The organism is Shewanella sp. Arc9-LZ, assembly GCF_010092445.1.
Lineage (GTDB): Bacteria > Pseudomonadota > Gammaproteobacteria > Enterobacterales > Shewanellaceae > Shewanella.
The window spans coordinates 461,370-576,712 of sequence record NZ_CP048031.1 but is presented as its reverse complement, the minus strand read 5'-3'; the positions used below and the strand labels follow the sequence as shown (position 1 = coordinate 576,712).

Sequence of the window (115,343 nt, the reverse complement as noted above, 5' to 3'; positions counted from 1 at the left end):
GGCGTATCAGTTGGCCATGTTGCAAGACAGAGTGCCACCGTTTGATTCTGCTTTAGCACGAGAAGCCATTGAAGCTGAGCTTGGTGCTCCTATCGCAACCTATTTTGATGACTTTAATGACACGCCATTAGCCTCCGCCTCAATATCGCAAGTACACACCGCTACCTTAAAATCTAACGGTAAAGCCGTGGTGCTTAAAGTGCTGCGACCTAATGTTGAGCAGCAGATATTAGCTGACTTACAGTTAATGACTCAAACGGCTAACTTACTCGAAACCTTATTAGGTGACGGTAATCGTTTACGCCCAGCAGAAGTGATTGAAGATTACCGCACCACCATTTTAGGCGAGCTAAACTTAAAGCTAGAAGCGCTTAACGCCATCAAGCTGCGCAATAATTTTCTGGATTCTAATTCGCTGTATGTGCCTTTTGTTTACGAAGAACACAGTTATCAACGCCTTATGGTCATGGAACGCATTTACGGTATTCCAGTCTCTGACACCGAAGCGTTACGAGCTCAAGGTACCAACTTTAAACTGCTTGCTGAACGCGGTGTGGAATTGTTTTTCACCCAAGTGTTTCGCGACAATTTTTTCCACGCAGATATGCATCCAGGCAATATTTTTATCAGTCGTGAACATCCAGACGACCCATTTTATATCGGCCTAGACTGCGGCATTATGGGCACATTAACCGAAGTGGATAAACGTTACCTAGCAGAAAACTTTTTAGCCTTTTTTAATCGCGATTATCACCGTATTGCCCAGCTGTATATTGAGTCAGGTTGGGTATCTGAACACACAGATATTATTGCGTTTGAACAAGCTGTAAAAGTAGTTTGCGAACCCATGTTTAATAAACCATTGGATGAAATTTCATTCGGTCATGTTCTGTTAGAGCTGTTTAGAACTGCGCGTCATTTTGATATTGTGGTGCAGCCACAATTGGTGTTACTCGAAAAAACCTTACTGTATATTGAAGGTTTAGGCCGTCAGTTATATCCACAATTAGATTTATGGCAAACCGCCAAACCCTTCCTAGAAAATTGGATGTCAGAACAAGTTGGCCCTAAAGCCATGTTCAATAAAGTAAAATCAAATGCGCCATTTTGGGCCGATAAACTCCCTGAGTTTCCTGAATTGATTTACGACAATTTAAAACTAGGCCGTAAATTACTCGGCACTCAACAGCAAATGTTAGATAAGTACTTGCGCTACCAACAGAAATCGCACAAGAGTAATTATCTACTTATCACTTCGGCTGTATTATTGATCTGTGGCACAATTTTATTTACTCAAATAGCTACACTATGGCCTGCATATACCTGTATAGGTGCAGGTATATTGATTTGGGCAATAGGATGGCGATCTAGGCCAAAGAATCGTAAGTTTTAGCTAGCACTAATTTATTAGAGGTTCATAATACTTAAAGAATTGGGTGTTATTATGGATTTTGAAATAACTTTTTTACAAAAACCATTTTTACTTTAAAGAGGAAAATCTTCATGGGCGGCATCAGTATTTGGCAGCTTCTAATCGTAGCGTTAATTGTCATTCTATTATTTGGGACTAAAAAATTGCGTTCTTTGGGCGGTGATTTAGGTGGAGCAGTAAAAGGCTTTAAAAACGCCATGACTCCAGAAGATGAAAGTAAATCACTAGAAGACAAAGACCAAACGGCAGCGACTTCGCAACAGGCTGCAGAAAAGCAACCTGAAACAGAATCTAAAGATAAACAGGCGTAATTTATTATGTTTGACGGTATCGGCTTTATGGAGCTGCTGCTGATCGGTATTTTGGGGCTAGTAGTACTAGGCCCCGAAAGACTACCGGTTGCAGTACGTTCGTTAACAGGTTGGATCCGTGCGCTTAAGCGCATGGCTAACTCTGTCAAAGATGAACTTGAGCAAGAGCTTAAAATTGATCAGTTACATGCTGATTTAAAAAAAGCTGAAAGCAAAGGTTTAGCCAATTTGTCGCCAGAGTTACAAGAGTCGATTGATCAGCTGAAAAAAGCCGCTGAATCAGTGAATCGTCCTTATAAGGTTGAAGACACATCACCTGTCGAGCCAAAAAAATCAGCTGACGAGTCTCCTTCAGTCAAAGAAGCTAAGTCATCTGAAGTGACTAGCGAAAACAGTTCAAACCCTAAATCAAACGGATAATCCATGTCGCAACAGCAACCGCTTATTAGCCATTTGCTTGAATTACGTAACAAATTGCTTAAAGCCATTGGCAGCGTGTTATTGGTATTCATTACTATTGTGTATTGGGCTAACGATATTTATCACTACATAGCTCTGCCTTTAATGCGCTCGCTTCCAGAAACGGGCAGTATGATTGCAACCGACGTAGCCGCGCCTTTTTTTGCACCCTTTAAATTAACACTAGTATTAGCATTCTTCATCGCCATTCCCTATGTGCTTTATCAAGTATGGTCTTTTGTAGCGCCTGGGTTATATAAACATGAAAAACGCTTAGTTGTTCCCTTGTTAGCCAGCAGCACTCTGTTGTTTTATCTTGGAATAGCCTTTGCCTACTATATTGTTTTCCCAGTTGTATTTGGGTTTTTCACCAGTGTCGTTCCAGAAGGCGTGCAAGTTGCTACTGATATCAGCAGTTATTTGAGTTTTATTCTAAAATTATTTTTTGCCTTTGGTTTAGCTTTTGAAATACCTGTAGCAGTCGTTTTGCTTTGCTGGGCTGGTGTTACAACACCCGATGAGTTACGCCAAAAACGCCCTTATATTGTAGTAGGAGCTTTTGTTGTTGGCATGGTACTCACACCGCCCGATATTATCTCGCAGACTATGCTAGCCGTACCAATGCTGTTATTGTTTGAAGGTGGACTAATCGCCGCACGTTTCTACAGCAAAAAAGTAGATGAGCCAGAGAACGAAGAAGCTGAAAATTAAGCGATAAAGAAAGGCTCTACAGACTAAAATAATAAGGAAGAATCAATGCGTTTAAGTTTAATTGCCGTCGGGATCGTATTGATCTCGGCTAATGCATATGCCAATACCAATCTTGGCCAGCAACTGTCTATATGTGCCGCTAAAACGGACAAAACTGTGCGATTAACTTGTTATGACGAATTAGCGGCTAATGCTAAACCCAGTGCTCACATAATGACGACGGCAAATACAACTAAGATTGCCCCATCTGAGGCTCCAAGGCCACCCGCTACACCAAACGTTGTGTTACCTTTGGTTGCAACAAGTCCTCAAGTACTCAGCGTTGATGATTTTGGTTTACAAAAGAAAGTCATAGAAGATGAAGTCGATAAGATTTACTCTGAAGTCATTAGTGTTAAGAAAGATGCGTTAGGCGCATTTGTGATAACACTCAGCAATGGTCAAGTCTGGAAGCAAAGTAGCTCAAAGTATTATAAAATCAAAAAAGGTCAACGCATCTTTATTGAAACAGGTGCATTGAATTCATTTTTATTGGGTAGCGATGATCGCAATGCTACTACCCGAGTTAGACGATTAAAGTAACTACAGTACTTTTATTACATGACTCAATACATCGACATTGCTGTTAATCTGCTTAGCGACAGGCTGAAGCACGATATTGACACTATTATCAATGACGCGGCGAAACATCATGTTTCGCCGTTAATTGTTATTGGCAGCGATCTCGATGAAAGCTCCGACTCAATATCTCTCTGCCAACAATACCCGCAACAACTATACTGCACGACAGGTGTACATCCGCATCATGCATCATCTTGGGATCAACATAGCAAAGCACGTTTAACTCAGCTGGCCAAACAAGACACCGTGGTAGCTATTGGTGAATGTGGGCTTGACTACAATCGTGACTTTTCACCACGCCCGGTACAAAGAAAGGCATTTGCAGCGCAATTAGAGCTAGCTTGCGAACTCAATATGCCAGTGCTGATGCATTGTCGTGAAGCTCATAGCGATTTTATCGCCATTGTAAATGAGTATCGAGCTCATCTCCCTAATGCCTTACTACACTGCTTTACTGGTAGTAAAGATGAGTTAATTGAATGCTTAGCCGCTGATTTATACATTGGCATTACTGGGTGGATTTGCGATGAACGTCGAGGGCAAGACCTTGCTCAATTAGTACCATTAATTCCTAATCATCGCATTATGGCAGAAACCGATAGTCCTTACTTATTACCTCGCAGTATGCGACCTAAACCTAAATCGAGTAAAAACTTACCCCAATACTTACCTTATATTGTCGAATACATGGCCAATTTACGCCAACAATCAGTACAATCATTAGCGCAAGAATGTTATAAAAACAGTTGTGACTTTTTCCAACTGCCAGTTCATCTAAACGTGAATAATAACTCATGATGCCCCTCATAACTCATCAGTTACAACAGCAATGTAAATATCACTTTAGGGTGTTAATTGGATTGTTTTTGCTGTTGATTAGCCAAAACTGTTGGGCTAATACACTCTCTGGAGTACCGCTTAGACTGACATCAGACTCCATAACAAAAATTGAATTACACGACTGGGTTTATGCCAATCAAAGTAATGATATTGAAACTCTAAGCACATTATTACAACGGCCAGAAAACAGCTGGAAAAAACTTGATACCAATCAACCATATCAAATAGGCATTAAAAACTATTGGGTGAGTTTTAGTATATTTAATCCCAACGACCATCTATCACGCATTATTGCCTTAGATAACCCATTACTCGACAGTGTTAAAATATACCACCTGATCAATGGGGAACTGGTCAGTACTGAAATAATGGGCGACTCCTTACCGTTTAAGCAACGACCATTACAAAGCAATATCTTTTTATACCCAGTTAATTTTGAACCTGGTGATACACATACTTTTTATTTAAAAATAGACAGCAAAGGTAGCATCAGTTTGCCATTAGTGTTGTGGTCATCAAACGACCTAACACGGCTAACCGAAACTAAGAATTTGTTTAATGGCATGCAAATAGGATTATTACTCGCTATTTGCTTGTTCAGTTTATTTATTGCCCTTGCGTCAGCATCTTATAGTTACAGTTATTACAGCGGCTATGTATTAGGGCTTACGTTACTCACGGCGACAATTCATGGCGTATCATTTCGCTATTTGTGGCCTCAATGGCCCATTATACAACAGTATATTTTCATTATTATTATCCCATTAACATTGGGTTTTTCATTGATGTTTACTGAAAAAGTATTGCAACTAAAATATCATAATCTAAAAATGCTGCGTATTTGTCGCATCATGGCAGTGCTCTGTTTTGGCTTAACGATCATCATGCCATTTATTAACTACAGTTTTGCGCTGTATGTTTTAGCATTTGTGGTGTTAACTATCAGCACAATCCTAATGGCTTTCTCATTAATCCAAGCTTTTAGCGGCCAACGCAATGCCCCTTTATATGCCATTGGCCGTATGGGCTTAATGATTGGGTGCATCATTACAGGGCTAATTTATCTCGGTCTAATCACCCTAAGCATATCGCCACAGATCCCCGTAATGATAGGACTCACTTTTGAAGTCATCACCATGGCGGCAGTGCTCGCCTTACGTTATAACGATGAACGAAAGGCTAAATTTGAGATCCAGCAACAGACATTAGAGCAAGAACAACGGCTGCGAGAAATCCGTGAAGAAGCACTGCGTAGTGAGGCTGGAAATAGTGAAAAACTTGAGCAAATGGTTCAAGAACGGACACTTGAATTAGAAATGGCCTTACGTGAACTCAATGAGGTGAATCAAAAGCTGACAGAACAAAACACCATAGACAGCCTTACTGGGGTGAAGAATCGTAGTGCTTTTGATCGTCGCCTCATTGCAGAAGGCCGTATTAGCCGACGCCAACAGACACCGATGTCTTTGTTAATGATTGATATCGATAAATTTAAAAATATCAATGACCAATATGGTCACCTTAGTGGCGACTACACCATAAAGATGATTGCAAATACATTATGTGAATACATTAAACGTCCAACGGATCTCGTATCACGTTTTGGTGGTGAAGAATTTGCTATTATATTACCGAGTACAGATATAGAAGGTGCTCTGCTAGTTGCGGAGCAAATTCGCCAAGCAATCAGCGAGCTTACCATTGCCCATAATGGTTACACGATACCCTTAACGGTCAGTATCGGTGTGAGTGAGACAATTATCGACAGTGATGAGCATCCAATGCTATTACTAGAACAAGCAGATAAAGCCCTGTATAATGCCAAACGCAGTGGCCGTAACAAAGTCTGCTATTACCCGCTCGAAACAGACGAGATCTAAACCAGGAGTCGAAATTGAATATTATTACTAGTGCCTTTCCACTGCGCAGAATGCGCCGCATGCGTAAACATGAATTTAGCCGTCGTTTAATGTCTGAAAATACCTTAACAGTTAACGATCTCATTTATCCAATGTTTGTGTTAGAAGGTTTTCAACGCTCAGAAAAAATTGCTTCAATGCCAGGAATTGAACGATTTTCAGTTGATCTATTGTTAAAAGAAGCCGCTGAGCTGGTTGAGCTTGGCATTCCGCTTATTGCATTATTCCCCGTGACGCCAGCGGATAAAAAGAGTTTACTGGCAGAGGAATCTTACAATCCTGATGGATTAGTGCAGCGTGCCGTGCGTGAATTAAAGCAAGCATTCCCACAGCTTGGTATCATGACTGATGTAGCTTTAGATCCCTACACGACTCATGGTCAAGACGGTATTATCGATGACACTGGTTATATCATGAATGACATCACCACCGAGATCCTAGTCAAGCAGGCTTTATCTCATGCCGCTGCGGGGGCAGATATTGTCGCGCCATCAGACATGATGGACGGTCGTATAGGTGCAATTCGCCAAGCCCTTGAAGAAAATGGCTTTGTGAATACTCAGATCATGGCTTATTCCGCTAAGTATTCCTCAAGTTATTATGGTCCTTTTCGTGATGCTGTCGGATCGGCTAGTAATTTAAAAGGTGGCAATAAACACAGCTACCAAATGGATCCGGCCAATAGCGACGAAGCATTACACGAAGTGGCATTAGATATCCAAGAAGGTGCTGACATGGTCATGGTTAAACCAGGGATGCCTTATTTAGACATAGTACGCCGTGTCAAAACTGAATTAGCAGTGCCAACATTTGCTTACCAAGTCAGTGGTGAGTACGCCATGCACATGGCTGCTATTCAAAACGGTTGGTTAGCAGAAAAAGCCATTGTGATGGAATCATTACTTTGCTTTAAGCGCGCTGGCGCTGATGGTATTTTAACCTACTTTGCTAAACGTGCTGCTCAGTGGCTTAAAGAACAAAACTCATAAACCTCCGATATTAAGTGGTTATAAAGCCAATCCATCTCGGGTTGGCTTTGTTAATTTAACACTGCCTACTTTGCATCGGTTTTAATTCGATTACCTCGTGGGACAAGTCACATACACCTCATTATCGTGATCAGCTCTACATCATAGCTCATAGTCTCTTAACAGCCCTGTTTAAGCATGCTTGAATACACTCAAGAACAGTATTTTCTTCTTAAGCGAGACATTATCATGCACAATAACGTTAGAACATTATTGGCCACCACGGCACTCTTTTTCAGTGCCCAAATGCTGCCTATGGCCGCATCTGCGAATTCAGGTTGCGCATTTGAAAAAGATCAACAAGGCTTTATGGCAACATGCAGCGAGGAGAAACAAGAAGTGATTTTAACTGGCGTAATCCAACCACAAACTCTAACGACTGAATTACCAGGCTATACAGAAGGGTTTACCAATTACCAAGTTGATGCGCAAGCAATCGATGTACTCAAAGCCATTAAAGAACCGACGCAAATAGTCGTGATTATTGGCACTTGGTGCCCTGACTGCCATCGCGAAACACCGCACTTTATGCGAATTATTGAAGCGGCAGCCAATCCCAACATTGAAGTTGAATACATTGGTGTCGACCGAAGCAAGCAGGACCCTGAAGGTTTAGCGGCAAAATATGCGTTCAGCCGCATTCCAACGTTTATCGTTAAACAGCAAGGCAATGAGCTAGGTCGTATCGTTGAACGCCCTCAAGCCACACTGGAAGCCGATTTAGTTGAGATTTTAAAATAGTTATGTAAGAAGTTATTGAAAATGTTTGTTTAAACAACTAAAAGTAATAACTTAATAATCAAAAAAATAGGTCGCCAATGGCGACCTATTTTTTATTACGCTTATGTCAGTAACTACAACGAGACTTTAGCGGCTATGCGATCGGCTAACAGTTGTAATACGCCTTCGCGAAGTGCGCCACCAGCAAGATGTAAACGACTCATTGATAGACTTTCAAACAACGCGATTAAAATCGCAACTCCCGCAGCAAATGTGGGAGCTTGTTCGGCATTTAAGCCGTTAATACCACTAAGCCTGGCATCTGCTTGCGATAATATTTCATCACGAAAAGCATACAAAATCTTAAGGGTAATCACTTCCGAGCGTTGTCGATGCTGTAACACCGATACCACTGATTGAACCGCACCAGAAGCCCCTACAACACTTTGCCACCCTAAATTGAGTAAGTGAGGACGATGTTCTGCCAAAATCATATTAACGTAATCTACGGCCTGTTCAAAATCGATGCTTTGAAGCGGCGCATGACTAAAAAATCGTTGATTAAATAGCACGCACCCCATTGGCAAACTGGTTTTAAACAACACCTGACTGCCGTCACCAATAATAAACTCGGTACTAGCGCCGCCAATATCAATCACTAACCGGCGTCCCTCACCTTTAGTGGTGGCCACCATACCTTGATAAATCAGTTCAGCTTCGCGCAATCCCGAAATGACCTCGATTGGATGCAACAATATTGGCATCGCTCGCTGGTGAAATTCATCGGCATTACGGATAACACGCAAAGTAGCGGTAGCAAATACAGCCACATTAGCGCTATCGATATGGTGCTGCGCTAACATGTCGGCAAACATGGCTAAGCATTCTAAACCACGCAGCATAACAGGTTCAGACAACATACCGTCATCACCTATACCTTCGGCAAGGCGTACTTTGCGTTTATATTTAGCGATAACAATCGGCTTATTACCCACCGAATTAGCCACTAACATATTGAAACTGTTAGAACCTAATGTTATCGCCGCATACGGCTGAGATACAGTTAACAATGGCATTGACTATGGTCTACGAGTCCTATGGCGTGGCGGACGCGAAGTATTTCCACCACTACGATGCGCACCTTTACTTCCACCATCACGAGTCCGAGATGTAGGAGGCTTACGATGAATACGCGCCGGAGGCGGAATATCATCTAGTAACGCATCTTTATCGTAATTAGATACTGGAATTGAATGATTAATATAAGTTTCAATTTCAGGTAAATTCAGTGCATATTCTTCACAAGCAAAACTGACTGAAATACCTTTCTGTCCCGCACGACCTGTTCGGCCAATACGATGCACATAATCTTCACAATCATCAGGTAAATCATAGTTATATACATGTGACACATCAGAAATATGTAACCCACGAGCGGCCACATCTGTTGCCACTAAAACATCGATATCACCTGAGGTAAATTGCTCAAGAATGCGAATACGCTTCTTTTGCGGAACATCGCCGGTTAACAAACCCACACGATGACCATCACCTTCTAAATAAGACCACAACTTTTCACAGCTGTGTTTTGTGTTCGAAAACACAATCGCTTTATCTGGCCAATCTTCTTCGATTAGACTCAGTAATAAACGCATCTTGTCTTCCATCGACGGATAGAAAATTTCTTCTTTGATATTTTTAGAAGTTTTTTCTAATGGTTCGATTTCAACTTTTTCAGGATCATTCATATGATCGTATGCTAATTCCTGCACTTTCATTGAAAGCGTGGCAGAAAACAACATATTCAAACGTGACTTAGCATCAGGCATTCTGCGGAACAAAAAGCGAATGTCTTTAATAAAACCAAGATCAAACATACGGTCGGCTTCATCAAGCACAACGGCTTGAATGTGGCTTAGACTAATGACACCCTGACGTACATAATCAATAATACGTCCGGTGGTACCAATCAGAATATCAACGCCTTTGTCTAATACAGCGCGTTGGGTTTCATAGCTTTCGCCACCGTAAACAATACCAACTTTCAAGCCTGTATGTGCCGCTAATAACTTGGCATCTTTAGCAATCTGAATTGCTAATTCTCGCGTTGGCGCCATAATAATAGCGCGGGGTTCGGTTGCTTTGCGACTCTCAGGTGCAGCAACATTGAGTAAGTGGTTAAATGTGGCCACTAAAAATGCCATAGTTTTACCGGTGCCGGTTTGGGCTTGTCCGGCAATATCTTTTGCATTAAGTAAAATAGGTAAAGATAACGCCTGTATTGGCGTGCAAAACTCAAAGCCGTTCTCGTTCAATGCCGCGAGTATTTCGGGCTTTAAAGGGAAGTCGGCGAATTTCTGGGTCGATAAATGTGTTTGGCTCATAGCACAAGCATACCTGTAGGGGTTGCAAAAAAAGATTCGATCGTTTGAAATAGCTACATTACTAAAACGGTCTCTTGAAAAGCTATTTAACTGACCCAATATACATGGTAAGCCATTAATAAACTAGCAATGGAACCAAATCTGGAGAACTACATGAGCGATAAAATTGTATACCTAAGCGATGACAGCTTTGAAAACGACGTATTAAAGTCTGAAACACCAGTATTAGTCGACTTCTGGGCTGAGTGGTGTGGTCCTTGTAAAATGATTGCCCCAATCCTAAACGATGTTGCCGAAGAGTACGCAGGCAAACTAACCGTCGCAAAACTAAACGTTGACCAAAACAACGTTTCACCTGCGAAATACGGCGTACGCGGTATTCCAACATTGTTAATGTTCAAAGGTGGCGAGCTAGTGGCAACTAAAGTTGGTGCACTATCAAAGACGCAACTAAAAGAATTCATTGACGCTAAAATCTAACTAGAAATAGCCTAGAAATGTTAAACGGCACAAGTTTTGAACAATTTGTGCCGTTTTTAGATTTTATTTACGCTAAATTTCTGGACGGCCAACATATAAAGTGCTAATTTATTCATCAGATTTTTTCAATTAACCTCTTCTCGTTTATCAATCATAAAATATCTTTTCAAACTTGCTGATTGATTGCGGTAAGCTTCGTCGCGCAAAACAAGACTCCCATACATGAATTTAACAGAATTAAAAGACACGCCAATTTCAGATCTAGTTTCGCTTGCTGAAAGCATGAATCTGGAAAATATGGCTCGTACCCGTAAACAAGATATCATCTTCTCAATTTTGAAAGCTCACGCTAAAAGCGGAGAAGACATCTTCGGTGGCGGTGTATTAGAAATCCTCCAAGACGGATTTGGATTTTTAAGAAGTTCAGATGGCTCATACCTTGCGGGTCCTGACGATATTTATGTTTCTCCAAGTCAAATTCGTCGATTTAACATGCGTACTGGTGACAGTATTTTTGGTAAAATTCGACCGCCGAAAGAAGGCGAAAGATATTTTGCACTGTTGAAAGTCAGTGAAGTCAACTTTGATAAACCAGAAAGCTCTCGCAACAAAATCCTGTTTGAAAACTTAACCCCATTACATGCAGAAGAACGCCTTCGCATGGAGCGCGGTAATGGTTCAACAGAAGACATCACCTCGCGTATTCTTGATCTTTGTTCTCCAATCGGTAAAGGCCAACGTGGTTTGATTGTTGCGCCGCCAAAAGCCGGTAAAACATTATTACTGCAAAACATTGCTCAAAGTATTACTTACAACAACCCAGATGTGGTGTTAATGGTATTACTTATCGATGAACGTCCTGAAGAAGTGACCGAAATGCAGCGCATGGTAAAAGGCGAAGTGATTGCTTCTACCTTTGATGAACCAGCCAGCCGTCACGTTCAAGTAGCCGAAATGGTTATCGAGAAAGCAAAACGTTTAGTTGAACACAAAAAAGACGTCGTCATTTTGTTAGATTCGATTACCCGTTTAGCCCGTGCTTATAACACCGTCATCCCTTCATCGGGTAAAGTGTTAACCGGTGGTGTTGATGCTAACGCACTGCATCGTCCAAAGCGTTTCTTTGGTGCTGCACGTAACATTGAACACGGTGGCAGCTTAACCATTATCGCCACAGCCTTGGTTGATACAGGCTCGAAAATGGACGAAGTAATCTACGAAGAATTTAAAGGTACTGGTAACCAAGAGTTACACCTTTCTCGTAAAGCTGCTGAAAAACGCGTATTCCCTGCGATTGATTTCAATCGCTCTGGTACTCGTCGTGAAGAAAAGCTAACGACAACTGAAGAACTTCAAAAAATGTGGATTTTACGTAAAATCTTACATCCAATGGATGAAGTTTCTGCAATGGAATTCTTAATCGATAAATTGGCCATGACCAAAACTAACGAAGAATTCTTCACAGCAATGAAACGCGCTAAGTAATTAATTACCTAAACGCAAAATAATCGCAAAAATGCCGCTAATTTAGCGGCATTTTTTATGTCTCAATATCGATAATCTATGATTAAAATCTAGAGCGGACTAGGTTCTGCTAGTTCGCTTCACGGCGATAAATGCAGTAGCATCTAGTCTTTGTGCTTGCTATCGCTTTACCGCCTGTCACCGCTCTTCCGCCTTTCAGCATTAGCTCGTATAGTTTCTAGCAGCGAAGCGTCTAGCATCTAGTATTTGTACATCTCCCGCTTACCATCGCTTGTCACCGCTCTTCCGCCTTTGCAGCATTAGCTCGTATAGTTTCTAGCAGCGCAGCGCTCTAGCATCTAGTCTTTCCACTTGCCATCGCCTGTTATCGTTTTACCGTTCGTTATCGATCCCCCCGCTTTTAAAGCTTTAGCTTGTATAGCATCTAGCAGCGAAGCGCTCTAGCATCTAGTCTTTGTACTTCTATCGCTTGCTATCGCCTGTTATCGTTTTACCGTTCGCTACCGCTCTTTCCACCTAAACAGATGCCATTTTCCGACGTAAATACGCAATTTGCTGCATATGCGGTAAATCTTTCGGGCAAGTATCTTGGCAGCCGAGTAACGTCATGCAACCAAACACGCCATCTTGATTACCTATGACATGGTAAAAATCATCAGCGGTTCGAGTATCACGGCTGTCTAATTCAAAACGGGCAATTTTCATCATACCGACTGCGCCAACAAAAGTGTCACGCATTTGTTTAGTCGCACAAGCAGAAACACATACACCACATTCTACGCATCGCTCTAACTCATAAAGCTTGGTTGCTTCTTCCGGTGACATCGGCGTTTCGATACGATGAATATCATTATCTGCACTATTTGGATGCAACCACAACGATAAACGCTCAGATAATTCGCGCATAAATTTACCGGTATTCACAGACAGATCGCCAATTAAATCAAAGCCAGGTAATGGCATCAATTTAATATGTCCATCTGGATAATTAGCGGTTAAGGTTCGACAAGCTAACGTCGGAAAACCATTGATCACCATGGCACAACTGCCGCAAATCCCCGCACGACAAACAAAATCAAATTGTAGTGATGGGTCTTGTGTTTCACGTAGCTGATTCAACGCAATAAACACCGTCATTCCGGGTGCCTCTGTTAAGCTGTAACTCACCATTTTAGGTTTGTCGCCAGGCTCTTGCGGGTCATATCGAAAAATTGAAAAAGTTAACGTGCGTGCTTGGCTCATATTACTTTTCTCCAGACTCAGCATTGGTTTTGGCTACAGTATCAGTGAAGCGCTGATTACGTGGTTGATATTCTTCAGGTAACTCATAAGGCATTAATGCCGCTTGCTTGGCATACCTATCTGCATCGTCACCGAGTTCAGCTAAAATAGCTTCAACCTGTTGCTGACGTTTTTGGGTATCAGGATGAGCAATCGCATTATCAACACCATAACCTCGATAACCAGGCGGTAATTCCATTCGCATCACATCAAGGGCTTCATAACTCATTTCTGGTCGTAAACTATTAGCATCTGGCCAACGGGTTAATGTACGATTCAACCAGTCTTGGTCATTACGCTGTGGAAAATCTTCACGAGAATGCGCGCCCCGACTTTCGGTACGAGCAAGCGCCCCGCATGCAACGGTCACAGCCACTTTCAACATCCGTTTGACGCGTAACGCTTCAACAAGCTCAGGGTTAGCGTGACGTTTTTTGCACTTTAACCCGAGGTTTTTTGAACGTTCAAGTAATTCGGTTAATTGGTTAACAGCCAGTTCAAGTTCAGGCCCATTGCGGAAAATACCGACGTAATCCATCATAATTTTTTGCATTGCAGCTTTAAGTTTAAATGGATCTTCTGTTCCTTCGCCCTCAATAAGCTGATCAACTTCTGTTTGTAACTGCTTACCAAACTGGGCGATTAAATCGGTATCAACGACCAAACTATTTTGCTCACCAAAGTCAGCAACATACTTACCGATAATCATTCCGCCAACCACAGTTTCTGCTAGGGAGTTGCCACCGAGTCGATTAAAGCCATGCATATCCCAACAAGCAGCTTCTCCAACACTAAACAACCCTGATAATTGTGGACTTTCGCCATTGGCTTTAGTACGAATACCGCCCATAGAATAATGTTGTGTAGGCCGAACAGGGATCCAATCTTTAACCGGATCAATACCTAAAAAGTTCTCACAAATCTCTTTAACTTCACGCAAATTGGTATCAATGTGCTTTTGACCTAATAAGGTAATATCCAGCCATAAATGCGGCCCATAAGGGCTATTTACGCCTTTTCCTTTGCGCATATGCTCAGTCATTCTACGAGACACAACATCTCGCGAAGCCAGTTCTTTTTTCTCTGGTTCATAGTCGGGCATAAAGCGGTAACCGTCTTTATCACGCAGCACACCACCATCACCACGGCAACCTTCCGTCGTTAAAATACCCACTGGAACAATAGCCGTAGGATGAAACTGTACCGCTTCCATATTGCCCAGCGTCGCGACGCCAGTGTCTAGCGCCAATGCTTGACCAATCCCCTCACAAATAATGGCATTGGTCGACACCGCATAAATCCGCCCATAGCCACCTGTGGCAATAGTGGTAGATTTAGCGATGTAAGCGCGTAACTCACCCGTAATTAAACAGCGAGCGATGACACCGTGGCAACGTTCACCATCATGAATAAGCGATAATGCTTCCATCCGTTCATGCACTGGAATGCCTAACGAAATAGCCTTATTATCGACGGCATACAATAAAGAATGACCTGCACCGTCTGCGGTATAGCAAGTACGCCACTTTTTGGTACCACCAAAATCACGCGCGTTAATGAGTCCATGAGCAGCTTCTGCTTCAGTGATAGTCACTTTTTCCGCATTAACAATAACTTGTCTATCGCCTTTAGTTACTCGAGTCCAAGGAACGCCCCACTGAGCTAACTCTCTTACCGCTTTGGGTGCACAGTGAGCAAACATTCGAGCAACATCTTGATCGCAGCCCCAATCGGAACCTTTTACCGTATCTTGAAAATGGATGTCTTCATCATCACCTTCACCTTTTATGGTATTGGCTAAACTGGCTTGCATGCCACCTTGGGCAGCGACAGAGTGCGATCTTTTAGCGGGAACAAGCGATAACACCAAGGTATCGAGGCCACGTTCTTTTGAGGCTATCGCGACTCTTAACCCTGCCAGTCCAGCGCCTACTACCAAGGTGTCGGTATAAATAATTTTCATTTTAATTCCTTATAACATCGACACATATGGCACCACAGGTAACGCCAAAGAACGGCCAATAAAAATATACGTCAGCAAACTCGCTACTCCTAGCACCATTAAATACGCTAACAGCACCTTAGCAAATTTGAGCATGGCAAAGCGTTGCTCAACCAAGCCCCATTTCACCACTACTCGATATAAACCAAATACGGCATGCACTGCTACAACAGGTAATAGCAGGATATATAAAACCCAAGCATTGAGGTGGTACACACGCTCGGCCGAAAGATGTGGGCCTATTTCAGGATTGGTTATCATGGTGAATAAGTGCGTTGGCACGAGGAAGAACAATAAAAAACCAGTGATCATTTGCCAAAACCAGATTTTGGTATCTTCATGAGGTAAAAAACGCATTTGATTTCGTAAGGCGCGCCATTGGCCTAATTGAGTCGGAAAACGCCGTAATGCAAATACCGCATGGATCAGCACAATCAATAACATAAAGCAGGAAAAAATTTTTGTTACCAGAGGATAGCCATGGCCAGTTTCACTGAATATGCCGCCTTCTAGAAACTGCGCTACTTGGTAGAAGGCTTCTTTGCCAAACAAAATACTCGACTCAAAATGCAAATGCATCACTAGAAAAAGTCCCAGTATTACACCGGACAAACTTTGTAGTTTATCCGCTCGAGCAGCCCAAAGAGGGTGAGCAAAACCTTTGTCGGTATTTACCGCACTGTCGACTTTCGTTTGCAAAGAATTCGCAGCCATAAAGCATCATATCCTGTTAAGCACAATAACAAGTATTGACCATATCAAGAGTTTTTGAATAGCGGCAATGAACAATGATCAAACCGTGATAGTGTTCACCTATTATTAAGCGGGAGTTAGAAGCATGTCACACAAACTAGCAAATAAAAACTTAAACAATACTGATAGTTAACTAAATATCGAAACGAGTATTCGGTAGATAAAACAATCTAACGTGTATCTAAAAAGGTGTCGTTACGCTAATAATTACGGGCAATATTGACGTAACTTATCGCGTAATAGCAACATGACCTGAGTGATATTTTCGCGACCAGGACAGATCAAATTTAACGCAACTGACTCACCAACACATTCAGTAAGTTTCGGGACTAACTTACCTGTTTTCTTATCATCAGCAATATCCTGGGCGATTTTTAATATAAACGTGACCGAAAATGGTCCATCTTCATCTAGTAAACAACCAATAAACTCTCACCTAAACGAGCATCTTAAAATAACTTGGGTATAATAAGCGCCAATTTGATATTACTTTTACCACAGTTAGGAAAATCCCATGGCTTGGATCCAATTACGCATTCACACTCATCGCGATAACGCCGACTTGCTTGGCGACTTATTAATGGATCACGGTTCACTTTCCATCACCTACGAAGATGGCCAAGACGAGCCTATTTTCGAACCTAAGTTAGGTGAAACACCGCTGTGGCAAGATACCGTAATGATTGCATTGTTTGATGCAGGTACTAACTTAGCACCCACAATCGAATTTTTAGAATCGATGCCATTTTTAGGCAAAGGCTTTAATCATAAAATTGAACAAGTCGAAGATAAAGACTGGATCCGCGAATGGATGGACAGCTTTCACCCAATCCAATTTGGTACACGTTTATGGATTTGCCCTAGCTGGCGTGAAATTCCTGATCCGACTGCGGTTAACGTCATTCTCGATCCAGGTTTAGCCTTTGGTACAGGTACTCACCCTACCACCGCCTTATGTTTAGAATGGTTAGACAGCCTAGATTTATCAAACCAAGAAGTCATCGATTTTGGTTGTGGATCGGGTATTTTGGCTATTGCCGCAATCAAACTCGGCGCCAAGAAAGTAACAGGTGTTGATATTGACTATCAGGCTATTGACGCTTCAAAAGCCAATGCTGAACGTAACGACGTAGTGGATAAATTGGCCTTATATTTACCAGAAGATCAACCAGCCAACTTACAAGCAGACGTATTAGTCGCCAATATTCTTGCCGGTCCGTTAAAAGAGCTAGCGCCGCTGATAGCTGAAAAAGTCAAAATTGGTGGCAAACTGGCGCTATCGGGTTTATTGCAAGAACAAGCACAAGAAGTATCCGACTTCTACAGCCAATGGTTCATCATGGATCCAGTATGTAACAAAGAAGACTGGAGTCGCTTAACAGGAATACGTAAGTAGCCTGCCCACAAGCCTAAAACGCACTCAATTATGGGCTATATTATGAACGAATTGCGTGCGTAAATTCTCGTTTACAGGTTGTTAACATCAATAATTGACACTGGTATATATGAAAACGTCTCTCTGCAACACGCACCAGTGCTCAAAAATGGCCGAAAAACGCCAATTATTAGTCAAAGATGTGACGGCTAATAAAAGTCAAGCAAAAAAGTTGCATTTAGGTCATTTATTGACCTTTTCACGGCCGTAAAAAAGGGCTACTATAGCGCCCCTTTGGAGAGCAAGGTGAAGTCCGAAATGCAAATTGGCCCGTATCAACTGTCTAATCAGCTGATTGTGGCACCAATGGCAGGTGTCACCGATCAGGCCTTCCGAAATCTCTGTTTACGCTATGGCGCAGCTTTAGCCGTATCAGAAATGCTTTCATCGAATCCCGACGTTTGGGACAGCGACAAAAGCCGCCAGCGCATGATGCATTCTGGTGAAGAAGGAATACGCTCCGTACAAATAGCAGGTGCAGATCCTGATTTAATGGCCAATGCCGCTAAGTTCAACGTTGAACAAGGTGCACACATCATTGATATCAATATGGGCTGTCCAGCAAAGAAAGTGAATAAAAAATTTGCTGGTTCTGCGTTAATGCAAAGCCCCAGCTTAGTAAAAGAGATTTTACAAGCCGTGGTTGCTGCAGTAGACGTGCCAGTAACGTTAAAGATACGCACGGGTTGGGAGCCTGAACATCGTAATGGTGTTGAAATAGCCCAAATTGCTGAAGATTGTGGCATTGTCTCGCTCGCCGTTCACGGCCGAACCAGACAATGCATGTACAAAGGCTTTGCCGAGTACGACACCATAAAAGCAATTAAACAGAATGTCTCAATTCCTGTTGTCGCTAACGGGGACATCGACACACCAGAAAAAGCCAAGTTTGTACTTGACTACACTGGCGCCGATGCCCTGATGATTGGAAGAGGTGCACAAGGACGGCCTTGGATTTTTAAAGAAATCCTACATTATCTGGAAACAGGTAAAAAGTTAGCGCCAATTAAGGCAGAAGAGCAACGCAGTGTGATGCTTGAACACCTTAAGAAACTTTATGACTTATATGGCGAATACAAAGGTGTCCGATTTGCTAGAAAGCATGTCGGGTGGTACCTAAACCATGAGGAACAGCGCCAATTTCGTGCTGACTTCAATCGGCTTGAAACCGCTGCCCAGCAACATTCCCTCGTAGAATGTTATTTTGATGAATTAGTTTAGAATTTAATAAAGAGCAGAATAGAATGTTTGATCAGACAACTAACACAGAAGTTCACCAGCTTACCGTAGGCAAAATCGAAACAGCAAACGGCACTATCAAGCCGCAGTTATTACGTGACGCAGTAAAACGTGCCGTGACTAACTTCTTCTCTCAGTTAGACGGTCAGGAAGCTTCTGAAGTATATGAAATGGTATTGTGCGAAGTTGAAGCACCTTTACTAGACATCATCATGCAACACACTCGTGGCAACCAAACGCGCGCTGCTAATATGTTAGGTATCAACCGTGGTACTTTACGTAAAAAATTAAAGAAATACGGCATGAACTAAGACCTAGCGTCTAAGTGATTGCAATGAAACGGGCTTATCAGCAATGATAAGCCCGTTTTGTTTTATCAGTTACACTCGTAGTAACACATCACTTATCAGCAAGTGTTATATACGAGTAGAAACAGTCATCCATTTCTAATAACTACTGCACCTGTTGCGGAGAGATTTTGGCTTTATCAATGGTATTGCTACAACTAGGCACGCGGTTACCTCGATAATTTTTACAGCCCCAAAAAGCACCTCTAGCACTTTCTCTTAAGTTCATATCACCGCCACAGACGTTACATATCGGCGCCATATGGCCACAACTGTCATTGAGGCATACCTTGAAACCGATAAAACGTTTGCGTGTCATCGGACTGCCGCATTCGTCACAGCCTGCTTCTTTGTGATCGCATAATGGAAAGTGTGAGCAAGAAAAGAATGATGTGAACTTGCCCACTCGTGGTTTCAATATCCCAGTGGTACATCGGACACAATTAATTTGTTCGAACAAGGATTGCACTAAAGACGTACTAAATTCTTGTTGTTCAACGGCATAATCTTGTTGGATCAGTTCCACAATAAATGGGCTCACATTGGTCATATCGGCGATAACGTAAACTCGGTGCTTTGCACGAGTTAGCGCGACATAAAATAAACGCCGTTCTTCTGCAAACTCAAAATTTTCAGCTTTAGGTAAAAATGCATCAAGTAAAGGTGGCGTTATTTTTTTCGACGGAAATCCATGTATGTCTTGGGTCATTCCCATAATCACCACATAGTCGGCCTCTTTACCTTTGGAAGCATGAAACGATAAACACTCAATCACGAACATCGGGTATTTAGCCGTTAACTGACGCAACATGTCTTTATCTGGCAACTGAAACCAGAAACGGGCCAGCAAATATACTGTCGGTTTAGCTTTAAGCTTATCACCAGCTTGAGTAACGCGGACGGCCAGAGCATTTAAGGCTTGCTCTAATGCGTTGTTACTCAGCTCATCTTTAGTTGCGCCCTCATTGGTACCACGACGAAGTATTGATACTGCAGGCTTGGCAACTTGTACTAATGAATGGATATCTTTGTTGAGTTGATGCGGGTTTTTACTCACAAAAGCGCTAGCCACTTCACCGATACGGTTATTAAATCTAAAAGTAAGATCCAAATGCGTTTCGCTGGCATGGCCAAAATAACGTTTAAATTGAGTCGTTAAACGGACATCTGCACCACTAAAGCGATAAATAGCCTGCCAATCGTCGCCAACACAAAATAATGAAGTATCGCTGTTACCTTTTTTCGTGCGCGAATCTCGCAAGGCTCGCACTAAACGCGCTCTGGGTTCTGAAATATCTTGAAACTCATCGACCATGATATATCGCCATGGGCTGACATATTGACCACTTTGCAGGTATGCGAGCGCTTTGGCTATCATGTCCTCAAAGTCGATATCACCGTGAGCTGATAAGTACTGTTGGTACTGCTGTAAAATGGGTTCGAGTAATTCAAATGCTTTACGCGTTTGGGCCGCATCAGCAGCATTGGCAAATACCTTTTCCAGCCCAGCCTCGTCAATACAAGCTGCTTTGTATAAGCCAATGAGCTGACTAAACAATTTTGCCAGCTCAGTCACTCGCCCAAGCTCATAAAGAGTTGCCAATATCGCGTCATCGGGTAAAGGTGAGTAGTTAACTTTAAATACCGTTAAAGCTTGCTCAAGCTTGTTGATTAACTGACTTTTCTTGTGCTGATAATAAAACAATTCGATGCAGTTGGTTTGGCGCTGATGATGTAACTGCCGTTTCCATTCCATTGATGCTAAATAGGCAGTTTGATCGATATAAGGAGCCGTATTATTGGCTTCATCAATGCCATAATATTCAATATAAACCTCATATTCAGGTAGATAAAAATCAGCTTGATACTGGCGAAAATCAACCGTGCTGACATCAAATTCATACTTAGCTTCATATTGATACTCTATGCCATTGGTAAACAGCCAATTGGCGATATACAACTCACCAAAACTTTTGACCCTCTCACCTTTCAATGAGCGAATGTCGTTATCATTTAAATATTCAAAATACTCACCTTGTGTTGAAAATTCGAATGGGCTTTTCTCAACGTAATAATAACGGCTAAAATAGTCGAAAAGTTGTTTACGATAAGCCTCATTGTCAATCAAAGCTTCTAATCTATCGTGCACCCATTTGTCTTTGGCGGGTTCATCATTTACCCACGCTGATAAGCTTGGTTTTACACCTTCAACATCGGCAATAATTTTCAGGCCTAAACTGTGAAAAGTACTGGCCTTAATATCATCACTGCCCAGTTTGTGTTTAATTCGCAGATCCATTTCTTTAGCGGCTTTTTTGCCATAAGCCAGTAATAGAATGTCATTAGCTTGAGCTTGACCACTATTTAGTAAATAGCCTGCACGGCCTACCATTACACTGGTTTTCCCCGTGCCAGCGCCCGCGAGCAGTAGATTATTATCATCATCGATAATACATGCTCGGCGCTGCTTATCGGTTAATGGCTGTGACTCCACATGATCAAAAAAGTCTGCAAATGCGAGTAACTGCGATTGAATATAGCCTTCACGTAGGCGATCTATATCCGCTTTATTCCAGTGGTAAAAACCGTGTAGTTGAATTAATGCGGTACGTATATTGGCGGGTAACTCGACCCCTTCACTCCAGGGAAACCAGCGAAAATACTCACGCTCGATTCTAGCGCGCATTTTTTCTAGTAATGACTGGCGTAAATACCGGCTTGATATGGCTTTTTCAACTCGTAATATCAAATCGCACAGCGATTTTTGATGAGATAAAGCCCAGAGTATTTCGACCTGTTGCTTAAAATGAGATTTAGCCAAATAACTTAAAAATGGAATTTGATAATGAGCACCAGCTGCCTTAAAACTCAGTAAGTTACCGAGTAAACTGGCACTAAATAGTGGCGGATGATCTAATTGCTGCCATGATAATTGCCCCATAATAAGCGGTTTATTGGTATGCCGAAATCTTGCTAAAAATCGGCCTTGGCTAGGCATAAAAGTCATACCCTCTTGCGTCAATTTGATCGCATTTACGTCACGCTGATACAAATGCCCAAACCAACTATGAGGGATAAAGTTAACTGAATTTTCTAATGACAAAGTAAAACCTACGACTCAATGGTTTCAGGGGTAACCGGCTTATATTTAAGATAACTATATCGTAATTAAGCATTCATTACGGACAATACTGGGTGTGCGAATGACTCAATGGGCTTTCGCGCTGATACCAATGATAATTGATTTACATTAACCATAAAAGTAAACATATACACAGCATTTAACATACTGAGCATGACATTTGTCCGCGGCTCAATCGCTAGTTCTGCCGACGAATCCCAGCGGGCGACAAAACCACTATTTATTTTCAAGCAACAACGCTAAACGATGGTTATATTTCAGTAGAGATGTCTATCTAAGCATCATTTAGTCTTTTTACATCAATAAAGATAAAAATAAAATAACAATATTAAACAATTACTTATTGATTTCATATTCACCTCGCAAGACAATAATGCCAATTAAGAAAAAATAAATGGAATAGAATCGACGACCGCCTCGTTATCACAGTGTCAATCACGACATTACGAGGGAATTAAAAATGAAAACATTACTTAAACCAACGATTATTGCTCTTGCTTGTTTCTCAACCATGGCAATAAGTGCCGAAATGTCAGCATCGACAACCGTATCAGCCCAAGCTGATGTTCAATTAAGCCAAAACCAACAGAATAGCCCAAATGCTAACGCTGAAACACAAAGCAATAATGAGCCAACAATGGCCTCACGCGAGCCGACCAACAGCGCCTCAGATCAAACGGCTTCAAATGAAGCAGAGTCAGGCGGCTCGAGTGACTCCACGCAAACTTCATCAACTGAAATGGCAGCCACAACTGACAACCAAGTTGCGATAACCATACCCACAACAGAAATGCTCACTACGGTAACGTCAGCACTTGATACATCAATCACCAACGCTGACTCAGCAACAACACTTGCTAATAACCAATTAGCCAACACCACAACTGTTGGTGCTGGCATAGCTAATAGCCTGATTAATAACGCCTCGACGGCTGCGCAATTGGTGTCAACTCAAGTAATAGCATCTGGTTCTGCCGGATTATCTGCAGCAACAGAGTTATCGGTTAATCAAGCAGAGACATCACTCAACACCGTAGCAGCGACAGTAAACGCAGCACAACTTGGTGCGAACACCGCCGCAGAAGAGATTCAATCACGTATGAGTGCCGATACACTGTTTGCCACTAGCACAGCAGTATCTGATTCAGTAAGCGCGGCAGTTTCTGGGACAACATCATCGGCCATCAATGCCGCAGCAACCAGCGCAGTGCAACAACAGTTACAGGCAAGTGCAAGTGAACTCATGCAGCAGAACACTCGCGAACAAGTGACGCAAGCGGTGAGCCAAACAGTGAATGCAGAAGTCACTAACACCATTCAAAATACCATTCGCTTATCAAGCGGTCTTTAAGTCGAATACTCCATATGCCGGCAATACTGCCGGCCTATCTTTATTGTTAGGAGTCCTTATGATGACTTTACACTCTCGCGTTACCTGTACATTATTTCTGCTGGCTTGCGCTCATATGGGAGTAGCGGCAGAAACCCTATCCGTTAACGGTAAGCTAAAAGCAGGTATGGAATACCAGTCTAACGTCAACATCAGTGAACTTGAACAAGCCAGTGGTGAGTCGGATACGGCGACGGTTTTAGAGGGAGAAATCAATGCAGCTTGGCAAGTTAGCGACAATTTCCGCCTAGACAGTGGCTATAGTATTAATGACAAACGCTATCGAAATGCCAGTGCTTATGACAGTCGCTTACAGCTGGCTTTTATCGATGTGAGCTATGCCTTTGATAATCTAAAACTGGGCAGCAGTGTCTATCTGGCTCAAGCTGATTTAGATGGCAGCGATTTTTTAGCGCTCAACCAATTTAGCGTGTATGCCATGCATAATCTTAGCGACAGCTGGTTCATTCGTCCCAGCGTAGTGTATGCCGACAAAGATTTTGCTCAGTTTGAATCGCGTGATGCTAGCAATAAAAGTGCTAATATCGATTCATTTTGGTTTTTTCAACAGGGCCAACGCTTTATCTCATTAGGCGCAACTTATGAGGATGAAGATACACTTGATAAAGCCTTTAGCTATCGCGCTAAAAGTATGAATATCCGCTTGTCTAATCAATTTGATTTATGGCACGTTGTACAAAAAATTCAACTAGGAATGAAATTAACTCAAAGAGATTATGCTTTGGCCATTGACGATAATAAACGTAACGATATACATCAACACATTGATGCTAAGTGGGAGTTAAATATTAATTCCACTTTTGCGCTGCTGACATCCGTTGAATATGGTGACTATCAGTCAATCTTGACCAGTGCGGATTATGATGAAACACGAGCAGGACTGATGTTACAAGCCAGTTTTTAAGGGCGTGTTACTACCCCATAACCAAATTGTGGATCTTTACCTGGTGCGCCTAAATCAATCACCTGCTGCTGTAATTGCAGCAACACCTGCTCCAATAGCAGCTCTGGTGTTGCAGTCAGCATACAGGCCACTTTGGCCGATACAACGGGCGTGGCCATTGAAGTGCCACTTTCAATACCCACGCTTCCATCTGCTCGGGTAGTCAACACCTTTACTCCTTGCGCCGCAAAATCAATGTAATCCCCCTGATTAGCCCAACGATATAATCCCAGCTGTTTATCTACCGCAGTGACGGCAATAACGTCTGAATATGCAGCTGGATATAATGGCTTAGCGGCTGGCCCACCGTTACCTGCTGCAGCCACTAAAATGGTCTTTGTTTCAGCTAAACGAGATACAACTTCATGTAATATTGGATTATCTGGTCCAGTCAAACTCATATTGATCACCCGCACCTGTTGACCTACTAACCAATTTAACGCCTGCAAGATACTGTCGAGTGTAGCCCCTTGTTGATACGCATTTTGGGCATAAAAGGCTCCTGCGCTGTATAAGGTTAATGACGGTAACAACGGCTTAAGTTGATCATTGTTACCCGCTAATACGCCTGCCACTGCGGTTCCGTGACTATATGAAGATGGGATGTCATCAGTAAGAAAATTTTGTTGGATCAATACTAAGCGATCTTCGGCTATATGCAGCGCTTTATGCCGGGGCACAATCGCGGTATCTATCATGCCTAATCTTATCGGTCTATCACACATCGCTGTCGTTTCACTTGAAACCACTTGCTGCACTGCCGTTATCTGATCCGTTGTCGCTCTGTCTGCTTGGATAGCAGTTTCAGTACTCGCCTGCGCATCCGTAACTGTGCTTGCTTGATTAGCCGCTTGCGACTGGTATATATAATTTCGGCTTAAATAAGGTGCCAGTAGTGTAGGTAAGGTATTGCGTAATGCATCTACGCTATCAAGCTCGATCGGTACTTGTATTTTAACCAACTGTAAGCCTAACATTGCCAGTTCAGTGCGGCTTTGCACATACATTTCCAGCTCAGGAATCGTCGTTAACAGCTGTTGCCATTGTGCTATGGATATTAACAATAGCCATTCACGCTCAACGGCGCGTAAACCATGTTCAACTTCAATATCGTTCCATACAGGCTGACCTGCGCTATTTAGCACAGGCACTACAGCAGGCAACTGTAATAAGGGGTCTAACAATGTCGCCTTTAGCGCTAATGTTTGCTGTAATTGCTGCTCCAGCAAACGTTGTTGCTTCAGTGCTTGTAAGCGCTCGGCGCTTCGGCTTACGCTTTGATCGAGTTTATCTATCACTGCAGCAGGAAGTGCTGGCACAGACAATAATTGCCCGTAAGACACTAAAGGTATGAGGGTTAAACTCAGTAATGCGAGTGAATATGCTGTCATTGTTCTCATTGATTTATCTACCTGCGCTAATAGTGTGTAAGATAAAAACGTCTGACAACAAAAAAAATTCCCTCCATGTTGGAATAACTTTGCCCATTGAACCGTTATCAGGGTAAAGAGGAGTATACCCTAAATATGAAACCCGAATTAATCCTACTACTACCAGCATTAAGACGCTTTGCCTACTCATTAACGGGCTCAATGCATGATGCCGATGACTTGGTGCAAAATACCTTATTACGGATACTTAAATCGCCGCCACCGGAAGATGTTCTGTTAGCTAAATGGGCCTTTAAGATATGTCGAAATCAATGGATTGATGATTATCGCTCACAAAAAGTACGCACCTTAGCCACCAGTAAACCAGAACTGCAGGCAGAAAATTACACCGACGGTGAAGCGGACATCATTAACGATATCACCTTAGGTGAGGTGAATAGCGCGATGAACAATTTGTCTGATGATCAGCGTGAAGTATTATCGTTAATTGCTGTACAAGGCATGAGCTACAGCGAAGCGGCTGAGATACTCGCCATTCCAACAGGAACAATCATGAGCCGCCTAGCAAGAGCTCGATCCAACATGGTCAGCTTTTTTAAACAACCTAACGGGAGCATGGCATGAACCTCAGCGATGAAACCTTATCAGCCTTTTTAGATGCAGAACTACCAGAGCAAGACATGGAGCAAGTCAGGCAAGCGATTGCCGATAATGAAGCGGTTGCCGAACGTTTAGCAGAACTGGCAATGGTTGATCCTATGGTACAAACATTCTATCAAGCCATTGACCAACAGCCCGTTCCAAAAGCCATTAGCACACTACTTGAAACGCCTAGTGCACCGTTTGAAGAGCCTAGCGCTACAGAGAGTAACATTGTAGCCTTTCCTTGGTGGCGCCAAGCACAGCAACAGGTGCAACAATATGCTGCAGCAGTTGCGGTTATCGCGCTAATAGCGGGTTATGGCGTGTATCAACTAGACACGCCACTACAGACCAATACCACAACGGCAGGCATAGACCCAACCATAACAGAACAACTAACGCATTTGCCAAGCGGTGTTATTGCATTGTTAGATGATGACAGCATCATGTCTATTCAACTCAGTTTTTATAATCAACAGGGAGATTTTTGTCGCCAGTATGGTTTGCAAGACCTAAGCCTGCGTAGCGAAAATATTGCCTGTCAGCAGCAGGGGCAATGGCAACAAGTCGCTAATATTGAATATACTATTAGCCAAGATCAGCAAGCTGAATACCAAACGGCTAGCGGCGGTTCTGCACTTGATAGCTTACTCGACAATATTATGGTTGGCGCGCCATTAACAACAGCACAAGAACAGCAAATACTTAGCAAGTTAACAGACTAATTCGCTATGAATTTTTACCTAAAAGGTTATGGACATGTATAAACTTGGCGCCATTGTCGCGGTATTACTCGTTACGCTAGTGGGCGGTTGTGTAAATACAACACCTAGAGTCAAATATACTCAAGCAGATGGCTATCGCTATATTGAGCATAAAATAACTGACAATTATTTTATGCTCAATATTATCAGTAAAAATAAAACCAATATCGATGCTTACGCATTAACACAAGCATCAATGTTAACTGAGCAACAAGGTTACGATTGGTTTATTATTGTCGAACAAAGCGGGCTAATAACCACGCCATCGCGCGTTGAAAAGGTCATCGAAATACGCATGGGCACAGGAGTAAAACCATAAATTGGTTTACACTCTATTGCTATCCATAAAGCACATAAAGGATTTCACACACAATGTCTCGCCTAATCGAGCAACTCTCTTTGCGCATTCGTATCTCCGTTAAACGACCAAAATCGACTAACCACAATATCGCTATGATTAACTCAACATTGGGTAGGTTAGCAGGATCATTAATAGGATTAATAGTTGTTGCTACACCAGCTTATGCAGCAGCAACCGATATAACACCATTGCCACAAGCGGTAACCAACAACGCAATAGCGTTGGTGCAAAGCGATAAACACACTTACTTGTTGAGCTTTATGGGGCTAGGTAAAGCTAAAGATTATCAAGCTGTACATAACAAGGCATGGGCACTAAATTTAAACACCCCTAATGCCCAATGGCAAACTATTAAGCCGGTACCTCATATTGCGCCTTTAGCGGGCAGGCTGGCATCGATTGCGATTGGCATTAACGATAAGGCGTATGTGTTTGGCGGTTATACCGTGGCCGACAATCATGACGAAATTAGCACAATTGATAATTACCAATACTCGATTAAGACCAATCAATATACTCGTATTGCCGACATGCCAGTGGCTGTTGATGACACCACTGCAGTAGCATATCAACAGCGTTACATCTATTTATTTGGCGGCTGGCACAACGACGGCAACGTCAATTTAGTCCAAGTGTATGACACCCAGACCAACACTTGGGCTCAAGCGAGCCCAATACCAGCACCGGCTGTATTTGGTCAAGCAGTAGGAATGGTAGGCCATCAGCTGGTGTTATGCGACGGCGTAAAAGTACAAGCTAATATCAACGCGCGCCGCAGTTACCAAGCATCACCCGTGTGTTTGTATGGTGAGGTCAATCCAGATAATCATTTGCGAATTGATTGGCAATTACTGCCGCATTACTCTGTCGCGGCTAATATCAACGTAAGTAAATCTACAATAACTGAATCAAACGTCAGCCCATCAATAGCAAACACAGCTGAATCAAACACAGCCAAACCAAACGCAGCTGCTACTGCACATTACCGCATGGCAGCTACCGGGATTAAAACAACAACTGGTGGCCAAATTGTATTTTTAGGCGGAAGTGATAATCCGTACAACTATTCAGGTATTGGTTATAACGGTGAACCTAGCGAACCAAACGCCTATGGTTATCGATTCGACCTAGCTACTAAGCAATGGCTCACACTGCAGACACTATCGCAGCCAAGCATGGATCACCGAGGGTTAGTGTGTTGGCAAGGTAGCTTATTAAGAGTCGGCGGTATGCTACAGCAACAAAAAGTCAGTTCAAAAGTACTGCTAAGCACTTTGGCGCAAGGCGAGTCTTGTACTCAATAACGTATCAATTTTCAATTAATGTGTGAGTTAGCTAACAGATTAGTGGTGAATAAATTGAGCATTGTTAAAGATGCACATAAAATACATGTAAATTGTGTGCACCTTTGGAATTGCCATGTTAACCGAACAAGCAGCACCCGCATTACAGCACTTATCATTAATTGATTTGATAGATCATATTGAAGCGACGCATCATCAATACATTCGTGAAACCGCCCCATTATTAGTGGAATACACAGATAAAATGGTTCGCGCACATGGTGATGATCACAGCGAAATAAAGCCTCTGGCACATGCGGTTAATGAGTTAATTGCCGAATTAATGCCGCATTTAATGAAAGAAGAACGCATTTTATTTCCGGCGATTAAATCGATCAGCTTAGGCAAAACTGTTGATGGATGCTTTGGTCATATTAGTAATCCTATCAACATGATGTTGCATGAACACGATAACGCAGACCACATGTTGCAAACCATTCGAAACTTAACCAATAACTACACGCCACCTGCAGGTGTTTGCCATACGTGGCAAGCGTGTTATCGCACCTTGGCTGAATTTGATGCCGATTTGCAAATCCATATAGAGATTGAAAACACTTTATTATTCCCAAAAGCTTTAGCACTATAATCCTCCTAGGTTCCCCATTTTGAAGCAACTTCGAGATCATCCTTACGGATTTGCTTCCTTTTTTTTGCGAAACTTCATACAGTACATAATGAGTTTACCGTACTTCAATATGGAGCCTAAATGTCACCTCATCATTACCCAACCTTTGCCCTAGACGACATAGCAAACTTACATGAATCTGCCCAAGTTGAATTTAAGTTAGCAGGTGGAAGAGATGGTAATGGAATGTTGCCCGAAGGCATGTGGGAAAGCTATAGTGCTTTTGCCAACACCTTAGGCGGGGAAATTATTTTAGGGGTAAAAGAACAGCAAGGTGAGTTTACGATTGAGGGCATTATTAATCCGATGCCAATGCTCAGTGAAGTTTGGGCCATTTTACATGACCCGAAAAAAATCAGTCACAATATTTTAGCGCCTACCGACGTACAAATAATCGAAATTATGGCTAAAAAGCTGATCAGAATTCATGTGCCCTGCGTGGATGTAAAACTCCGACCTATTTATGTTGGCACCGATCCTTACAGTGGTACCTATTTTCGAGTTGGCGATGCCGATATGCATGCTAGCCGTGAGCAAGTTGAACAAATGAGCCTAAAAGCCGGAATCGATCTCAAGCTAAAGCAACTGAAGCAGTAAATCCAATTGGTTAATCTCGATATGCGGTAATACCGGTTGCGCCTTTTTATGCCGTTGCTGCATACAGGGGTTTAGCCACACACTTTGACACCCCGCCATTTTCGCTCCAGCGATATCAGACAACGGATGATCGCCCACATGCAATAACGCCGACGGCTTAATATCTAATTGACGACAAGCAAGGCTAAACATGTCGGCGGCAGGTTTCATTTTAACCCCATGGCCAGGATGTAGCACAAACTGCATCACCTTACCTAACCCAATGCGCTGGGTGTCGACATTACCATTAGTGATGCCGATTAGTCGGTACCGTTGGCTTAGGCGTTCTAGTAATCCCAGCACGTTATCATCAATAGTAAAATCACTGCGATGATGATGAAAACATGTCATGCCATCTTGTGCACCTTGGCTGGCTTCAGTCTCACTATAACCAAAGTGCAAAAGACCTTGATGCAACATGGCATAGCGTGCTGCACTGGTATCATGAGCTAACTCTGGGTGTAGTTTGAACAGTTCATGTTTGAGTTGCTGCCATTGAGCGGTATCCCATGCAGTGGTGGCAGGATAGGCTTGATTAATTAACGAGAACAGCTGCTCACTGGCATGTATTACATAAGGAAGATTATTGTAAAGTGTATCGTCTAAATCAAAACTAATCGCGCTAAAAGGTTGTAGGCGCTGATATTGAATCATCGAAGCTTTAGGCAATTGCAAAGTCATTATTTCCCCCTGTCTTTTTTCGCTCTTGGATGCGCGTTATCGTACACTTTAGCAAGGTGTTGAAAATCTAAACTGGTGTAAATTTGTGTAGTCGATAAGTTCGCATGACCAAGTAATTCTTGTACTGCACGTAAATCTTGGCTTGATTCAAGCATATGGGTTGCAAACGAATGACGCAACTTATGTGGGTGAACTTTTACCGCCATGGCCTGTTCTTGGCCCCACTTAGCCATGCGCGCTTGAATACTGCGATGTGACAATCGTTTACCTTGGCTGCTAACAAATAACGCATCACCAGCTTCTGCACAAGGTAACTGGTTACGGCAATCCAACCACGTTTTGATCGCGGTTAATGCCACTTGGCCAATGGGCACAACACGCTGTTTACTGCCCTTACCCATCACTTTAACTTCGCTTTGATCAAACTTAATGTCAACGCAATCTAAGCTGGCTAACTCCGCTAAACGTAAGCCACTTGAATAAAATAATTCCATAATGGCTTTATCACGCAAGCTCAAAGGATCATCACCTTCTATGGACAATAAATGGCTGACAGCATCCACATCCATATTTTTCGGTAAGGGTTTATTTTGTTTAGGTGCGCTTAACGTCTGTGCCGGGTTTACGGTGACAGCATCTTCGCGCAGCAAAAAATCAAAAAATTGTTTTAAGGCAGATAAACACAAAGATAATGAACGGGGACTCAGCCCTTTACGGTGTAATGTAGCCAGTACTGCTTGCAGCTGATCACGGCTAACGTCAATCAGCTGAGTTGATTCAGCTAACATGTCTTCGACACGACGTAATTCAAACAGGTAGTTGCGTACGGTATAAGCAGAGAGCTGTCTTTCTGAAGACAAATGTTGGCTAAATATCGCTTGCCAGTCAGTTGGCTTCATCAAGATACTCCCAGATTGTAACGACTAAGACCGTCGTCATTTGAGCCTATTTCATCGCTCAAGAATACTCGTTTAAAACAGCTACAAACGATTGACGTAATCCGTGTATTCTCAACAATACTCTTAGCTTAACGATTACATTTTCGGCAACATATGATCTAATAAACGACGCAACTGACTGAATAACAATGAGTCCATATCAGGATGGAAATGCGTTGGGTCTTTACTGGCTATAGCAAATATCACTTGGCCATTTTCATCAGATAATTTAGTTAATGCCACAGAACCAACTTCACTACCAAACAAACGTTTAGATTCTGATTGAGTTAACCGGCCAAAATAATAACCGCTTTGAACCCGATGACGCCAAATTTTAGCTAATTCGCTGTCGATATCGTGCACAGTAATTAATCTGACATGACTAAAGCCAAACTCGTTTTTTAATCCTTCTGACAACACTAAACGCAGCTCACCCAAATCTTGGCTCGCAAGCATTTTAAACGACAACTCAGTATTATATTTGAATATTCTCTCATTATGAGTGGCGATATTCATTAACGAGGTAATTTCTTCTTCTAGCTGGCTAACACGTTGACGCAACAATTCTTGTCGACGTTCAACTAATGATACCGCGCCACGTTCCGCATGCGGTACACGCATGGCCACTAATAACTCAGGATAACGATTAAAAAAGTCAGGATTATCCAATAAGTATTCGCGGATCAACATTTCATCAAACGGAGCTTGTTGTAGGCTAGCCATCATGTCGATGCCAAGATCTTGTCCAATTGAATTAATATCTTTTGCTTGTTCGCTGCTAACCGTATTGTCAGAGGCCACATTAGTCACACTGGCTTTTGAGGTAATGTCACTCATAGTTGTATTTGTCCATCATATACATGTTCTGCCGGTCCGGTCATCCATAACGGCTTACCCTCGCCTTCCCAATTTATGATTAAGCTGCCACCTGGTAAATCGACTCTCACCTGTTTATCGAGCTTATCTTGCAATTGCCCAACCGCTGCCGCGGCACATGCACCTGTACCGCATGCTAAGGTTTCTGCGGCGCCGCGCTCATACACACGTAACTTAATGTGCCCAGGATTAATCACTTGCATAAAGCCAACATTCACGCCTTTAGGAAAGCGCTCATGACGAGTCAAGCTACTGCCAATTTCATCTACGTTAACGGCTTGTACGTCTTCCACTTCAATCACACAATGTGGATTACCCATTGAAATTGCACCGCATAAATAAGTTTGCATCGGCGTTTGCAATAAATAGGTTTTTTCGCTTTTTTTAGCTTTAAATGGAATTTGGCTTGGCTCGATAACGGGAACGCCCATATTAACGGTCACGTTACCATCGCGCTCAATGCGTAAAGTTATTTTACCCGAATTAGTGCTCACGCGAATTTTATTCTTTTGCGTTAAACCTTTATTTCGAACAAAACGAGCAAAACAGCGAGCACCATTGCCACACTGTTCAACTTCACTGCCATCGGCATTAAAAATACGATAATGGAAATCTAAATCTGGATCATAAGGCGGCTCAACCAACAAAAGTTGATCAAAACCAATCCCAAAATTCCGATCGGCAAGACGGCGAATTTGTTCAGGCGAAAAAAACACATTTTGTGTTACGCCATCAACGACCATAAAGTCATTACCCAGTCCGTGCATCTTAGTGAAATGGATCACAAAAGTTTCCTTATAAAACGTTATGCCGCTAGCTTACTGCCTATGGCAATAAATGTTCGCCTTGCCAAAGTTGCTCTAGCGTTTCACGCTGACGAACAACAAAATCATTACCACCATCAACCATAATTTCAGCCACTCTTGGGCGAGAATTATAATTTGAGGCCATCGCAAAACCGTAAGCGCCACTTGAGCGTATCGCTAATAAGTCGCCTGATTTAACCGCTAACTGTCTGTCTTTACCCAGAAAGTCACCCGTTTCGCATACTGGACCTACAATATCATAAGCAAAGGTTGGCGCATCATTTTGTTGTACCGGAATAATATTTTGCCATGCGCTATACAGCGATGGGCGAATAAGATCATTCATTGCACCATCAACAATGGCAAAACGCTTATCACTATTTTCTTTCAGATAAAGCACTTGAGTGACGAAAATCCCTGCATTGGCAGCAATGGCACGACCTGGTTCAAAAATTAACTTCAATTTACGGCCATTTAAGCGATCAAGTAATGCTGCAGCATATACGTCTGGATGTGGCGGAGTTTCATTGTTATATGTTACCCCTAAGCCGCCACCCACATCAAAATGTTCAATTTGAATGCCTAACTCGCCTAAGCGATCGATCAATGCAAGCATGCGGTCCATAGCATCTAAAAATGGCTTTATTTCGGTGAGCTGTGAACCAATATGGCAATCCACACCTTTAACATGTAAATGGACTAATTCTGCTGCACGGGCAAACACCACTTCGGCTTCTTCCATGGCAATGCCAAATTTATTTTCTTTAAGACCTGTTGAAATATATGGATGCGTACCGGCATCAACATCTGGATTAATGCGCAATGAAACTGGTGCCACTTTACCCAAGCGCCTCGCGACGTCATTAAGTTGTTCAAGTTCGGCACTCGACTCGACATTAAAACAGTAAATGCCAATATTCAGAGCTTGCTCCATTTCGGCAACGGTTTTACCCACACCAGAGAAAACCACTTTTTTAGGATCGCCGCCAGCTTGCAGCACACGCGAGAGTTCACCGCCAGAGACAATATCAAAACCACTGCCTAAGCGAGCCAATACATTTAATACCGCAAGGTTTGAATTCGCCTTCACTGCATAACAAATAAGATGCGGATGGTCAGCAACGGCATTATTAAAAGCATGCCAATGGCGCTCTAATGTGGCACGAGAATAAATGTACAACGGCGTACCGTGAGTGTTGGCCAGTTTTGCTACATCGCAGTCTTCTGCGAATAGTGAATTATTTTGATATGAAAAGTAATCCAAAATGCGGTCCCTTATAAATGCTATTCTTGTTGTGAAGTTGAAGGTTGAGAGTCGAGTTCCTCAGTTTGCTTTAGCACATCAGTGCTAGCAGGTTTTGGGGCGACTTTATTGGCCACCGGCTCGGGAGTTTTGTATAAAACGCCTTTTTGACCACATGCGGTTACGAATAGGCTAGCAAGCATAATAAATAAAAGCAGTCTCATTTTTTTCAACATCTGTGCATCTAGTGAATAATGGTCTTATAATCGCATTCATAACGCAGAAAGCAAAGGATAGAAATACATGGCTATTACAGATACTGAGTTTCATCGATTAGCCGATGAAATGTTTGGCGAAATAGAGAACGCGGTAGAAAAAGCGATTGACGAGCAAGATGCCGATGTTGATATCAACGCCAGTGGCAATGTTTTACAGCTGGCTTTTGAAGACAGTTCGCAAATCGTCATCAATAAACAAGAGCCTCTTCATGAAATTTGGCTGGCGACAAAATCAGGTGGTTATCACTTTAATTACAAAGATGGTAAATGGTTAGATACCCGTAATGGCTTGGAATTTATGTCTTTTGTGATTGATGCCATCAATAAACAAAGTGGCATTTTGCTCGAGATAAACGCATAAACCTCGTAAGAACTTAGTGTGTGATAGCACTAAGTGAGTCATTTAATTGTCATTGAGATTGGGCTTTTGCTTAAAATGCTGAGCCCATCTCATCTACTGACAAACCAAAAGGTATTACCGTTAACTTGCCTTCAATATCCACAAGCTGAAAAAACTGCGGCATATTAAACACAGGGGATCGTTGCTTTTGCTCGTCGAATACATACAAATGACTTTCTTTGGCAACAAAATCATTAATACTAGTGTGTTGGTATTGTAAATGCTCAAGCTGATTATGCTCGTCTGCAATGAACACATCGAGCGTTTGAAGACGTTCGCGTAAAAAATACTGCTTCGCCCCCATGGCGATGAACTTTTGGATCACCGATGGCGCATTCAAATGGGAATGGTCAGCTAAATCAGCATACGGCAACACAGACGAATTAAGATTTTCTGTACCTGTTGTGGAATCAATTTTACGATACATCATACCTAATGAATTGAAATGCATACTATAATGTTGATCGCCTATCGTTATCGGATGCATCAATGTATTTGTCTGATTGACCTTTTTCATTAAACCATAACAACGTAACAGTAAGGTTTTCAGTTGATTAAAAATCGGTTGTTTTAATTTTGCCGAGCAGCTAATAATTGATAAATCAACTTGCTCATTTGAACGTTTTAGTCCCAAAATAATAAATGAAATCGCTTCAAGCAATGCGGTTTTCCCATTAAAACGATGACTCTGCCACTCACCCCAACTGTTTAAACAAACAACCGCCACCGATGACAACATACTGATTTTTGTCTGGCCGAAGGATAGAATATTGGCATTAACATGTTCCAACATCAGTTCTTGTTCATTCAATTGAGTGGTCGGATCTTTATCCATATTGGTAATCAACACAATTTTTTTATAGCACCATGGTTCGCATAAATCACGTTTATAAACCGTTGGTACATTGTGCATAACAGGGATAAGTTTACGCGTTAGGTAACTTAATTTATCTGTCCGCCTTTTACCTCGTCCAACTTGAAACCATTTAGTCTCTACCGTTGCGAGTCCATTCAACACTGACCAGGCAACTAAACTGCATATATTATCCGCATCGTGAATAGGATGATTATCGAACTCATTTCCTTGATTGTGCACAACAGCTTGAGACGGATCCTGTTCAATATAAGCTTGACGATATAGATAAAAACGTGATGCTTGCTTGCAATGAAAGATAGTCAACGATTTTTCAGCAGTCGATAAACTCCACAAGCGGTTCAGAGGCTGTAATAAATGTTCATCCTCACTAAAATAAGTGTGTAATTTACGCGCCAACAAGCCTAATTCTTCAACCCGCATACGTTCGCTTAGCGTTTGTTTTGAAGCAAATTTTAATAGATTCTTATAACTGACTAATAACAGTTCACTAAGTTGCTGATTGAACCATTTTAACTGACCTGCATGCCAATGAGGGCTATTATCCAATGTGGCCACCAACTCATGACTCCATGTCCACTGCTTAACCAGAGAGCTAATTTTTTCTACCCGCCAGTCCGCTGCACTATGAGGTGATAAACACGATAACGTGACACCAGATTTTAAGTAAAAACAACGCCTGACAATTTCTAAACGATTGTCATCACCTTGAGCAATCAAGTAGGCTTCAATACGCTGATAAAGCAGTAAGTAAGCATCGTTAACAACACTAAAATCTTGTTGTTCACAATATTGCCAAAGTTGTTGGGTAATCAGTGTTGTATGGGGGTATTCCGAGGCATAAGTTTCCAGCAACAACACTTTTAATAATGCTTTATGAGGCTTATTAAGCCCCTTATACAGTTGCCATAATGAGGCGCCAAAATATTCTGCCGCTGGCAAAGAATTGATATCGCCAAGATAAAGTAAATTGGCATCAGACTCTGTATTTTGACTGTCGGCATCGGGCCACCAAGCAACAACTTTACCTGTGAGCCGAATGTGAGAACGGTAAAACTCTTCTAATAATAGCCAGTGCTGACTACTGCCACTATGCTCTAATCCTACTGGCTGACAATTATCAAATGCGCTGCATTCTCTAAATTGCATCGGATGCACCAGATAAAAGTTCACTTCAAACTCAAAACCTGCAAACCAGTCACTGATGAGTTTATTCTTATATTCAATTAATTTAAGCTGCTCTTGAGTCAATTGACTATTGTAAACCAACCATATATCGACATCACTTTGGGGGTTCTGCCCAAAACTAGCGGTGCTTCCCATGGCATATACGCCTTCAAAAACACAATCACTTGTCTGGTTCGTCTCAGGAATAGATAAAGATAAGAAATCACATGCTGAAATTATCGCATCTGATAAAATAAAACCGTGGACACCACACGGTGTGTCAGGATCAATAATACCGGGAACATCAATTTGATTATGGTGTATTAGGAAGGGAATAAGATGAAATAAATGTTGCTGCAAATTAGTAAGTACATTAAGTGCTCGAGCTAATCTGGTGCAATTTAGTTTTTCAGCTAAATCCTTTTGATAATGTGCCGTTTTATCGGTCAAGGCTGACTTCCTTTTTCTTTCTCTAATGCAACTATCTGGTAACTACTCATTATAAAAGACTAACCGTTAATGGCCATTATTGCCAATCAAGATCACACTTTTGCTTAAATAGTGATCGTCGCAACATTTGTTTTTGTTTAACTCGTCACTAACAAACAATAGTAATCAAAAATAAGCCCTACACACTTCAAACAATTACCATCGATTTGTTACATCAAAGCTTGAGCGATGATAGCATTACCTTAATGAGGCTATCTGATGGATCTACTACCATGTCTGAAAATATAATTCGTATCGCAACACGTAAAAGTCCACTTGCAATGTGGCAAGCTGAATTTGTTAAAGCTGAGCTTGAGCGTATTCACCCTGGACTAACCGTTGAGTTATTACCAATGAGTACTAAAGGTGATGTCATTTTAGATACTCCTTTAGCTAAAATCGGTGGCAAAGGCCTGTTTGTTAAAGAGCTGGAAGTTGCCATGCTTGAAAATCGTGCCGATATTGCAGTGCACTCCATGAAAGACTTACCGGTAGAGTTTCCAGAAGGTTTAGGTTTACAAGTTATATGTGAACGTGAAGACCCGCGTGATGCATTTGTGTCTAACAGTTATAAATCTATCAGCGAATTGCCACAAGGCGCGGTGGTAGGTACATCCAGTTTACGCCGTCAGTGCCAAATTAGAGCTGCTCGTCCTGATTTAGTTATCAAAGATTTACGCGGAAATGTCGGCACCCGTTTAGCCAAGCTAGACAGCGGTGATTATGATGCAATTATTCTAGCAGCCGCCGGATTAATTCGTTTAAAGCTAAAGGAACGTATCGCTAACTTTATTTCTGCCGAAGAATCACTGCCTGCTAATGGCCAAGGTGCCGTAGGAATTGAGTGCCGTACTGATGATGTGCGCGTTAAAACGTTATTAGCACCACTTGAACATTTAGAAACCCGTTATAGAGTACTTGCTGAGCGAGCAATGAATACTCGTTTAGAAGGCGGATGCCAAGTCCCTATCGGTGCTTTTGCTGAAATAAACGGTGATAACTTAACTCTACGAGGTTTAGTTGGTAATCCTGATGGCAGCCAAATAATTGTAGGTACTGTCTCCGGCTCTAAAACCGATGCGGTTGCACTTGGGGAGTCACTTGCAGAGGATTTACTGAGTCGCGGTGCTAAAACTATTTTAGATGCCGTGTATGCCAGTTAATCTTGTGTCATCAAGATAACAGACCATGAAAGTCTTGTTAACGCGCCCACAAGGGCGCAATCAAGCAATGGAAGAGCAACTCTCGCTGCGAGACGTTGCTTATCTTGTTACTCCGCTATTATCGGTTGTAGAAACCACAGAACAACTCGATCCTATCCACTTAAATAACACTGACAACTTACTATTTATTAGCACTAATTCAGTGGACTTTGCTGCGCAAAAATTACAACAACAATTTCCGACTCATTGTCGTTATTTTGCAGTAGGTCAAGCTACGGCAGATAGCCTAGCTCAATACAATATCAATGCTTTTACCTCACCTGAAGACAATCAAGATAGTGAAGGTTTATTATCGCTAGCTCAATTACAGAATGTCGATAAACAGTCATTTATCATTGTTCGGGGTTTAGGCGGACGAGAAACACTTGCGGAGCAGTTACGACTGCGAGGCGCCAATGTTAACTATTGGCAAGTCTATCAACGAGCCATACCAAAACTTGACGCTAAAGCGATAACTCAGCAGTGGGAATCGTTTGGAATTGACACCATCGTTGTCACCAGCGGTGAAATATTATCCAACTTAGTTGAGCTTGTACCAAAAGAATTATTTGCATGGCTACGTGCATGTCATATTATAGTCCCCAGTAATCGCGTCGAATTACAAGCAAAAGCAATGGGCTTAAGCCACATTACCAATGCAAATGGAGCAAATACTCAAGCTATACTAGCGAGTCTTGCGTTATAATTTGTTATTGTATTGTTATCTTGCATCGACACGCATTTATTAATATTGCTTTTATTGGTTGTATTTTTGCTTTCAAGGACTGTTCATGGAAAACAATAAAAAAGATCCAAACTCGCCAGCTCACAAGGATGAGAAAGTTATTTCTCCAGCACCAACTCCTGTAGAAAAGCCGACACAGACCAAAAAAGGCAATGCAACCAGCCAAAAATCTGCTGACAGCAAAACCAATAATAACCAGGCAAACTCCTCTGCTAATTCACCTGTAAATAATAGTCGACGCAAAGCGAAACCTAGTTCTTGGTGGATCCGTCTTGGAGTACTGTTCAGTTTACTCGTAGCAATAGTGGCTATTGCAGCTTGTTATTGGCTGTATTTGCAACTGGATCAACAAAGTAATGGCCAAACTCAGTTAGGGCAAAATATCTCTGAGCAAGTAACCCAAAATAAATCGTTAAAATATGAATTACAGCAAACGGCAATGGCAACAAATAAACGCATTGGCACGTTAGAGCAACAACAACTGAATGATACCAAAGCTTATGCGAAATTAGCCCAACTGCAGCAGTCGAATAAACAATTGCAAGAGCGTGTTGCGGTGATTGCACAGCGCAGCCCTAACCATTGGATGGCATCAGAAGCTGAATACCTTGTACGCATGGCGGGTAGAAAACTGTGGTTAGAAAACGATCCACAAACCGCTATTGGTTTATTACAATCGGCAGATGAACGCATTAGTGCGATGAAAGATCCTGCATTAACAGTATTACGCAAAGCGTTAGCAGCTGACATCACCAAAGTTAAAGCATTAAAAACGACTGACATCACCAATACTATCTTTGACTTAGATACCCTTATTGATGGCTTAACACAATTACCATTAAATCGTGTTGATGAAAATTTTGCTGACAATAAAAGCACTCAACAAGTAACTGATTCAATTGATGACTGGCAACAGAATTTGGCCCGAACTTGGCACGATTTAACTGATGGATTCATCACTATCCGTAAACGGACTACTGATCTAGAACCACTATTATCACCTGAGCAGCAATGGTATTTAGTCGAAAATATTCGCAACAAATTATTGCAAGCACAATTAGCATTGTACCGATTTGATCAACTGAATTATCAACAATCTATTTTATTAGCAGACAAGTGGTTACAACAGTATTTTGACTTAAGTGATCCAAAGACCAAAACAATGATTGCGTCTTTAGATAAGCTTGCCAAAGTTAGCATTGAGAAGATTACCCTCAATAAATTTCAAGCATCGCCACTACTGCAGCAACTGGTTATCTATGGTGAAATTATGCCTACTGGGGAGCCTACGCAATGATTAAGACGCTAGTTTATGTTGTTCTCATTTTAATTGGACTGTGTCTTAGTCCACTCATTATTGGGCAAAGCGGTTACATTTACATCGCGATGGGTGACTATCAGATAGAAACCAGCTTAGTGACAGGTGTTGTTGGCTTAATTGTGTTTTATTTTGCGCTGCAATTACTCGAATGGTTAATCATCTTGTTATTAAATATCGTATTAAGTAGCCGATATCTTCCTGAGCAATGGCGAAGAAAAGCCGCTAAAAAACATACGTTAATCGGCGCTTTAGCGTTGGCAAAAGAAGATTGGTCAGCGGCAGAAAAAGCCATGGCAAAAGGGGCTGAAAAAGGTGAAATTCCGGTATTAAATCTATTTGCAGCAGCTAGAGCGGCACACTATCAAGGTGATATTACAGCTCGCGATCATTATTTAACTCAAGCTGAGAAAAACCCAATTGCAAAAACAGCGGTTTATACTTCGCGTACCCGTTATTTAATGAAACAAGGTGAACTGATTAAGGCCCGTGCAATATTAGATAAGCTGAACCCTACAAGCAAAAGTAGCTCCCCAGTGCTTAAATTGGCACAAGAATTATATCAACAACAACACGATTGGCAGGCATTGAAGTTGTTGTTACCAATTCTTAAAAAGCGTCAATTATTAGCTGAAACAGAGTTCAACCAATTAAATACTAAGACCAACAGTATTTTAATGATCAATGCAGCAAAAGTATCTGAAGCTGAGTTAACTAAATGTTGGCATTGGTTAAATAAGTCAGAACGTAAAGAGGATGAACTTATATTAGCTTATGCTCATGGACTTATTCAGTATGGTCATAAAGATCAAGCGCTAAAGTTAATTAATAAACAACTCAATGCTTCGCCATCAGCAGCGTTATTTACAGCAATACCTGATTTAATTACCGCTCAAGATCAAGATATACGTAAATTACTCAGTAAATTAGAAACCACTCATGAAAATGATGCTGACTATCAAATGTGCCTTGCAAGACTAGCGATTCAGAGTCGGGATACTAAACAAGCCAAAATTCATTGGCAAAATGTATGTCGCATAGCACCAACCCATCAATCATGGCTGGCTTTAGCCCAAGCACAAGAACAGTTAGGCGAAAATTCGACAGCGGCTCATAGCTATCGCAATGCAGCTAATATTCTGTAAACAATAAGTATTATTTTTGTACACATCCAAAGCCTGCAATCTTGCAGGCTTTTTTGTCATCAATTTGTTCATTTTATGTTATATCTGCCGATATAATGGTGGTAGAGCTAATCCGTAATTGTGAACTTTTTATGACGGAGAAACGTGTGGTATCAGTTTATGCTCTATGGTATTTATCTATTTTATAACTCTATTTTCAATAATATATTTAACGTTGGTACAACGTCAAAAAATTGACTACTTTAGCAGCGGATGATATTATTAACATATTGTGTCTAAATTAATTTTAATGTTAATACTAGTATTTAATTAAGCATATATTATGCATATTAATGTATTGGTATTATAAGTGTATTAAAGCTGTTGGGAGCTTCAAATGGGATCAATGACTACGTCAAAAAATGGAATACTTTCTGCTTCGGAAGGTTCAGTAACAATAACGATTAACAATGAAACTAAGGAACTACAACTCGGTCAAGTTGTGCCGACTGGTGCAATAGTTGCCAGCAGTAATAACCTTGGTTTCGTGATTACGTTTGATGACGGCACTATTTTTAATAGTGCTAACATTCCTAATGACGAATCGATTAATACATTAGCCGATAACATCGATGATACCATTGTTGAACAAGTAGCAGATCAACAAGCTTTAGATGAAATCGAAGCTTTACAGGCATTGATTGCGTCTGGAGAAGACCCAACTGCAGATTTACCAGAAACCGCGGCTGGCACCCCAACGGCCAACCAAGGTGATTTTGGTTATGTTGCTGTAACAAGAGATGGTGACGAAACACTTGCGGATTCTGGCTACGACACAACCGGACAAGCTGCTGCCCCAACAGCAGTCATTCAAGAAGAAGCTCTTACTGAAAATGATTCCCCATCAGTATTATTCAATGACACTATTACAGTCGGCGAAGATCAAGTTGCTTCTGGCAATGTGTTAGCTAATGACACCGATGCCGACACAGATTTAAGCGTCGTGACATTTGAAGTTGACGGCCAGACCTATCCTGCAGGCACTGAAGTCACGCTTGAGGGTGGTGTGCTAATCATCAATGAAGATGGCTCTTATACCTTCACTCCGAATGAAAACTGGAACGGTACAGTTCCTGTTATTACTTACACCACCAATACTGGTGTTACCGCTACATTAACTATTGAAATCACGCCTGTTGATGATGCGTCCGTTTTGGTCAACGACACCAATACTGTTGCTGAAGACAGTGTAGCAACGGGTAACGTATTAGATAACGACGGTGATGTTGATTCAGATTTAAGCGTGGTGACATTTGAAGTTGACGGCCAAACCTATCCTGCCGGCACTGAAGTCACACTAGATGGCGGTGTGCTGATCATCAATGAAGATGGCTCTTATACCTTCACTCCAAATGAAAACTGGAACGGTACAGTTCCTGTTATTACTTACACTACTAACACTGGTGAAACAGCAACATTAACCATTGAAATCACCCCTGTTGAAGACCCTACGGTAACAGTTAATGATGTTGTCACTGTATCAGAGGACACACCCGCATCAGGCAATGTATTAGATAATGATAGCGATCCAGATTCAGATTTAAGCGTGGTGACATTTGAAGTTGACGGCCAAACCTATCCTGCCGGCACTGAAGTCACGCTTGAGGGCGGTGTGCTGATCATCAATGAAGATGGCTCTTATACCTTCACCCCAAATGAAAACTGGAACGGTACCGTTCCTGTTATTACTTACACTACTAACACTGGTGAAACAGCGACATTAACTATTAATGTAACTCCAGTCGCTGATGGCGCACCTACCGTTGTAATTAATACAGATCTTAATGATGACGGTTTTATTAGTAATGAAGAGCTGAATGGCGCTACAGAAATAAACGTTACTATCGGCCTGGACAACACTGGTGCTCAAGCCGGTGACACACTTATTGTTAATGGCATTGAAATAGTATTAACACAAGAAGATATTGATACTGGTAGCGTAAATCTCAATTTACCAGCTCCTGGTGAAGGTGAAGAAATTGAAGTTGTTGCTGTAGTCGTTGATTCTAATGGTAATACAACGCCTGAAGGAAGTGACTCTGCAATTTTAGATACCACACCACCGGTTATTACAGTCGATGCACCAGCTCTTACAAACGACACTACACCAACTATCACGGGTACGACTGACGCACCTGTAGGCAGTACTGTTACGTTAATTATTACTGATAGTGAAGGTAACGAACAGACCATTACAACGATAGTGAATCCTGATGGAACATATGAAGTCGATGTAGTTGACCCATTGTCAGAAGGAGACTATACCGTTGTCGCTGAAGTTACAGATCCTGCCGGTAATACAGCCACAGATAATGATAATGGGATTGTCGATATAACGTCAACTGCACCAACCGTTGAGTTCAGCGGCATGGGCACTGACGGCGTGTTCAACAGCGATGAGATCGGTACTGACGGCACTGTGACCGCGACCGTGACGCTCGCGACTGGCACCCAAGTTGGCGACACCTTGATTGTCACTGATGGCAATGGCAACACCCTATTTAACGGCCCTGTCACTCAGGACATGCTCGACAACGGCTTTGACGTTGAAGTCCCTGTGACTGCAGGCGCGACCGATGTTGATGTCACCGCGCAAGTGATTGATATCGCCGGTAACCCCTCTGCAACCGCAACAGATACACAACCTGTTGATGCCACCATGGCACCTGCACCCACCGTTGAATTCAGCGGCATGGGCAGCGATGGCGTGTTCAACAGCGATGAGATCGGTACTGACGGCACTGTGACCGCCACCGTGACGCTCGCGACTGGCACCCAAGTCGGCGACACCTTGATTGTCACTGACGGCAATGGCAACACCCTATTTAACGGCCCTGTCACTCAGGACATGCTCGACAACGGCTTTGACGTTGAAGTGCCTGTGACTGCTGGCGCGACCGATGTTGATGTCACCGCGCAAGTAATTGATATCGCCGGTAACCCCTCTGCAACAGCAACAGATACACAACCTGTTGATGCCACCATGGCTCCTGCACCGACCGTTGAGTTCAGCGGCATGGGCAGCGATGGTATCTTCAACAGCGATGAGATCGGCAGCGACGGCACTGTGACCGCGACCGTGACGCTAGCGACTGGCACCCAAGTCGGCGACACCTTGATTGTCACTGATGGCAATGGCAACACCCTATTTAACGGCCCTGTCACTCAAGACATGCTCGACAACGGCTTTGACGTTGAAGTGCCTGTCACTGCAGGCGCGACCGATGTTGATGTCACCGCGCAAGTGATTGATATCGCCGGTAACCCCTCTGCGACTGCTACCGACAACCAGCCTGTGGACAATGTTGCCGCACCTGCACCAATCGTTGAGTTCAGCGGCATGGGCAGCGATGGCGTGTTCAACAGCGATGAGATCGGCAGCGACGGCACTGTGACCGCGACCGTGACGCTAGCGACTGGCACCCAAGTCGGCGACACCTTGATTGTCACTGATGGCAACGGCAACACCCTATTTAACGGCCCTGTCACTCAGGACATGCTCGACAACGGCTTTGACGTTGAAGTGCCTGTGACTGCAGGCGCGACCGATGTTGATGTCACCGCGCAAGTAATTGATATCGCCGGTAACCCCTCTGCGACTGCTACCGACAACCAGCCTGTGGACAATGTTGCCGCACCTGCACCAATCGTTGAATTCAGCGGCATGGGCACTGACGGCGTGTTCAACAGCGATGAGATCGGCAGCGACGGCACTGTGACCGCGACCGTGACGCTAGCGACTGGCACCCAAGTCGGCGACACCTTGATTGTCACTGACGGCAACGGCAACACCCTATTTAATGGCCCTGTCACTCAAGACATGCTCGACAACGGCTTTGATGTTGAAGTCCCTGTCACTGCTGGCGCGACCGATGTTGATGTCACCGCGCAAGTGATTGATATCGCCGGTAACCCATCAGCAACCGCCACCGACAACCAGCCTGTGGACAATGTTGCCGCACCTGCACCCACCGTTGAGTTCAGCGGCATGGGCAGCGATGGCGTGTTCAACAGCGATGAGATCGGTACTGACGGCACTGTGACCGCCACCGTGACGCTAGCGACTGGCACTGAAGTTGGCGACACCTTGATTGTCACTGATGGCAATGGCAACACCCTATTTAACGGCCCTGTCACTCAGGACATGCTCGACAACGGCTTTGACGTTGAAGTCCCTGTGACTGCAGGCGCAACTGATGTTGATGTCACCGCGCAAGTAATTGATATCGCCGGTAACCCCTCTGCAACCGCCACTGATACACAACCTGTTGATGCCACCATGGCTCCTGCACCCACCGTTGAGTTCAGCGGCATGGGCAGCGATGGCGTGTTCAACAGCGATGAGATCGGCAGCGACGGCACTGTGACCGCGACCGTGACGCTAGCGACTGGCACCCAAGTCGGCGACACCTTGATTGTCACTGATGGCAATGGCAACACCCTATTTAACGGCCCTGTCACTCAGGACATGCTCGACAACGGCTTTGACGTTGAAGTGCCTGTGACTGCAGGCGCGACCGATGTTGATGTCACCGCGCAAGTAATTGATATCGCCGGTAACCCCTCTGCGACTGCTACCGACAACCAGCCTGTGGACAATGTTGCCGCACCTGCACCGACCGTTGAGTTCAGCGGCATGGGCAGCGATGGTATCTTCAACAGCGATGAGATCGGCAGCGACGGCACTGTGACCGCGACCGTGACGCTAGCGACTGGCACCCAAGTCGGCGACACCTTGATTGTCACTGATGGCAATGGCAACACCCTATTTAACGGCCCTGTCACTCAGGACATGCTCGACAACGGCTTTGACGTTGAAGTGCCTGTCACTGCTGGCGCGACCGATGTTGATGTCACCGCGCAAGTGATTGATATCGCCGGTAACCCCTCTGCGACTGCTACCGACAACCAGCCTGTGGACAATGTTGCCGCACCTGCACCCACCGTTGAGTTCAGCGGCATGGGCAGCGATGGTATCTTCAACAGCGATGAGATCGGTACTGACGGCACTGTGACCGCCACCGTGACGCTAGCGACTGGCACTGAAGTTGGCGACACCTTGATTGTCACTGATGGCAATGGCAACACCCTATTTAACGGCCCTGTCACTCAGGACATGCTCGACAACGGCTTTGACGTTGAAGTGCCTGTGACTGCAGGCGCGACCGATGTTGATGTCACCGCGCAAGTAATTGATATCGCCGGTAACCCCTCTGCGACTGCTACCGACAACCAGCCTGTGGACAATGTTGCCGCACCTGCACCCACCGTTGAGTTCAGCGGCATGGGCAGCGATGGCGTGTTCAACAGCGATGAGATCGGTACTGACGGCACTGTGACCGCCACCGTGACGCTAGCGACTGGCACTGAAGTTGGCGACACCTTGATTGTCACTGATGGCAATGGCAACACCCTATTTAACGGCCCTGTCACTCAGGACATGCTCGACAACGGCTTTGACGTTGAAGTGCCTGTGACTGCAGGCGCGACCGATGTTGATGTCACCGCGCAAGTGATTGATATCGCCGGTAACCCCTCTGCGACTGCTACCGACAACCAGCCTGTGGACAATGTTGCCGCACCTGCACCGACCGTTGAGTTCAGCGGCATGGGCAGCGATGGTATCTTCAACAGCGATGAGATCGGCAGCGACGGCACTGTGACCGCGACCGTGACGCTAGCGACTGGCACCCAAGTCGGCGACACCTTGATTGTCACTGATGGCAATGGCAACACCCTATTTAACGGCCCTGTCACTCAGGACATGCTCGACAACGGCTTTGACGTTGAAGTGCCTGTCACTGCTGGCGCGACCGATGTTGATGTCACCGCGCAAGTGATTGATATCGCCGGTAACCCCTCTGCGACTGCTACCGACAACCAGCCTGTGGACAATGTTGCCGCACCTGCACCCACCGTTGAGTTCAGCGGCATGGGCACTGACGGCGTGTTCAACAGCGATGAGATCGGTACTGACGGCACTGTGACCGCCACCGTGACGCTAGCGACTGGCACTGAAGTTGGCGACACCTTGATTGTCACTGATGGCAACGGCAACACCCTATTTAATGGCCCTGTCACTCAAGACATGCTCGACAACGGCTTTGACGTTGAAGTCCCTGTCACTGCTGGCGCGACCGATGTTGATGTCACCGCGCAAGTGATTGATATCGCCGGTAACCCCTCTGCGACTGCTACCGACAACCAGCCTGTGGACAATGTTGCCGCACCTGCACCCACCGTTGAGTTCAGCGGCATGGGCACTGACGGCGTGTTCAACAGCGATGAGATCGGTACTGACGGCACTGTGACCGCCACCGTGACGCTAGCGACTGGCACTGAAGTTGGCGACACCTTGATTGTCACTGATGGCAACGGCAACACCCTATTTAATGGCCCTGTCACTCAAGACATGCTCGACAACGGCTTTGACGTTGAAGTCCCTGTCACTGCTGGCGCAACCGATGTTGATGTCACCGCGCAAGTGATTGATATCGCCGGTAACCCCTCTGCGACTGCTACCGACAACCAGCCTGTGGACAATGTTGCCGCACCTGCACCAATCGTTGAATTCAGCGGCATGGGCACTGACGGCGTGTTCAACAGCGATGAGATCGGTACTGATGGCACTGTGACCGCGACCGTGACGCTAGCGACTGGCACCCAAGTTGGCGACACCTTGATTGTCACTGACGGCAACGGCAACACCCTATTTAACGGCCCTGTCACTCAAGACATGCTCGACAACGGCTTTGACGTTGAAGTCCCTGTCACTGCAGGCGCAACCGATGTTGATGTCACCGCGCAAGTGATTGATATCGCCGGTAACCCATCAGCAACCGCCACTGATACACAACCTGTTGATGCCACCATGGCACCTGCACCCACCGTTGAGTTCAGCGGCATGGGCACTGACGGCGTGTTCAACAGCGATGAGATCGGCAGCGACGGCACTGTGACCGCGACCGTGACGCTAGCGACTGGCACCCAAGTTGGCGACACCTTGATTGTCACTGACGGCAACGGCAACACCCTATTTAACGGCCCTGTCACTCAAGACATGCTCGACAACGGCTTTGACGTTGAAGTCCCTGTCACTGCAGGCGCAACCGATGTTGATGTCACCGCGCAAGTGATTGATATCGCCGGTAACCCATCAGCAACCGCCACTGATACACAACCTGTTGATGCCACCATGGCACCTGCACCCACCGTTGAGTTCAGCGGCATGGGCACTGACGGCGTGTTCAACAGCGATGAGATCGGCAGCGACGGCACTGTGACCGCGACCGTGACGCTAGCGACTGGCACCCAAGTTGGCGACACCTTGATTGTCACTGATGGCAACGGCAACACCCTATTTAATGGCCCTGTCACTCAAGACATGCTCGACAACGGCTTTGACGTTGAAGTCCCTGTCACTGCTGGCGCAACCGATGTTGATGTCACCGCGCAAGTGATTGATATCGCCGGTAACCCCTCTGCGACTGCTACCGACAACCAGCCTGTGGACAATGTTGCCGCACCTGCACCAATCGTTGAATTCAGCGGCATGGGCACTGACGGCGTGTTCAACAGCGATGAGATCGGTACTGATGGCACTGTGACCGCGACCGTGACGCTAGCGACTGGCACCCAAGTTGGCGACACCTTGATTGTCACTGACGGCAACGGCAACACCCTATTTAACGGCCCTGTCACTCAGGACATGCTCGACAACGGCTTTGACGTTGAAGTCCCTGTCACTGCTGGCGCGACCGATGTTGATGTCACCGCGCAAGTGATTGATATCGCCGGTAACCCCTCTGCGACTGCTACCGACAACCAGCCTGTGGACAATGTTGCCGCACCTGCACCAATCGTTGAATTCAGCGGCATGGGCAGCGATGGTATCTTCAACAGCGATGAGATCGGTACTGACGGCACTGTGACCGCCACCGTGACGCTAGCGACTGGCACTGAAGTTGGCGACACCTTGATTGTCACTGACGGCAACGGCAACACCCTATTTAACGGCCCTGTCACTCAGGACATGCTCGACAACGGCTTTGACGTTGAAGTGCCTGTCACTGCTGGCGCGACCGATGTTGATGTCACCGCGCAAGTGATTGATATCGCCGGTAACCCCTCTGCAACCGCCACCGACAACCAGCCTGTGGACAATGTTGCCGCACCTGCACCCACCGTTGAGTTCAGCGGCATGGGCAGCGATGGTATCTTCAACAGCGATGAGATCGGTACTGATGGCACTGTGACCGCGACCGTGACGCTAGCGACTGGCACCCAAGTTGGCGACACCTTGATTGTCACTGACGGCAACGGCAACACCCTATTTAACGGCCCTGTCACTCAAGACATGCTCGACAACGGCTTTGACGTTGAAGTCCCTGTCACTGCAGGCGCAACCGATGTTGATGTCACCGCGCAAGTAATTGATATCGCCGGTAACCCATCAGCAACCGCCACCGACAACCAGCCTGTGGACAATGTTGCCGCACCTGCACCCACCGTTGAGTTCAGCGGCATGGGCACTGACGGCGTGTTCAACAGCGATGAGATCGGTACTGATGGCACTGTGACCGCGACCGTGACGCTAGCGACTGGCACCCAAGTTGGCGACACCTTGATTGTCACTGATGGCAACGGCAACACCCTATTTAATGGCCCTGTCACTCAAGACATGCTCGACAACGGCTTTGACGTTGAAGTCCCTGTCACTGCAGGCGCAACCGATGTTGATGTCACCGCGCAAGTAATTGATATCGCCGGTAACCCCTCTGCGACTGCTACCGACAACCAGCCTGTGGACAATGTTGCCGCACCTGCACCAATCGTTGAATTCAGCGGCATGGGCACTGACGGCGTGTTCAACAGCGATGAGATCGGTACTGATGGCACTGTGACCGCGACCGTGACGCTAGCGACTGGCACCCAAGTTGGCGACACCTTGATTGTCACTGACGGCAACGGCAACACCCTATTTAACGGCCCTGTCACTCAGGACATGCTCGACAACGGCTTTGACGTTGAAGTCCCTGTCACTGCTGGCGCGACCGATGTTGATGTCACCGCGCAAGTGATTGATATCGCCGGTAACCCCTCTGCGACTGCTACCGACAACCAGCCTGTGGACAATGTTGCCGCACCTGCACCAATCGTTGAATTCAGCGGCATGGGCAGCGATGGTATCTTCAACAGCGATGAGATCGGTACTGACGGCACTGTGACCGCGACCGTGACGCTAGCGACTGGCACTGAAGTTGGCGACACCTTGATTGTCACTGACGGCAACGGCAACACCCTATTTAACGGCCCTGTCACTCAGGACATGCTCGACAACGGCTTTGACGTTGAAGTGCCTGTCACTGCTGGCGCGACCGATGTTGATGTCACCGCGCAAGTGATTGATATCGCCGGTAACCCCTCTGCAACCGCCACCGACAACCAGCCTGTGGACAATGTTGCCGCACCTGCACCCACCGTTGAGTTCAGCGGCATGGGCAGCGATGGTATCTTCAACAGCGATGAGATCGGTACTGATGGCACTGTGACCGCGACCGTGACGCTAGCGACTGGCACCCAAGTTGGCGACACCTTGATTGTCACTGACGGCAACGGCAACACCCTATTTAACGGCCCTGTCACTCAGGACATGCTCGACAACGGCTTTGACGTTGAAGTCCCTGTCACTGCTGGCGCGACCGATGTTGATGTCACCGCGCAAGTGATTGATATCGCCGGTAACCCCTCTGCAACCGCCACCGACAACCAGCCTGTGGACAATGTTGCCGCACCTGCACCCACCGTTGAGTTCAGCGGCATGGGCACTGACGGCGTGTTCAACAGCGATGAGATCGGTACTGATGGCACTGTGACCGCGACCGTGACGCTAGCGACTGGCACCCAAGTTGGCGACACCTTGATTGTCACTGATGGCAACGGCAACACCCTATTTAATGGCCCTGTCACTCAAGACATGCTCGACAACGGCTTTGACGTTGAAGTCCCTGTCACTGCTGGCGCAACCGATGTTGATGTCACCGCGCAAGTGATTGATATCGCCGGTAACCCCTCTGCAACCGCCACCGACAACCAGCCTGTGGACAATGTTGCCGCACCTGCACCAATCGTTGAATTCAGCGGCATGGGCAGCGATGGTATCTTCAACAGCGATGAGATCGGTACTGACGGCACTGTGACCGCGACCGTGACGCTAGCGACTGGCACTGAAGTTGGCGACACCTTGATTGTCACTGACGGCAACGGCAACACCCTATTTAACGGCCCTGTCACTCAAGACATGCTCGACAACGGCTTTGACGTTGAAGTCCCTGTCACTGCTGGCGCAACCGATGTTGATGTCACCGCGCAAGTGATTGATATCGCCGGTAACCCATCAGCAACCGCCACTGATACACAACCTGTTGATGCCACCATGGCACCTGCACCCACCGTTGAGTTCAGCGGCATGGGCAGCGATGGCGTGTTCAACAGCGATGAGATCGGTACTGATGGCACTGTGACCGCGACCGTGACGCTAGCGACTGGCACCCAAGTCGGCGACACCTTGATTGTCACTGATGGCAATGGCAACACCCTATTTAACGGCCCTGTCACTCAGGACATGCTCGACAACGGCTTTGACGTTGAAGTGCCTGTGACTGCTGGCGCGACCGATGTTGATGTCACCGCGCAAGTAATTGATATCGCCGGTAACCCCTCTGCAACCGCAACAGATACACAACCTGTTGATGCCACCATGGCACCTGCTCCCACCGTTGAGTTCAGCGGCATGGGCACTGACGGCGTGTTCAACAGCGATGAGATCGGCAGCGACGGCACTGTGACCGCGACCGTGACGCTAGCGACTGGCACCCAAGTTGGCGACACCTTGATTGTCACTGATGGCAATGGCAACACCCTATTTAACGGCCCTGTCACTCAGGACATGCTCGACAACGGCTTTGACGTTGAAGTGCCTGTCACTGCTGGCGCGACCGATGTTGATGTCACCGCGCAAGTGATTGATATCGCCGGTAACCCATCAGCAACCGCCACCGACAACCAGCCTGTGGACAATGTTGCCGCACCTGCACCCACCGTTGAGTTCAGCGGCATGGGCACTGACGGCGTGTTCAACAGCGATGAGATCGGCAGCGACGGCACTGTGACCGCGACCGTGACGCTAGCGACTGGCACCCAAGTCGGCGACACCTTGATTGTCACTGATGGCAATGGCAACACCCTATTTAACGGCCCTGTCACTCAGGACATGCTCGACAACGGCTTTGACGTTGAAGTGCCTGTGACTGCAGGCGCGACCGATGTTGATGTCACCGCGCAAGTAATTGATATCGCCGGTAACCCCTCTGCGACTGCTACCGACAACCAGCCTGTGGACAATGTTGCCGCACCTGCACCGACCGTTGAGTTCAGCGGCATGGGCAGCGATGGCGTGTTCAACAGCGATGAGATCGGTACTGATGGCACTGTGACCGCGACCGTGACGCTAGCGACTGGCACCCAAGTCGGCGACACCTTGATTGTCACTGATGGCAATGGCAACACCCTATTTAACGGCCCTGTCACTCAGGACATGCTCGACAACGGCTTTGACGTTGAAGTGCCTGTGACTGCAGGCGCGACCGATGTTGATGTCACCGCGCAAGTGATTGATATCGCCGGTAACCCATCAGCAACCGCCACTGATACACAACCTGTTGATGCCACCATGGCACCTGCACCAATCGTTGAATTCAGCGGCATGGGCAGCGACGGCGTGTTCAACAGCGATGAGATCGGTACTGATGGCACTGTGACCGCCACCGTGACGCTAGCGACTGGCACCCAAGTTGGCGACACCTTGATTGTCACTGACGGCAACGGCAACACCCTATTTAACGGCCCTGTCACTCAAGACATGCTCGACAACGGCTTTGACGTTGAAGTCCCTGTCACTGCAGGCGCAACCGATGTTGATGTCACCGCGCAAGTAATTGATATCGCCGGTAACCCATCAGCAACCGCCACCGACAACCAGCCTGTGGACAATGTTGCCGCACCTGCACCCACCGTTGAGTTCAGCGGCATGGGCACTGACGGCGTGTTCAACAGCGATGAGATCGGTACTGATGGCACTGTGACCGCGACCGTGACGCTAGCGACTGGCACCCAAGTTGGCGACACCTTGATTGTCACTGATGGCAACGGCAACACCCTATTTAATGGCCCTGTCACTCAAGACATGCTCGACAACGGCTTTGACGTTGAAGTCCCTGTCACTGCTGGCGCAACCGATGTTGATGTCACCGCGCAAGTGATTGATATCGCCGGTAACCCCTCTGCGACTGCTACCGACAACCAGCCTGTGGACAATGTTGCCGCACCTGCACCCACCGTTGAGTTCAGCGGCATGGGCACTGACGGCGTGTTCAACAGCGATGAGATCGGTACTGATGGCACTGTGACCGCGACCGTGACGCTAGCGACTGGCACCCAAGTTGGCGACACCTTGATTGTCACTGATGGCAACGGCAACACCCTATTTAACGGCCCTGTCACTCAGGACATGCTCGACAACGGCTTTGACGTTGAAGTGCCTGTGACTGCAGGCGCGACCGATGTTGATGTCACCGCGCAAGTAATTGATATCGCCGGTAACCCCTCTGCGACTGCTACCGACAACCAGCCTGTGGACAATGTTGCCGCACCTGCACCGACCGTTGAGTTCAGCGGCATGGGCAGCGATGGCGTGTTCAACAGCGATGAGATCGGTACTGATGACACTGTGACCGCGACCGTGACGCTAGCGACTGGCACCCAAGTCGGCGACACCTTGATTGTCACTGATGGCAATGGCAACACCCTATTTAACGGCCCTGTCACTCAGGACATGCTCGACAACGGCTTTGACGTTGAAGTGCCTGTGACTGCAGGCGCGACCGATGTTGATGTCACCGCGCAAGTGATTGATATCGCCGGTAACCCCTCTGCGACTGCTACCGACAACCAGCCTGTGGACAATGTTGCCGCACCTGCACCAATCGTTGAATTCAGCGGCATGGGCACTGACGGCGTGTTCAACAGCGATGAGATCGGCAGCGACGGCACTGTGACCGCGACCGTGACGCTAGCGACTGGCACCCAAGTCGGCGACACCTTGATTGTCACTGATGGCAATGGCAACACCCTATTTAACGGCCCTGTCACTCAGGACATGCTCGACAACGGCTTTGACGTTGAAGTGCCTGTGACTGCAGGCGCGACCGATGTTGATGTCACCGCGCAAGTAATTGATATCGCCGGTAACCCCTCTGCGACTGCTACCGACAACCAGCCTGTGGACAATGTTGCCGCACCTGCACCGACCGTTGAGTTCAGCGGCATGGGCAGCGATGGCGTGTTCAACAGCGATGAGATCGGTACTGATGGCACTGTGACCGCGACCGTGACGCTAGCGACTGGCACCCAAGTCGGCGACACCTTGATTGTCACTGATGGCAATGGCAACACCCTATTTAACGGCCCTGTCACTCAGGACATGCTCGACAACGGCTTTGACGTTGAAGTGCCTGTGACTGCAGGCGCGACCGATGTTGATGTCACCGCGCAAGTGATTGATATCGCCGGTAACCCCTCTGCGACTGCTACCGACAACCAGCCTGTGGACAATGTTGCCGCACCTGCACCAATCGTTGAATTCAGCGGCATGGGCACTGACGGCGTGTTCAACAGCGATGAGATCGGCAGCGACGGCACTGTGACCGCGACCGTGACGCTAGCGACTGGCACCCAAGTCGGCGACACCTTGATTGTCACTGATGGCAATGGCAACACCCTATTTAATGGCCCTGTCACTCAAGACATGCTCGACAACGGCTTTGACGTTGAAGTCCCTGTGACTGCAGGCGCAACTGATGTTGATGTCACCGCGCAAGTAATTGATATCGCCGGTAACCCCTCTGCAACCGCCACTGATACACAACCTGTTGATGCCACCATGGCTCCTGCACCCACCGTTGAGTTCAGCGGCATGGGCAGCGATGGCGTGTTCAACAGCGATGAGATCGGTACTGACGGCACTGTGACCGCGACCGTGACGCTAGCGACTGGCACCCAAGTCGGCGACACCTTGATTGTCACTGATGGCAATGGCAACACCCTATTTAACGGCCCTGTCACTCAGGACATGCTCGACAACGGCTTTGACGTTGAAGTGCCTGTGACTGCTGGCGCGACCGATGTTGATGTCACCGCGCAAGTGATTGATATCGCCGGTAACCCCTCTGCAACCGCAACAGATACACAACCTGTTGATGCCACCATGGCACCTGCTCCCACCGTTGAGTTCAGCGGCATGGGCACTGACGGCGTGTTCAACAGCGATGAGATCGGCAGCGACGGCACTGTGACCGCGACCGTGACGCTAGCGACTGGCACCCAAGTTGGCGACACCTTGATTGTCACTGATGGCAATGGCAACACCCTATTTAACGGCCCTGTCACTCAGGACATGCTCGACAACGGCTTTGACGTTGAAGTGCCTGTCACTGCTGGCGCGACCGATGTTGATGTCACCGCGCAAGTGATTGATATCGCCGGTAACCCATCAGCAACCGCCACCGACAACCAGCCTGTGGACAATGTTGCCGCACCTGCACCCACCGTTGAGTTCAGCGGCATGGGCACTGACGGCGTGTTCAACAGCGATGAGATCGGCAGCGACGGCACTGTGACCGCGACCGTGACGCTAGCGACTGGCACCCAAGTCGGCGACACCTTGATTGTCACTGATGGCAATGGCAACACCCTATTTAACGGCCCTGTCACTCAGGACATGCTCGACAACGGCTTTGACGTTGAAGTGCCTGTGACTGCAGGCGCGACCGATGTTGATGTCACCGCGCAAGTAATTGATATCGCCGGTAACCCCTCTGCGACTGCTACCGACAACCAGCCTGTGGACAATGTTGCCGCACCTGCACCGACCGTTGAGTTCAGCGGCATGGGCAGCGATGGCGTGTTCAACAGCGATGAGATCGGTACTGATGGCACTGTGACCGCGACCGTGACGCTAGCGACTGGCACCCAAGTCGGCGACACCTTGATTGTCACTGATGGCAATGGCAACACCCTATTTAACGGCCCTGTCACTCAGGACATGCTCGACAACGGCTTTGACGTTGAAGTGCCTGTGACTGCAGGCGCGACCGATGTTGATGTCACCGCGCAAGTGATTGATATCGCCGGTAACCCCTCTGCGACTGCTACCGACAACCAGCCTGTGGACAATGTTGCCGCACCTGCACCAATCGTTGAATTCAGCGGCATGGGCACTGACGGCGTGTTCAACAGCGATGAGATCGGCAGCGACGGCACTGTGACCGCGACCGTGACGCTAGCGACTGGCACCCAAGTCGGCGACACCTTGATTGTCACTGACGGCAACGGCAACACCCTATTTAATGGCCCTGTCACTCAAGACATGCTCGACAACGGCTTTGATGTTGAAGTCCCTGTGACTGCAGGCGCGACCGATGTTGATGTCACCGCGCAAGTGATTGATATCGCCGGTAACCCCTCTGCTGTGGCAACCGATGTGCAAGGCGTCGATAGAACGGCACCCTCTGCACTGTCAATTATTATTGTAGACGATGGAGTCCCTGGAGACGGTTGGTTAAATTATAATGAAATAGCTGCCAATGGTAATGGGATACAAATTAAAGCTGAAGTAGATAATGCAGACCTTGTTGCAGGTGGTTTTGTTTCAATATCCATAACAGTCAATGGTTATGATGTTTCATTTGATCTGAAACTCGAAAATGGTCAATTAGTTAATTTAGATGGTTCAACAACTGGTATAGCTTTCAATTACGACAATGGTGAGATCACATGGACAGCAGATGTTCCAAGTCCAGGTGAACAAATTACCGTTGAAATAACTCAAACTGATGCCGCAGGTAACGAATCAACAGCTGTTAATGATACTGCATCGATAAACAATGTTGATGCTAATGATGACCTTCCTGGTACATCATTTAGTGTGACTTCAGGTGCAACTAACGCTTGGACAATTCCTCAATCAAACGGCCAGAGCTTAATGAAAATATCAGCTCGTACAGCTGATGGCTCAATGGGTGTAGTTAACATAGAATCTGGTACTAACAAACTCGGTGTCGCAGGCTCACCACGAACTTCAGACCAAATTGCCGGACAAATCGAATATGATTCAGCTACCGCGACATCTGAATCAATTGTGATTGACTTTAATGGATTAGTTAATAAGGCGACATTCAGTGTTTCAAACATGTTCTCTAATGAAAATAATGGTGAACAAGGTGTTTGGAAGGCTTATTACAATGGTCAATTAGTTGCAAGTGAAACGTTTAAGACGACTTCAGGTGACGCAGGTACTTTCAGTATTGATACCGGTAATATTGTCTTCGACCAACTGGTATTTGAAGCAACTAAAACCATTAGTGAAGCAAATGGTGGCGCAGCATTAACTGACTCATCTGATTATTTCCTGACAAATGTTGCCGCATCTGGTCCTGCTATTATGGGAACCTACTTAGTGTCAGAAGATGGCGTATTAACCATTTCGAACACGAGTCAAGGTCTACTTAATAATGACTCTGATGCCCAGGGAAACACATTTGCTCTAACTGGAGTAAATGGTTCAATAGTTACAGATGGTCAGGTAGTTATATTACCAAGCGGCGCACTGCTAACTATTCACAGTGATGGTACTTATTCTTATGACACAAACGATTCATTTGAAGCACTGACTGCTGGGCAACTTGCAACGGATACCTTTACTTATACAGTAACAGATCAATATGGTGCTACCGACACAGCGACAGTGACGATTAACATTGTTGGAGAAGCTGACGCTAGCTCCACTTATGTCAGTTATAACGGCAATCCGGGTAATGACGTGATTAAAGGAACGCCAAATAACGATATTATTGTCAGTGATCAACAAGGTTTACAGATTGTTGCTGGAGAAAATTACAATATAGCCTTTATTTTTGATACTTCAGGCAGTATGTCCGGTGTTATTGCTGAAGCTAAAACGCAATTGGAAGCGGTATTTGAGTCTCTAGCAAATAGCGCAACAAGCTCTCATAGCGGTATTGTAAATGTGTTACTGACTAACTTTGCATCAGGCTCAAATTACTCTGTTTCAGTAAATATGGACGACTCAAATGCGGTCCAAACACTGCTTACTGAATTAGCAAAAATGAGCGCGAGTGGTTCTACTAACTATGAAGCTGGTTTTGAGTCTGCAATAAATTGGTTTACTAGCAGCACAGTGTTAAATAATGTTGGAAATAATATTTCTTACTTCATTACTGATGGCTCACCAAATGCGCAAACAATTGATACTAATACTTCAACAGTATTAATGAGTTATGATGTTACGACCAGTAGCTATCAAACCTTAAGTAGTTTGTTGACCTCTAATAACTATTCTAAAGGCCAAGTCATCAGCATAGATGGTCAAGTCGTTGTCAATGCTAGCGGTGCAGTGTATTCACCATACACAGGCGCTAAAATTGGCCAATTAAGCTTTAACACTGATAATAGTGTTAAAAGCTTTACAGACAATGGAACAAATACAACCGCACAGGCGCTACATGCATTTAACTTACTCGCTGCAGTTTCGGAAGTTGAAGCAATCAGCTTAGCCAGTGCAAACGGTGGCACCACTGTTAATGAAGCTAACTTGAAGCTATACGATACAGACGGCAATGTTCGTGCGTCGATTGATGTATCTGATTTATCAAGCATCATCACAGGTTCTGAGACATTACAATCACAAGGTGACGACAATACTGTCGGGAACCAAGGTGATGACATTATCTTTGGTGACTTAGTTCGATTTAGCGGTTCATCAGAGCAAGGGTATGTCGCTTTACAAACCTATGTTGCAGATAAAACGGGCCAAAATGTTGGTGATGTTGATGTAAGAGCAGTGCATGATTACATTCGTGACCATGTAAATGAGTTTAATATCAACAACCAAAATGATGGTAACGACATTCTTGATGGCGGTATTGGTGACGATATTCTGTTTGGCCAAGGTGGCAACGATGTTATCTATGGTGGTGAAGGTAATGACGTTCTTATTGGCGGCCTAGGTAATGACACTCTGATTGGTGGCTTGGGTAACGATACCTTTGTATGGTCTAAGGGCGATACTGGTACCGATACGATTAAAGACTTCGAAGTCAATAATGACTCCCTTCATATCAGTGATTTATTGCAGAATGAACAGAACGGCGATTTAGATAACTACTTAGATTTCTCGTTCAGTAATGGCAGCACGACAATTTCTATCGATGCCGACCATAATGGTAGTATTGACCAAGTTATTGTTCTGGATGGTGTAGATCTGTCGCAAGAATACGGTAGCACCACAGACGGAGTGATCATTAATGGTTTACTTAATGATGGTGCACTCATTGTAGATACTGCAACCGTCAACCCTGCTCCATCGCCAGGAACCAGTCATGCTGATCTATTTGATCAACATAATGGAAATATTATTCCTTAATAACAACACATTGACTGCGTCGCATAGTATTATGTGGCGCATATTTGATTATTCTAACAATACACATTAAGGACAATGATTAGGTGCCTATAACTGCGTCTAACAAAAGTGAGCAGTGGACGATCTCTGCTTCCCAGCGGGTAACGGTCGATCCGTTACTCGATTGTTTGGTTTTATTAACTGAACATTTTGGAAGCCCTTGCTCAATAGATTCCCTTGCGGCAGGTCTTCCTTTGTCTGGTGCAGTCATTACGCCCGATTTAATTCCTCAAGCCGCGGCAAGGGCTGGGCTATCAGCTAAATTATCACGTAAAGATTTGAATCAAATCTCTGAAATATTATTACCTTGTATCTTATTATTGAAAGATAAAAAGGCCTGTATTCTAAGAGAGATCGATCTAGAGCAAGACAAAGCCGTTATACAATTACCTGAAACGGGCGGCGAAGATACTCTGACGATTGAAGGTTTAGAAACCTTATATGTAGGTTACTTATTTTTAGTTAAACAAGATTACCGTGGTGACAAAAGTTTTGATGTTCATCTGCATGACAGCAAAACACATTGGCTACTGCAAAGTATTAAAGACTCTGCTCCTATTTACCGAGATGCTCTAATAGCCTCAGTATTGGTCAACCTTTTTGCCTTGGTTTCACCACTATTTATTATGAATGTCTATGACAAAGTGGTACCCAATCTCGCATTTGAATCACTATGGGTTTTAGCCATTGGGGCAAGTATTGCTTATATATTCGACTTTATAATGCGCCAATTACGCAGCTATTTAATTGATATAGCGGGTAAAAAAGTCGACATTATTGTTTCTTCAAAACTATTTGCAAAAGCCATTGGTATTCCACTATCTAAGCGTTCACCAAGCGTAGGAGGAATGGCAAGACAATTAGGTGAGTTTGACAGTATTCGGGAGTTTTTGACCTCTGCAACGATTACTGCGTTGGTTGATCTACCGTTTGCATTACTGTTCGTGATCATCATTTATATTGTTGCTGGCGATTTAGCTATTATTCCGGTTATTGGCAGCTTGATCATTATCGCAGTCACCTTTTATCTACAACCTAAACTGAAGCAAGCAATTGAAGAAAGTAACCGCTTTGCCAGTTTAAAGCATGGCCATTTAATTGAAAGTTTAACCGCGTTAGAGTCAATTAAAGCCAATGGTGCCGAAGGGTTAGTACAAAAAAGCTGGCAACAAATGATTGGCCATACAGCCAATTGGCAGCTCAAAACCAAAAAACTGTCTAATTATGTCAGCCATATAGCTAATTTTATGGTGCAATTAACCGTGGTATTAGTGGTGATATTAGGTGTGTATCGACTAGCAGAAAACGAAATTTCCATGGGTGGGATCATTGCCGCGGTCATGCTATCTAGCCGAGCTATATCTCCGATGGCTCAATTAGCAGGGTTAATTACCCGAGGTAATCATACCATCAGTTCACTGCGCCAATTAGACGCAATAATGGAACAAGAAGATGAATTTGAAGACAAAGGAAACCTAGCCAGCAAAGAACGATTTATGGGAAAAATTGAAGCGGATAATATCAGTTTTAGCTTCCCTGGCTCCGAAAAACCAAGCCTACACCCTTTATCAATACACATTAATCCTGGTGAGCGCATCGCCATTATCGGTCGTAACGGCTCAGGTAAAAGCACCCTAGCCAAATTACTACTCGGATTGTACAAACCAACTCAAGGCAGCCTGCGCTATGATGGATTAGATGCAGGACAGATTCACCCTAGCGACCTAAGACGTAACTTTGGCTATTTACCTCAAGACGTCACCTTGTTTCATGGGACTATTCGCGACAATATTTTATTCGGTTCTAGGCAAGTGACTGAACATCAATTAATAAGAGCTATCCAGCTTTCTGGTGTAAGTATGTTTACTAACTTAGAGTCTGAAGGATTAGATCAACAAGTTGGTGAAGGAGGCTTGTCACTCAGTCGTGGCCAACGACAAACCGTCGCTTTAGCCAGAGCAACATTGAATGATCCCTCGATATTATTAATGGATGAACCAACAGCAAGCCTGGATGCTAGAGCAGAAAAACAGTTTATTCGCTCAATGCAATTGGTTAGTCGCGACAGAACATTATTACTCATTACCCATAAAATGCATTTATTAAATCTAGTCGATCGCATTATTGTGTTAGAACGTGGACATGTAGTGGCTGATGGTCCTAAAGATGAAGTCCTTGCGAAACTTAATGCAGGGACAATTGCTGGAGCCCAAAACTCATGAGTAAGCATCTTACCGTAGCCGACTTAGAAATGGTTGATGACGTTTATGGTGCCATGATGACTGACGCCCCGTCAGGACATCGTCTTATCATATGGTCACTGTCCGCAATGATGGTGTGTTTTTTTATTTGGGCTTACTTCTCAGAATTAGATCAGGTGACATCAGGAACGGGTAAAGTTATTCCGTCGTCACAGATTCAAATTATCCAAAGTCTAGATGGCGGAATTTTGCAGGAAATCTATGTCCAAGAAGGGAGTATGGTCACTAAAGGACAACCTTTAGCCCGGATTGATGACACCCGATTCCGCTCCGATTTTGACCAACAAGAACAAGAAGTGTTCGGATTACAAACTAATATTATTCGCATGCGCACCGAATTAGACAGTATTATTATTTCAGATATGTCTTCAGACTGGCGCCAACAGGTCAAAATAACCAAGCAAAATTTGGTATTTCCGCAGACCATTATTGACGAAGAGCCAGAACTGGTTAGGCGTCAACAAGAAGAATATTCAATTCGGTTGGATAATTTAAGCAACCAATTAGAAATTCTTGTACGTCAGATCCAACAACGTCAGCAAGAAATAGAAGAGTTGGCCTCTAGAATTAGTACCCTTACGACGAGTTATCAATTAGTATCTCGCGAGCTTGAATTGACTCGACCACTTGCTCGAAAAGGCATTGTTCCGGAAGTTGAACTGCTCAAACTTGAGCGCACAGTGAATGATATTCAAGGTGAATTACAATCGGTTAGGCTTTTACGTCCAAAAGTGAAAGCGTCTATGGATGAAGCCATTTTAAAGCGCCGAGAAGCTGTATTTGTTTATGCCACTGATTTACGTGCACAGCTCAATGAAATGCAAACCAAATTATCACGTATGAATCAGGCACAAAAAGGCGCATTTGATAAGGTCAGTAAAGCCGTCATTGCCTCGCCTGTTATAGGCACCATTAAAAAAATTAACTTTAATACCTTAGGTGGCGTTGTACAGCCAGGTGAAGAGATTATGGAAATTGTTCCATCAGAAGATAAACTGCTGATAGAAACCAAAATCACTCCTAAAGATATTGCTTTTTTACATCCGGGATTACCCGCTATCGTAAAAGTCACCGCATATGACTTTACCCGTTATGGCGGGCTAAAAGGAACCGTTGAACACATTAGCGCCGATACGTCACAGGATGAAGAAGGCAATAGTTTCTATATTGTAAAAGTGCGAACACAAGAGTCCAGTTTAATGAAAGACGATGGCACAGAGATGCCAATAATTCCAGGGATGCTCACTTCAGTAGATGTCATCACGGGAAAAAAATCCATACTTGAGTACATTTTAAATCCAATTTTAAGAGCGAAAGATACCGCCCTTAGAGAGCGCTAAGAAGAACCGGGAGGGTTTTTTATGACAACTATTATAAATCAACAAATAAAGCTAAGTGCTGTTGCTCTTGCTTTATCAATGTTGATAGCGCCAACAGCCTCAAGCCAGACTCTTGAGCAAGCTGTTGCACATACGCTAGACACAAACCCAGATTTACGCATTGCTTTTAATCGCTTTAAAGCGCGTGAAGAGCAAGTTAATCAAGCCGTAGCAGGCTATATGCCAACCGTAGATCTTTCTGCGGGCTATGGCTGGGAGCAAACCGATAGCCCTTCAACTCGTCGTAAAGTAGGCCAAGGTGATGTTGATAATGACGGTATGATTGATTTAGAACGTGGCGAAGCCGGTTTTAGTATCAAACAAATGCTGTTTGATGGTTTCTATACCAGTAGCGAAGTCGATCGTTATTCGTATGAAGCTAGCGCGGATCAGTGGGCATTATTTGCTGCTGCTGAAGATATGGCATTGGATGTTGCAAAGGTCTATTTGGACTACATCCGTAGCGAGCAAGTATTATTACTCTCCGAGAAAAATCTCGCGAGTCATAAAGACATTTACGATCAAATAAAACAACGCACAGATTCAGGTTTAGGATCGATAGCAGATTTATCGCAAATCACCGGTCGTCTTGCCCGTGCAAACGCCAATGTAATTTCGGCTAAAAACAATTTAGAAGATGCTCGTGCAGCCTATATCAGAATTGTTGAAGCGAAACCCGATGACCTAATTCTGCCAGTGCCTGATGCCGATATGCTACCAAAAAGCTTAGATAAAGGGCTCATGGCAGCAAAATCAAAACACCCAGTATTAAAATCAGCCGAAAGCGATATTAACGCCGCTAAAAAAGAACGTAGCTCAGCCAAAGCCAGCTATTTCCCACAATTAAGCCTAGAACTTAATGGTAACTGGAATAATGATACTGATGGCGAAGATGGCTACAGCGCAATTAGCAGCCAAAATGTTAACGGCTATAACAATGATTTAGTTGCTATGGTTCGGGTTAAATATAACCTTTTCTCCGGTGGTAAAGACGTCTCAAAAGACAGAGAAACAGCCTATAAAGTCAACGAAGCAAAAGAAATCCAACAACGCGCTTATCGCCAAGTTGTTGAGGGTGTTTCGTTAGCTTGGAATGCTTATGAAATGTTAGCCCCACAAAAACAGTTCATCCGTGAACATGTTGTGGCGTCAAAACAGACTCAAGTGGCTTATGTGCAACAATTTAACTTGGGCCAACGAACTCTGCTCGATTTACTCGATACCGAAAATGAACTATTTGAAGCTCGTAAGGATTACTTGCAAACCGAGTATGACGAAATTGCTGCTCGTTACCGAGTATTGAATGCGACAGGCGATCTACTTGACTCACTTCGAGTAACACGCCCGGGAGAATGGCGTGGTGAGCGTGAATATGAGGGAGGTGTTAAATAATGAAATATTTGATGATTTTACTCGCATTGATTACAACAACAGGTTGTTCGATCAACGATATTGTCGAGTCTAATGCTTCTACACCACAAAATTTTGATCTTGCCGACAGTGATCGTGATGGTGTGATAATGGCCCGAGAACGTTGTGCTGGCACCATCATTGGTGCTGCTGTCGACAACTATGGTTGTGGTAGCATCAAAGATATCAATGAACGCCAAGACTTAAAAATACTATTTAGTAATAATTCAGTGGTTATCGAACAGCAGTATTATAACCAAATTGAACGCGTCGCTAATATCATGAAAACCTACCCTACCACTAAGGTAAAAATAGAAGGCCATACCAGTAAACGTGGAAGCTATGAACTTAATTTAGCGTTATCTCAAAAACGTGCAAAAGCGGTTATCGAAGTGTTAGAAAACACCTTTGGTATCGATCCAAGCCGTCTTAACGCTACAGGGTATAGTTTTGATAACCCAATTGATAACAGTGGCACGCCAGAAGCAGAAGAGCGTAATCGTCGTGTGATAGCTGAAGTCACAGCCGATGACACCATTCCAGAAATGAGATGGAATATTTACACTGTCGATGAGCAAAATGACTAACGGACATACAAGGCATTGATTCTTTGAGTCGTGAAGACAGCAAAGTAACTACAGCGTTGCATAAAAGGGTCTGTCATTTTTTTATTATGGCATCGGCCCTTTTAGTTTCATGTTTATATGCTGCACCAACTCAAGAATTGAATCAGCAGCAAACCGTTTCAGCATTGTCGAAACGTTATGGCGATCGCGCAGGATTACGAGCAAATGCTTGGTTCAAAATCGTCAGTGATTCACAACAACTTGCTGATATTGATAAATTAGAAAAAGTGAATCAATTTTTTAATTTATTTCGATTCATTGATGATCAAACTCTATGGGGTGAATCCAATTATTGGGCATCGCCAATGGAGTTTATCGGGGCTAACGGAGGGGATTGCGAAGACTTCTCAATCGCAAAGTATTTCACGCTTCTTCAACTGGGTATTCCTGAAGATAAACTCCGAATCACCATGGTAAAAGCAACATCGCTGAATCAATATCATATGGTGTTAGCATACTATGAAAAGCCTAGTTCGATTCCGTTAGTGCTCGACAATTTGGATAAAACCATAAAATTGGCAACGAAACGAAAAGATCTCCTGCCTGTTTACAGTTTTAACGGTAAACAATTATGGCTAAACAAAGAAAAAGGTCGAGGTGTGTTAGCTGGCTCATCATCACGCCTTGAAAAATGGACTGACCTTAAACTTAGATTAGGTGTAGACCGCTTACGCCAACCCAAACTCAACATGGAGTAGTGACAACATGACCCTGTTCAGGCAGATCTATGCGTTACTTTTCGGGCTTTTCTTGTTAACAATTGCAAGCGTAGCCTATGTACAATTTTCAGAAACCCAAGGATTCTTATCCAAACAAATGGAATCTGATCTCAACAATGCCAGTAATTCATTAGGATTAATGCTGACCCCTGTTTTAGAAGCCGGTGATGATGCCGGAGCTGAAACATTAGTCAATGTCATTTTTGAGGGCGGCTATTATCAACAAATCAAACTAACGTGGTTGGTTGATGGTAAGCAACAAGTGTGGAACAACTCTGTTAAAGTCGATAATATCCCTCAATGGTTTATCGATCTTAACCTGTTTAAAACCATTAAAAAACAAACCACGATTACCTCTGGTTGGTTACAACTTGCCACACTAGAAATTACAGCTCACCCAGGATTTGGCTATCAGGAGTTATGGCGGATTATTTCCGACATTATTATTCTATTTTCAATCTTATTTCTCATCGCCATTATATTTGCGCGAGTGGGATTAAGCTGGATTTTAAAACCCTTAAACACCCTTTCTTTACACGCTAAACAAATAGCAGCACAGCAATTTGGCCCAGATATGCCAACGCCAAAAACAAGGGAGTTAAAAGAGCTCGTCAATGCATTTAACAGTATGTCAGCCCAATTAAAGCAAGTATTTAATTCTCTTGACGAAGAAGTCTCAGCATTAAGAAAGAAAAATCTTATCGATCAAGTCTCAGGGCTGCCAAATAGACAATATATGGTCAGTAGAGTTAATGGTTGGTTAAGCGAACCCAGTACCGGAGCACTTTACTTAGTCAAAATGGATTGGCTAGAAGAAGTACATAGCAAATACGGTTTCCAAGTTCGCGATGAGACCATCCGCATTCTGGCTGAGAAACTACAACACCACCAAGATCAAATTTCTTCTTCTGTTATAGCCCGCATTGCAGCATATGAATTTGCCTTCCTTGTTGAGGACTGTGAACATGACCAGCTGGCTAAGTATTTGCAAAGCCTAATACGTACTGTTAATAAAGAAATATCTAAAGCTGGCTGTAAACCAAATGAACAGTTTTATATTGGTGTTGCTGAACGTCTAGGACAAATGACAGTATCAGACATGTTGGCTCAAGCAGATAACGCACTCCAACAGTCCATTAAAGACGACAAAGTGTTCCATTGGTTTGAGAACACTCAAAAGCAGCTGTTTACCCGTGAAGAGTGGCGCAATAATTTAAGTCATGCCATAAAGAACAAAAAATTCCAATTCCGTTGGCAGTCGATTCAGCTATGTGCCAAAGATGAAATTTGTCAGCGCGAACTATATTGCCAACTGCAAATAGGCGACACCATCCTCCATGCTGGTCAGTTTGTTCCCTATATAGAATTACTCTCATTAGGCACAATGTTCGATCGTTGTTTAATAGAAACAGTCAATGAACATCGTTTACTCGAACGCAATTATGAACGCGTCGCCATCAATCTTACTTATCAAAGTATAAGCGATGCTGATTTTCATCTTTGGCTAAAACAATTCCTACGATCCAATAAATACACCGAACGGATTTGCTTTGAAATCCCAGAGGCAAGTGTATATAGCGATTTAGAATCTTGTGAAAATCTCTGTAAAGTCATTCGAGATTCAGGAGCTCAGTTTGGTATCGATCATTTTGGTCGCCAATTCGGTTCAATGGCTTACTTACAAAGTCTACGTCCAAATTATGTCAAACTAGACCAATCATTTGCCTATATTGAAGAGAATCAACACAACAGCGAATTATGTCGTGCTTTAGTGAATGTCGCTAAAGGGTTAGATATTCAAGTGATTGTCACAGGCATCCAAGAAGCAAACCAATTAACACGATTTACTGAACTCAGAGTCGATGCTTATCAAGGCTTTATTGTACCGCCGGTCAATGTGAAGCTCTAAGTGATATCAAAGAGTTGATCTACTAATACTAACCACTCCTCTGAGTGGTTTTTTTATCCCTGTAGAGCTACTTACAGACGATAAACTCACTAGGGTATTAGTGGGTTAACCCAACAGCTATAACACATTGCTAGCGCTATACAGCTGTTCTGGTGAACTCGTTCATATTTAAGAACGATACCAGTCAACTGCAATTAATTTACGACCAAGCTTGCTCGATAAGATTTAGCCATACCATGGCACGACTCTGACAACCTGAATATCAGCGTAAAGCCTATTTAACCGGATGTGATGGTCTCCTCCCACTTCAAACATGGCACATCGATGCCGTACACATCAGGTTATTTATACCTATAGTCGCAGCATTAATAAACGGTATCAATCCTCCTGCTATAACAGAAAGGCTATAACGTATGGTTAGCAAAAAACATACAAACGTCATTAAACATAGCATGTAGATCCTATTAACGCCGTTAATGCAAATAGATAGTGTGAATCAATAATGTGGATAGAGGATGCAGATAGATAATGCGATTGGCATTGTTCACTTAATAAGGCAATAGTACGAATGTAATGACCAATCAAGAAAAACAAAAAGGCCACTCATTTGAGTCAATGCCGATCGTTTAAGGGCACTTGACCGATCTTGCAGATGAAAGATAATCCCTACCAGTATTCTGGTGGGGATTTTTTATGTTTGAGCAAGAGCTTGAATTAGTTCATGAGTCTGTTGAAGAAAGTGGGTCTTATGATTCTGTAATGGAGGCTATTGATTCTGAGTGGATCGAACAATCACTCCTTTCAGCTAACAAGGCGAGTATCCGTAATCGCCGTCTGCCTGCGCAGCAGGCAGTCTGGCTAGTGCTTTGGATGGGATTAATACGTAACCAGTCCATCAAAGAAGTCTGTAGCTCGATGGATATAGCACTTCAATCTGGAGACTCCACCTGGTCTCGTGTAGCACCGAGTGTATTGACGGATTGCCGACGACGCTTAGGTGAAGCCCCAATGTCTTACTTATTTAAATCCACTATATCAGCCTGGCTTGAGCAAGCGTTAGGGGACCAAAATACACTAGGGCTTACCACTCTTGCCGTTGATGGAACGGTGTTTCGTTGCCAAGACTCTGAAGAAAATGCCAATGAGTTTGGTTTTATTTCAAAAACACACAAACCCTATCCTCAACTTCGATTAGTCAGCCTTATATCTACTGAAACCAGAATGGTATTAGGTGCTGCCTTTGATGGTTGTCACGTAGGAGAGATCACACTCGCACAGCGTTTAGTTCAAGATACACCTGATAACTCCTTAACCCTATTTGACCGTTGTTATTTCTCTGCTGACTTATTAGTCAATTGGCAAAGCTCTGGAGTACAGCGACATTGGCTGACACCCGTAAAGTCAAAAATGCGTTACGAGGTGGTCGAAGAGTTTGCGAATAATGATTTGCTCATTGATATGCCAGTCTCTCCCCAAGCGAGAAAGAAAAACCCCGAGCTTCCCGAAACATGGCGTGCCCGTTTTATTGCTTATCAAGAGCCAAAAGGTGAAATAAAAGGCTTCGTCACCTCATTGGTTGATCCCGTTAAGTATCCGCTGGACAAGCTACTTAATATCTACTGGCAACGCTGGGAAATAGAAGAAGGATACGGTGAACTTAAGCAAACCCAGCTACAAAGCAAGGTGACGTTACGAAGCAAATTTGTTGAAGGTGTTAAGCAAGAGTTGTGGGGAGTGCTTATCGCTTATAATCTGGTTCGTTTAGAAATGACAGCGATAGCAAAGGAAGCTAAAGTTGCGCCAACCCGTATCAGTTTTACCGCGGCAATAAGCTTGATAGATACACAATTAAGGTGGCTTGCTTTATCACCAGATGGAAAGCTGCCAGCGAAACTTAAGCAAATGCGAGCCGATATAAAACACTTTATCCTTCCAGATAAAAGAAAGCACCGAACGTATCCACGCTCAGTGCTCTATATACCTAGCCGTTATCCACTTAAATATAAACAGTAATGCTTATCCGAATAGCATTACACTCATTTGAGTAGCCTTTTAGTTAAATTGGTCGGTGATAGAGGATTCGAACCTCTGACCCTCTCGTCCCAAACGAGATGCGCTACCGGGCTGCGCTAATCACCGAAATTTTTACTTGAAAACAAGTCTGATATTTATTTAACTTTGAGGCTAAATTCGCTATGAGAAAGCGGCAATGTGGTCGGTGATAGAGGATTCGAACCTCTGACCCTCTCGTCCCAAACGAGATGCGCTACCGGGCTGCGCTAATCACCGATATTTTTACTTGAAAACAAGTCTGATATTTATTTAACTTTGAGGCTAAATTCGCTATAAGAAAGCGGGAATGTGGTCGGTGATAGAGGATTCGAACCTCTGACCCTCTCGTCCCAAACGAGATGCGCTACCGGGCTGCGCTAATCACCGAAATATACATAAAACAACAAATTGAATGGGGTGACTGATGGGGCTCGAACCCACGACAACCGGAATCACAATCCGAGGGTTACTATAGACAGGGCTTTACTGGACTGAGACTGGCATTATTATGATGTTACTTGGCTTAACTCCGCTTGATTACAGTTAGATATATTTTTGCAACTAATCTGCAACTGGCTCTAATCAACACTATAAATACGATGTTTCCGCTCCCACCAAACCATATAGAAATGAGCGTTTAGCACAACACCCCATGCTCGCTTGGTGTTACCCAAACGGAAACGAAATATTTCATCAAACTCTTCAAATCCCAAATTAATCCAACGCTCTACAGCTTCATCGGCTATATCAACGACATCATGCGAGTGGTGCATTAAATGACCCGAATCAGAACTTTGTTGTTGTATCTCTTTCCAATCTAATCCTTCAATATTATTTAAACCATTTAATATCGTACCAGTCCATTCAACGTCATCCCATGCCCTTGGCTCGCCCCATGACCAATCGCCCTCAGAATCAGCTTTTCGAGCACACCATGTCATTGTGAGGCCAAAGCGAGAGCCATTTGCGTTAACTCTAACTTGTTTGGGGGTATCTAAAGTGCTAATGCTTGCTTCAAATTTAGGGAGTTTTTCTATATCAGGTAAAACCTGAACTTTAGGCTCTTTTAGCGGGTTGTTTTCGATGAAATTTGTTTGAAGTTTAATGGATTTTTTATTTCTCTTTGCAGCTTTTTCTGCTTTTCTAGCAGCCCTATCGATAGCAACCATTATAGAGCTGAATAATATTCGTCCATTGAACCTTTGGTTATTATATTACTAGATGTCTGCATTGGTTCTAAGCCTTCTCGGGCGATAATCCAAGGCTGCTCTTTGTGTGTTAAGTCGCTTAACCACTGTGCAGTTTTCGATCCAAAGAAATCTAGAACTTTATCAATGCTATCAACTTGTTCTTGGCTAAGTTTGTCGGTGTTACCACCACTTACAATCTCACTACTAACCTTGAATTGTCCGCGATGTAAATTGTATAAGGGCTTTAAAACCGGGCCATTAGCCCACGCTTCGAAATCATCATCGAAAAGACACGCTTCATCCCAAACTAGTGACCATGCTTGAGAGTAATACATTAGCTTTTGCAGCTTCATCGCTGACATATCACCTTTTTTCTCTAGGATGTATTTAGCTACATCTTGAAATGTAATATCGCTCATATATCTCTCCAAAAATCACTAATTTAACGTAAATCAATCGGCGGCAAATTATACAGCCTTTGTTTTATACTGTCATTAAAATCAGTATTTATCAAACAATCCAAAAGGTAAATAGAATTCATTAGTTATTGTGTGCTAATACATTTCCCTATTAAAAACTGAATCAATCTCACCCAATAGTCGCAGAGATCGCTTGGTCTTGCAAAATTGGTTGCTATGACGTTGGGTCGACGTTGAAAAATTTATCTATTGTATAATGATAGTTTCCCCTACGAGCAAATCCTACTTTTATTTAATGCTCTACTTATCAGCAGGTTGCACAAAAAGTAACTCACTAACAGTTACTAAATATTTTTAGTGCTCTCTTCATCTAAAATTCAATAAATATTTCCTTACTCACTTTGACAATCGGTTGTTTATTGTAGGGGCATAGTTAATTTGGCCACCTAGTTACAGGCTCTAGCTAATTTCTGGACAAATATTAGTTAGAGTTAAAATTCAACTGTAATTGGCATATCGATTTTATCCGAATACTTATTCAAAAAACATAAAAAGTACGAGATAGCCAGTTCCGGAGCTATCTCGTTAGAGGAGAAGTGTTATTCTTCTAGGTATGTAGCAAAAGTATTAAAATTATCAGCCTTAACAAACTTAGCAGGGTTCTCTATGGCTCTACCGTTTTTGTCTTGTGATAACGCTTTAAAGTGCTCAATACCACAATCAATTTTTGCTTGTTCTGAGGAGCGTAACTCATCAGAAAAAATACTTGATTTGGTTTCAACGACAAAATAGAGCTGTTCACCCATACCATCATCTTTGTCTATTAAAACCGCCCAATCAGGATTGTAACTTCCCAATGGCGTATCTATTTTAAACCAAGCAGGTAATTTTGCGTAAAGCTTAACATCCGTCGATTCTTCGAGTTTCTCAGCAAATTCAAACTCAGTCCCCGAATCACAAACGATGTAATCATAAACAGACTTTTTCGCTTCAACCATATCCTTGAGGTATCCGGTTAATTCCTCCTCTTGGAATAGCTCTTGAGCATAAAAATCATCATCTCCAATTCGATGATATGAAATGCCATCAACAATAGCTAAACGCATCTGTTTACGAATGACTTCACTAGCTAACTCAATGAATTTTTGAGGGTTATTTTTAAACGCCTCTAATTTATCACCAATGCCAAGCAGTATGTCTACAACGGTTTTACGGGTAAGGTTAGTGTATGATTCAAGATAGGTGACAATATCAGGAAGTTTAAAGTTACGATTACGGTAATATTGAATTTTTGATTGTTCATCAAATGTTTCCAATTCAGCCTCTGTTATTGCGACTTTCACCTTTTTATATTCAAACTTGGCACTACCTACTGCGACAGACGATCTAATCTCTTTGATGCATTTTTGTACAAGATCACCAACGCTGAAATTAACTCGATAAGCAGTTTTGTACTTGATACGATCCCAAAGTGCTTTAAAATCATCGCCAAGCACGATTTGCTTACCATTATCTTCACGAAGTTTAGCGGTTTTCTTTTCTTCGTGTTTTTTGATACTCAACCCTTTAGCAACTTTACTGAGAGTCGCAAGAATTGCTTCAGAATGTTCTATAAGGCTTTCAGGTAAACTCACAGTATTATCAGCTAAATCAGCTTTTAGGGAATCTTGAATTTTTCCTTTTTTATCAATATAACCTTTAGCTGCTAAGTGTTGATAAATCTCTTCAGATTTTTTTGCTCCAAGAAACTGTTTAGTACCATGTTCACCATAGATCACAATATTAGCAAATTGATGCTTTTCTACTGCACCAAACTTAATACCCTCTTCTTCTTCAATTTCTTTTTGAAGTGCAGCTACAAATTCCTCATAAGATTCATTCGCCATAACCGTTAGCGTATTCACTTCAAATCCATAAGGTACACGCTCACCAGACTGATCGACAGCTAAACGCAAACCTCGGCCAATCTCCTGACGTTTTTTCATCACTGAATTAGTTTCGTTAAGGGTACATATCTGAAATACGTTAGGATTATCCCATCCCTCTTTAAGGGCAGAGTGACTAAAAATGAAACGTAACTTCTCTTCCATTGAAAGTAACTTTTCTTTATCTTTCATAATCAAGTTATAAGCAGATTCATCAGCAGCAGTTTTGCCACCTTCTCCCTTTGCTGAAAGCTTAGACTCTGCAAACAAAGGATTACCAGATGAATCTTTTTTCTTATCTTGTGCAAAGTAGCCATTATGAACAGAACTGGCTAATTCTTTGAGAGATTGCTCATTAATAGTGAACTTGCCTTCGTTTTTATCCCATACACTAGGATATAGGATCCTATACTTTGGCTTTTTAAGCTGTTGAGTAAACTCTTCTTCAAACCACTGTGCAAATTTACCTTGTACAGGCACACCGTCTACAGAGTAGCCTCGATAGTTGGCGACTTTGTCAATAAAGAACAAGCTCAGTACCTTGATCCCTTTTTGGCTAATAACCTTGGAGTGATCCATCACATCAACACCTTGAGTTATTTTTTTATAAAATCTCAACTCTTTTTCAAGATGCTCCTCAACCGTTTTGGATACTTGAAGTCGTTTGTAAGTATCTTGGTCAACTTCACCAATGGCTTGACCAAGTTCAATGATGTTGTCTCGACTGGTAAAGTCGATGTACTCAGTACCTTCTTCGCAATAAATGTCATTGATTACATATCCTTCATAAACAGTTCGGCCACCAGATGCTTCAAAAAGGTCTGTACTACTTTTAACTGTTATTGTTTTGCGAGCTTGTAATTTACCAGTCTTGGTTTGAGCATCAATTTCAATTTTTGCTGTAATTGGTGATTTCTTGTTATCGACACTAATCAGCTTAATATACGCTTGGTTATGGTTGTCTTGGACTTCCAATGAAGCAACTTCAATCTGTTTAACCAGCTTACGCTCATAAGCGTCTATTGAATCAAGCTTGTAGAGCATGTTGAAGCTTTCAGTCAACGTTGCTGAATATCGGAATGTGCAAAGCGGTTTTAGGCTAGCAATCGCTTTTTTACGGTTAGCAGTAGAAGCAACTGATTGAGGTTCATCAATCAACACTACAGGGTGTGTCGCTTGAATAAACTCAATTGGCTTCATCCCGTTTAAGCGATCATCAGTACGGTGGATCAGGTTGGCAGTTGATTCTTTTGCAGGATCAACAAATGATTTACTGAAAGCATCAATGTTGATAACCATAATCTGAATATAATCATTGGTAGCAAAGTTTCTGACTTGCTCACGTTTTGAAGAGTCATAGACAAAGTAATCGTACTGAACGTTTTTATACTCCTTTCTGAAATGCTCTTCGGTCATTTGCAGAGATTTATAAACACCTTCTTTGATCGCTACAGACGGAACAACGATGATGAATTTAGTCAACCCATAACGTTGGTTCAGCTCAAATGCGCTACGCAGGTAAACGTAGGTTTTACCCGTACCTGTTTCCATCTCAATAGTAAAATCAAGGCTTGGAAGTGCTTGTTTCGTTGTTTCAGTTTGCGGTAGACCATTAACTAACTGAACATTACGAGTATTTTCATACAACTCTTCAGGTAACAAACTCAATGCATTAGCAACACCGATGCCATCATTTTTAGTAAACATATCTGCTTGAACAGCATTAGATACTGAGAAGTTAGATTGAAAGGTTTCTTGTCCTTCAAACACACCTACAACTGCGCTAATCGCATCTTTTTGGTGAGTAAGGTCAGGGTTAAACTTTATCTTCATTTCAGACATAATTTACCCCTTAAATGCTTTTAACATCGTTAATACCTGCTTGCTTCAAAATTTGAATAGCATTGGTTTTTACGTTGCTATCAGCAAATCCAGCATCTTTGAATACAACTTGAGTCGTTTCAGGGTCTAGTTCTTCTTTGAGCTTGGCGATACCTTCGACTACTTCTGCGGTAATGTCATCATCTAGACAAACGATCAAAGCACCAGCACCAACAACAAAGACCTGACGCTCCTTGCCAAAAGAGTCGTTGACTGTTTCAGTCTCTACAGGTGTGGTTAAGTCATAACCATACTTTAAGAAGATTTCATACAAAACATCTTCACTTGAACGACCGTCTTTGATTGATTCTGTAGCTTGCTGAAGAACCAGTTCAAGGTTGTCAAAATCAGCGTCCCAAGGGCGGATATTTGTTTCTTGTAGAAGGTAATTTTTAAATCCTACGTCAATCTCTGTTGGGTATAGCTTTCCTGCTCTTCTAATTCTTTCTTTACTAATTTCACAAATATTTATGGGCTTATCCATTTCAACTAATAGGGCAATTGCATTTTTTGTTATTTTCTTAGAAACACCTACCGCTGTCTTTGCCATCTCGTGGAGATCTTCAGGGAACTGTATTAATATTGTTCTACATTCACTTTTTTGGTCATTATTTAATTCAAATACCGCTTGTGCTGTAGTAGCAGAACCAGCAAAAATATCTAGAATGATATCGTCACTTGTAACACCAATAGCTTTAAATATATCTTTTAATAGAATCTCATCTTTAGGGTTAGAAAACACTTTTTCATCAAACAATGATTGTAATCTTTTAGATGCAGCTCTTCCGTCAAGAATCCTTAAACTGGTAAGGCTTTGATATTCAGTGTTTTTTAAGTACGTCTTTAGGCAGGGGACTGTAGTATGGTCATCTCCAAAGTGAACTCCATTTTCAGCAATTCTTTCTAGTATTTTAGTTTCAGGACAAAACCAGCCTCTCGATGGTGCTTTAACTACCTGACCTGTAACAGGATGATAAACATCATAAACATACTGCCCATCATTAGGCCCTGATATGTTATCAGGAAAGTAAACACCTATTTCATCAGACCAAGAGTAATGCTTATTTTTTAACGCACTACTGGATTTATCCAAAGAGTTATACCATGTTAGGATCTCTTTATGAACTTGCTTTGAGTCATTTGGATATTTTTTCTTGATTTTATCAAAAGCACTATATATCTCATCTAAGCCTTGCTTTTTTTCAACCCACTCACCTAAATTACACTGTTTGTTTCTTGCATAAAAGACAATGTATTCATGCTGCATTGATATGTATTTTTGATCATTTTTGCTGCTATTTTTCCAAATGATTTCACCACAAAAATTTTCTTCACCAAAAATTTCATTACATATATTGCGTAGATTTGTTACTTCATTTTCATCAATTGAAATAGCAACAACACCATCATCTTTTAATAGGTTTTTAGCTAATTTCAATCGTGGATATATCATGTTCAACCAATTTGAATGATATCGACCAGAAGCTTCAGAATTTGTGCTTAATCTTTTTCCTGTACTATCTAATTGGCCTGTAGACTCAAGGTAATTTTTAATATTATCATTGAAGTTATCTTTATAAACAAAATCTTTACCTGTGTTATAAGGTGGGTCGATATAAATCATTTTCACTTTTTTATGGTATGACTTTTGAAGTAGCTTAAGCACTTCAAGGTTATCACCCTCGATGAACAAGTTTTCTGTAGTATCCCAATTAACACTTTCCTCGATGCAAGGGCGAAGTGTACCTGTAGATGGAGTTTGAGCGATTTGACGAGCTTTATTTTTACCATTCCACGTAAAGTTGTAACGTTCTTCTGAATCATCTACTGCTTCACCAAGCACTGTTTTAAGTGCTTCAAAGTCAATTTTATTTTCCGAGAAAACGTCAGGAAAAAGCTGCTTTAGCTGCTCTATATTTTGCTGTGTGATATCTAAGCTTTTTGCTTCGGGACTACTACCCGTGATTTTTTCCATTGTTTGTTTCTCGGTATGGCTCATTATCGTTATCACCTTCTAAGCTAAATTCATCTGTGCGCGGTTGCATTGCTTCTTTTTGATATACAACTGCAATAATTTATTGGGTTCACTCGAACTACTTCAGTTCACTTTATGATAATTGAGAAGTGACCACTGAAATGGCTTGTTTTATCTTTCTAGCTTCTACGTTGAGTCGCAGTTTAGTATTCATTTGCGTCTCTTTTTTAATCTTGTTCCTGATGCTGCTTAACTCAGCTTCTAATCCAGCTAATTCACGGAGCAAAGCTGTTTTAGCCTCATTGCTCTTTTCACTAAACGTTAAACATAAAGTTGATTCCAATAATGAATTATGTCGCAGCTCATCGTCTTGTGATTCAGATTGTAGATTACCCTGTTCAATTGAAAGGTTCTTAAATGAGCCATCTTTAATCAGATAGCGACCTGAAATCTTACTTGTTTCAAGCCCTATGAGCATTGCTATGAAGTCTTGATAAAGCTCAAAGTAATTAAGGTTTGACGCGTTTTTTAAAGAGAAATCATTAAGAAAGTCATTGTGAGCTTTGGTTAGGCTCGATGAGTTTAACCAATCACTATTATAAATATGCTCTATAACCAATTTTGTTTTATCTGCTTGATTAATACGTTTATCTGCTAGGCTGATTGATAATTCATCAGCTAGCTCTAGCAGCAGAATCACTGGGTATGGAATTAAAGTATGTAGAAGTTTAGTAACTTTCTTTGAGGCATTAGATTTAAGTTTGCCTTTGTCCTTATTGTCTAGTTCTTGAGGCGACTTTAACGTAACTCGTATCACCGCTACCTCTATGTATTCAACTGTATCAGTGACATAAACAGGGATATTAAGCGTTTCTGGCTTAAGTGTGTTTAGCCACTCGATAGATTGAATAACATCCGTCACTAATTTTTTATCATTAGGGCTTAACTCGTTCCCATTGTGACTAGATGAATCTAAGAGCATTTTCTTGGTGATTCGTGTGCCTAGAAACGTAGAATCAGGTAGTCCTAAGTGCTGATATACCTTGTCTGCTAATCTGTTTTGTTTGGCGTCATCGACTAGACGAAAATCAATATGCTCTATCATTTTTTCCATTACACAATGACTATATAGCTAACGACTTCAAAATCATTCACGTTTTGAGTGCTTGATGCTGATAAGACAGTACCACCTCGACTAAACAAGCTTGTAGCACCAATCTCTTCACTTTTACCAGCAATGTTCTCTACCGCTTTTGCTAAAAGATTTTGATAATGATTCATTTTTTTACCATTTTGAGTGCGGTTAGCAAACTGGTGATAAGCATCAGCTGATTGTTCCATGTCGGTTAGCTCTGAACCCAACTTTTTACATAAATCGAGTATTTGTTTTGACTGGGTGAACGAAAGCAAAACTTCTCCGTCGTCAGCGATATAAGCAAGGTAGTAAGGAGCAAGAGAGTAGCTTTCCTCAACCTGGACTTTGCCTTTAATATCTTTTAGGCAGAAAATTACCCCTGATTGAATTTCATCACGGACTTGTGAGAATTTGCTCGTAAATTGACTTGAATTAGAAATAAGGACAGGAGCAAACAACCCCACCGGAGATTGCTCTAATAATGCTGAATTATCTTGCTCTTTGTTACTGAGAAAGCTTGAAAGATCCATTCTAAAATCATTCAGCGTCAAATCGGTTATAGAGACACCGCCTGCAATTTCCTCAAGGTCTACCACAGCATTTTGAAGCTGTTCAAGTTGCTTCCTGCGATACTCTAAATCATTCATCCCTTTGTTTTTCTTCGAATCTTGTTCACTGTCAGTTTCAATCAGGTTCTCTTCACCAGTTGCTGAAATATCAAGTAGTACCATTCTTCCGCTCACCCTAGCTTCCAGGTTGATATACTCGTCCAATTCCATATTGGGCCAAAAGTTAACCAGCTGAATGACATCATTTACTGAACCTAAACGGTCTATACGCCCAAAGCGTTGAATAATACGAACAGGATTCCAGTGAATGTCATAGTTTATGAGATAGTCACAGTCTTGCAGGTTCTGACCTTCTGAAATACAGTCTGTTGCGATTAAAATATCAACTTCTTCTTTGTATTCAGGGTAAACCTTCTCTCGTTCTTTGGATTTGGGTGAGAAGTGGGTAAGCAGACTATTTAAGTCTGATGTAAACCTTTTACCTACTTTTCCATTTTGGCTAGGAGTACGCAACGTTGTCTCTGTTCGTTGCCCTGTTATAACAGCTGAATGAAGACCAAGTTCTTTTTCAGCCCATGGTGCAATGTTTTTGTATAAATATTCAGCGGTATCGGCAAAAGCCGTAAAAATGATAACTTTTTTGTTATTGCCATTAATCGGTTTTCTGCATTTTTCACTATAAGCTTGCTTTAACATTGATAATTTTGCATCACGTTCAGCATCAATGCTTTTTGATTCTTTAACAATTTCTTGAAGAAATACTCTGTCAGCTTCTAGATCCTGTGAAAATCTGATTAAGTCCATATCTTGAATACGAACTTTGGTTTTATTCCCTATAAGATATGGAGCAAGTTCAGGTGAGTTAAACTCAAGATCATCTATCTCTTCTATTGGTGGGGCCACAAATTCATAAGTAAGGTCGTCTGTTAAGCTGGGTTTTATGTTTGCATTGAAATTATGGATCTTTGTTAGTAATGCATCGACCTGAGTTAATATTTTTTCTGAGGTTAGAGTAAAAGAATGGATTGAACTTTCCATGCGCTTAAGCATGTTAATACGGATCAAATGAATCAAGCTTTCTTCACGGTCAACCTGTTTAAATACGCTCTTACCCCCCTTTACTTCTTGGTCATATCGTCTTGCATATTCGGCTTTTTTATCCATTCTCACGTATTTCATCGGTGAGTAGAACGCAAGTGACAGTCTACGGATAGTCTTATTTACTTCTTCCAAAGGGGGAAATTGATCTTTAAGGTCAATAGATGCCTTCAAGTTTACAGGTAGGAGGCGTGTAGGAAACTTACCTATATCGGCAGTGCCGTAATATTTTTCGATATGCTTCCGTGATCGTGCAATAGTATAAATATCGAGCAGCTTGAAATAATCAAAGTTCATCGAATCAAGCAATTCTTTGGATGTTCTCACATAAGGATCTTGTTCAGCCCATTTAGTAAAGCGAGCTTGGGCTTGTTTTAATGTACTTTCAATACTGTTAATACCATGTTCCGCCAACGCTTGGTCATTCGCTTCCGTAATAAACGCTACTTGATTTTTCATATCATTTAAGCGGTTATTTACAGGCGTAGCAGAAAGCATCAGGACTTTGGTTTTTACACCGGCTTGAATGATGTCTTCCAGAAGTCGTTGGTAGCGATTTCGCCCATCTTTCTTGGGGTTATTATTGCGGAAATTATGTGATTCATCGATTACAACGAGATCGTAGTTACCCCAATTAATTGTTTCAAGGTTAATATCGCCTGAATAACCAGCTGTACGGCTCATATCGGTATGGTTAAGTACATCATAATTAAAGCGATCACTCGCGAGTAAATTACGTTTGTCGTTTTGCGTATAAATAAGCCAGTTATCACGCAGCTTTTTAGGACAAAGAACAAGCACCTTATCATTGCGAAGCTCGTAGTATTTTATTACTGCAAGAGCTTCAAATGTCTTACCTAAACCAACGCTATCAGCAATGATACAACCATTAAAGTGTTCTAGTTTATTAATTGCCCCTAACACACCATCCTTCTGAAATTTATACAATTTATTCCAAACTAATGTATCTTTAAATCCTGTTTTTACTTTTAAAATTTTGTCTTCTTGAAGATCACCGACAAAATCTTTAAAAATATTATATAAGGTAATGAAATAGATAAATTGTGGTGTTTGATCACAGGTAAACTTTGCTAGTTCAGCTTGAAAAAGTTCGGTGGCATCTTTGACTTGTGCTTTACTCCCCCAAACTCGGTTAAAGAAGCCTAAAAGTTCTTGTGCTTGATCTGCTTTTGCAAGGCTTATCATATCAAAGCCTGAAGATACCGTTAGCCCCAGACCTTGCCCATTAAATTGAGCACCATTAATTGCAATTGAGTTTGATTGAGAATTGACATGGGTGATATGTTGCTGAACAGCGCCTGCTTGTTGAACCAAGCGAACCGATGCTTTCTCTTTCAACCAATCAGCAAACTCTTGCGCTATCGCTTTTTGGTTCAATTGATTACGAAACTTGTTTTCTAGAGTCGTACCATTAAGAGCACCAAAAGGCGATTCACGATCAAAGGAATCAAATGAGTCGAAACCTTTTGCTTGAGAAAATAGTAGTCTAATTGATTCTAATTTGTTCAACGACTCTTTCAAGTGATCGAAAGCGTAGATAGAAAAAAGCCCCGTCATAACGGAAAGCTTATCGTTGGTTTTAATCGTTTTTGAAAGTGTATCAGCTACTTTATTAGTAACGTTGTCAATTAACATACTGTTTAAACCTTCCTTGTATCTAAACCAGCAGCTTTGAGCCTTGCTGTAAGATTTCTCATCTTACTAAACTCAGTGGCGTAACTAGGCCTCAATCCGACTTCCTCACAAAATTCTCTAGCCGTAATATTTCCTAATTCATCAGCATATTTGATGGACTGAAGATGTAATTCGGCCATGTACTTATTGCGAGGGGCGGAGGCAAGTGCTTGCTTAATTTCTTCTATAATTTCTTTGTTCACAACGTATCCACACTAGGCAAAACAGCTTCTAGCTACTTTAGCTATTTTTGCAAAAATAGCTAATCGTAGTGATTAGGTTCTTAAACCAACAATGGGGCAGAAGTAAGTTAGAACTCAAGACCTGAAAGCAACGACAGACGTTGGGTCGACGTTGCAAAATTCATCTATTGTATAATGATAGTTTCCCCTACGAGTAAATCCTACTATTATTTAATACCTTATTTATCAGTATTTTGCACAAAAAGTAACTCACTAACAATTACTAAAAATTTTTAGTGCTCTCTTCATCTAAAATTCAATAAATATTTCCTTACTCACCTTGACAATCGGTTATTATCATTGCTCTATTACAGCAAGGAAAAGCAGATGAAAGATGATTTCGAGGAAAGCTATCTGGATGCTCCTGAGAAGCCAGAAAATAACAGTACTGCAGAGGCTGATGATTTAGAATCAAGTTACGGCATTGATGATAAGTCCAGCTCTAGTAGAAATCGCGATAATATTAAAAATAATAATATGCGAGAAGTAAAATCAAAAAAACAAATAAGCAAAGAACGCCAAATAGAGATCAGGAAACACCTTAAACAAAAGCGAATCCCAACGGCATTAAAGCCAATTATATCTATCGATACAGAGTATGAACAAGATGGCGAGCAAAATAATGTTTTATCGTATCAATATGTTGTGAGTTTTGAGGGTAGACGTTGCCAAGGTATATTTTTCACAGACTCAGGACATAAGAAGCATAGACTATCGTTTGAAACCTTCCTAGCTAAAGTTATTCAAGCTGCCATTCAAGAAAAAGTTATCAGTAAATGGCCCGAACACATATTGTTGGTGGCACATTATCTAAAAGCAGATTTATTCACCTTCAGTAATGCGTTTAAAGATATCAAAACACTCGTCAGCTCGGTGCGAAAAACCGTAGCAAGTTTGCGAGATGGTTACGCTGTAGATCTAGGTAAAGAGTTTAAAAAACGTATAGATGACAACCCCTTTAAGCTCAATGATGGCAGTAATAATACATACCCAATATTAGTGACATTCTACGATTCCATGCTCTTCGCGCCAGCAGGTTTCCAATCATTAAAGAAAATTGGAGAGCTTGTCGGCTGTCCTAAAAAAGAGATACCACCACCATATGATATTTCACGAATGGGTGAATACTTAAACAAAGATAGAGATGGTTTTACAGAGTATGCAATAAACGATGCCATGATTGCGTGTTTGCACATTGAGCAAGTCATCCAGTATGAATGCATTGAAGGTGGGAACCCCCACTTATCGTTTACGATAGGAAGTTTAGCTGTAAAAGCATTCAAAGAAACACTGCTTGTACGGTATAAAGAAATATTTAATATCGAAGAAGATGTGACGCTTAAAGATGAATCATTCAAAGAATACTTTAATAGCATTTTCGGTAAAGAAAAAGTTGTCACTGAAAGATGGATTAAAAAGTCAGGCTCAACAGAGTTTCAACCCATAACGGATAAACATTATGCACTAAAAAGTGTCCCTCACCTTTTCGAGACGATGGCAATAGAATGCTACCACGGTGGCCGCAATGAGTGCTATATCACGGGGCCTACAGGCATTGACACATGGTATGATTTCGATGCCCCAAGTTGCTATACGGTGATTTTGAATGGGTTGAGAAGTCTGGATTTCGATCGCATTAAAATATCGGATAACATTGAAGACTTTCTTGGTGATGTTTACGGTCTTTTGAGGGTAAAGTTTAAATTCAAAGACGACACTATGTACCCTTCCTTACCTGTAAGAGCAGACCCTTTTGGGCTCGTTTATCCATTAGAAGGTATTTGTTATTGTACTGCTGCTGAAATAGAAGTAGCGCACTACCAAGGAGCCCAAATAGAAATACTACAGGGGTTTCTGATCCCGTGGCTTGATGATGAGCGAATTTTCACCCCATTCATGAAACTGGTTAGAGCTAAAAGACAACACTACAAAACTAAGCAGTATGCCAATGATTTTCTGGAAAAATTCTGGAAAGAAAAAGGAAATAGTTGTTACGGCCGTCTAGCAATGAGTTTAAGACCTAAACGCGTTTTCGATATTAAATCGGGCAATATGAAATATCTAGAACAGGGCGAATTAACAAACGCTTTTTTCGCTGCATATGTATCAGGCACCGCTCGCGCTCTTCTCTCATCGCTTTTATTAGGCGTTCCGAAGGATAAACAAGTAATAGCGTTAACTACAGATGGTTTTACATGTAATTCAAGCCTTGAAGATATCGATAAAAACAGTCCTGTTTGCAATCGCTTTAGGTCGTTGTTCCATATGATAGATCCTAACGGTGGCGACATATTAGAAGAAAAACATAGAATGCAGCAAGTCATCGCTATGAAAACAAGAGGTTATACAACTGCAATTCGTGATGATGATCCTGAATGGAATTCAAAATTTATTAACGCCCGTGCGGGTGTCCAACTACCTGAAGAAGCCGATGAAGAAAATCCTGAAGTGTGGGTGCTCAATAAATTTTTAGACCGTACCCCAGATAGCACCTATATAAATAAAAGTTTAACGCCATCACAAGCCATGTTTTTATTTGATCGCGATATGATCTCAATTGAAAAGAAACAGCTACTTAACTACGAGCCCGACTTTAAAAGAGATCTTATACCAAATGGTATGGTTAACGTTCATGGCAAAAGTCATCTTCAATGCCTCAGTAAACCCCACAGAACCGTTGAAGATATGAAGCTCAAACGATCTCGTTTTGACGCATGGCGCATCAACAATTGCCTTAAAACGGAAGAAGACTGGGATAACTGGGAGGAGTATTTTAAATTATCTACGAGCTTACAACGCATAGGAAAAGGTAATTTTATGAATATTAAAAAAGGGGAAAATATTACCAATGTGTTTAAACGTCTATTTTTGCGGGTATGGGTTCAAGAACTATGTGGCGTAACTATTGATGGAATGAAGCAAAATGCCTTTGCTAAATGGATGAGTGAGCTCGATGAGGGTATCTATCCTGTTAATGCAGCTGCAATAAGTTCAGCAAAAAAGTCAGAGGTTTTTTATGGCAGGTTCCCCGTTACGCATCGCGTCATCAAGTTACTCAAACATTTAGTCAAAAAATTCCCAACGTTTGATTATGAAAAATTATTTTTGCCTGATGATATAGAGGAGTTAAGGCGGTTGATGCAACAGTAGTGTTGTGTAAATTAATTAATAAGCCCAGTAATGATTGTGGGCTTATTAATAATTGTAAGACTTACGCCAGGTATTCATCCCATTTAAAATCGGATTTTCTGCCATTTGATATATCAACAAGAGCTTCTGATAAGGCCTTTAGCATCTCATCAAAGTCACTAAACCAATCGTGACCTGCAACATATATGAGTGTTCTCGGCGCTATTGACGAAATAATCAAACAATCCGTTTTGGTACTCATGTAGATTTCATCGATAATATCCACGCTTATCTTGCCTCCATCAGGTAAAGGAAGGCAACGACGTGTACCTATGTTGTCTGCTATTTTTTCAAGCATTGCATCTTTCTTCTCAGGAGACACATCACCACCAAGAAAATATGCTCTATGGCCATCAGAACCAAACCCAATCAACCAATCGCCTGCGGCTTGTGTATCTGTAGGATCTATCCCATCGCGATTTACAGTAGTAATACCTTGTAAACGCGTTACATTTACGGCTTTACCATTCGAATCTATATCAAATATTGCTTTAGTCATTTTAATACTCACTTGTTTTTAAAAGTTATGTAGCTAGTCACTACGATTATCATTAAGGTTTACCAATTAAATCGGCGTATAAATTGTGTTGCTGTAACTATTTATCCTGCATTTTCAACTCCCAATCTCTTATTGCTTGAGCGGAAAATAAGACCTTCCTACCAACCCTAAATACTGTGGGTAGTTGCTCAGGATGACGGGATACATTAGCTCGCACCGTTTTCTCATTCAGACTAAACATCTCAGTGAACTCTGCGATGTTAAAAGCACGTTTTTGCATAAATTAACCCTCCTCAGGTTGTTTCATAAAAGAAGTTAAAGCGCGGCCACCAAGCATGGCTTCGCCCGTTTTAGTGTTGGCATCAAGTAACTTGTCGTTTTGATTAAAGGCGTAAATCAAGGTCGTTTTCATATCCGCGTGCCCTAAACTCTCACGGACTAGGTTTAAATCACCTGTAACGAGCAGCTGATTAGTCGCAAAGGTTTTTCTTAAAATATGTGCATGAAAATGCGCAGTAACGCCTGTTTTTTCTTGAACGTAACAACGAATTCGTGCAATACATTTGCTAGGCTTACTCATGAAATTTCTAGGAATTCGACTAGGGAAAAGGAAGACGCCATCGCTATAAGCGAGAGCCAATTTGACTACATCAATAGCAACAGGACTCAATGGATGAGAAATAGGACGACCAGATTTAGAGTCGGGAATATGGAGAACAGCAAATTCGGCACTAAACCAACTTAATTCAATTGAACGTACATTCCCTTGACGCAAACCAGTCATTAGAGAAAGCAGCAAACATAAGGCGTGAATTGGATTTGAATCTCGAAAAACGGCTTCAATAAATGCCGGAATCTCAGCCTTTGATAAGAACCGTTTAATACGAGGGCTCTCTTTAGGTTTTTTAATTCCTAAACATGGATTTTTCTCAATTATTTCGTGCTCAATCGCCAGAGACATAAATTTGGAACAAGCAGCTAAGTACCGAGCAAGCGTTGCAGATGCTCGACCGTCAGATAATCCATTTAGCAGTGTAACAATGTGGAGCTTAGTGATATTGCTTACATAGTCATCACCGTGAGCTGCAACAAACGGGTTAAGACGTTGCTCAAAACCCTTACTATCCTTATGGTGTTTTGTTGAGTATGGCAGCACAACATCATTAAGAAATTCGTTAACCGTAATGGTAGATCGCGTTTCAAATTTTTCATTAACGATCTTTCCAATAAAATCGTAAGAGCGTTTCTCTAGCTCTTTCCAAGTGTTGTCACGTAAGTTTCCAACCGTTTTATAGTACCGCTCACCGCTATAATTCATCGCAACAACAATAGGCGTTCTTTTTAAATTTGGCACTGCTAGAATCCGCTCATCCCCTCCCAAATAAGCAACTTTATCCTCACCGGGTTTGAGTAAAGGCAAGTTTTCTAATTTCTTCTGGGTAAATTTCCCAATCGATACTTTCTTCATGATTTTGTCTCAAAGTTAAATAGTGTTAGCCCGTGTAATCTGAGAACAAAGATAAACGATAACCACTTTAAAACCAGTTGCTTAGAGTCAAACCAAAATAAGCTTTTATTGGACAAAATACCCGAACGTACCTTTATGAAAAGTCGCCATACCACGTATTACAAGGCTTAGATGTAAATCACACTTTTTATGTTGCTTTTTAGTGGGCCGAGGAAGATAGCTTGAGACAAACGAACGCCGTTAACCATTGATTTTTATATCAATAAACAAATTACTCACTATAAAAAAAAGATTTTTTATAGTGAGTTAAATATTACTGGAATTAATAGTGAAGTGGTTTTGAAGTGTTTTTGCTAATATGTATCGCTATCATATTGGTAATATTGACGAGTGAGTGGATTATGGCGAGGGCAAAAGAAGCATATTTATTCATTGATAAAAAAATGTATGAGAAATGGCTGCAAACAAGTAAATCGACTATCGAGCCGACGTTAACCCTTACCCTAATATTTTTGATGAAACGTTTTAAACTATCCCACCGTTCAGTAATCAGTCTATTTAATCAAACGTTCGATCAAAGCATTAAATTGCCAAGTGAATCAAAGGTGTTTAAAGAAATTGCACACTTAAATAAAACGCACAACTATATGAATTCTTTTTCTTATACATATTTAACAATAGACGGTGTTGAAGATGTGCCGAATATCAAAGCAAAACGAACAAATAACGAGGGCATTAACGCAGATAACGAGGTGTTTTCACTTTCGGGTAGAATACGCAATAATCACATATTCTTCGATCATCTAGCCCCTCCAAATAACAGCTTCCCACTCTTAAGTCATGCAACCCAAAAGAATGTGATTAAAAAAGAAGTAAACCAATTAGATCAAAGCCTAACGTGTTGGTTTGAAGATAACCATTCATTAATTAAAACATTCAAATCTGTCTTAAATATCACCAATAATGAAGACCTATTTGACGCGTTAATCCCGTTCTTGATAAAGAAAAAATGGAAGTCACATGGCTCGATAAATAATAGCTGGATAATTAATAGGTTAAATACAATAAAAAGCAGTCATCTACAGTCAATACCAGATAAATCAGCATACATATCTCTGGCACTCAATAAACGCAACACCATACCCACTCAGCCAACCTTCCAAATAGGCTCATTAACGATTTCATTAATTGCCCTCGCATACAAAGAAAATAAGCCTACTTACGCAGGAGATCCCTTCGCTAAAAGGTTATTGCTATGGTGTCGATGTAATAATAGCGGTATGAATTTCACCAAATTACTGGATAAATGGTTGAAGACAGACGAACAATTGACTTACTCAATAGAGGTCGTTAAAAAGAGTAATCGTGTAACTATAAGCGCCATCGACAACAAAATTGATATTCCATATGTAAAACAAGGCATTAAAAGAGACCAAATAAAAACAAAAAATAATAACTTTGGCTATGCAAGCAGTACGACGCTGAACAATTTCGGTCACGATATACCGGACGATTTCCAAACAAACCCTGCGAAAACAGCACTAAAAGCAACACCTCTCGAAATAGCTAGCTATGAAAAACTTGATGAAGATAAGCTTAAAGAGCACTTAACCCTATGGGTATATTACCTAAACTCATTATCTGACCTAAGTGCCGATGATAAAATCCACTTTGATAAATCCGAATACATAATTAACATTCAGAACTAACAAATACAGATGAATTAGTGTTATCCCCTACGAGTAAATCATACTTCCTAGTAACCAATTGTTTTTAACTACTTTACTCAAAATAAAGCGAACTAAACAACTATTCTATATCCAACAAAATCACCCCAATTTCAATTAGAAATTAGGGTGGCTATCAAATAGGTTAGTAATATTCCTTTATGTACCCGTAAGCTCTATCAAACAGCACTTGATCGGTATGCAGCTTGTACTTAAGCAAAGCTTTTCGAAGAGACTTTTGAACTTCTCGCTCGCCACCTGTGGTGGTTTGCCAACCAGGACTGCTCAAGCTGGGAGAGTGTTATTTTTTCAATTGCCGTTTATCACTTCTTCGAATGTAATTATTCTCTATCCCCCAATAGAGAAATTACATACTGTATTAACTTCATGATTAAATTAACTAATCATAGAATTCCCACTTCGCACTATCCTCTATTTGCGTACAAGAGGTAAAAAAATATGGGATAGCCAGCACAGTCCAAGCTATTAAAATTCTATTTTTTAGCGCACTGAAAAAAAAATGAGCTCGCCCTACCTGCCCATTTTTTAAATTAATGATTAATCATCCATAACAAACCCAACAACACCACCAATAATAGCCCCAACAGCCATACCCTGTGGGCCAAATCTTGCGCCAATTAAAATACCTGTGGTTGCACCTTTTACAGCGCCATTTGAAAGCACACCATTGTCTGAATTTGTGTTGCTCATTGTCCATTTCTCCGCTGTTATACTGCTCGCCGAATGATTAATCCGGCTTTCAGTTAGATTGACTTGAGGTAAGCAAGTCATCACACCACTACTTCCTTGGTGTAATGACTGACATTTTTTGACTCTGATTTTTCTTAAACTTACCCCTGTCTATAAAAGGCACTTCTGCTCAATCAAACGAAATTTTTACGCTGAATATTTCCATCTCTACATAGCTGATGAAGTTAGTCAGTAATAGTTCGATAAGCTCATTTCCATCTTCTTTTTCTAAATAACCACCGTACAAGGTATAAACCTGCTGAGTGATAAAACATACATCGATCTCTTTAACTAGCTCAGGATAAGGTTGACCTTGAAAGCTAAAGTCGGTGATATATTCAAAACCCCAATGACCATTGTTGCTGGTGGATTTGATGACGCGAATTTCCACGGGGTGGTAACCGCCATCATCTGCTGAGTAACCAGGATCTCTAAAATTAAAGGTTATACCTGTTATCTCTTCCTGCAGAACCGTTACCTTGGATAGTTCGTTGTTGAATATGCTGTAAAGCGCTTCGGGCACACGAAAGCACTGGCTTGGATTAAAAGTCAGTTTCATTATGTTTTCCTAATTTGAGTTTGTGTAGGGGAGTTAGCGTTAACGTCGCGTATGAACGCTGATTATTTGGGGGATGTTATTTTTGAGAGACCGTTGGCAATGGCGTTAACTTAGACAAATCATCTCTGTGTTTAGCCCAATCAGTGTGAACTACATGCAGGAACTGGTTTCTATTGGATTGCACTATTAAGGCGATCCCTTCGCAACGCAAAACCGCTGACAAGAAGCTTACATTGTTAGCCGAGCCACCTTTGATGACAGTTTTAAACGTAGAGGATCTAAATGGCTTCTTACCAGCAAGCCCCTCAAGGAGCATATATATTTTGTCTAAACCAACCCACTCTTTACTAAATAAACCACCAGAATCATTACTTGTTAGACGAATATACAGGCTCTGATCATCTTCATTCAACGCCACCTCATAGCCAATAAGACCAGTAGATTTAGGTGATAATTTTGGGGCTAGACCAACAAGTATTGTTTTGTACTGCATATCTACATCAACAGTACTTTCTGCTGCTTTTAGGCTAGCTCCATCTATCTTATTTTTGGGGCTTGCCACTTCTTTATTACCCGTAACATTACCAATTTTTGCATCGGTATTGACGTTTTCACCTGTGCCACCTTTAGGGGGCTTTACTGTTTTCGTATTCATGATTTATTTCCTGTTTTTTAATCGGATTAATGGGTTATTTGTAGTTATAAATACGGCGCTTAGGCCGAAGAATTAAAGGTAAACCTGTATGACAACTGATCCGTACTAAAGGGTTATTAGTCATTAGTCTTGCTCAAGTCCATATCAGTAGGCTTTATTAGATACAAACCTCGGCCTTCATCATCGGTAATCGTTAATGACAGTTGGTAGCCATCTGGCAGGCTCTCGATAAACTCCGGCAGGTGTTCTGAACGTTCGATAAAATAGCGAGTGACATCATCAAGACAGGCTAATGATTTATGGGCATCATCATCGGGATCAAACACGACAATCGTTGATGTGTAGTCACGCCAAAATTCAATCGCTTGTACTCGAGAGCCAAAGGGCTCTAGCAATAAATCAACAACGCATTGAGCCACGACAGGATTTAATGCTAATTGTTGCTGGGTAGGTAAATAATGAAGTATTTGCATGGTCCATTCTCCTAAATGAAAAAAGCCCATTCATCACAACCTTAATAGGTATAGATGAATGGGCTTTAGAGTGGTTTTTTATAGACAGCGAATTAGCTAAACAACTCAGATAGCTTCTCACTGGTTTTTCGCATGGATTCCGTGGTTAATTTTGCATACCGTTGAGTCGAAAGAATCGATTTATGTTGCAACTGCTCTTGCACTAAACGCAATGAAACGCCAGCACTAACAAGATTCGATGCCGCTGAGTGACGTAAAGTATGCAAGCACACACCATCAGGGTTGATCTGAGCTTTCTTAAGCAATTTGATAAAGGTTTTCCTCGCACTCCCTAACGGCTTTCCTTTTGCTTTTCCTGCAAATAGATAAGGGTTATCAGCGGTGAGGGGTATATGAGCAATAAACGACAACATGGCATCAGTTAAGTAAATACTGCGGGCCTTGCCGTTCTTTGTGATGGGGATATGTATCACGCGCTTGGACACATCAATATCTTTAACTTTTATATTCGCGACTTCGCCACAACGTAAACCCGTTAAGGCTAATATTGCAATGTAACCCGCAAGCGTTTTATTGGAATATTCTCGACAAGCAGTCAGTAGTCGTTTTACTTCATAAACATTTAAAAATCGTGTTCGAGCATTATTCAATCTAAAAAGTTTTACAGGCAAACAAACGTCATCATCAATAACACCTAAGTTGACAGAATACTTTGTCATAGATTTCATTAACATCAATGCTTGATTACAGGTTGCAGGAGCATAGGGAGTACCGTACTTGTTGACTTGGTCTGCTAGAGCAAGGTGAAGCTGCTGAACATCTATGGTGCGTAAATCTCGATAGAAAAGATTACCAAGCCGAGGGGCGATCATTACATCATACCTATATTGGTCATCTCGCCATGTTTTTTTACGTTTCTTTATGCTGGGTAGGTAATGCTCAGTAAAAAACTCATTAACAGTTAAGTGAGCCGTGCTATCGCGTTCGGCCTTTGGGTTAACCCCTTCGCCTAAACTAACTCGATGCTTTTGCGCTATCTGCCGCGCTACCGCAACATTAATATCACCTAAACGACCCAAACTAATACTCTGCTTACGACCGTTGTAGGTATAGCGAAAGAGGAACCGTTTGCTACCAGTTTTACCTACCAGGCATTTAAGCCCTTGAGTTACGGTATCAGTCACTTCTAATTCAGTCGAATTAGAAGTGCGAGGGTTATCTGGTAAGGCTTTGATGGCCTTATCTGTGAATTTGAATTTCTTTAACATACTAAGTCCTCAATAGAATCTATCTACTAACTTAATATCTATTTATTTGCTGAGTAATTACGGCTATCTCAATTTTTGTTAAATCCCCCCATTAGTACTAATGGGGGGATAAAAAAGTGCTTTTGTCGCCCTTTTTTTATGAACAAGTAATTAGCCCAGAATAAGTGAAATATCTTCGCTTAGGCTAATAAATTACTAAGGAAAATAATGATGGAAGATTTAGCCATTAAAATACTATTTATAAGTTATAAAGGGGGTGTAGGTAAATCTGCACTAGCCATTAATTTAGCCGCTGAAATCGATGCAGATTATGTCACTAATGACTTAATCACCACCAGCACCAATGCGATTCAAATAGACTATACAAAGCGTAAAATCCCTAAGGGCTTACTCTCTCTTGACCGCGTAGTATTTGATTTTGGAGCTATGTCAACTCACCTTGATCCTAAAGCGGTTCAAGCGACGCAAGTTGCTGATGTGATTGTTATCCCCACCTTTACTGATAGAAGAAGTTTAGAAGCGACAATAAAAACGGTTCTGCTCATTAAGCCAATGAATAAACCCATTGCGATTGTGATCAACCATTTCACTAAACAAAAAGAATTCGATGAAGCTGTTACCTATCTAACTGAAAGCCTCGGAGAGTTACCTATATTTGCAATCAGAACCACAACGCTCTTTGCTCGAGTAGCAAAAGATGGAACTGACTGGTTTAAACAGATCCACAATCAACATGGAGAGTGGCAATTAAACAAATCACGATTAGCTCATGAGGACGTTTACAATGCAATTATTGAGTTAGGGCTTCCAGCATGAAACTACAAACATTAAAAAGTTTAGAAGATTCCATCGGCGGCAGACCTAAAGCACTAGCACCCAAACAACGCCATACCTTTTACTTGAACCCAAAGGAGTCTAAATTATTGAAAGCGTATGCTCGTGATAAAGACATCTGCGTGAGTCAATTAGTGAGGAACTTGATTAAGGAGCTTGTGGAAGTGAATACTTAAATAAAAATAAAAAAGAGATAGTTCACATGAACTATCTCTTTCTTTATAGGCATTGGCCGAGAAAGCCATCTCAGTCTAATAACAGCTGTTTACCATGGCCGTAAACATTAATTGAAATAGTCTGCTCATCTAATAATGGGCAACAACTCTATTAAGTCCTTTTTTTAAAAGTGACTGACAGATGAACACCTGAACAAAAAGCTATAAAACCCTCAACTCAAAAAACGCCTTAAACCAGACCGTAAACTCCCAAAATTAACTGCAACTAATCTGCAACTGTCGATGCTGACACATAGCCAAAGCGTTAACTTTCATTAGCACCCATTTGCGTTATTTTTCGTTCTCTGAGCACAGGATATGCACAGGAGCGGTTTATGGCTAAGGTATTTTTACTTATAAAAAGGAGTTTAATCATGAAATAGTAAATAATTTAGTAAAAGCGATAGGATTAATAAGAAGAAGTAATGCAATACAAGCTGTTGACGGTAGAGGGTAATCTTAAAAGCAGAAAGCCCGTAACGCTTTGAAAACGTTACGGGCTTACTAAATTGGTCGGTGATAGAGGATTCGAACCTCTGACCCTCTCGTCCCAAACGAGATGCGCTACCGGGCTGCGCTAATCACCGAGATTTTTACTTGAAAACAAGTCTGATATTTATTTAACTTTGAGGCTAAATTCGCTATGAGAAAGCGGGAATTTGGTCGGTGATAGAGGATTCGAACCTCTGACCCTCTCGTCCCAAACGAGATGCGCTACCGGGCTGCGCTAATCACCGAGATTTTTACTTGAAAACAAGTCTGATATTTATTTAACTTTGAGGCTAAATTCGCTATAAGAAAGCGGGAATGTGGTCGGTGATAGAGGATTCGAACCTCTGACCCTCTCGTCCCAAACGAGATGCGCTACCGGGCTGCGCTAATCACCGAAAATAAAACTATATAAAACGACAAATTGAATGGGGTGACTGATGGGGCTCGAACCCACGACAACCGGAATCACAATCCGGGACTCTACCAACTGAGCTACAATCACCACTGACTTTCAATTCTACTAACCAATACGACAGAAACAGTACATGCCGAATGGTGCGCCCAGAAGGATTCGAACCTTCGGCCTTACCCTCCGGAGGGGTACGCTCTATCCAGCTGAGCTATGGGCGCTCGCCTTGGTTAGCGACGCATATATTAGGGATAAAACACCGTCACGTCTAGCCCTGATTTGCTTTTTTTAACTGACTGATTAACTTTTGACTCATTTACGCTAACTATTTGCTCACTTCTTACTTATTCGCACTCATTTACGAGAGTTATTAACTTTATACTGACATTAATTTAGCTTGGATCACATTTGTATTTATGGTAATTATAATGATTGTTCAACAATAATTTGTTCACATAATTAATAGGATAACGGTCAACAAGGGTATGGATACTGCAATAAGTCACTCAATAGCCTCTCCACGAGTCGAGCATCTGCAAAAAAGGATCGCTCGCTTAAAGCGTTTGGCTAAAAAATATAAACGTTCTGAGACTATTCAGAACGCTTTACTGGGTATTTCTAATATTGCGACCCAGGTCACTTCACTTGATGATTTTTATCAACGAGTACACTTACATCTGCAGCAACTTATCCCTGCAGAAAACTTTTTTATTGCATCTCAAGACCAAAAAACCGGACTGACAAGTTTACCTTTTTTTGCCGACCAACAAGATTCTCACCCAACGGAACTCTACCCAGACCAGGAAATATCAGCATTACTTAATAGTGGTTTAACAGGTTATGTGCTCCGTAATGGCACACCTTTGTTATGCGACGATAATAAGTTTAATGAATTGATCGCCAGTGGCGATATTAAAAGCCTTGGCTCTCCAAGTCACCAATGGCTTGGCGTACCCATCAAGAACCAAGATGTCGTCAGTGGTGTACTTGTTGTACAAAGCTATAACGAAGCCAATACCTACGGTGAACTTGAATTAGAATTAATGGGTTTCATTTGCCATCATATTTCTGGGGTAATGGAACGGCTTGAGCATCATGAACAACTAGAACAAGCCATTGTTGAACGCACCAAAGAACTCAGCCAAGCTTATGAAAAAGTCAAAAAAGAGATAACGGAACGAGTTAAAGCCGAAAAATTACAAAAAGCCTTATTCGAAATTGCCGATTTATCTGCATCAAATGTACTCCAACAAGACTTTTATTTACGACTTCATACTATTATGAGTCAATTAATACCGGCTGATAACTGTTTTATCTCATTGATAAACGATAACAATATGTTGTCATTTCCTTTCTATGTTTCGCAAATGACAACCGAATATCCAGCCTCTCGTCCTATGCAGGATGGGCTAACAGAATACATCCTAGAACATAAATTACCGCGGTTATTATCATCTAAAGATATCGCTGACATGGTTGCTAATGGTGAGATTTACGCAAAATCACCAGAATTAAACAAAACCGATAGAATGCATCAATGGATAGGCATTCCGCTGATCATTAATGGCGATGTCGCTGGCGCATTAACGATTTATAGCTTGGGTGACGCTCATATTTATCAATTGAAAGATTTAGAGTTGCTGACGTTTGTGTCTCAACATATGGCCAATGCTATTGAACGTAAATTGGCGGCTGAGTCACTGAAAAATAGCCATGAGCAGTTAGAAGATAAAGTCGTTAAACGCACTCGAGCACTCGCTGAACTGAACAGTAATCTTCAACAAGAAATTAATCAGCGCCGAAAGATTGAAGATCAACTCTTACACGATGCTCAGCATGATGGACTGACAGGGTTACCCAATCGCAGCTATTTAATGGAACGATTATCACAAGCATTAAAACACTTGCGCCGGCATGGATTAGATCAGTTTGCATTATTATTTATCGATCTCGACCGCTTTAAAGTGATCAATGATTCTTTTGGTCATCTCGAAGGCGATCGCTTTTTAATTGAAACCGCACAACGTATCAAGTCATGTGTACGTGAAAATGACACTCTAGCAAGAATGGGCGGTGATGAATTTGTTATTTTGCTGGATTCTATTAATGCCACGGAAGATGCTATCGAGGTCAGTGATCGTATTTTACAAGCGTTGTCGATGCCCTATCAGCTAGCCAAACAAGAGTTCATCTCAGGTGCCAGTATCGGAATTGCATTTAGTGGACGTAATAAATTAGTCACCAGCGAGTCACTACTTCGTGATGCTGACGCTGCTATGTATCAGGCTAAAGCTAATGGTAAGGGTTGTTATGTTATTTTTGACGACAAGCTCAGCGCACAATCTAAGCTACAACATGAATTGGAAATTGATTTTAAAAACGCCCTAGACCAACAAGAATTTGAAATTAACTACGTTGAAGTGGTCGATTTTACTAATGGTGAAATAATTGCTATTGAACCTCACGTTGAGTGGCACCATCCCAAACAAGGCATAATTGAACATGGCAAAATGAAAAGTCTTGCCGCACAATACCAGCTCACACTTAATATCGACGGTTATATTTTTTCTCACTTAAGTGAACAGTATCAATTTCTTAAACAAAAATATGGACCGTCAGTATACTTACATCTATCCATTAGCAGCCAGCACATCAAAAATAAATTCGTATTACGCAATCTCAAGCAAACGATTAAAAGTAGCAACATCAATCTTGAGAAATTAATATTATTCTTTAACGAAAAAGCACTAGTGCAAGACACCGAAAACCACATCAATGGTTTCGAGCTCATCTCGCAACTAGGCGTGCAAATCGGGATCGATGGCTATGGCACAGGTTACAGTTCACTCAGTTGCCTGAGCTTTTTACCGATTAAGGCATTAAAGTTAGATGATGACATCAGTAAGCATTTACTCAATGACAAACAGTTACAATTAGTCAAAGCTTACCAACTGACGGCACAAACACTTAATTTCGATATGTACGCCACCACAGTAGACACACAACAACAAGTAAGGCAGTTTTTAGAACTGGGTTATGTGCGTGGTCAAGGACGAGCGATCAGTAAACTTTTTAATGAAAAAAAAAAGCCACATAAGGCCTGTGCCTAATCAATAAGTCCAACCCAATTAGCACTATTTTTTAAACATATCGCGTATGTTGGCGATGTGACTTTTGCTGGTTTCGACACGCTGCTCTTCTGTTTGAACAGGCTTACGGTTTTCCCAAATTAAGTCATCTTGCGGTAACTCAAGTAAAAAACGGCTCGGTTCACATCGCATTGTTTCACCAAATTGGCGACGTTCACGGCATATTACAAACCACAATTCACGTTGTGCACGGGTAATACCCACATAAGCCAGACGGCGTTCTTCATCGACATTATCTTCGTCAATACTCGACTGATGCGGCAAAATGCGCTCTTCAACGCCCACCATAAATACAAAAGGATATTCCAGTCCTTTAGAGGCATGTAACGTCATTAACTGAACTTGATCGCCACCTTCATCCTCGCTGTTGCGTTCCATCATGTCGCGCAGGGTTAATCGAGTAACTACTTCTGGTAACGTCATCGGTTCATCTAACTCATCACCTTCGAGCATTTCGGTAACCCAGCGGTATAATTCCGAAATATTCTTCATCCTCATTTCAGCCGCTTTAGCGCTGGTACTCGTTTCGTATAAGTAATCTTCGTAATTTATTTTACGAATAAGCTGTTTAATCGCTTCGACAGGCTCACCACGCGTGGCAACTTCACCAGTCTCAACAATAAATTTACCAAATTGATACAAGGAGTTAACCGCAGCTGGTGCTAAGTGATGGTTGAGTTCAACATCAAAAATAGCTTCAAATAATGATATATGCTTTTGATTGGCAAAATTACCTAAACGCTCCAGCGATGCAGGGCCGATACCACGCTTAGGTAAGTTAACCACCCGTAAAAAAGCATTGTCATCGTCAGGGTTCACCACTAAACGTAAATATCCCATGATATCTTTAATTTCTGCACGAGAAAAAAATGAAGTACCACCACTAAGCTTATAAGGAATACGGTTGGTCATAAGCGATCGTTCGAGTAAACGAGACTGATGATTACCTCGGTATAAAATGGCGTAATCACCGAACTTAGTCCGCCCAACAAACTTATGCCGAATGATCTCGGCAACCACTCGTTCAGCTTCCTGCTCTTCGTTAGCGGCAATTAATACTCTTAAGGGCTCACCGTAAGCTAACTCACTGAATAACGCTTTGTCGTACACATGAGGGTTGTTAGCAATCAAAATATTGGCTGCCCGAAGAATACGTTGGCTTGAACGATAGTTTTGCTCTAACTTTATGAGTTTAAGTCTTGGGAAGTCAGTCCCTAATAACACCAGGTTCTGTGGCTTTGCACCACGCCAAGAATAAATAGATTGATCATCATCACCTACTACCGTAAAACGTGCTCGCTCGCCCACCAGTAATTTAACTAACTCATATTGGCTGGTATTGGTATCTTGATACTCATCCACCAGCAAATATTGAATTTTAGTCTGCCAACGGGTGCGGACTTCTTCATTCATCCGCAATAATAAGGTTGGAATTAAGATTAGGTCATCAAAATCGAGCGCATTATAAGATTTCATATGCTGAGCATACCTGGCATATAACATGGCAAATAATTGGCTTTGCTCGTCTTTTGCCATACTTTTTGCTTGCTGAGGGATCACTAATCCCCCTTTCCAATTCGATATCGCTGATGCCAAAGATTTGATCAGGTCTTTATCATCATCTAACTCATCTTCGGTCAGTTCTTTTAATAACGCGAAAGTGTCTTGGTCATCAAACAATGAAAAACCCGCTTTAAGCCCAAGCACTTTATGCTCGCGCTTAATGATTTCGAGCCCTAAGGTGTGAAAAGTAGAAATCCATAATCCGCGCGCTTCTTTGCGCCCCATCGACTGAGCAACACGTTCTTTCATTTCACGCGCGGCTTTGTTGGTAAAGGTTACTGCGGCAATATTACGGGCTTTATAGCCACACTTTTCAACTAAGTAAGCAATTTTATTAATGATTACACGTGTTTTACCACTCCCCGCGCCAGCGAGCACTAAGCATGGACCCGATACATAATGTACGGCTTCATTTTGCCCTGGATTGAGTTTCATTAATCATTACACCTTGCTTAGCCTTAAACGAAGGCGGATCATAGCAGAATCAACTGATGACGGTTAACGAAAAATCACACTTAGTGTTTGGAAAAGCGCTTACCTCGGTTACAATTAAATCAATGTCTCAGTAGGGAATCATCATGATTAATCCAAAGAAAATAGAAGAGCTCGCGAAACAACTTAGCGATAACTTACCCAGCGGTGTTAAGCAATTTGCCGGTGAGTTTGAAGAACGCAGCAAGCAGATATTACAAAACCAATTGATGAAACTGGACGTGGTATCGCGCGAAGAGTTTGAGGTTCAGCAACATGTGTTGCTTAAAACCCGCGAGAAGCTTGAAGCATTACAAGCGCAAGTGAATGAGTTAGAAAAAAAGTTTGCCGAGTAACTAACCTAAATTCGGAATAACGATTGATATTACTGACTCTGTAATCGTTTTAACTCATTTACAGACATAAAAAATGACGCTATTTAGCGTCATTTTTTTACACCTACTAAGCTTGTTAACCTCAGTTCTGGTTAAGAGACTCTGCTAATGCATATAAGCAAAGGGCGACGTTTTCGCGACGGGCACCATAGCCCATTAAGCCGATGCGCCATGCTTTACCCGCTAAAGCACCTAAGCCTGCACCAATTTCTAAATTATATTCTTCCAATAAATGCTTACGCACTGCAGCATCATCAACACCATCTGGAATATAAACGGTATTAAGTTGCGGTAAACGAGACGCTTCTTTAACCACAAATTTCAATCCAAGCTTGGTTAATCCATCGCGTAATAATTGATGCATTTTACGGTGTCTTGCCCAGGCATTTTCGAGCCCTTCATTGGCTAACAAACGTAAAGACTCATGGAGGGAATATAATGCATTAACGGGTGCAGTATGATGATAGCTGCGCTTAGCACCAGCGCCGTTGCCCCAATAACCCATCACTAAGGTTTGATCTAAAAACCAACTCTGCACCTGGGTGGTACGAGCTTTTAGTTTAGCAACGGCTTTAGGCGAAAATGACACCGGAGATAAACCGGGCACACAAGATAAGCACTTTTGGCTGCCTGAATAAATGGCATCAATGCCCCACTCATCCACCAGCAATTCAACGCCACCCAATGAGGTCACCGCATCAACAATACTGATACAGTCATGTAATTGCGCCAAGGTGCACAATGTTTTGGCATCCGACAGCGCACCCGTTGAGGTTTCTGCATGTACAAAGGCTAAAAATTTGGCATCAGGATGCGCGACAAGTGCAGCTTCAACTTTATCTGGGCATACGGGTTCGCCCCATTCATTGTCGACCACAACAGCAACACCACCAACACGCTCAACGTTTTGGCGCATGCGCTCACCAAACACCCCATTACGACACACGATTACCTTTTCACCTGGTTCAACTAAATTGACAAAACAGGTTTCCATACCAGCACTGCCTGGGGCAGATACCGCTAAGGTCATTTCGTTTTTAGTTTGAAAAGCATATTGAATTAAGCTTTTTAGCTCATCCATCATGCCAACAAATAATGGGTCAAGGTGGCCAATAGTCGGCCTTGATTGTGCCGCAAGCACTTCGGGATACACATCAGATGGGCCTGGACCCATTAAGATTCGGCGCGGTGGCATAAAAGCTGGAATTGTTGGTACGGGTAACATCAATGTCTCCTTAAAATGAGGTCGAAATTCATAATTCAGTATGAATCTGGAAAAATTTACCCTACATATAAAGCAAACTATACCAATCAGTTGCTGCAAAATACATTAACATCAATTTATTAGTGGTCGTTGGTAATAGTTTCTACAAACCTACGAATATTTTTTCGTTTTAGGCAAACTGACAATACCACATTGAAGCACTAAATCACCTCAGAATGGTCGTTAACCTGAACTAGGGATAACAAACGCCTCTCAAACAGCCCTTTGCCTTGCTAACGGTGTTGAATTAATTTGCAATAGACCCGCTATTGACGCGTCTATTCGCCTTGTTAGTAAAACAAATGACAAGTTTGATAGTGATAAACGTCTAAGTTTATGATCTTTATTATCATATCTTGGTCTCTTATCCCGAGATCAGGTTAGTTAAAAATGGCTTACGATTTTGCTTTAGCGCTATATAAAAATAACTGATATGCCGGACTGTGGGTTTCTTCTTGATAAACGAAACCTAACTCCGTTAAAAACTGTGCAAATGCCACGTCGTCTTTAGCCGGAACTTCAAACCCAGTTAACACCCTGCCAAAGGCTGCCCCATGGTTGCGGTAATGAAATAAACTGATATTCCATTTACTCTGTAAAGTGGTTAAAAACTTCAACAATGCCCCTGGATGCTCAGGAAATTCAAAACTAAACAAGCGCTCTTCTAGTGGCTCAAGTGGGTGACCACCGACCATATAACGCACATGTAATTTAGCGGTTTCATCTTGGGATAAATCTTGAACTTCAAAGCCTTCAGACTCAAGTTTAGCGATAATTTCGCTTAGCTCTGCTTGGCCACCGGTAAGACGAATGCCGGCAAATACCACCGCAATGTCACGGCTACTAAAGCGATAGTTAAATTCGGTCATCACCCGTTTATCGAGTAACTCGCAAAAACGTAAAAAGCTGCCAGGCTTTTCAGGGATTTTTACCGCTAGTACCGCTTCTTTTTGCTCAGCTAATTCACAGCGTTCAGACACATAACGTAAACTATGAAAATTCACATTGGCGCCACTCAATATTGCCGCGACTTTTTTCGGTGCATTAATGGAGTCACCTTGTTGGGCCATGTATTTTTTAAGCCCAGCAATCGACAAGGCCCCTGCAGGTTCAGCTATCGCTCGGGTATCTTCAAAAATATCTTTTACTGCCGCACAAATTTCATCAGAAGTAACAGTAACCACTTCATCAACGTATTCACGCGCTAAGCGAAATGGCTCTGTACCAATGCGTTTAACCGCTACGCCGTCAGCAAACAAACCGACTTGAGCCAGTGTCACTGGTTCATCGGCTTCTAATGCCGCCTTTAAACATGCTGCATCTTCGGGTTCGACTCCAATGATCCTCACTTGTGGCATTACCGCTTTATAATAAGCCGCAATACCGGCAATTAAGCCACCACCGCCAACGGGCACAAACACGATTTCGATATCGCGTTGCTGCTGGACCATTTCTTGCGCAATAGTGCCTTGCCCCGCAATAACCGCTTCATCATCAAAAGGAGCGATATAAACACGCCCTTCTGTTACCGACAGATTCTTTGCATAGTCATTGGCTTGATCAAACGCCTGCCCATGAAGCACCACATTGCCACCTAAGCGTTTCACAGCATCAATCTTAATATCTGGCGTGGTACTAGGCATTACAATTACGGCATCAATACCGCGACTGGCAGCAGACATCGCTACCCCTTGAGCGTGATTGCCCGCCGATGCACACACCACACCTCTATCACACTCATCTTGAGTTAACGCTGCTATACGGTTGTAGGCACCACGTATTTTAAATGAATGCACAGGTTGCATATCTTCACGCTTTAAATACACCTGACAACCAAAGCGAGCAGACAATTTATTCATGCTCGACAATGGCGTCACTTTAGCCACATCATACACAGACGATAGCAAAATTTTCTGTAAATAATAATGCGCTAAATCTAATTGAGTTTGAGACGCCAAAGCCAACATATTACCCCTCCAGCTTAGTGCGATCGCGTACAGCACCTTTATCAGCACTGGTTGCCAATAATGCATAAGCTTTAAGGGCTAATGACACATAACGCTCACGAGACACCGGCTTCCAACCTAACGGGCCTTTAGCATCCATGGCTGTGCGACGCTGAGTCAGCTCTGCTTCACTAACATTTAATTGAATGCTGCGCTTGGGAATATCGATCGCAATTTGATCGCCGTTTTCGATCAGTGCAATAGTGCCACCTGATGCTGCTTCTGGTGACACATGGCCAATAGACAAACCAGAAGTACCACCCGAAAAACGACCATCGGTAATTAACGCACATTTAGCGCCTAACCCACGCGATTTCAAATAGGTTGTTGGATACAGCATTTCTTGCATACCAGGGCCACCTTTTGGGCCTTCGTAGCGAATAACAACCACATCACCTTCAACCACTTCGCCGCCTAAAATACCGGCTACCGCATCATCTTGGCTTTCGTACACGCGAGCACTACCAACAAAAGTTAAATTAGACTCATCAACCCCTGCCGTTTTGACAATACAGCCATCAACGGCCACATTACCTGACAATACCGCTAAGCCACCTTCTTGACTAAAGGCAAACTCACGCGAGCGAATACAACCATTTTCACGGTCGTCATCAACACTGTCCCAACGGCAATTTTGGCTAAATGCTTTAGTGGTTGGAATACCAGCAGGGCCGGCACTAAAAAAGCGGATCACAGCTGGGTCGTTAGTTTGTTTAATGTCGTATTTAGCTAAAACTGATTTTAAATCGCCGCCATTGTCTGCGGCCACATGCGGTACATCGTTATGGATTAAACCTGCTCTATCTAACTCGCCTAAAATACCCATCACCCCACCAGCACGGTGAACATCTTCCATATGATATTTAGGCGTTGATGGTGCAACTTTACATAGATGAGGCACTAAGCGCGATATGCGATCAATATCGGCCATAGTAAAGTCAATTTCCGCCTCTTGCGCGGCAGCCACTAAATGCAACACTGTATTAGATGAACCGCCCATGGCAACATCAAGTACCATGGCATTTTCAAATGATTTAAATGACGCAATATTACGTGGCAATGCCGTTTCATCGTCATGCTTGTAATAACGTTCAGCCAACATCATCACGCGACGACCCGCTTCTAAAAATAATTCACGACGGTCTTCATGAGTTGCGAGCATGGAACCGTTACCCGGTAACGATAAGCCTAAGGCTTCGGTTAAACAGTTCATCGAATTAGCAGTAAACATGCCCGAGCATGAGCCACAAGTAGGGCAAGCACTGCGTTCGATTTGCTTACTGTCTTCGTCACTGACATTAGAGTCTGCACCGGCGATCATGGCATCAACTAAATCAAGCTTAATAATTTGATCAGATAGCTTGGTTTTACCCGCTTCCATTGGTCCACCGGATACAAATACCACCGGAATATTTAACCGTAGCGCTGCCATTAACATGCCAGGAGTAATTTTGTCGCAGTTAGAAATACACACTAATGCATCTGCACAATGCGCATTCACCATGTATTCAACACTGTCTGCAATTAACTCGCGTGACGGTAAGCTATACAGCATGCCGCCATGGCCCATAGCAATACCGTCATCTACGGCAATGGTATTAAATTCTTTGGCAATGCCACCTGCTTCTTCAATGGCACCTGCAACCAATGATCCCATATTCTTTAAATGCACATGCCCAGGTACAAACTGAGTGAACGAATTGGCTATCGCGATGATTGGTTTACCAAAATCATTTTCTTTCACGCCAGTGGCACGCCATAGTGCGCGGGCGCCTGCCATGTTGCGGCCTTCGGTGCTGGTTGCTGAACGTAATTTTGGCATTGCTAATATCCTTGTTTAATGTGGATCGCGTTATCGGTTTATTCACCTTATAACGACTAAAATAATCTCTAACTACACAATCTCTAACTAAATAGTCTCTAACTAAATCGTGCTGGATTTAATCGTAAACTCTAGCCGTTGGCGACTTGGTTTAATGGTGCCGCCGATAGCACTTTACAGTGCGTGACATCAATTAATTTATCTAACTGGTTGCTGAGCAATTCAATGGCACGTTCGGCCTCAACCCATAAGTCGACCGCCATACTGGCGTCTTCATTAATGCGAACCTGCATTTGGGTGACTTTAAAACCACGATGGCGAGTAACACGTAGAACGCGTTCCAGTACTTCGGGACGTTGTTGAACGGTTATTTCTAATGCATGCATCATGTTTGCTTCTCCATTTGATCCATCATTTCACTATTACTCGCACCCGGTGGCACTAGAGGCCATACATTAAAAGCATCATCAATCGACACATGTAACATAAAAGGACCGCTACTATTCAACATATCATCTAACCCTTGTTCGACTTGATCCGCTCGCGTTATCGTTCGACCTGGAATATCAAACGCCGATGCCATCAGGACAAAGTTAGGATTGTCAGATAAATCTGTTTCACTGTAACGTTCTTCAAAAAATAACTGTTGCCATTGCTTAACCATACCCAGTTTTTGATTATCAATCAGTAAGATTTTTACCGGCAATTTACGACGCTTAATGGTGGTCAATTCTTGAACATTCATCATAAACGAACCATCACCAGAGACCGTGACCACTGTCGCATCAGGTCGGGCAACTTGTGCGCCAATAGCGGCAGGTAAGCCGAAACCCATAGTGCCTAAGCCAGCGCTGGATAAATGATCCTCAGGACGGCGGAACCACATGTGCTGCGCGACCCACATTTGATGCTGGCCGACATCACAAGCAACAACACTGTCTTCTGGTAGTTTATTAGCTAAACGGCGTAACATCGCTGGCGCATAAATTAAATCACCTGGATGTTGGTAATTCCATTGGTGCTTACGGGATAACTCCTCAACATCGGCTTGCCATTGAGCAATATCCAGTTTGCCAGTAACGGCGGCCGTTAATGCAGGTAACACTATGCTAAGTTCAGCAGCTATCGCCACGTCAGCTTGACGTAACTTACCGATTTCGGCGGCATCGATGTCTAAATGCAATACTTTGGCATTACTGGCAAAACTCGCAAGCCGACCGGTAACGCGGTCATCAAAACGCGCGCCTACTACCATCAATAAATCACATTCTTGCACAGCAAGGTTTGCCCCTTTGCCACCATGCATACCCAACATGCCTAAATAACCTTTAGTGCCATGTGCAATACTGCCCAAACCCTTTAACGTTGCCACTGATGGAATGCCTGTGGTGTCGATAAACTGACGCAACTGCGCAACTGCGCCAGCCATACCCACACCACCACCAACATACAACATAGGCTTCTTAGCGTGCTTAATTAATTCCGCTGCCGCATCTAAGTCAGTCACCAGAGGCTGTAATTCATCATTAACACTTTGAAGGGGGGTTTTGTATTCTAATGCTGCAAGTTGAATGTCTTTGGGAATATCAACTAAAACCGGACCAGGACGTCCTTCTGCTGCAATTTCAAAAGCGCGATATAAGGTGGGAATAAGCTCATTGATGTCGGTGACCATAAAACTGTGTTTGGTGCATGACAACGACATACCTAATACATCTATCTCTTGGAATGCATCGGTACCGATAACACTAGTAGACACTTGGCCCGTTATGGCAACTAGTGGAACCGAGTCAAGTAAAGCGTCGGCAAGTGAGGTGATTAGGTTAGTGGCCCCTGGGCCTGATGTTGCAAAGCACACCCCGGTTTTACCACTAGCACGGGCATATCCCACGGCAGCAAACGCGGCACCTTGTTCATGACGGCTAAGCAAGTGCTCTACAGGACCACCATAAAGGGCATCATAGATTGGCATAATCGCCCCACCAGGATAACCAAATACGGTTGTCACACCATGTGCTGCTAGCACTTTGATTACTGCATCCGCGCCGCGCATTTTCTGTCCTGCTTCCATATGTTGCTCTCTACTTCGTCAATGGTTCTGCTGCTCTACTGTGTAATATTGGGTCTTTGGTTTTACTTAAGCCTAAAACTAAAAAACCCCCGGTCCTTTCGGAGCGGGGGTTTTTGCAATCTGTTTGACTCTTAGGTCAGTCTAGTTGCCAAAACGCCACCCCCGCTGTGACTTAATAATCACTACGGTAATAATTTCGAGAATGAGAATGGCTGTGTGGTTTAACATGTTTTAGACTGTATCCTAAGTTTCTAGTATTAATTCGTTTGGTTATGTTCAAATAACGTTACGCTATAACTAACAAATACCATAAAAGATTTATCCAGCACAACTAAAAAATTGCCATTATAAAAAAAATTCAGCTTCCCTGCCGAGACAATGCAAACAACAACAAAAACTTAACGCATGAGTTCAACGAATAAATAATTAGAACTCAATCTAACAATTTGTTTTTTCAGCGTCCTAATCAATAACATTAGGACGTTTCGATTGATGCCTGTCCGACAACGACAACATAAACATGTTGCAAAAAACACTGAACAGGTACTTCACCAGTGACCTTATACGTTAGCTCGCTTCAACAATACTTTTCATATCGGTCATGTAACCACGTAACTCAGCGCCGATATACTCAACCTCTGTATTACGAATTTGTTCATTGACGTCGATTAAGCGAAGGTTATCAACACCTGTTGCTTGGTCTTTAAGCCCAGCACCTAAGTACTCTGATGACATAGCGTTAACATAATCACGTAACATTGGTACTGCTGCATGGTTGAATAAGTAACAACCGTATTCAGCCGTATCCGAGATAACCACGTTCATTTCATATAAACGCTTACGCGCAATAGTGTTGGCAATCAATGGTGTTTCATGTAGCGATTCATAATAAGCCGACTCTTCAACAATACCTGCGGCAACCATGGTATCAAACGCCAGTTCAACACCCGCTTTGATCATTGCCACCAAGAAAATACCTTTGTCGAAATAGGTTTGTTCATCGATATGTTCAGCTGACACTGGCGCATTTTCAAATGCGGTTTCGTTGGTTTCCGCTCTCCAACGTAACAAGTTGGTGTCATCATTAGCCCAATCTTCCATCATAGTGCGAGAAAACTCACCGCTGATAATGTCGTCCATGTGCTTTTCAAATAATGGCTTAAGGATAACTTTCAACTCTTCAGCCATATCAAATGCTTTGATTTTAGCTGGGTTTGATAAGCGATCCATCATGTTGGTAATGCCGCCGTGCTTAAGTGCTTCGGTAACAGTCTCCCAACCTTGCTGAATTAACTTGCCGGCATAACCAGGTTCAACACCATCAGCGACCATTTTCTCATAACCTAAAATGGCACCCGTTTGTAACATGCCACACAAAATGGTCTGCTCGCCCATCAAATCTGACTTAACTTCAGCCACAAACGATGACATTAATACACCGGCGCGGTCGCCACCAGTAGCACTTGCGTAAGCTTTAGCAATCGCTAAGCCATCACCATTTGGATCATTTTCTGGATGCACTGCAATCAATGTTGGCACACCAAATCCACGCTTGTATTCTTCACGAACTTCCGTCGCTGGACATTTTGGTGCAACCATAACCACAGTAATATCAGGACGAACTTGCATGCCTTCTTCAACGATATTGAAACCATGCGAATAAGATAACGTAGCACCTTGCTTCATTAATGGCATAACCGCGTTTACAACATTAGTGTGTTGCTTGTCTGGTGTAAGGTTTAACACTAAATCAGCCGCAGGAATAAGCTCTTCAAAGGTGCCGACTTTAAAGCCGTTATCGGTGGCTTTTTGCCACGATGCACGCTTTTCAGCAATAGCTTGCGGACGTAAGGCAAAAGAAATATTCAGGCCTGAGTCACGCATGTTTAAACCTTGGTTAAGACCTTGGGCGCCACAACCTAAAATCACGATATTCCAATCTTTAATATATTGGCAACCGTCACTGAATTCAGTACGGTCCATAAAGCGGCATTGTGCTAGTTGAGCTAATTGTTGACGTAAATTCAGAGAGTTAAAATAGTTAGCCATCTGATACCACCTATAAAATTTAGTAATTTGGGACTCAACATCTTATAAGTCAGCGACCTTAAGCGTTGTGATTGAAGTCACTATAGCGCATGCATATGATTGCTTAAAATGATATATTCGGGACATGACGTTGCAATTAATGCAACATGGAATGCTTAACCTAATATTTAACTTACACTCAACTTAATGCGTGCTTGAAGGTGCTGTGATGGATATCCGTTCACTTAAAATGTATTTACACTTATGCGATAGCCTGCATTTTGCCAAAACGGCGGAGCAATCGCATGTTAGTCCGTCAACCTTAAGCCGTGCGTTGCAGCGGTTAGAAGAGGAACTGGGCAGTAAATTATTTGACCGAGACAATCGAAGCGTCACGATTACCCATGCAGGCGTTGAATTTAAACGTTTTGCAGAGCAAACATTATCGGAATGGACCCAGCTGCGCAGTCGAATTGACCCAAGCCAACAGTTTTTACATGGCAATCTTAATTTGTACTGTTCAGTTACCGCAGCTTATAGCCATTTACCGGCACTGTTAGATCGGTTTAGACGTGAGCATCCCCATGTCGATATCAATCTCAACACGGGAGATCCAGCCAATGCGGTCAACCAAATTCAAAAAAATCGCGCCGATATCGCGATTATTGCATTACCGGAGGCGTTTCCAAGTAGCTTGCATTTTACTCCGATTGATAAAGTACCGATTTCCGTCATTGCGCCCACAATACAATGCCAAGTTCAGCAATGGGTAAACCAGCCAAAAATTGACTGGGCTAAACTGCCCTATATCGTACCGGACCATGGTCCCGGCAGAAAAAGGATTGATTTATGGTTTAAGCAAATGGGCATAAAACCCAATATTTATGCCCAAGTCTCTGGTCAGGAGGCGATTGTCTCTATGGTCGCGCTCGGCTGTGGTGTTGGTATTAGTCCAGAAGCGGTGATCCACAATAGTCCGGTACGCGATCGCATCCAAACCTTAGCTTCGCCAATCCCGATCCCGCCATTTGAATTAGGCTGTTGCTGCAAAGAAAAACGCACCAATGATCCAATCATTAGTGCGTTCTTAGACATCATTTAATGGTGCCGTGTAGATTGTTTAAGCTAATTGACTTAAGGCAGTGGCGGCATCTCAATATCTAACCGAGTAACCAGTAGTTGGTCGACTTTGTATGAGTCAATATCGACTACCTCAAATTTGTAACCTGCATAATTGACAAAGTCAGTACGTTTGGGGATTTTGCGCAACATATACATCATAAAACCAGCAATGGTTTCGTAATTTTGATTATGCGGAAACACTTCAATATTAAATGCTCGCATGACATCAGTAATCGGTGTAACCCCATCGACTAACCAAGAGTTACCATCACGGGCAACAATTTGTTCTTCACTTTCATGTAATGACCACGCGCCCATAACGGCACTTTGTAAATCATTGGTGGTAACTATGCCAACAACCAAAGCATATTCGTTCATCACCACCGCAAAGTCGGAACGATTATTCTTAAAATATTCCATCGACTCAGACAAGGTTAACGTATCTGGAATGATGAGGCAGTTATGCACTAACGTACTGCCTTTTAAGGTGATGTTCTCGCCGTTAATTACCCTAATCAGTAACTCTTTTGCATCAACAAAACCTTTGATCATATCCAGTTGACCATCACAAACTAAAAATTTGTTATGCGGGTTTTTAGCAATTTTCTGTTTGATGTCTTCTTCGCTGTCTTGCAGTAAAAAATACACTAAACTTTCACGTGCTGTCATTGCAGAGGTCACCGACACCGACTGCATTTCAAACACGTTTTCCATCATTTGTTGTTCGCCTTTATCCATCACCCCAGCTTCAGTACCGGCTGTCATCATGGCGTAAATATCATCATGGGTGACTTGGTCGTTACGTGCTGTAGGCACTTGCAACAATTTAAAAATTGCATTGGCCAAACCATTAAAAATCCACACAAACGGCTTTAATACTTTAATGCACAAAATAATTGGCATTACAAAAGTGACCGCAACTTGCTCTGGGATCACCATAGCAATTCGTTTAGGCATCAAATCAGCAAATAAAATAAACAATGAAGTGACCGTCACAAATGAACAAACAAAACTCAGCTGTAAACCCCACTCATTGCCCAATAAAGGCAACAGTAATTGTTCAAAATGAGGTCTAAAGGCTGATTCACCCACAATACCGCCCATAATCGCGACCGCATTGAGTCCGATTTGTACCACGGTAAAAAAACTGCCTGGATGCGCCTGAAGTTTAAGCACTTTTGCGGCACGTAAATCGCCCTCATCAGCCATTAATTGCAAACGCATTTTTCGTGATGCCGCGAGGGCAATTTCAGACATAGAAAAAAAACAACTAATGCCGATCAGGCACAAGATGATCAATAAATTATCAGAGAGGCTCATAGTTTACCTTTACCTGAATACTAGCCAAAATATCAGGAATGTATGTACATATCTTTGTTGCAAAATGGGCAACTGCAAGACCTCAGCCATTTATTAACATTCAAATTAATAAGGCTAATGATTCAATACAGATAGAAATAACGAGTGATGGAATATCATTATAGTGTTTCACGACAACAGACCTATTTATAATCGGTCCTTGTGAACGATAAAGCGACGGTATTCTACTCAACATCAGTCATTTAAACTAGCTTACAAGCACAACTTTATCTCACTTATTTAGCCTTTATCACGCAAAAAAAAACATCACTGCTAAACTGTAACCACCTCTTCATTTGTATATTATTCAAACAAAAGGAATTGTTGATGGCGATAGCCTGTGTATTTACTCGAGCAAGTTGTGGTGTAGAAGCGCCAAGAGTCACTGTTGAAGTTCATTTAAGCAACGGTTTACCCGCATTTAATCTAGTCGGACTGCCAGAAACTTCTGTCAAAGAAGCCAAAGAGCGTGTCAGAAGTGCGTTGATTAATGCGGGATTTGAATTCCCTCAAAAAAGAATTACCGTCAACCTAGCCCCAGCAGATTTACCAAAACAAGGTGGCCGCTATGATTTGCCTATTGCAGTCGGTATTCTCGCCGCATCAAATCAAGTTCCAGCTAAAGCGTTACACCAATGCGAGTTTGTTGGTGAGCTGGCTCTTTCTGGGCAAATTAGACCTTGCAGTGGATTATTGCCAGCCATTATTGCGGCACGTAATGATCAGCACCATTTTTTTATGCCCATCGAAAATAGACATGAAGCAGAGCTGGTTGGCTATAAGCACAGTTATTTTGTCGCTCACTTGCAAAACTTGGCGGCATTCCTACATGGCCAAGCACAATTACCGTTACTCGATACCTTACCCGAGTGGATTGAAGAAGAACCTCTGGTGCAATCATCGCTATGCATGAGCGATGTTATTGGCCAATATCAGGCAAAACACGGGCTTGAAATCGCCGCAGCCGGAGGACATAACATGCTATTTATTGGCCCCCCAGGGACGGGGAAAAGTATGTTAGCCAATCGAATTATTCCATTGCTGCCCAAGCTCACTTACGATGAAGCCATTGAAGTGGCAGCGATTCATTCTGTCGCCGGATTACATGTACAACCGCAAAACTTCCTTAACCGCCCTTTTCGCTCGCCGCATCATACATCATCATCTATTGCACTTATTGGCGGCGGCAGCCATCCCAAACCAGGTGAGATATCATTGGCGCACCGTGGAATATTATTTCTTGATGAAATAGCAGAGTTTCCTCGAAAGGTACTAGATTGTCTTCGAGAACCTTTGGAAACGGGTCAAGTTGAGATTTCACGTGCGGCAGCAAAATTGACCTTCTTAAGTCGATTTCAACTCATTGCCGCAATGAACCCAAGCCCTTGTGGTGATACGGAGCGCGCACGTTCGACCCCGGATCAAATTCAGCGTTACTTATCACGTTTATCTGGGCCGTTTTTAGACCGCTTCGATTTAACCGTAGATGTTCCTAAACTTCCTGCTGGCACCTTAACCCAACAACACCAACCCAGTGAGTCCAGCGTTGAAATAGCTAAACGA

Annotated in this window: 79 protein-coding genes, 8 tRNA genes and 1 pseudogene (2 of these 88 cut by a window edge); 43 read left to right on the top strand and 45 right to left on the bottom strand. The window is 42.8% G+C overall.

The features are described from left to right. The 9 genes from ubiB to GUY17_RS02570 form a co-directional block, all read left to right on the top strand. A protein-coding gene (gene ubiB, locus GUY17_RS02610; protein ID WP_101086253.1) for a ubiquinone biosynthesis regulatory protein kinase UbiB crosses the window boundary here: on the top strand, positions 1–1,393 show its 3' portion. Its footprint begins 257 nt before the window's first position; only the last 1,393 of its 1,650 coding nucleotides appear in the window; its start codon lies beyond the left edge, outside the window; it ends in the stop codon at positions 1,391–1,393. A gap of 110 nt (positions 1,394–1,503) precedes the next feature. Beyond that, positions 1,504–1,743, top strand: a complete 240-nt coding sequence (gene tatA / locus GUY17_RS02605; RefSeq protein ID WP_101086254.1) for a Sec-independent protein translocase subunit TatA — start codon at positions 1,504–1,506, stop codon at positions 1,741–1,743. A 6-nt stretch (positions 1,744–1,749) separates the two neighbouring features. Beyond that, on the top strand, positions 1,750–2,163 hold the full coding sequence (gene tatB / locus GUY17_RS02600) for a Sec-independent protein translocase protein TatB (RefSeq protein WP_101086255.1): 414 nt from the start codon (positions 1,750–1,752) through the stop codon (positions 2,161–2,163). A gap of 3 nt (positions 2,164–2,166) precedes the next feature. Then, a complete protein-coding gene (gene tatC / locus GUY17_RS02595; protein WP_162022214.1) occupies positions 2,167–2,913 on the top strand; it encodes a twin-arginine translocase subunit TatC in 747 nt (248 codons plus the stop codon). A 45-nt stretch (positions 2,914–2,958) separates the two neighbouring features. Beyond that, complete coding sequence (locus GUY17_RS02590; protein WP_101086257.1) at positions 2,959–3,495, top strand: hypothetical protein; 537 nt, start codon at positions 2,959–2,961, stop codon at positions 3,493–3,495. An 18-nt stretch (positions 3,496–3,513) separates the two neighbouring features. Continuing rightward, positions 3,514–4,332 carry a TatD family hydrolase gene (locus tag GUY17_RS02585; RefSeq protein WP_162022213.1) on the top strand — a complete coding sequence of 273 codons (819 nt, stop codon included), beginning with the start codon at positions 3,514–3,516 and terminating at the stop codon, positions 4,330–4,332. Beyond that, positions 4,329–6,254 carry a diguanylate cyclase gene (locus GUY17_RS02580; RefSeq protein ID WP_162022212.1) on the top strand — a complete coding sequence of 642 codons (1,926 nt, stop codon included), beginning with the start codon at positions 4,329–4,331 and terminating at the stop codon, positions 6,252–6,254. The genes GUY17_RS02585 and GUY17_RS02580 overlap by 4 nt, the downstream gene beginning before the upstream one ends. 14 nt (positions 6,255–6,268) lie before the next feature. Continuing rightward, positions 6,269–7,282 (top strand): porphobilinogen synthase, encoded by a 1,014-nt coding sequence (gene hemB / locus GUY17_RS02575; RefSeq protein ID WP_162022211.1) that lies wholly within the window; start codon positions 6,269–6,271, stop codon positions 7,280–7,282. 228 nt (positions 7,283–7,510) lie between these two features. Then, on the top strand, positions 7,511–8,062 hold the full coding sequence (locus tag GUY17_RS02570; protein ID WP_162022210.1) for a thioredoxin family protein: 552 nt from the start codon (positions 7,511–7,513) through the stop codon (positions 8,060–8,062). Between the two features lie 113 nt (positions 8,063–8,175). On the opposite strand, the gene GUY17_RS02565 is transcribed toward GUY17_RS02570, so the two are convergent. Both GUY17_RS02565 and rhlB read right to left on the bottom strand, forming a co-directional pair. Next, on the bottom strand, positions 8,176–9,117 hold the full coding sequence (locus GUY17_RS02565; protein WP_101086262.1) for an exopolyphosphatase: 942 nt from the start codon (positions 9,115–9,117) through the stop codon (positions 8,176–8,178). 3 nt (positions 9,118–9,120) lie between these two features. Beyond that, complete coding sequence (gene rhlB, locus GUY17_RS02560) at positions 9,121–10,425, bottom strand: ATP-dependent RNA helicase RhlB (RefSeq protein ID WP_101086263.1); 1,305 nt, start codon at positions 10,423–10,425, stop codon at positions 9,121–9,123. Positions 10,426–10,578: 153 nt separating this feature from the next. Between rhlB and trxA the strand changes: the two genes are divergently transcribed. After that, on the top strand, positions 10,579–10,905 hold the full coding sequence (gene trxA / locus GUY17_RS02555; RefSeq protein WP_011635949.1) for a thioredoxin TrxA: 327 nt from the start codon (positions 10,579–10,581) through the stop codon (positions 10,903–10,905). Positions 10,906–11,127: 222 nt separating this feature from the next. Further along, complete coding sequence (gene rho, locus GUY17_RS02550; RefSeq protein ID WP_059747484.1) at positions 11,128–12,390, top strand: transcription termination factor Rho; 1,263 nt, start codon at positions 11,128–11,130, stop codon at positions 12,388–12,390. A 516-nt stretch (positions 12,391–12,906) separates the two neighbouring features. Here the strand turns inward: rho and GUY17_RS02545 are convergent. The 3 genes from GUY17_RS02545 to GUY17_RS02535 are packed head-to-tail and all read right to left on the bottom strand — an operon-like array spanning position 12,907 to position 16,387. Beyond that, positions 12,907–13,632, bottom strand: a complete 726-nt coding sequence (locus GUY17_RS02545; protein WP_101086264.1) for a fumarate reductase iron-sulfur subunit — start codon at positions 13,630–13,632, stop codon at positions 12,907–12,909. A 1-nt stretch (position 13,633) separates the two neighbouring features. Next, positions 13,634–15,634: a fumarate reductase flavoprotein subunit gene (locus GUY17_RS02540; RefSeq protein WP_162022209.1), complete on the bottom strand. Its 2,001-nt coding sequence runs from the start codon at positions 15,632–15,634 to the stop codon at positions 13,634–13,636. Positions 15,635–15,643: 9 nt separating this feature from the next. Further along, positions 15,644–16,387, bottom strand: coding sequence for a fumarate reductase cytochrome b subunit (locus tag GUY17_RS02535; RefSeq protein WP_162022208.1), 744 nt, complete (start codon positions 16,385–16,387; stop codon positions 15,644–15,646). Positions 16,388–16,940: 553 nt separating this feature from the next. Between GUY17_RS02535 and prmA the strand changes: the two genes are divergently transcribed. The 3 genes from prmA (at position 16,941) to fis (ending at position 19,411) form a co-directional block, all read left to right on the top strand. Continuing rightward, positions 16,941–17,822, top strand: coding sequence for a 50S ribosomal protein L11 methyltransferase (gene prmA, locus GUY17_RS02530; protein ID WP_162022207.1), 882 nt, complete (start codon positions 16,941–16,943; stop codon positions 17,820–17,822). A gap of 297 nt (positions 17,823–18,119) precedes the next feature. Beyond that, positions 18,120–19,082, top strand: a complete 963-nt coding sequence (gene dusB / locus GUY17_RS02525; RefSeq protein ID WP_011635943.1) for a tRNA dihydrouridine synthase DusB — start codon at positions 18,120–18,122, stop codon at positions 19,080–19,082. Between the two features lie 23 nt (positions 19,083–19,105). Continuing rightward, positions 19,106–19,411 (top strand): DNA-binding transcriptional regulator Fis, encoded by a 306-nt coding sequence (fis, locus tag GUY17_RS02520; protein ID WP_011635942.1) that lies wholly within the window; start codon positions 19,106–19,108, stop codon positions 19,409–19,411. Between the two features lie 142 nt (positions 19,412–19,553). On the opposite strand, the gene GUY17_RS02515 is transcribed toward fis, so the two are convergent. Further along, entirely contained in the window at positions 19,554–22,550 is a 2,997-nt protein-coding gene (locus GUY17_RS02515) for a UvrD-helicase domain-containing protein (protein ID WP_162022206.1), read from the bottom strand. 499 nt (positions 22,551–23,049) lie between these two features. Here GUY17_RS02515 and GUY17_RS02510 point away from each other — a divergent pair, with 499 nt between their 5' ends. After that, on the top strand, positions 23,050–23,940 hold the full coding sequence (locus GUY17_RS02510; protein ID WP_162022205.1) for a hypothetical protein: 891 nt from the start codon (positions 23,050–23,052) through the stop codon (positions 23,938–23,940). A 58-nt stretch (positions 23,941–23,998) separates the two neighbouring features. After that, on the top strand, positions 23,999–24,904 hold the full coding sequence (locus GUY17_RS02505) for a surface lipoprotein assembly modifier (protein ID WP_162022204.1): 906 nt from the start codon (positions 23,999–24,001) through the stop codon (positions 24,902–24,904). Here GUY17_RS02505 and GUY17_RS02500 read toward each other — a convergent pair. Further along, entirely contained in the window at positions 24,901–26,334 is a 1,434-nt protein-coding gene (locus GUY17_RS02500) for a S8 family serine peptidase (protein ID WP_162022203.1), read from the bottom strand. The two genes, GUY17_RS02505 and GUY17_RS02500, sit on opposite strands and share 4 nt — an antisense overlap. A gap of 135 nt (positions 26,335–26,469) precedes the next feature. On the opposite strand from GUY17_RS02500, the gene GUY17_RS02495 reads away from it, so the two are divergent. From GUY17_RS02495 to GUY17_RS02470, 6 genes and pseudogenes are all read left to right on the top strand, one after another. Further along, positions 26,470–26,958, top strand: coding sequence for an RNA polymerase sigma factor (locus tag GUY17_RS02495; protein WP_101086273.1), 489 nt, complete (start codon positions 26,470–26,472; stop codon positions 26,956–26,958). Next, complete coding sequence (locus tag GUY17_RS02490; RefSeq protein WP_162022202.1) at positions 26,955–27,701, top strand: anti-sigma factor; 747 nt, start codon at positions 26,955–26,957, stop codon at positions 27,699–27,701. Before GUY17_RS02495 ends, GUY17_RS02490 begins: the two co-directional genes overlap by 4 nt. Positions 27,702–27,735: 34 nt before the next feature. After that, positions 27,736–28,059: a hypothetical protein gene (locus tag GUY17_RS02485; RefSeq protein ID WP_162022201.1), complete on the top strand. Its 324-nt coding sequence runs from the start codon at positions 27,736–27,738 to the stop codon at positions 28,057–28,059. Between the two features lie 53 nt (positions 28,060–28,112). Continuing rightward, complete coding sequence (locus GUY17_RS02480; protein WP_254439855.1) at positions 28,113–29,405, top strand: kelch repeat-containing protein; 1,293 nt, start codon at positions 28,113–28,115, stop codon at positions 29,403–29,405. 166 nt (positions 29,406–29,571) lie between these two features. Further along, a pseudogene (locus GUY17_RS02475) lies at positions 29,572–30,033 on the top strand (hemerythrin domain-containing protein); the annotation flags it as partial. Between the two features lie 120 nt (positions 30,034–30,153). Next, on the top strand, positions 30,154–30,669 hold the full coding sequence (locus tag GUY17_RS02470; protein WP_162022199.1) for a helix-turn-helix domain-containing protein: 516 nt from the start codon (positions 30,154–30,156) through the stop codon (positions 30,667–30,669). On the opposite strand, the gene GUY17_RS02465 is transcribed toward GUY17_RS02470, so the two are convergent. From GUY17_RS02465 to GUY17_RS21160, 6 genes are all read right to left on the bottom strand, one after another. Continuing rightward, positions 30,649–31,389 (bottom strand): HAD-IA family hydrolase, encoded by a 741-nt coding sequence (locus GUY17_RS02465; RefSeq protein WP_162022198.1) that lies wholly within the window; start codon positions 31,387–31,389, stop codon positions 30,649–30,651. The genes GUY17_RS02470 and GUY17_RS02465 overlap by 21 nt on opposite strands. Beyond that, entirely contained in the window at positions 31,389–32,288 is a 900-nt protein-coding gene (gene xerC / locus GUY17_RS02460) for a tyrosine recombinase XerC (protein ID WP_162022197.1), read from the bottom strand. The genes GUY17_RS02465 and xerC overlap by 1 nt, the downstream gene beginning before the upstream one ends. Before the next feature lie 135 nt (positions 32,289–32,423). Continuing rightward, a complete protein-coding gene (locus tag GUY17_RS02455; RefSeq protein WP_174839667.1) occupies positions 32,424–33,050 on the bottom strand; it encodes a DUF484 family protein in 627 nt (208 codons plus the stop codon). 110 nt (positions 33,051–33,160) lie between these two features. Continuing rightward, positions 33,161–33,988: a diaminopimelate epimerase gene (dapF, locus tag GUY17_RS02450; protein WP_059747101.1), complete on the bottom strand. Its 828-nt coding sequence runs from the start codon at positions 33,986–33,988 to the stop codon at positions 33,161–33,163. A gap of 40 nt (positions 33,989–34,028) precedes the next feature. Further along, positions 34,029–35,273 (bottom strand): diaminopimelate decarboxylase, encoded by a 1,245-nt coding sequence (lysA, locus tag GUY17_RS02445; protein ID WP_162022196.1) that lies wholly within the window; start codon positions 35,271–35,273, stop codon positions 34,029–34,031. 20 nt (positions 35,274–35,293) lie between these two features. Further along, the gene (locus tag GUY17_RS21160) at positions 35,294–35,476 is read right to left on the bottom strand and encodes a lipoprotein (RefSeq protein ID WP_302476621.1); all 183 of its coding nucleotides are present in this window, start codon (positions 35,474–35,476) and stop codon (positions 35,294–35,296) included. Positions 35,477–35,555: 79 nt separating this feature from the next. Here GUY17_RS21160 and cyaY point away from each other — a divergent pair, with 79 nt between their 5' ends. After that, the gene (gene cyaY, locus GUY17_RS02440) at positions 35,556–35,891 is read left to right on the top strand and encodes an iron donor protein CyaY (RefSeq protein ID WP_101086282.1); all 336 of its coding nucleotides are present in this window, start codon (positions 35,556–35,558) and stop codon (positions 35,889–35,891) included. A 70-nt stretch (positions 35,892–35,961) separates the two neighbouring features. On the opposite strand, the gene GUY17_RS02435 is transcribed toward cyaY, so the two are convergent. Next, the gene (locus GUY17_RS02435; RefSeq protein ID WP_162022195.1) at positions 35,962–38,421 is read right to left on the bottom strand and encodes a class I adenylate cyclase; all 2,460 of its coding nucleotides are present in this window, start codon (positions 38,419–38,421) and stop codon (positions 35,962–35,964) included. A gap of 272 nt (positions 38,422–38,693) precedes the next feature. Between GUY17_RS02435 and hemC the strand changes: the two genes are divergently transcribed. From hemC to GUY17_RS02375, 12 genes are all read left to right on the top strand, one after another. Further along, positions 38,694–39,623, top strand: a complete 930-nt coding sequence (gene hemC / locus GUY17_RS02430) for a hydroxymethylbilane synthase (RefSeq protein WP_162022194.1) — start codon at positions 38,694–38,696, stop codon at positions 39,621–39,623. Positions 39,624–39,648: 25 nt separating this feature from the next. Next, the gene (locus GUY17_RS02425) at positions 39,649–40,368 is read left to right on the top strand and encodes a uroporphyrinogen-III synthase (RefSeq protein ID WP_101086285.1); all 720 of its coding nucleotides are present in this window, start codon (positions 39,649–39,651) and stop codon (positions 40,366–40,368) included. Between the two features lie 85 nt (positions 40,369–40,453). Continuing rightward, entirely contained in the window at positions 40,454–41,704 is a 1,251-nt protein-coding gene (locus GUY17_RS02420) for a uroporphyrinogen-III C-methyltransferase (protein WP_162022193.1), read from the top strand. Next, a complete protein-coding gene (locus GUY17_RS02415; protein ID WP_162022192.1) occupies positions 41,701–42,870 on the top strand; it encodes a heme biosynthesis HemY N-terminal domain-containing protein in 1,170 nt (389 codons plus the stop codon). The genes GUY17_RS02420 and GUY17_RS02415 overlap by 4 nt, the downstream gene beginning before the upstream one ends. A gap of 376 nt (positions 42,871–43,246) precedes the next feature. Continuing rightward, positions 43,247–61,468: a type I secretion C-terminal target domain-containing protein gene (locus tag GUY17_RS02410; protein WP_162021951.1), complete on the top strand. Its 18,222-nt coding sequence runs from the start codon at positions 43,247–43,249 to the stop codon at positions 61,466–61,468. Between the two features lie 83 nt (positions 61,469–61,551). Then, positions 61,552–63,729 (top strand): type I secretion system permease/ATPase, encoded by a 2,178-nt coding sequence (locus tag GUY17_RS02405; protein WP_162022191.1) that lies wholly within the window; start codon positions 61,552–61,554, stop codon positions 63,727–63,729. After that, entirely contained in the window at positions 63,726–65,108 is a 1,383-nt protein-coding gene (locus tag GUY17_RS02400; protein WP_101087235.1) for an HlyD family type I secretion periplasmic adaptor subunit, read from the top strand. The genes GUY17_RS02405 and GUY17_RS02400 overlap by 4 nt, the downstream gene beginning before the upstream one ends. A 21-nt stretch (positions 65,109–65,129) precedes the next feature. Further along, on the top strand, positions 65,130–66,539 hold the full coding sequence (locus GUY17_RS02395; protein ID WP_162022190.1) for a TolC family outer membrane protein: 1,410 nt from the start codon (positions 65,130–65,132) through the stop codon (positions 66,537–66,539). Continuing rightward, a complete protein-coding gene (locus GUY17_RS02390; RefSeq protein ID WP_162022189.1) occupies positions 66,539–67,144 on the top strand; it encodes an OmpA family protein in 606 nt (201 codons plus the stop codon). Before GUY17_RS02395 ends, GUY17_RS02390 begins: the two co-directional genes overlap by 1 nt. A gap of 86 nt (positions 67,145–67,230) precedes the next feature. Continuing rightward, positions 67,231–67,881, top strand: a complete 651-nt coding sequence (locus GUY17_RS02385; RefSeq protein WP_162024258.1) for a transglutaminase-like cysteine peptidase — start codon at positions 67,231–67,233, stop codon at positions 67,879–67,881. Between the two features lie 7 nt (positions 67,882–67,888). After that, the gene (locus GUY17_RS02380) at positions 67,889–69,811 is read left to right on the top strand and encodes an EAL domain-containing protein (RefSeq protein ID WP_101087239.1); all 1,923 of its coding nucleotides are present in this window, start codon (positions 67,889–67,891) and stop codon (positions 69,809–69,811) included. Positions 69,812–70,504: 693 nt separating this feature from the next. Continuing rightward, on the top strand, positions 70,505–71,824 hold the full coding sequence (locus GUY17_RS02375; protein WP_162022188.1) for an IS4 family transposase: 1,320 nt from the start codon (positions 70,505–70,507) through the stop codon (positions 71,822–71,824). Between the two features lie 49 nt (positions 71,825–71,873). Here the strand turns inward: GUY17_RS02375 and GUY17_RS02370 are convergent. The 10 genes from GUY17_RS02370 to GUY17_RS02325 all read right to left on the bottom strand — a co-directional run bounded on the left by GUY17_RS02370 (position 71,874) and on the right by GUY17_RS02325 (position 83,953). Continuing rightward, positions 71,874–71,950, bottom strand: a tRNA-Pro gene (locus tag GUY17_RS02370). 73 nt (positions 71,951–72,023) lie between these two features. Next, positions 72,024–72,100, bottom strand: a tRNA-Pro gene (locus tag GUY17_RS02365). 73 nt (positions 72,101–72,173) lie between these two features. Further along, positions 72,174–72,250: transfer RNA gene (locus tag GUY17_RS02360), tRNA-Pro, on the bottom strand. 191 nt (positions 72,251–72,441) lie between these two features. Next, on the bottom strand, positions 72,442–73,032 hold the full coding sequence (locus GUY17_RS02355) for a hypothetical protein (protein WP_162022187.1): 591 nt from the start codon (positions 73,030–73,032) through the stop codon (positions 72,442–72,444). After that, entirely contained in the window at positions 73,032–73,472 is a 441-nt protein-coding gene (locus GUY17_RS02350; RefSeq protein WP_162022186.1) for a Panacea domain-containing protein, read from the bottom strand. The genes GUY17_RS02355 and GUY17_RS02350 overlap by 1 nt, the downstream gene beginning before the upstream one ends. Before the next feature lie 599 nt (positions 73,473–74,071). Beyond that, the gene (locus tag GUY17_RS02345) at positions 74,072–77,239 is read right to left on the bottom strand and encodes a type III restriction-modification system endonuclease (protein ID WP_162022185.1); all 3,168 of its coding nucleotides are present in this window, start codon (positions 77,237–77,239) and stop codon (positions 74,072–74,074) included. A gap of 10 nt (positions 77,240–77,249) precedes the next feature. Continuing rightward, complete coding sequence (locus GUY17_RS02340; protein ID WP_254439854.1) at positions 77,250–79,277, bottom strand: site-specific DNA-methyltransferase; 2,028 nt, start codon at positions 79,275–79,277, stop codon at positions 77,250–77,252. Between the two features lie 109 nt (positions 79,278–79,386). Next, entirely contained in the window at positions 79,387–80,358 is a 972-nt protein-coding gene (locus tag GUY17_RS02335; RefSeq protein ID WP_254439853.1) for a DUF4391 domain-containing protein, read from the bottom strand. Between the two features lie 8 nt (positions 80,359–80,366). After that, positions 80,367–83,711, bottom strand: a complete 3,345-nt coding sequence (locus GUY17_RS02330) for a helicase-related protein (protein WP_162022183.1) — start codon at positions 83,709–83,711, stop codon at positions 80,367–80,369. A 5-nt stretch (positions 83,712–83,716) separates the two neighbouring features. Next, positions 83,717–83,953, bottom strand: a complete 237-nt coding sequence (locus GUY17_RS02325; protein WP_162022182.1) for a transcription factor — start codon at positions 83,951–83,953, stop codon at positions 83,717–83,719. A gap of 366 nt (positions 83,954–84,319) precedes the next feature. Between GUY17_RS02325 and GUY17_RS02320 the strand changes: the two genes are divergently transcribed. After that, the gene (locus tag GUY17_RS02320; RefSeq protein WP_162022181.1) at positions 84,320–87,142 is read left to right on the top strand and encodes a DNA polymerase; all 2,823 of its coding nucleotides are present in this window, start codon (positions 84,320–84,322) and stop codon (positions 87,140–87,142) included. A gap of 61 nt (positions 87,143–87,203) precedes the next feature. On the opposite strand, the gene GUY17_RS02315 is transcribed toward GUY17_RS02320, so the two are convergent. The 3 genes from GUY17_RS02315 to GUY17_RS02305 all read right to left on the bottom strand — a co-directional run bounded on the left by GUY17_RS02315 (position 87,204) and on the right by GUY17_RS02305 (position 89,148). Next, entirely contained in the window at positions 87,204–87,680 is a 477-nt protein-coding gene (locus tag GUY17_RS02315) for a hypothetical protein (RefSeq protein WP_162022180.1), read from the bottom strand. Between the two features lie 97 nt (positions 87,681–87,777). Further along, entirely contained in the window at positions 87,778–87,960 is a 183-nt protein-coding gene (locus GUY17_RS02310) for a helix-turn-helix domain-containing protein (RefSeq protein WP_162022179.1), read from the bottom strand. Between the two features lie 3 nt (positions 87,961–87,963). Beyond that, a complete protein-coding gene (locus GUY17_RS02305) occupies positions 87,964–89,148 on the bottom strand; it encodes a site-specific integrase (protein WP_162022178.1) in 1,185 nt (394 codons plus the stop codon). 401 nt (positions 89,149–89,549) lie between these two features. Between GUY17_RS02305 and GUY17_RS02300 the strand changes: the two genes are divergently transcribed. Then, a complete protein-coding gene (locus tag GUY17_RS02300) occupies positions 89,550–90,857 on the top strand; it encodes a hypothetical protein (protein ID WP_162022177.1) in 1,308 nt (435 codons plus the stop codon). 576 nt (positions 90,858–91,433) lie between these two features. Here GUY17_RS02300 and GUY17_RS21080 read toward each other — a convergent pair. The 5 genes from GUY17_RS21080 to GUY17_RS02280 all read right to left on the bottom strand — a co-directional run bounded on the left by GUY17_RS21080 (position 91,434) and on the right by GUY17_RS02280 (position 94,580). After that, the gene (locus GUY17_RS21080) at positions 91,434–91,586 is read right to left on the bottom strand and encodes a glycine zipper domain-containing protein (RefSeq protein WP_174839621.1); all 153 of its coding nucleotides are present in this window, start codon (positions 91,584–91,586) and stop codon (positions 91,434–91,436) included. Positions 91,587–91,755: 169 nt separating this feature from the next. Continuing rightward, positions 91,756–92,184, bottom strand: coding sequence for a DUF2787 domain-containing protein (locus GUY17_RS02295; RefSeq protein WP_162022176.1), 429 nt, complete (start codon positions 92,182–92,184; stop codon positions 91,756–91,758). Between the two features lie 76 nt (positions 92,185–92,260). After that, the gene (locus GUY17_RS02290; protein WP_162022175.1) at positions 92,261–92,839 is read right to left on the bottom strand and encodes a hypothetical protein; all 579 of its coding nucleotides are present in this window, start codon (positions 92,837–92,839) and stop codon (positions 92,261–92,263) included. 116 nt (positions 92,840–92,955) lie between these two features. Next, positions 92,956–93,312, bottom strand: a complete 357-nt coding sequence (locus GUY17_RS02285; protein WP_162022174.1) for a hypothetical protein — start codon at positions 93,310–93,312, stop codon at positions 92,956–92,958. A gap of 92 nt (positions 93,313–93,404) precedes the next feature. Then, on the bottom strand, positions 93,405–94,580 hold the full coding sequence (locus GUY17_RS02280; RefSeq protein WP_162022173.1) for a site-specific integrase: 1,176 nt from the start codon (positions 94,578–94,580) through the stop codon (positions 93,405–93,407). Between the two features lie 207 nt (positions 94,581–94,787). On the opposite strand from GUY17_RS02280, the gene GUY17_RS02275 reads away from it, so the two are divergent. Both GUY17_RS02275 and GUY17_RS02270 read left to right on the top strand, forming a co-directional pair. Next, positions 94,788–95,396 (top strand): ParA family protein, encoded by a 609-nt coding sequence (locus tag GUY17_RS02275; protein ID WP_157822799.1) that lies wholly within the window; start codon positions 94,788–94,790, stop codon positions 95,394–95,396. Further along, positions 95,393–95,590 carry a hypothetical protein gene (locus GUY17_RS02270; protein WP_162022172.1) on the top strand — a complete coding sequence of 66 codons (198 nt, stop codon included), beginning with the start codon at positions 95,393–95,395 and terminating at the stop codon, positions 95,588–95,590. The genes GUY17_RS02275 and GUY17_RS02270 overlap by 4 nt, the downstream gene beginning before the upstream one ends. Positions 95,591–96,139: 549 nt before the next feature. Here the strand turns inward: GUY17_RS02270 and GUY17_RS02265 are convergent. From GUY17_RS02265 to GUY17_RS02245, 5 genes are all read right to left on the bottom strand, one after another. Beyond that, positions 96,140–96,216: transfer RNA gene (locus GUY17_RS02265), tRNA-Pro, on the bottom strand. 73 nt (positions 96,217–96,289) lie between these two features. Continuing rightward, positions 96,290–96,366: transfer RNA gene (locus GUY17_RS02260), tRNA-Pro, on the bottom strand. 73 nt (positions 96,367–96,439) lie between these two features. Beyond that, positions 96,440–96,516 (bottom strand) — tRNA-Pro (locus tag GUY17_RS02255). A gap of 31 nt (positions 96,517–96,547) precedes the next feature. After that, positions 96,548–96,623: transfer RNA gene (locus tag GUY17_RS02250), tRNA-His, on the bottom strand. 51 nt (positions 96,624–96,674) lie between these two features. Continuing rightward, positions 96,675–96,751 (bottom strand) — tRNA-Arg (locus GUY17_RS02245). A 264-nt stretch (positions 96,752–97,015) separates the two neighbouring features. Here GUY17_RS02245 and GUY17_RS02240 point away from each other — a divergent pair. Next, on the top strand, positions 97,016–99,640 hold the full coding sequence (locus GUY17_RS02240; protein ID WP_162022171.1) for a diguanylate cyclase: 2,625 nt from the start codon (positions 97,016–97,018) through the stop codon (positions 99,638–99,640). Positions 99,641–99,664: 24 nt separating this feature from the next. Here GUY17_RS02240 and rep read toward each other — a convergent pair whose 3' ends face one another. Further along, positions 99,665–101,677 carry a DNA helicase Rep gene (gene rep / locus GUY17_RS02235; RefSeq protein ID WP_162022170.1) on the bottom strand — a complete coding sequence of 671 codons (2,013 nt, stop codon included), beginning with the start codon at positions 101,675–101,677 and terminating at the stop codon, positions 99,665–99,667. A gap of 143 nt (positions 101,678–101,820) precedes the next feature. Here rep and GUY17_RS02230 point away from each other — a divergent pair, with 143 nt between their 5' ends. Beyond that, positions 101,821–102,069, top strand: coding sequence for an accessory factor UbiK family protein (locus tag GUY17_RS02230; protein ID WP_059746313.1), 249 nt, complete (start codon positions 101,821–101,823; stop codon positions 102,067–102,069). 121 nt (positions 102,070–102,190) lie between these two features. Here the strand turns inward: GUY17_RS02230 and GUY17_RS02225 are convergent, their stop codons facing one another. The 6 genes from GUY17_RS02225 to ilvC all read right to left on the bottom strand — a co-directional run bounded on the left by GUY17_RS02225 (position 102,191) and on the right by ilvC (position 111,320). Continuing rightward, entirely contained in the window at positions 102,191–103,333 is a 1,143-nt protein-coding gene (locus tag GUY17_RS02225; protein WP_162022169.1) for an alanine--glyoxylate aminotransferase family protein, read from the bottom strand. 434 nt (positions 103,334–103,767) lie between these two features. Then, positions 103,768–105,339: a threonine ammonia-lyase, biosynthetic gene (ilvA, locus tag GUY17_RS02220; protein WP_162022168.1), complete on the bottom strand. Its 1,572-nt coding sequence runs from the start codon at positions 105,337–105,339 to the stop codon at positions 103,768–103,770. Position 105,340: 1 nt separating this feature from the next. Beyond that, positions 105,341–107,200 carry a dihydroxy-acid dehydratase gene (gene ilvD, locus GUY17_RS02215; RefSeq protein ID WP_162022167.1) on the bottom strand — a complete coding sequence of 620 codons (1,860 nt, stop codon included), beginning with the start codon at positions 107,198–107,200 and terminating at the stop codon, positions 105,341–105,343. A 131-nt stretch (positions 107,201–107,331) separates the two neighbouring features. Further along, positions 107,332–107,589 (bottom strand): acetolactate synthase 2 small subunit, encoded by a 258-nt coding sequence (gene ilvM / locus GUY17_RS02210; RefSeq protein ID WP_011635912.1) that lies wholly within the window; start codon positions 107,587–107,589, stop codon positions 107,332–107,334. Further along, positions 107,586–109,271, bottom strand: a complete 1,686-nt coding sequence (ilvG, locus tag GUY17_RS02205) for an acetolactate synthase 2 catalytic subunit (RefSeq protein WP_162022166.1) — start codon at positions 109,269–109,271, stop codon at positions 107,586–107,588. The genes ilvM and ilvG overlap by 4 nt, the downstream gene beginning before the upstream one ends. Positions 109,272–109,838: 567 nt before the next feature. Next, a complete protein-coding gene (ilvC, locus tag GUY17_RS02200) occupies positions 109,839–111,320 on the bottom strand; it encodes a ketol-acid reductoisomerase (RefSeq protein WP_162022165.1) in 1,482 nt (493 codons plus the stop codon). A 208-nt stretch (positions 111,321–111,528) separates the two neighbouring features. Between ilvC and ilvY the strand changes: the two genes are divergently transcribed. Beyond that, positions 111,529–112,401: an HTH-type transcriptional activator IlvY gene (gene ilvY, locus GUY17_RS02195; RefSeq protein ID WP_101087268.1), complete on the top strand. Its 873-nt coding sequence runs from the start codon at positions 111,529–111,531 to the stop codon at positions 112,399–112,401. A 32-nt stretch (positions 112,402–112,433) separates the two neighbouring features. Here ilvY and GUY17_RS02190 read toward each other — a convergent pair whose 3' ends face one another. After that, the gene (locus GUY17_RS02190) at positions 112,434–113,741 is read right to left on the bottom strand and encodes a hemolysin family protein (protein WP_101087269.1); all 1,308 of its coding nucleotides are present in this window, start codon (positions 113,739–113,741) and stop codon (positions 112,434–112,436) included. Positions 113,742–114,107: 366 nt separating this feature from the next. Between GUY17_RS02190 and GUY17_RS02185 the strand changes: the two genes are divergently transcribed. Further along, a protein-coding gene (locus tag GUY17_RS02185) for a YifB family Mg chelatase-like AAA ATPase (RefSeq protein ID WP_101087270.1) crosses the window boundary here: on the top strand, positions 114,108–115,343 show its 5' portion. Its footprint extends 288 nt past the window's final position; the window shows 1,236 of its 1,524 coding nt (coding positions 1–1,236); it begins with the start codon at positions 114,108–114,110; the stop codon falls past the right edge of the window.

What these genes read in the sequence shown, in the direction of transcription:
- tatA (WP_101086254.1), top strand. Translation starts at nt 1,504, where the DNA reads ATGGGCGGCATCAGTATTTGGCAGCTTCTAATCGTAGCGTTAATTGTC.
- tatB (WP_101086255.1), top strand. Translation starts at nt 1,750, where the DNA reads ATGTTTGACGGTATCGGCTTTATGGAGCTGCTGCTGATCGGTATTTTG.
- tatC (WP_162022214.1), top strand. Translation starts at nt 2,167, where the DNA reads ATGTCGCAACAGCAACCGCTTATTAGCCATTTGCTTGAATTACGTAAC.
- GUY17_RS02590 (WP_101086257.1), top strand. Translation starts at nt 2,959, where the DNA reads ATGCGTTTAAGTTTAATTGCCGTCGGGATCGTATTGATCTCGGCTAAT.
- GUY17_RS02585 (WP_162022213.1), top strand. Translation starts at nt 3,514, where the DNA reads ATGACTCAATACATCGACATTGCTGTTAATCTGCTTAGCGACAGGCTG.
- GUY17_RS02580 (WP_162022212.1), top strand. Translation starts at nt 4,329, where the DNA reads ATGATGCCCCTCATAACTCATCAGTTACAACAGCAATGTAAATATCAC.
- GUY17_RS02570 (WP_162022210.1), top strand. Translation starts at nt 7,511, where the DNA reads ATGCACAATAACGTTAGAACATTATTGGCCACCACGGCACTCTTTTTC.
- GUY17_RS02565 (WP_101086262.1), bottom strand. Translation starts at nt 9,117, where the DNA reads ATGCCATTGTTAACTGTATCTCAGCCGTATGCGGCGATAACATTAGGT.
- rhlB (WP_101086263.1), bottom strand. Translation starts at nt 10,425, where the DNA reads ATGAGCCAAACACATTTATCGACCCAGAAATTCGCCGACTTCCCTTTA.
- trxA (WP_011635949.1), top strand. Translation starts at nt 10,579, where the DNA reads ATGAGCGATAAAATTGTATACCTAAGCGATGACAGCTTTGAAAACGAC.
- rho (WP_059747484.1), top strand. Translation starts at nt 11,128, where the DNA reads ATGAATTTAACAGAATTAAAAGACACGCCAATTTCAGATCTAGTTTCG.
- GUY17_RS02545 (WP_101086264.1), bottom strand. Translation starts at nt 13,632, where the DNA reads ATGAGCCAAGCACGCACGTTAACTTTTTCAATTTTTCGATATGACCCG.
- GUY17_RS02540 (WP_162022209.1), bottom strand. Translation starts at nt 15,634, where the DNA reads ATGAAAATTATTTATACCGACACCTTGGTAGTAGGCGCTGGACTGGCA.
- GUY17_RS02535 (WP_162022208.1), bottom strand. Translation starts at nt 16,387, where the DNA reads ATGGCTGCGAATTCTTTGCAAACGAAAGTCGACAGTGCGGTAAATACC.
- prmA (WP_162022207.1), top strand. Translation starts at nt 16,941, where the DNA reads ATGGCTTGGATCCAATTACGCATTCACACTCATCGCGATAACGCCGAC.
- dusB (WP_011635943.1), top strand. Translation starts at nt 18,120, where the DNA reads ATGCAAATTGGCCCGTATCAACTGTCTAATCAGCTGATTGTGGCACCA.
- fis (WP_011635942.1), top strand. Translation starts at nt 19,106, where the DNA reads ATGTTTGATCAGACAACTAACACAGAAGTTCACCAGCTTACCGTAGGC.
- GUY17_RS02510 (WP_162022205.1), top strand. Translation starts at nt 23,050, where the DNA reads ATGAAAACATTACTTAAACCAACGATTATTGCTCTTGCTTGTTTCTCA.
- GUY17_RS02505 (WP_162022204.1), top strand. Translation starts at nt 23,999, where the DNA reads ATGATGACTTTACACTCTCGCGTTACCTGTACATTATTTCTGCTGGCT.
- GUY17_RS02500 (WP_162022203.1), bottom strand. Translation starts at nt 26,334, where the DNA reads ATGACAGCATATTCACTCGCATTACTGAGTTTAACCCTCATACCTTTA.
- GUY17_RS02495 (WP_101086273.1), top strand. Translation starts at nt 26,470, where the DNA reads ATGAAACCCGAATTAATCCTACTACTACCAGCATTAAGACGCTTTGCC.
- GUY17_RS02490 (WP_162022202.1), top strand. Translation starts at nt 26,955, where the DNA reads ATGAACCTCAGCGATGAAACCTTATCAGCCTTTTTAGATGCAGAACTA.
- GUY17_RS02485 (WP_162022201.1), top strand. Translation starts at nt 27,736, where the DNA reads ATGTATAAACTTGGCGCCATTGTCGCGGTATTACTCGTTACGCTAGTG.
- GUY17_RS02480 (WP_254439855.1), top strand. Translation starts at nt 28,113, where the DNA reads ATGTCTCGCCTAATCGAGCAACTCTCTTTGCGCATTCGTATCTCCGTT.
- GUY17_RS02470 (WP_162022199.1), top strand. Translation starts at nt 30,154, where the DNA reads ATGTCACCTCATCATTACCCAACCTTTGCCCTAGACGACATAGCAAAC.
- GUY17_RS02465 (WP_162022198.1), bottom strand. Translation starts at nt 31,389, where the DNA reads ATGACTTTGCAATTGCCTAAAGCTTCGATGATTCAATATCAGCGCCTA.
- xerC (WP_162022197.1), bottom strand. Translation starts at nt 32,288, where the DNA reads ATGAAGCCAACTGACTGGCAAGCGATATTTAGCCAACATTTGTCTTCA.
- GUY17_RS02455 (WP_174839667.1), bottom strand. Translation starts at nt 33,050, where the DNA reads ATGGCTAGCCTACAACAAGCTCCGTTTGATGAAATGTTGATCCGCGAA.
- GUY17_RS21160 (WP_302476621.1), bottom strand. Translation starts at nt 35,476, where the DNA reads ATGAGACTGCTTTTATTTATTATGCTTGCTAGCCTATTCGTAACCGCA.
- cyaY (WP_101086282.1), top strand. Translation starts at nt 35,556, where the DNA reads ATGGCTATTACAGATACTGAGTTTCATCGATTAGCCGATGAAATGTTT.
- hemC (WP_162022194.1), top strand. Translation starts at nt 38,694, where the DNA reads ATGTCTGAAAATATAATTCGTATCGCAACACGTAAAAGTCCACTTGCA.
- GUY17_RS02425 (WP_101086285.1), top strand. Translation starts at nt 39,649, where the DNA reads ATGAAAGTCTTGTTAACGCGCCCACAAGGGCGCAATCAAGCAATGGAA.
- GUY17_RS02420 (WP_162022193.1), top strand. Translation starts at nt 40,454, where the DNA reads ATGGAAAACAATAAAAAAGATCCAAACTCGCCAGCTCACAAGGATGAG.
- GUY17_RS02415 (WP_162022192.1), top strand. Translation starts at nt 41,701, where the DNA reads ATGATTAAGACGCTAGTTTATGTTGTTCTCATTTTAATTGGACTGTGT.
- GUY17_RS02410 (WP_162021951.1), top strand. Translation starts at nt 43,247, where the DNA reads ATGGGATCAATGACTACGTCAAAAAATGGAATACTTTCTGCTTCGGAA.
- GUY17_RS02400 (WP_101087235.1), top strand. Translation starts at nt 63,726, where the DNA reads ATGAGTAAGCATCTTACCGTAGCCGACTTAGAAATGGTTGATGACGTT.
- GUY17_RS02395 (WP_162022190.1), top strand. Translation starts at nt 65,130, where the DNA reads ATGACAACTATTATAAATCAACAAATAAAGCTAAGTGCTGTTGCTCTT.
- GUY17_RS02390 (WP_162022189.1), top strand. Translation starts at nt 66,539, where the DNA reads ATGAAATATTTGATGATTTTACTCGCATTGATTACAACAACAGGTTGT.
- GUY17_RS02385 (WP_162024258.1), top strand. Translation starts at nt 67,231, where the DNA reads ATGGCATCGGCCCTTTTAGTTTCATGTTTATATGCTGCACCAACTCAA.
- GUY17_RS02380 (WP_101087239.1), top strand. Translation starts at nt 67,889, where the DNA reads ATGACCCTGTTCAGGCAGATCTATGCGTTACTTTTCGGGCTTTTCTTG.
- GUY17_RS02375 (WP_162022188.1), top strand. Translation starts at nt 70,505, where the DNA reads ATGTTTGAGCAAGAGCTTGAATTAGTTCATGAGTCTGTTGAAGAAAGT.
- GUY17_RS02355 (WP_162022187.1), bottom strand. Translation starts at nt 73,032, where the DNA reads ATGGTTGCTATCGATAGGGCTGCTAGAAAAGCAGAAAAAGCTGCAAAG.
- GUY17_RS02350 (WP_162022186.1), bottom strand. Translation starts at nt 73,472, where the DNA reads ATGAGCGATATTACATTTCAAGATGTAGCTAAATACATCCTAGAGAAA.
- GUY17_RS02345 (WP_162022185.1), bottom strand. Translation starts at nt 77,239, where the DNA reads ATGTCTGAAATGAAGATAAAGTTTAACCCTGACCTTACTCACCAAAAA.
- GUY17_RS02340 (WP_254439854.1), bottom strand. Translation starts at nt 79,277, where the DNA reads ATGAGCCATACCGAGAAACAAACAATGGAAAAAATCACGGGTAGTAGT.
- GUY17_RS02335 (WP_254439853.1), bottom strand. Translation starts at nt 80,358, where the DNA reads ATGATAGAGCATATTGATTTTCGTCTAGTCGATGACGCCAAACAAAAC.
- GUY17_RS02330 (WP_162022183.1), bottom strand. Translation starts at nt 83,711, where the DNA reads ATGTTAATTGACAACGTTACTAATAAAGTAGCTGATACACTTTCAAAA.
- GUY17_RS02320 (WP_162022181.1), top strand. Translation starts at nt 84,320, where the DNA reads ATGAAAGATGATTTCGAGGAAAGCTATCTGGATGCTCCTGAGAAGCCA.
- GUY17_RS02315 (WP_162022180.1), bottom strand. Translation starts at nt 87,680, where the DNA reads ATGACTAAAGCAATATTTGATATAGATTCGAATGGTAAAGCCGTAAAT.
- GUY17_RS02310 (WP_162022179.1), bottom strand. Translation starts at nt 87,960, where the DNA reads ATGCAAAAACGTGCTTTTAACATCGCAGAGTTCACTGAGATGTTTAGT.
- GUY17_RS02305 (WP_162022178.1), bottom strand. Translation starts at nt 89,148, where the DNA reads ATGAAGAAAGTATCGATTGGGAAATTTACCCAGAAGAAATTAGAAAAC.
- GUY17_RS02300 (WP_162022177.1), top strand. Translation starts at nt 89,550, where the DNA reads ATGGCGAGGGCAAAAGAAGCATATTTATTCATTGATAAAAAAATGTAT.
- GUY17_RS21080 (WP_174839621.1), bottom strand. Translation starts at nt 91,586, where the DNA reads ATGAGCAACACAAATTCAGACAATGGTGTGCTTTCAAATGGCGCTGTA.
- GUY17_RS02295 (WP_162022176.1), bottom strand. Translation starts at nt 92,184, where the DNA reads ATGAAACTGACTTTTAATCCAAGCCAGTGCTTTCGTGTGCCCGAAGCG.
- GUY17_RS02290 (WP_162022175.1), bottom strand. Translation starts at nt 92,839, where the DNA reads ATGAATACGAAAACAGTAAAGCCCCCTAAAGGTGGCACAGGTGAAAAC.
- GUY17_RS02285 (WP_162022174.1), bottom strand. Translation starts at nt 93,312, where the DNA reads ATGCAAATACTTCATTATTTACCTACCCAGCAACAATTAGCATTAAAT.
- GUY17_RS02280 (WP_162022173.1), bottom strand. Translation starts at nt 94,580, where the DNA reads ATGTTAAAGAAATTCAAATTCACAGATAAGGCCATCAAAGCCTTACCA.
- GUY17_RS02275 (WP_157822799.1), top strand. Translation starts at nt 94,788, where the DNA reads ATGATGGAAGATTTAGCCATTAAAATACTATTTATAAGTTATAAAGGG.
- GUY17_RS02270 (WP_162022172.1), top strand. Translation starts at nt 95,393, where the DNA reads ATGAAACTACAAACATTAAAAAGTTTAGAAGATTCCATCGGCGGCAGA.
- GUY17_RS02240 (WP_162022171.1), top strand. Translation starts at nt 97,016, where the DNA reads ATGGATACTGCAATAAGTCACTCAATAGCCTCTCCACGAGTCGAGCAT.
- rep (WP_162022170.1), bottom strand. Translation starts at nt 101,677, where the DNA reads ATGAAACTCAATCCAGGGCAAAATGAAGCCGTACATTATGTATCGGGT.
- GUY17_RS02230 (WP_059746313.1), top strand. Translation starts at nt 101,821, where the DNA reads ATGATTAATCCAAAGAAAATAGAAGAGCTCGCGAAACAACTTAGCGAT.
- GUY17_RS02225 (WP_162022169.1), bottom strand. Translation starts at nt 103,333, where the DNA reads ATGTTACCCGTACCAACAATTCCAGCTTTTATGCCACCGCGCCGAATC.
- ilvA (WP_162022168.1), bottom strand. Translation starts at nt 105,339, where the DNA reads ATGTTGGCTTTGGCGTCTCAAACTCAATTAGATTTAGCGCATTATTAT.
- ilvD (WP_162022167.1), bottom strand. Translation starts at nt 107,200, where the DNA reads ATGCCAAAATTACGTTCAGCAACCAGCACCGAAGGCCGCAACATGGCA.
- ilvM (WP_011635912.1), bottom strand. Translation starts at nt 107,589, where the DNA reads ATGATGCATGCATTAGAAATAACCGTTCAACAACGTCCCGAAGTACTG.
- ilvG (WP_162022166.1), bottom strand. Translation starts at nt 109,271, where the DNA reads ATGGAAGCAGGACAGAAAATGCGCGGCGCGGATGCAGTAATCAAAGTG.
- ilvC (WP_162022165.1), bottom strand. Translation starts at nt 111,320, where the DNA reads ATGGCTAACTATTTTAACTCTCTGAATTTACGTCAACAATTAGCTCAA.
- ilvY (WP_101087268.1), top strand. Translation starts at nt 111,529, where the DNA reads ATGGATATCCGTTCACTTAAAATGTATTTACACTTATGCGATAGCCTG.
- GUY17_RS02190 (WP_101087269.1), bottom strand. Translation starts at nt 113,741, where the DNA reads ATGAGCCTCTCTGATAATTTATTGATCATCTTGTGCCTGATCGGCATT.